Origin of the sequence: Shewanella cutis (assembly GCF_022410515.1) — a bacterium.
Lineage (GTDB): Bacteria > Pseudomonadota > Gammaproteobacteria > Enterobacterales > Shewanellaceae > Shewanella > Shewanella cutis.
In genome coordinates, this window is the sequence record NZ_JACSDI010000017.1 from 1 (window position 1) to 84,354 (window position 84,354).

Genomic DNA, 84,354 nt, shown 5'->3' on the forward strand with positions numbered 1-84,354 from the left:
TTAGTAAAAGCCTCCATTAAGTAAGCGGCAAAACTATTGGCTATATTATTTATTACCAATAGTAACTTTTGATTGATGGTGCTAAAAAGTCCTTTAAAACATAAACCAATCCATATGCAAAAAAAACATAAGCAGCTTCTCAAAACCACCTAGGAAAAATCCGATCAATTTAAAGAATTACCTTTTAATTTATCAACAACCCTATAAAAATTGATCATTAATTAACATTGAGTCTATGATTAATCTAACTTACCATCACAAATCATAAAGGTATAAAATTGTTTAACTTCAACCCAATTGGGCTAACATCAGATTCTATTGCATTATTTTTTGGCACTTTTACTGCTTTATTTATATCAGCATTAATTGGAAACAAAATAATTGGCATAAAAAAATCAAAACATGATGATGGTGAAGGTGTTGAAGACTTTCGTGTAATATTAGGTGCGACACTTTCCCTTTTGGGATTGATAATTGGATTTACATTATCAATGTCTATAGCAGGGTTCAATACTAGGCAAGCTGCGGAGGAAAACGAAGCTTTCGTAATCCGTACGGGATATATGCGCGCTGATTTATTACCAAAAGAATCTAGCGCCTTAATGAAATTTACCATAAAGAAATATCTGCAAAAAAGAATAGATAGCTATGACTTGTTATCCTCTGAAAACTCCAATTTCAATTTAGAAGTAATAAAACTACAAAGAAAAATGTGGGACATTGTAGTTAATGAAACAAAAAACAATACAACCCCAATCACATCGCTAGTCGTTTCTAATATAAATGAAATTGTTCTCGCACAACAAAAAACTTTAGCAGGTTGGAGACATCAAATTCCATACGCTGCTTGGTTTTTATTAATATCAACTGCAATTATTTGCAACATTTTGGTTGGTTACAATGCAAGAAAAGTTAAAGGTAAAGCAGGTTTGTTATTAATTCTACCCACAATGATATCCCTATCATTTTTAATGATTTCTGAAATAGATGCACCTGGCAGAGGAGTCATTAAGGTTTCACCAACAAACTTACAAAGCTTGATTACCATTTTAAATAGTGAGTTATAAATTTTAAATTAAACAAAATCATATCCATTTTAATATTCGCCATCCAGAAAACCAAACTATTACCATAAAGGAAATATAATGAAGAATATATTACTAGTAACTGCAATATTTTTTTTAGCTAGTTGTGGTAGTGACAATTCATCAGAAACGTCTTCACCAGCCCCACCAACTCCAGAGCGACCAACTCTACCAGTAAGTATTAGCGGTACGGTAACAAAAACATCCTCTGCTGATAATACAATTACAGTTAATGGCTATAACGTTAATATTGCCAACGCTAACATTGTATACCGTAAACAGCCTCTAGAGGCTAATGCTCTTCAAATCGGCATGCGAGTGAAAATAGAGAATCTACAAAATCAGGCAAAAAATGTCATTTTAGAACCTAGCATTTTAGGTGAAGTCAGCTCTGTCAGTACAAGTTCCATTGCAGTTAATGGTATAGACATCGCAATTAAGTCCACAGATAAAACTCCATATAAAATTGGAGATTGGGTAGCGGTTAATGGTTATCCAAGTGCGACGGGAGAATGGCAGGTAGAGTTTATAAACTTAATTCCAAATTTTACCTATGCTGAAATCGAGGGGCATATATCGGGATTAAACAAAATATTACAGCAATTCAGCATAGGCACTGCAGTGATTAATTATGCCAGTGCGCATTTAGATGGAAATCTACAAGAAGGTGCTTGGGTTGAGGTTGAAGGTCAACAGCATGGTTCGGTTTTTTTAGCAACAGAGGTTGATGCTGAAGATATTAACGATTCTCCGATATTCAATGAGATGGAATTAGAAGGTACTGTAACCTGGATTAACAAAGACAAGAGCCAATTTGAGCTTAATAGTCGTATTAAACTCTATGTAAATGAAACAACACACTTTGAAGATGGCCATCGTGCAAACCTAACTCCTGGCAAGCGAGTCGAAGTTGATATTTTGTCTACACCGCAGGGATTATGGGCTAAAAAAGTAGATTTTGAAAATTCTGACACTGGTGGAACTGTAACTGATTTGGGGAGAAAGTTCGAACTTGAAGGCAGAGCAACACTTAACAACACTTATCAACTACAGATCAATGAATATAGCTTTATTATCGATGCAAGAACTCAATTTGATGATGGATTAACCCTGGAAACGATTAACCATAAGTGGGTACAAATTGAGGGAATAGAAATAGCTGATGGCCAGTGGTTAGTGAAAGAAATTGAACTTGAACGTCAAGATAATGAGCTAGATCTAAGCGGTAGAGTCATGCAAAACAGCCTCTGGGGCTACCATGCTATTGATGCATCTTTAGCTTCATTTGATGGCAAATGGGTTAATATGGAATGTCAGTTTGATGGCTTAAACATTTATGATTGTCGACTAGACGATTAGAAATAACAACCAGTGCGGGTTATGCACCCACATTTAATCAAAAAAAGAGTCTCTTAAAATTAAGAGACTCTTTTTTTGATATTATTATCTAGATTATTGGAATTGAAGTTAAGCTTCCATACAAGCCTTAAGCTTGTTCATGGCATTTTTTTCAAGTTGGCGAATACGCTCAGCCGAGACTTGATAGGTTTCTGCCAATTCCTGCAGGGTGGTTTTATCGTCATCTAACCAACGGGCACGCAGAATATGCTGGCTACGCTCGTCTAAGGTTTTGATGGCCGATAATAGACGACCTTGGGCATTAGATTCCCAGTTATCGTTTTCGATGTTTTCGGCTAAATCCGACGAATGATCTTCGAGATAATGTACAGGAGCAAAATCCTGCTCATCATCGTTATCACTGCTAAGGTCAAACGCAGGATCCTGCGCTGCCATACGTGATTCCATCTCAGTCACATCGGCCTTAGATACCCCTAAGTTTTCTGCCACCATTGCGACTTCATCATCGCTAAACCAACCGAGGCGAGTTTTCGCTTTACGGATATTAAAGAACAACTTGCGTTGCGCTTTGGTGGTAGCGACTTTAACAATGCGCCAGTTTTTCAGCACATATTCGTGAATTTCAGCTTTAATCCAGTGCACAGCAAAAGACACTAGACGGACGCCCACATCGGGATCGAAGCGCTTAACCGCTTTCATCAGACCGATGTTGCCTTCTTGGATCAAATCCGCCTGCGGCAGACCGTAACCTGAATAGCCCTTAGCAACATGCACCACAAAACGTAAGTGCGACATAATCAGTTGCTTCGCTGCTTGCAGATCACCCGTTTCCTGCAAACGCTTGGCTAACTCATACTCAGTCTCAGCGTCTAACATTGTCATGCTAGTCACTGAATGGATATAAGCTTCTAAACTACTGCTGCCCTGAGGGACTGTTAGTGCCATTGATTGCGTTTGAAAGGTCATTCGCGCTCCTACTTTCTTGCTACTTATCAAATATAAGTCGATTTCATCCTATGGTTTCACTCAAAACACCCTAAGGATGAGCTGACGAACTATCGGCTAATTGACAGAGTATGTCAACCTTCACTCGTCTGGGGTATTACTTTTAACCCCGTTGAATAGACATTGCAAGTGAACAAAAGTTCATCGCCAGCCATATTTATCAAGGTATTTAAACTATAAGCGATTGATCATTAAGAAGGTTCAATCGATCTTAAATGTTGCCTTACCGAAAGATAAGAACCTAGCCAACCTAAGAAGGATGCTAAGCCCACTAATTGCAGCAGCTCGGTAAAGGTCAGTGACTTCATCTCTAATTGGCTACCGTACAAGCCAAGCAGTTCTGCTAGGGCAGAATCCAGATACCAAACCAACAAGTTAATAATAAGCCAAGCTAATACACCGCCAATCACTCCGTACCAAATACCGGTATAAAGGAAGGGACGTTGAATAAATGCCTCGGTTGCTCCGACTAACTTCATCACTTCTATTTCACTACGGCGATTCATAATGGCTAAGCGAATCGTGTTACCTATCACTAATACCACCGCCAAGACGAGTAACGCCGCAATCGCCATTACTGTTCGTTCGAGTAAACGCACCACAGCCTGTAGCCGCTCTAACCATTCAATATCTAAGCGACCAAAACTGATTTCAGGCTCGCGCTCAAGCTTAGTTAATAGTTCACGGGCGCCTACGGGTGTGGAATAACGCTGTGTAGGCGTTACGGTGATCACCGCGGGAAGCGGGTTTTTATCGAGATAGGCCAAGGCTTCGCCAAAGCCAGACAGGCGCTGAAATTCCTCAAGTGCTTGATTGCGATCGATATACTGCACCTTTTCCACTTCTGGATAAGTGCGAATGCGGGTCAGCAAGCTTTGAATGGTCTGCTCGCTACGATTTTCATCGATAAAGAGTGAAATCTCCGCTGCACTATTCCAAGAGCTAGTAATAGTCTCAGCATTTTTAACTAACACCTGCAGCGCCGCAGGTAAGCTTAAACTTACCCCGAGAACCGCCATGGTCATCAAAGATGAAACAGGGCTACGCCACAGTTCACCCATACTCGCCATCGCTTGCTGCACATGACGAATAAAAAACATCACGATACGCCCCGATATCGGCAACTTGCTGCGCGTTAACTTAGCATTGTCACTCATTGCGCATTACCTCGAGCGGTCGCGTGTCCATGGTGTAATTCCTGTGCGCCGAGCATACGCCCTTGCTTCAAGGTAAAAGTGCGGTACTTCATCCGCGCGATCAGTCCTAAATCGTGGGTGGCAATAAGCACGCTAGTGCCCGCATCGTTAAAGGTTTCGAATAAGCGCAAAATATCCATCGACAACTTAGGGTCTAAGTTACCTGTTGGTTCGTCGGCAAGTAGCAAGGGTGGCTTATTCACAATGGCGCGGGCGATGCCGACACGTTGCTGCTCACCACCGGATAACATGATGGGGTTATGGCGCTCTTTGCCATATAAACCCACCATATCCAGCGCGCCAGCGACCCGTTTGCGGATCTCGCCGTGGGAGAAGCCTTCAATCACCAAGGGCAAGGCGACGTTGTCAAACACGCTTCTGTCCATCAACAAATGGTGGTTTTGGAAAATCATCCCAATATTGCGGCGTAAATAGGGCACATGTTTAGAGCTGATTTTGGCAATATCGTGGCCATTAATCGCCACACGGCCGGTGGTGGCGCGCTCGATCACTGTGATTAATTTCAACAGGGTACTCTTCCCCGCGCCCGAATGGCCGGTTAAGAATGCCATTTCACCTTTTTGTAGGTGAAAATTCACTTCCTCCAGCGCCATTTGGCCACCAGGATAAATCTTACTGACCTGCTGAAAATCAATCATAAATTAGCTATCCGCTTTCTCTTGAGTGAACAAGGCATCAATAAATTCTTTAGAATTAAAGGTACGCAAATCATCAATTTGCTCACCCACGCCAATATAACGTAGCGGGATTTTAAATTTATCAGCAATCGCAAAAACCACACCACCCTTAGCAGTACCATCCAGTTTACTGATGGTCATACCGGTGACGCCAACAGCCTCTTGGAATAACTGTGCTTGGCTAATCGCATTTTGACCTGTGCTTGCATCTAGGGTCAGCATCACTTCATGGGGCGCGTCTGGATCGAGCTTCTTCATCACTCGCACCACTTTCTTTAACTCTTCCATCAAGTGAGACTTGTTTTGCAGGCGACCCGCAGTATCAGCAATTAATACATCAATTTTACGGGCTTTAGCCGCTTGCAGCGCATCAAAAAGTACCGAGGCACTGTCGGCGCCCGTATGTTGAGCCACAACAGCAATATTATTACGTTGTCCCCAAACTTGTAATTGCTCGACAGCTGCTGCGCGGAAGGTATCACCCGCCGCTAACATCACTGACTTACCTTGGCGCTGGTATTGTTTCGCCAATTTGCCAATCGTGGTGGTTTTACCCACGCCGTTAACGCCGACCATAAGAATAACAAAGGGACCATTAGCATTTTCAGGCACTAAGGGGATTGCCACAGGATCGAGCGTTTTTTGCATTTCATCACGTAGCAGATCGTATAGGGCTTCGGCATCCTTTAATTGCTTGCGAGACGCGTGTTCCGTCAGGCTGTTAATCAAGCGAGAAGTGGTTTCTACACCTACGTCGGCGATCAATAACTGTTCTTCCAGTTCCTCAAACAGTTCATCATCGATTTTTTTGCCACGGAATAAGCCGATGAAACCGCTACCAATATTTTCGCTGGTACGCATCAACCCGCGTTTTAGTCGCGCGAAGAAGCTTTCTTTAGCGGGTTTTGCCTGTGGTTCGGGTTGTTGCTCAAGGGGCTGTTCAACTTGGATCTGTTCAGCAGCAATTCGCTCTGCTTCTGCTTGGGCTTCAGCGGCCTGCTGCGCGGCAACTCTTTCCGCTTCGGCTTTTTCTGCGGCTAACTGCTCCGCCTGTACTTGCTCCGCCGCTAATCGCGCGGCTTCTGCAGCCTGTTGTTCAGCTAAACGTGCAGCTTGCTCTTCGGCAATACGCTTGGCTTCCGCTTCTGCTTGGGCAACAGCGGCCTGCTGTTCGGCTAAACGTGCAGCTTGCTCTTCAGTAATACGCTGCGCTTCCACTTCTGCTTGGGCTTTTGCAGCTTGTTCCGAAGCAACTCTTTCAGCTTCAGCTTTTTCTGCGGCTAACTGCTCAGCCTGCGCTTGCTCCGCCGCTAATTTGTCGGCTAACGCCTGCTCGGCGGCCGCTTTTTCAGCCGCGAGACGGGCTTCTTCAGCTTGCTGCTTTGCTAATGCTTCGACTTGCTCGGTTTGCGATGGAGTAGAGACCGGGGTTTGCTCGACAACCTCATCTTGTGATTTATCTTTACGAAACCAGGAGAAAAAACCTTTCTTTGCCATGTGTAATTCCAGCGCTCTACTTCAGTGTTGAATTTAAAATAAGACCCTGCCGTTATACCAGATTACCGCGGCAATTACGCCCAAAAAGTCGGCAATTAGTTCTGCTTTATCAGCCTTCTCACCTTTTACTAGGAGTTTGATATAAAATAGTGGCCTTTATTAAGGTGGCATAGTCTACCACTTTCTTTCTTCAGGCAAAATCACGGGGGCACTTTGGCTAATAATCGTGCAAACAACAAGCAAGTGACCAAGAGTCAAACGGCCAACAAGAAAGCAGGTAGTGGCCAAGTGCGGATCATTGCCGGGCAATGGCGTTCGCGCAAACTCCCCATCCATGATTTAGACGGCCTGCGGCCGACCACAGATAGAGTCCGTGAAACCCTATTTAACTGGCTCGCCAATGATATTGCCCATGCAAGGGTGCTCGACTGCTTTGGTGGCAGCGGTGCGTTAGCCCTCGAATCCCTCTCGCGCTATGCCAGTTTCGCTAAGATTATCGAGTTGCAACGTCCTGCCGCCATGCAACTTAAAGCGAATCTCAATACCCTCAAGTGCGACAATGCCGAGGTACTCAACGCCGATACCTTAGTCGTGCTGCAAAATGGCTGCGAGCAAGGGTTTGATGTGGTATTTATCGATCCGCCTTTCCGCAAAGGCTTGGCAGAAAAAACCATTCAGCTATTGGATAGCAAAGGTTGGCTTAATGATGGCGCGCTAATTTATGTGGAGATTGAGTCGGAATTAACCCAAATGGCAATCCCTGCGACTTGGCAACAGCTCAAAAACAAGACCGCAGGACAAGTTAGCTATCGTTTATATCAATACCAAGCCGAAGACACTCCGGCTAACACCGAGGAATAACATGTCGTTTCTGATCAATATGGGCAAAGCTATCACCCTAATCGCGTGGCTGATGATGGCTTATAACCTTATTATGCCTTTTGCAGGCAATATCGGCACTATTCTCAATATCTTACTTGGGATCACTTGTCTAATGCATTGCTTCCAAGTTGCCATCTTCCATATGCTGTTTAAAAACCTGCTGGCGCTGCGCAAGCAAGATTATCTACAAGTGTTTATCTTCGGTGTATTTAGTTTATTGAGCTATCGTCAACAGGTATTGGCACAGGTGAAATCGAGCTAAATCGCTGCCGAAATGCACTTGGACTCAAGCCCGTAATACGGGTAAACGCTTTGCGGCAAGCACTTACATCCTCATAGCCAACCTGATGAGCAATTGTCTCGAAACTGAGTGAACCATTTTCGAGTAAGTCACAAGCTTTTTGGATCCTGAGTTTTTGCAGATATTCATTAGGCTTAAGTCCTGTCGCTTTCACAAAGCGCCGCAAAAAGGTACGTTCGCCCATGCAAAGTTGCTGCGCCAAAGCGGCAATGCTAATGGGCTGACCATAACCTGTTTGTAAACGATTTTGCAGACCAAGGATGGCTTGATCCCCATGATCTCGCCTAGGTAGAAACTGTTGATAATAGCGCTGTTCACGGTTGCCAGTGTCGATTACCAGATGCTTGCCCAGCTGACGCATTACCTTCACATGGCAAAACTGTGCGACTAATTCTAATCCCAAGTCTAACCACGACATCATGCCCGCAGCGGTGATAATGTCACCCTCGTTGACCATGATTTTGTCTATATCAAGTTCAAGCTGTGGGTACTGAGTTTGAAACGCATCAACCAATCCCCAATGGGTTGTCACCTTGCGCCCATCGAGTAACCCCGACGCCGCTAACACAAAGGCTCCCGCACAGGCGGAGCAAACAATCGCCCCTTGGGCATGTTGCCGTTGCAACCATATCCGTAATTCAGGCGCCACATTGAAATAAAAGTCAGTGTCTATGCTGGGCGGAATAATGACTAATTGATAAGTATCGTCGAGCGAGATCTCAGCAAGCGATAATCGAGTTACCACGAATCGTGTCGAACTCGACGGCAGACTCTCTTCTTTTAGCACCAAGGTGTTGGCCATTAATAACATTTCTTCTAAGCCATATACCGCTGAAGTTAAACTTCCGGGTAACGCTAAAATCGCCACGTTCAATGGCGTGCAATCCGTAAATTTTGTCAATTTAAGCACCTAAGATGTCATTTCTGCCACTCTTAATACGACCAAATCTAGCGCAAACTGCTCTCACTAAACATACTTTTGCGAAGAAAATAAACAGGAGAACACCAAGATGATGACTCACAATCACATGACAAAGACGGCATTGGTCATTATTGATGTGCAAAACGACTACTTTGTTGATGGGGCTTACCCGCAATGGCAAGTCAATGAGATGCTAGAACGCACTTTGCATTGTGCACAACAAGCGCAGCAACAGGGAATGCCGATTATTTTAGTGCAGCATATCGCCGATACTACTCAAGGTATGGCTCCCTTTTTTAACCCAGGAACCCAGGGGGTTGAAATTCATCCCAAACTCTTGGCGCTACTACCTAATGCCCCCATCGTCGTTAAACAGTTTGCCGACAGTTTTGACAACACAGAGCTAGCCAAGCAGCTGCAAGAAATGCAGATAACTCACTTATTGTTATGCGGCATCATGACGCAAAACTGCGTGACGCATACTGCCTTATCTCATTCGGCACTCAGCTATTCGGTCAAAATTATCAGTGATGCTTGTACAGCTCCCACGCAAATGGTGCATCAAATCGCCCTTAGCGCCCTATCCCGCAGAGTTGAGTTAATTGATAGCCAAGATCTATCTAGATAGCAAAAAGCCCTCATCAGAGGGCTTTTTATTGAATATTAAGCTATTGAAGCGTTAAACCTTATCCTTTTGGATAGGGGTGAGCGACACCTTTGTGGCAATCCACACAGGTCTTTCTCGCTTCAGGATCTTTCTTGAAGTTGTTGGTGTGCATTCTCACAGCCATTGGCTTCATAGTTTCTGGCTGGTTTTCATAAATGCGAGTATGGCAGTGTTGGCAGTTCGCTGAGTCATTACCACGGAAGTAAGCCAACGCTTTGTCTGCTTGCTCTTTGCGGTTTTCATCTAACCAAGCTTGAGTGTTAAAACCATCAATTGTTAAGAAACCATATAAATCTTTAGATACGATGATTTTCTTAATTAAATAATCAACAGGGCCATGGGGTAAGTGACAGTCTTGACACTGAACAGTAATCCCCGCTTTGCCGCCGCCATGGGCAGACGCCAGTACTTCATGCTTCAAAGAATGATTGCTATGGCAAGACATACAGAACTCATCTGTACTTGTCGCATGTAAAGTCTGCTGAGTTGCAAAATAGCCCACAACACCAATCACGATACCAACAACCAGTAGCGCTAGGATGGAATATTTCGCGCTGGGTTTAAATAGTGCACGCCAGTTCATTACTCTATCTCCAAAATATTGTCAAAATCAGTTTTTATAAGACTATTTTATGTTTTTTTATTTATTAGAAGTTTGATTTCAAGCCTAAAAATGCCGATTAATTAAAACTTAAAGTGCAAAATGAGACTTAGCTCTAATTCTGATTACTACAACTCACTAAAACCAGCTTAGCAGAGCGTTAGAGCACTTCAACTCCAGCTAATACATTCATCATTATGTTTAACGACTAATGATTAAGCACCACCTTAAGTAGCTAAGGCAATGAAATCATTTTTAGAATACAAAAATGTGATCAAGGCGACATTTAACCTTTGATGTAACAATCTGATGCATAAAAACAAACTCAAAACGAAACTTTTTATGCACTTTGTAGGTCTTTAAGGGTAGGTACACTGGCATCGGTTTTTTATGGCGAAGTTTTGGATCACCATAGCACTGTTATTTTCACTGTTTAGTCAATCGACGATAGTGAAAGCTATGCCTACGCCAGCGATAAATGACTTATTCCATTCCCACTGTATGCAAATGGCCGATGACAACATAAATTGTGTTGCGCCAGATGGCACACAAGAAGAATGCATGATTCACTGCCAAGACTCTCTTACCAATCATTGCAAAACCCACTGTCTCGCAAAACTTTTTATTACTTCACCACCTCTTCCACTGGTACTAATGAGTCATGCGAGTAAGCTGATTACGAGCTCAAGTTGGGCGATTCAAACCGCCGAATTAGGCTTAACCACACCTCCCCCTAACTCCGATTTGCTGTAGCTAATCTTTTTAATCATTAAATCGATTCAAGATTTCGCGACGATGCCGCCACGATTTGGTGCTCACGCGAACACGCAAATTTTGGAGTTTATTATGAAAACGACCTTATTTAGTAAAATTTTCGTTGGCGTTACATTCATCATCAGTACTATTGCTATCAGCATGACGGCGAGTGCTGCGACCTTGAAGGGCACTGATACACTCAATGTGGTCAGCATTAATGGCCAAGCAACTCAATCCTTTAAACCAGTACAACTACCTGAAGGTAAAGTACTAATTGAAGTAAAATATCAAGATCTATTCAGTTATCGCGCCGATGACAGTGGTACTTGGGTGAAGTCTGAGCCTCTATTCTTTACCCTAGATGTTGCACCGCAGTCGAATTACCAGATCAGTGCTCCAACATTAACTAGCGAGGCTGATGCCAAACGTTTTATCAATAACCCTCGTATACAGCTCAGTGTGGATGGTGCCACACCACTGCCACTCGTCTTGCAAAATCACAATCAGTTAATGGCAGAGCTCTTGCGAAATCAAGTCGCGAGATAATCCAACCTAAGGAGCAATGAGCTGAGGCATTAACTAAAATGTGAATTAACGCATTGCAGCATAATGCCTCTGTGCTAGAATCCAAGCGTTCATTATCTGGAATTATTATGCATCAAACACTTAGTCGTTATTTATTAGTCATATTCACTTTACTCGCATTGGTCGGGCAAGGTGTTGTGTCTAATGGACACGCAAGAGTGGCGCACTCAATGGAGATGAGCGCGATGATTCATAACCCTTCCAACCAAGGAATGGATCACGCGGCAATGATGCAAATGAACACCGAGCACCACGCTGACGCCAGTGCAATGGCCAATACAAATTGCTGTAACGATCAAATGCTTCCCGGCGCGAAGCAGCATTGCTGTGATGGCACCACATCGTGTCTTAACGATTGTGGACATTGTTTGACGATTTCAGTTGCTGGTACGCTTTTCAGTCCACATCTTTGGCCAAGTGTGAGCCTGAGTGACACCCCAATGGCCACTCCTATGCCTCATTTCCACTCTATCTCTTTATCGTCGGCCTTCAAACCGCCGATAGCCTAGCCTCATTGTGCCCTTTTTTCAGGGCGAACCAAGCTAACTATTTATTTTGCCGTTTATTGTGGTGCCAACATTTCAAGCACCCAGAGTAAAGCAAAAACGTTGTACTGAGCCTATCGCCACCTGTGGCGTCCATTCTTGATTAAAGATCTCAAGAAATAAGCTCAATCACGTTTGTGTGCTCATATTCGGCCATAAAACCCGATGGAGTGAACAATATGAAAACTTTAATCAATCTCGCCTTAGTTGCATTGTTAATGACGAGCACCAGTGTGTTTGCCAACGCAGCACCCCATGAGCATCACCATAACAATGCTGCGCCACAGGAAAAAGCTCACACCTATGTATGCCCTATGCACCCAGAAGTGACAGGCAACAAAGATGACACCTGTCCTAAATGTGGCATGAACTTAGAGCCTAAAGCGACGACAGAAAAAAAGACTGACGCTGCAGCGCACAAAGATCACGCGCACCACTAAGCTAGGCTGGAGATGAGGCATATGAACCCATTTAACACAGTAACAAAGCCGAGCCCTAAGGCAGTATTGATACTCAGTAGTCTACTGATGAGTACGCCTTGGTTAGCCCAGGCTCAGCTCGTTGATCCTGCGACTCAGACCGAAGCAGGACATCAGCATCACAGCAATACCGCCAATCAAGTAAAAACCTATACATGCCCAATGCATCCAGAGGTAGAAAGCCACGAACCCGGCCGTTGCCCTCAGTGCAATATGTTTTTAGTTGAGAAAACTGAGACATCAGCTTCAGGCCAACCACAAGAGGCAAAAGATGCCACGGCACCAACCTATATTTGCCCTATGCACCCCGAAGTGGTGAGCCACGAGCCAGGACGTTGCCCTCAGTGCAATATGTTCCTTGTTGAAAAGGCAGACAATCCCAACACTGCTGCGGAGCATCAAGCACATACTCCAAGCCAAAATGCGACTCAAGTATTTAATACCCCCACGCCTAAGGCCAACAACTTAGTCAAAAATCAAAGCACGGAGGCAACCATTAAGTATGTGTGCCCTATGCATGCCCATATTATTAGCGATGTACCCAGTACTTGTCCTATCTGTGGGATGAATTTAGAGAAGGTTGAAATTGGCGGTAATACGCAGGAGATCAACATTAATGTCTCTGGCAGTATGCAACAGGCACTTGCGCTTAAGGTCGCCAAAGTTGAACGCGATACCCTATGGAAGTTTGTCGAAACCGTTGGGCAAATCGACTATGACGAGAGTCAGATCAGCCATATTCATGCCCGAGTCACCGGCTGGGTTGAAAAATTGATGGTTAAATCGATGGGCGATACTGTCAAAAAGGGCCAACTACTTTATGAGATCTATTCACCCGATTTAGTTAATGCTCAGGATGACTATCTGCTGGCATTAGATACTGCAAAAACCGCAGGCAACCAAAAATACCAAGATCTGGTGCGCAGAGCAGGCTTAAGGTTGTCATTCCTTGGATTTAACGAGCAACAAATCAAGCAATTAGCCAATTCACGCCAAACCCAGTATCGCGTACCGTTTTATGCACAACAGGAAGGGGTTGTCGAAACGCTCTCTATCCGTGACGGTATGTATATTGAACCCTCTACCGAGGTCATGTCTTTAGTCGACCTTTCTAAGGTATGGGTCATAGCCGATGTGTTTGAGAATGAACAAAGCTGGATCAGCGTCGGGCAAAAAGCTGAAGTCTCTGTTCCCGCGATGAATATCAGAGGTATCGAAGGCAAGATTGACTACATCTATCCCGAGCTAGACCCCATCACCCGCAGCCTAAGAGTGCGCGTAGTGCTGAATAATAAAGACATCTCCTTAAGACCTAAGACGCTCGCGAAGGTCGCACTCTTTGGTGGCCCCAATAAAGATGTGCTGGTGATCCCGCAAGAAGCACTGATCCAAACGGGTAAAGAAAACCGCGTAATAGTCAAACAGGCTGACGACAGCTTTATCGCTAAAGCCGTCACTGTGGGCATGATGAGCCAAGGTAAGGCCGAGATAATATCAGGGCTAAGCGAAGGTGAACGAGTCGTAACATCGGGGCAATTCTTACTCGACTCCGAAGCAAGCCTCAAGGGCAGCTTAATGCGTTTAAACAGCGGTCATCAGCACTAGGAGCGCATTATGTTGAAATATATTATCGAGGCCTCGATTAGACAAAGGCTCATGGTGCTCATTATCGCCATGATGATCACTTTATGGGGTGTACAGGAGCTGCGCAAAACGCCGCTTGATGCCCTGCCGGATTTATCCGATGTACAAGTAATCATCAAAACAACCTACCCCGGCCAAGCCCCCAAATTAGTGGAGGAACAAGTCACCTACCCACTATCGACTGCGATGCTCGCCGTACCCGGTGCCAAAACCGTGCGGGGCTTCTCGATGTTTGGCGACTCCTACGTCTATGTGATTTTTGATGATGGCACCGATATCTACTGGGCCCGCTCACGGGTACTCGAATATTTAAGCCAAATCGGCAGTAGACTCCCCGCGGGAGTACAGCCGTCCCTCGGTCCCGATGCCTCTGGTGTGGGCTGGGTGTTTGAGTACGCGCTGGTCGATCGCTCCGGCAATTTAGATCTCTCACAACTCAAAAGTCTGCAGGATTGGTATCTCAAACTTGAGCTGCAAAGTGTCGCAGGTGTGTCCGAAGTCGCCACTGTGGGTGGGATGGAGCAAACCTATCAGGTAGTGCTCGAGCCAGACAAAATGGCGATCTATAAACTCGATATTGCCAGCATCAAAAATGCCATTGAAAACTCGAATAGCGAGGCAGGCGGTTCCGTAGTGGAAATGGCCGAAGCCGAATATATGGTGCGCGCTAAGGGTTATCGCCAAACCCTAGAAGACTTTCGCGAAATCCCCTTAGGCATTACTAGCCCTTCTGGCACCAGTTTAACCCTAAAAGATGTGGCAACCATCCGCAAAGGTCCCGCTGCAAGGCGCGGCATTGCAGAACTCGACGGCGAAGGCGAAGTCGTCGGCGGCATTATTGTCATGCGCTACGGTGAAAACGCCCTGAGTACGATTGACGCAGTTAAAGCCAAGCTAGAGGAATTAAGCGCTGGATTGCCCGAAGGTGTAGAAATCGTCCCGACCTATGATCGCTCAAATTTAATTTTGAAATCCGTTGATAACCTGTTCAACAAGGTCGTTGAAGAAATGTTGGTCGTCGGGCTGGTGTGCCTGCTATTTTTGCTGCATGCACGTTCAACCTTAGTCGCGATAGTGACCCTACCGCTTTCGATCCTGATCGCCTTTATCGTGATGAATAAGCTAGGAGTGAACGCCAACATTATGAGCCTTGGAGGCATCGCGATTGCTATCGGCGCTGTCGTCGACGGTGCAATTGTGATGATTGAGAATCTACACAAACATTTGGAGCAATTTCACAGCGAGCATCAGCGCGAACCTAATGTGAAAGAGCACTGGCGCATAGTCACACAAGCTTCAACAGAAGTGGGCCCAGCGCTATTTTTCTCACTCCTGATTATCACATTAAGCTTTGTGCCTGTGTTTGCTCTCGAAGCGCAGGAAGGACGCTTGTTTGCACCGCTGGCCTACACCAAATCCTTTGCGATGGCAGCCTCAGCCATTTTGGCCATCACACTGGTACCTGTGTTGATGGGCTTTTTTATTCGTGGAAAAATCCCTAGCGAAAACAAAAACCCCATTAGCCGAGTGTTAATCGCCCTCTATAAACCAGCTCTTAATCTAGTGCTCAGCTTCCCTAAAATCACTATCGCTTTGGCGCTATTGGCTTTAGTCAGCGCTTGGTATCCCTTCACGCGCATGGGGAGTGAATTTATGCCTGAACTCGAAGAAGGCGATTTACTCTATATGCCAACAGCATTGCCAGGGATTAGCGCCAGTAAGGCTGCCGAAGTGCTACAACAAACCGACCGCTTGATCAAAACCGTCCCCGAAGTGGCTCGCGTTTTTGGTAAAGTGGGACGCGCCGAAACTGCGACCGATCCTGCACCATTGACCATGCTCGAAACCACCATCATGCTAAAACCCCATGAAGAGTGGCGTGAAGGTATGACCTTAGATGGCATCATTAATCAGTTGCAGCAAACCGTTAAAGTCCCCGGCTTGACAAACGCTTGGGTGCAACCTATCAAGACCCGTATCGACATGCTATCAACGGGGATTAAAACGCCTGTCGGGATCAAAATCACTGGTGCCGATGTCAATGAGCTGCAACAGCTTGGCACCCAAATTGAAGCCATTCTTAGTCGGATGCCACACACTAAATCAGCCTATGCCGAGCGCACCAGTGGCGGACGTTATATCGATATTACCCCCAAATTGGATGTCGCGGCCCGCTACGGCATGAACTTACAGGATATTCAAGATGTTGTGCGTTACGCTATTGGCGGTATGGATATAGGCCAATCAGTGCAGGGAGCAGAGCGCTATCCAATTAACCTGCGCTACCCACGGGAACTGCGCGACAATATTGAAAAACTGCGTGAACTGCCAGTCATCACTAAATCGGGGAATTATTTACCGCTACGTAACTTAGCAGAGATTGAGATCACCGAAGGCGCGCCAATGCTCGCAAGTGAAAATGGTCGCCTTATCTCTTGGGTATTTATCGAAATAGAGGGAACCTCCATTGGCGAGTATATTACTAGCGCCAAGCAAACTCTCAGCGCCGAACTTAACGTGCCGCCCCGTTACAGCTATAGCTTTGCGGGCCAGTACGAGTACATGCAGCGGGTCGATGCCAAACTCAAGCAAGTGATCCCAATGGCATTAGGGGTCATCTTTATCCTACTGATGCTGACCTTCGGCTCCACCATGCAAGCAAGCATGATCATGCTAAGCCTGCCGTTTGCCTTAGTTGGTAGCACTTGGCTGTTGTATCTGCTGGATTACAACATCTCGGTTGCCGTCGCGGTTGGTATGATCGCCCTTGCGGGCGTGGCGGCGGAGTTTGGGGTGATCATGCTGGTCTATTTAAATAACGCCATTAAGCATCGGCAGGATAACAATACGTATCACAGCGTTGAGGACTTAAAAGAAGCCCTAATTGAAGGCGCTGTGATGCGGATACGTCCTAAGGCGATGACGGTTGCCACCATCTTCTTCGGCCTATTGCCCATTATGTGGGGCGCAGGTTCGGGTAATGATGTGATGCAAAAAATCGCGGCGCCCATGGTCGGAGGAATGGTCACGGCCCCAATTCTGTCGCTATTTGTACTGCCGGCTCTGTATTTGCTCGTTTACTCGCGTAAATTAAAGCAAGTCGCTTAATAAACGGCATTAGATAACATCGAACCCCTAATGAGTCACGTCTTAGGGGTTTATTTATCTTAAGGCAATACCAGTATTAAATTATCTATTTCATCATGTTAAAATTTTTATATAACATCAAGTGTTAATGTTTTCAGGTAGCGAGTCGCTCCCCATCAATCCCGATTAGCGAATCTCACTGTTTCACGGCACAATAGCAATATGCAACACCATGTTTTTCTCCATAGCAGAAAGGATGCCCGCGAATGACAGCTTTATTTTCACTCCCTATCCGCAAAAGAGACTCGCAATCCGTCACGCTTTGCCGCCATTTACAGGGCTTACTTGGCTTATTGCTTATTGGTTTAACCCCAATCACAACTGTCGCCGCCCCAGCCACAGGTGAGTTTATTGCCAATAAACGCTGTGAACTGTTTCAGTCTAAAAATAAACAAACTAATCCCGATGATTGGCAAAGCAATATTGGAGAACGTTATCCCGTAGCCGAACTGTTAGGCAACAGCGCAAATCCTGACTGGCTTCGCGTGCGCACTAATGCTATTACCTCGCCACTTCGTTGGATCAAAGGTGATTGCGGGCAATATCATGCAAGTGTAGCGGTGGAGGCTTATCAGCCCTCATCCTCCGGTAAGCCAGTGCAAACCACCACAGCTTCAGATATCAACGCCATCAATCGTGAAAGCCTAAAAGAGCATGGCACACCAGAAAAACGCCAAGGCAATCTGTGTCAAATCGAGGATAATTATGACTCCCATGTGCTCGCCCTGAGTTGGCAGAGCACCTTTTGCGAACTCTATGGCAGCCGTAAAGCCGAATGTCGTGCCTTACGCCAAACCACTGATGCGCCACAATGGCAACACTTTAGCCTGCATGGTCTCTGGCCGAATCGCCAGCAATGTGGCACTCGTTATGGTTTTTGCAGCAGCGTGAAACAACAGCCGAGCGATTTTTGTGATTATCCCGAGGTGCTACTCAATGCCTCATTACAAAAGAATCTAGAAGAAGTCATGCCAAGCGCCCGCTACGGCACCTGTTTAGAGCGCCACGAATGGTGGAAACACGGCACCTGCCGCGATCAAGATCCTAATGACTATTTCTTACTGGCGACCCAATTAACCCAAGAGGTGAACACTTCGGCATGGGTTAAAGAGTTTATCCAACAAAGAATTGGTAAAAAAGTCACGCAAAAAGAGCTGAATCAAAGCTTTGATGCAAGCTTTGGCCAAGGCGCGCACACGAAAGTAACCTTAGACTGTGCCAAAGGACTCTTAAATGAAATACGGATTAATCTTCCCCAAGAGATCAAGCTGTCAGACTCAATACCAAGTCTGCTTGCCAAAGCACCAAAGGCAAAAAAGACGAATTGTCCTGATCCGTTATTAATTGATATGCCAAACTAACTCACTGACTTTCACTATGCTCACTCATTTTCATTATGCGCTAAGTGAATTATCGCAAACGTAGCACCTTGAGCGTCGGCAATGACAGCAAAACGTCCCACATTAGGGATATCGCTCGGCGGCACACACAATTGCGCTCCGAGCGCCTGAGCCTTAGCGGCAATGTCATCGCAATCAGCCACCCTAAAATAAGGCATCCAATGGGCCGGAATATCTCCCCATTCAGGCATAATCTTCATCATACCGCCGATGGATTGCCCCTCTGTTTGCCATTCAGTGTAATCAATGCCGGGCACATCGCTGGTAACTGTAGTCCAAGGAAACACCTTAGTGTAAAAGTCCGCTTCATGGCTCGGTCTTCGGCAGGCCAACTCAACCCAACAAAGCGTATTTTCTTCCCCTTGCCGACGCGAACCCGAGTGATGTTTCGCTTGCCATAAGGCAAAGCGCGCACCTTCGATATCGCTCACCTGCGCCATCACACCTGCATCACCCACAACATGAGGCCCCATATGCAATTGACCACCTGCAGCCAAGATTGCGGCGATACTTGCATCGATATCTTTCACCGCGAAGTAGATCCGCCAATGGCTTGGGGTCTGAGACTCAGATTGAGGGATTTGGTACATAGCCCCTAAATCGTCCCCTTGTAGATTAAATAACGAGAAATGCCCCATGGGGATTGGCATTTCTACCGCATTCCAACCAAACAGTGCGTGATAAAACGCCTGTGCCCCCTGCCAGTCATGGCTCGCCAGTTCGACCCAACAGGCCTGCCCCTGTGCGTACTGAGTAATCCTCATTACAGACTCCAATCAAACAGATAATGTGTTCGAGTTAAGCTGGAGTTTGCACAACTGTCCAGTTTTGGTGATAAAAAGATGAATATAAAGAAAAAGCCCTCAATTTGAGGGCTTGATTCGTAGACAAAAAACTTAGGAGAACTGCGGCAATAGATTCGCCATCGCGAGTAGATGACAAGCCCCTGTCACTACGCCGTATAACACCACAAGAATAATTAATGGTGTGCCACCAAAGACTCTAAAACCTTGAGAGTTAGGGAACTGTTGTCTCGATTTATAGGCCATCAGCGCTGGCACTATCACAGCCCACACGGTTGCCGCTAAGGCTGCAAAACCAATGGCAATCAAAAAGCCATCGGGGAATAACAAACCGAATACTGTTGGCGGCACAAAGGTAACAATCGCGGTTTTCATCCGGCCTGAGCGCGAATCATCAAAACCAAACAAATCAGCTAAGTAATCGAATAAACCGAGTGTGACACCTAGGAAAGATGAAGCGACGGCTAAGTTGGCAAATAGCGTTAACATACTGTTCAACCAACTACTTTCTATCACTTTCGACAGTGCGCCGACGAGCACCCCCATATTGCCGCCTTGGGCAATAATCTCGCTAAATTGGCTGCGGGGAATATTGCCCATAGTCGCCACTAACCAACAAACGTAAATAATCAACGCGATAAAAGTACCAACAAAAATGGCCTTAATAATGGTAGAGGCATCTTTGCCGTAATACTTCACCAAGCTAGGCACGTTGCCATGATAACCAAAACTGGCGAGCCCAAAGGGTAATGCAGCCCATAGATATGGAATAAAACGTTGATTTCCATCCGGCTCGAGTAACTTAGTCACATCGATCTCAATCAGTAGGTTACCAATCGCGAGGAAGAAAGTGATGATCATCCCACCGAGCATAATGGTTGTTATGCGATCGACAGCCTTAGTGCTAATCAACACGATACAGGCGAGCACCACCGCAAACACTAATCCGGCAACACTTTGGGGTAGCTCAACCCCCATCCCTTGTAGGCTATGGTTTACTATCGAACCACCACCGCTGATATAGGCGTAGGTTAAGATGTAGAGCACAAAGGCGATAGAAACCCCGTTCACTATACGCCAGAACTGGCCAAGGGTTTCCTTGGTGAGGGTATCGAAACTTGCGCCTGGCTCGAAATGTAAATTGGTTTCGAGCAGCAACAGCCCCGACATCAACATACAAAACCAAATACCCAGCAACATCAATATCGAATAGCCAAACCACATGCCTGAGCCAACAACGGGCAATGAAAACATCCCAGCCCCGACTGTGGTACCGGCAATAATCATGGCGCCACCGAGCAGAGACTTACCTACCGGCTTATTTTTAGCCGCATTCATATGGTTAGCCATTAAACGATTGCTCCGCGGTCACGCTGGCGACTATCGTTTGTCTCACCGAGGCTCTTAGTAAATTATTGGCTTGATCTCTAATACGCTCGACATCGGATTTATCTTCTTTACCAGAGAAATAACCTAATTCTTTTAGTTTAACACTCAAGGTGTTATAGAGTTTTTTATCGTAAAACTCAGGCGCGGTAATACCATGCAACGCCCCTAAACGTTGAGCCAGCAGATGGCTTTCAGACTCAAGATCTGAGCGTTCCATTTTAGGTCTATGGGCAAGTAAATTGAAAATAATCGCATAGCGTTGCAATGTTTCGTTGACGCTTCCGGCCAACAATAGCATTTGGCTCGCGCGCTCAGTCGCAACCGACAATAGCTCGGTTTCTTCAACTAAACCTTGCTCAATAAACAGATCCAACACCTGATCCACGTAGCTTGGGAGATCTTTGATCCCCATGAATAACTCAGCCTTCAACAGCGGATAGAAGTCGTTCACAACGCCAAAGATTTGCGCCCTTGAAATCTGTTTATTGTTGATTAAACAGCTCGCAATTAACGACGGAATAATAAATAGGTGAATAATATTATTACGATAGTATGTCATTGATATTGCTTGTTTCTCATCAATTGACACTATTTCACCTAAAGGATCGGCGCTGATGGAAAACTTATTGAGCTCAAGTCCTTGCTGCACTAAATGCTTGCCATCACCTTCAGCCACTGAAGTAAACGAAGTGTAAGGCACACGCTTAAGCAGAGTTAGGTACAAATCTAACTGACGCTCTAACAAACAACGCTCCAACGCATTTTGCTCAGACGCCAGCAACACTAAACTGGTTAACGTGATAGAGCTGGCCGCGGCGGCATCATTAATGCGCGTCATCACCCGATTAGCCAATACGTTAACCGCAGGGGTTAACCATGTCGGTTTTTGCTCTGGATCATCAGCCACTTCAGTGCGCCAGTTTGGCGCGGTTTCATTCAAGAAGTTCTGCAATGTAATCGGCTCACCAAAGTTGACATAACCTTGGCCAAAATTACCTAATTTACGAATAGCACCAAAGACTTGCCATACAGACTCTTTCTGCTTTTTCTTACCGCTCAGCTCTTTATGATAGGTTGCCACTTCCATCACGTGATCGTAACCTAAATACACAGGCACTAAGGTGACGGGGCGTTCAATGCCTCGCAGCACACTGTTTATTGTCATCGCAATCATACCCGTTTTCGGTGCCAACAAACGCCCTGTGCGAGAACGGCCCCCTTCGGAGAAATACTCCACCGAATATCCCTTAGCAAACAGCTGATCGAGGTATTCACGGAACACGGCCGTATAAAGTTTATTGCCGTTAAAACTACGGCGGATAAAGAAAGCACCGCCACGGCGGAATAACGGCCCCGCAGGCCAGAAGTTTAAGTTGATGCCCGCAGCAATATGCGGCGGCACCATACCTTGGTAATACAAAATGTAGGATAACAGCAGGTAATCCATATGGCTGCGATGACATGGCACATACACAATCTCATGGCCATCGTGGTGTAATTGTCGAATTTGCTCGGCACCTTTGATATTGATACCGCTGTATAACTTGTTCCATAACCAAGTGAGGAAACGCTCGGCAATCCGCACTAGGCTATCTGAATAATTTGCAGCGATTTCATCAAGATATTCAATGGCGGTTTCACGCGCTTGGGTTTCGGAAATCTTCTTACTGTTCGCTTCTTCTTGAATCGCCTTACGTAAGGATTCAGATTTAAGCAGAGAATCGAATAACGCCTGACGATTGGGCAACACAGGACCCGTCATCACCTTACGTTGGCGGCGAAAATGTACCCTAGCCACTCGAGCCAATTTGTGGGCAATACCCATATCGGTACCATGCTCATCAGCCATGTAGCGCAGTGACACAGCATTGGAAAACTGCACAAAGTTGTGACGACCTAAAAATAGAATCATCAAACATTTACGTAACCAAGTAGGATTTTCGCGCTCCAGCACCGCGGCCTTCATTGTGTCATCTTCTTTACCAGGAGTACGACCCCAATACAGACTGACAGGTACCAGTTGAATATCTAACTCAGGCTTCTCTTTATGCACCGCCAACAGGCGCATAAAACATTCTAGGAAAGGCTCGTTACTCGCACGATCACCAAATAACGGTTTACGCCCTTCAAGGCACACCACACGAGGCGCCACTACGCCATTAACTACTAAAGGCTCGTAGGGGCTTGGCAAACCAAGCTTAGCGGTGATCTCGCTTAAAGCCGCAATATCACTGAGGGATTCTGTTTTCATTACATAGGCGAGCGGTCTGGAGGCATCCAGATTCAGATCAGCAAAGGGATCCTGCGGCACAACAATGGTGTGCACTAAGTATTTTTGGATCCAGCGTAATGATTTCAACCAAAGAGAGTCTTGTTTAGGCATTATTCTTATGCAATGTAAGTACGTTCATTAGCCCAATAGAATACCAGATTCTAGGGAATATTCGCTAATACTCTCCAATCCCGTTAAAAAGTGGTTAATACTTGCACTATGAATAATACTGTATATACTAACAGTAACTGTATAGAAAAACAGGAAAGATCATGAGACCCTTGACGCCACGCCAAGCTGAAATTTTAGAGCTGATTAAACGTAATATTGCCGAAACAGGCATGCCACCCACTCGGGCCGAAATAGCCACCCGCTTGGGTTTTAAAAGTGCAAATGCCGCTGAAGAACACCTTAAGGCATTGGCAAAGAAAGGCTGCATCGAGATCATGCCCGGCACATCCCGCGGGATCCGTCTCCCTGTTGAGGAAGAAGATAACAGTGAAACAGGACTGCCACTCATAGGTCAAGTGGCTGCAGGCGAGCCCATTCTCGCTCAAGAACACGTAGAACAGTATTACCAAATCGATCCTAGTATGTTCCACCCGACAGCCAATTTCTTACTGCGCGTTAAGGGTGACAGTATGAAAAACATCGGCATCCTCGAAGGTGATCTGCTCGCTGTTCATAAAGTACAACAAGCTCGCAATGGACAAGTCGTCGTTGCTCGCGTAGACGATGATGTAACAGTCAAACGCTTTGAAAAAAAAGGAAATGTAGTCTATCTACATGCCGAAAATGAAGACTATTCACCCATTAAAGTCGATTTGAGTTTCCAAAGTTTAACCATTGAAGGGCTCGCCGTAGGGGTGATCCGCAACGGAGATTGGCTATGAACAAACTATTAGGTAATGCCCCGCGTCACCCCGGTTTATGGCTCGATACTGTTCGGGACGCAGATAGTGATTGGCAGCATACGCCAATTGTCACTATGCCAACCCAGAGCCAAGGCCGCCAAGAACTGACACAACTGAGCAAACAACTGGCCCAACTGAGCCAACAGGGAAGATGGATCGTGTTGATTAATCCACCCAGTATTGGTTACAAGCAGCTATTGGCAAATGCAGGCGTCCGTATGGATCGAGTGTTACTGGTGCACGCAAAAGATGAAGTCGAAACCCTGTGGGCAATGGAAAAAGCCTTAATCAGCGGTACTTCTAGTGCTGTGATAACTTGGAGCCATGCCCTCGATGCCCGCGACAATCGTCGTTTACAAATTGTAGCAAAGAGCGCTCGTGCAATGGGAATAGTGCTCGAAGGTACAACAATTGACTTGCCTTCAGATGCCAATCTCACACAATCCACCAAATTTACTCAACCCGCTTTTTTCAGCTCTGTTCATTAAAATTTCGTACTCCGTATTTAGCCTTGAAAGCCGCCTCACCAATGAAAGTGAGGCTTTTTTTGGCAATTTTTCAGACAATTAGAAAAAGAAGTGATCTTGATCAATTTTCAAACAGCAAGTATGGTTGATTAAGGCGTGGATAATAAATCGCCAGTTTAGGCGTAGATATCGAGTTTTTATCGAACATCACTCGCCCAAACAAATTGAGAAGAATGGGTTTATTCAGCAGTATGTGCCAGTGTGGCTAATACCAGCAGTAACAATACTTGATCATAAGTAAGCCGCCAACGCACGTTGAAGTCAGAAACACTTTTTTGGGAACTGAAGAGTTTGCATAGAGTTGAGACTTACTGTGTTGCTCTTCTTTGTAGTTGCTATTCGCAATTGGCAGAGGAGAAATCTTGTGAAGCAATGGTTGTATTGTTTACTCGTGGTGCTATTCGCCCCACCGTTGGCCGCATCGGACATGCGGTACAACATGACACCTGGCGTAACAGAAATCAGTGGCAAGGTATACCACTTGCACATGACGATTCTGTATATCTGCTGCGCGATAGGCTTAGTGGTTTTTGGCGTGATGATTTATGCCATGATCAATCACAGAAAATCCAAGGGCGCGGTCGCCTCTCACTTTCACGAAAGCACTAAAGTTGAAATTGCTTGGACGGTAATTCCGTTCGTCATTTTGATTTTGATGGCTATTCCAGCAACTAAAACGCTTATTGCAATGGAAGACCCTAGCAATGCCGATCTAACGGTCAAAGTGACGGGCTCCCAATGGAAATGGCATTATAGCTACTTCGACCAAGATATTGAGTTTTACAGTATTCTCGCCACACCAAGACCTCAAATTGAAGGAAATGAGGTTAAAGGTGAGCATTACTTACTCGAAGTAGATAAACCCCTTGTTCTGCCGGTAAATAGAAAAATTCGTTTTTTGATGACCTCTGAAGATGTTATCCATTCATGGTGGGTACCTGATTTTGCAGTGAAAAAAGATGCGAATCCTGGGTTTATCAACGAGGCTTGGACACGTATCGACAAACCCGGTATTTATCGCGGTCAATGCGCCGAACTTTGCGGTAAAGATCATGGATTTATGCCCATAGTTGTCCAGGCACTTCCTGAGGCGGAATTTGATGCTTGGGTCAAAGAGCAAAAGCAAGCAGCCAATGCCGCGGCACAAGCCGCACAAGCTTCACTATCCAAAACCCTGAGTAAAGAAGAGCTGATGACGCAGGGCGAACAAGTTTACCTTGGCCACTGCGCAGCCTGCCACCAACCGAATGGCGAAGGTCTTAAAGGCGTATTCCCACATCTTAAAGGCAGCCCGATTGCAGTGGGCCCGCTCGGTGCTCATATTGAAATTGTGCTCAATGGTAAAGCGGGTACGGCGATGCAAGCCTTTAGCAAGCAATTGACTACACAAGAAATTGCCGCAGTGATTACCTATGAGCGTAATGCTTGGGGAAATAACACGGGTGATGCTGTACAGGCTAAAGACGTTGATGCCCATCAATCAGCTGGCAGTAGCAATACTTCTTCTGCAACAACGGCTGCCACACAAGTTCCTCAAGCTGCAACCCATTCAGTAGAACCCGTGATAAATGTCGATCCCGCTAGCCTTCCCATGCTCAGTCATGAAGTGCTAATGGCCGAAGGGGAAAAAGTCTATGTCACTTTCTGTGCAGCTTGCCACCAAGTCACTGGTGCAGGCATGCCCCCCGCCTTCCCAGCACTCGTTGGCAGTGCTATTGCAACAGGCCCAGTCGCCAATCACATCGACATAGTGGTTCAGGGTAAAACGGGCACAGCCATGCAGGCATTTGGTAAACAACTCTCCCCGCAACAGCTTGCTGCCGTGATTACCTATGAGCGCAATGCATGGGGCAATAATACTGGCGATACAGTGCAACCCGCTGATATTGCTCGCCATGGACAGTAGGGGATTAAGATGAGCACACTGACTCAAGATCAAATTGCCGCCCATGATGAACATCATCACGGTGCACCCAAAGGCATCATGCGCTGGATACTCACGACTAACCATAAAGATATTGGCACTCTGTATTTATGGTTTAGCTTTATTATGTTTTTAACCGGTGGCGCGATGGCCATGGTGATCCGCGCCGAACTCTTTCAGCCCGGATTACAACTCGTTGAACCTAACTTTTTTAATCAGATGACCACGGTTCATGGGCTGATTATGGTATTTGGCGCGGTAATGCCCGCCTTTACGGGGCTCGCGAATTGGCTGATCCCCATGATGATTGGGGCACCTGATATGGCGCTACCGCGGATGAATAACTGGAGTTTTTGGATCCTCCCATTCGCCTTTACCATTCTACTTAGCTCATTGTTTATGGAGGGAGGCGGCCCCAACTTTGGCTGGACCTTCTATGCACCACTCTCGACCACTTATAGCCCTGACAGCACAGCGTTATTTGTGTTCTCCATCCATATTATGGGCATCAGCTCGATTATGGGTGCGATCAACGTGATCGTGACCATAGTCAACCTACGCGCACCAGGCATGACTTGGATGAAGCTACCGCTATTCGTCTGGACTTGGTTGATTACCGCCTTTTTGCTTATCGCCGTCATGCCCGTACTCGCGGGTGCGGTCACTATGGTATTAACCGATAAGTTTTTCGGCACTAGCTTCTTCGAGGCCGCTGGCGGTGGTGATCCCGTGATGTTCCAGCATATTTTCTGGTTCTTCGGTCACCCCGAGGTTTACATCATGATTTTGCCGTCCTTTGGCATCATATCCGCCATCGTACCGGCCTTTAGCCGCAAACCATTATTCGGCTATGCGTCCATGGTGTATGCGACTGCCAGTATTGCGATTCTGTCCTTCCTCGTGTGGGCGCACCATATGTTCACCACTGGTATGCCGGTGTTTGCCGAGTTGTTTTTCATGTATTGCACTATGTTGATTGCAGTACCCACCGGAGTAAAAGTGTTTAACTGGGTGGCAACCATGTGGCGTGGCTCCCTCAGTTTTGAAACCCCAATGTTATTCGCGGTGGCCTTTATTATCCTGTTCACTATTGGCGGCTTCTCTGGTTTGATGCTCGCTATAACCCCCGCTGACTTCCAGTATCACGACACTTACTTTGTCGTAGCTCACTTCCATTATGTGTTAGTGACAGGTGCAATTTTTTCCATTATGGCGGCAGCTTATTACTGGCTCCCCAAATGGACCGGCCATATGTACAGCGAAAGGTTAGGCCAATGGCATTTCTGGTGTTCAGTCATTTCGGTCAACGTGTTGTTTTTTCCGATGCATTTCTTAGGTCTTGCGGGAATGCCAAGGCGTATCCCCGATTACTCGATTCAATTTGCCGATGTAAACCAAATCGTCTCGATTGGGGGTTTTGCCTTTGGTCTATCTCAGCTGATTTTCCTCGTACTGGTAATTAAGTGTATCCGAGGTGGTGAAAAGGCCCCCGCCAAGCCATGGGAAGGCAGCGAAGGCCTAGAGTGGACGCTGCCAAGCCCCGCACCCTACCACTCTTTCACCACGCCACCCGAGGTGAAATAACATGCAAAACCAACCCAATCAGCCCAACATCAAGTCAAACCGTAAGCTTATCAGCCTACTGGTGTTGGGCTGCCTTGCGATGTTTGGCTTTGGGTTTGCATTGGTGCCACTCTACGATGTGCTGTGCGAAAAACTGGGGATTAATGGCAAAACCTCTAATACCGCCAGTAATTACCAAGCAATTACGGTAGATAAGAACCGTGTGGTGACTGTGGAGTTTATCTCACAGGTATCAACGGGCATGCCGTGGAAGTTTGAGCCACAAACTAAACGGCTCGATGTGCATCCAGGTGAACTGATCCACACGACATTTTTAGCGCAAAACTTATCGAATAGGCTGATTGTGGGTCAGGCGATACCATCAGTTTCACCTGGGCAAGGGGCGGCCTACTTCAATAAAACCGAATGTTTTTGCTTTAACCAACAACACTTAGCGGCAGCGAGTCGCGCTGAGCTGCCGTTGATTTTCTTCGTGGACCCTCAATTGCCTGAGTCGATCCACACCTTAACCCTCTCTTACACCCTCTACGACATTACCGACAAGCAGTTAGCGTCTGCCATAGAGCAAGGAGCTGCAAAATGACCACTAAACATGAAACTTATTATGTCCCCGCCCAGAGTGCATGGCCAATTGTGGGGGCTATTGGCTTATTCTTAATCGCCTTTGGCGCAGGGCAGTTTGTAACACAATTAAAATCCGGCAACTCTGGAGGTGGATACATCCTATTTGCGGGAATTGCCGTGATCTTATTTATGCTTGTAGGCTGGTTTAGAACCGTTATTCAGGAATCGATGACGGGCCTTTACTCCCATCAAATGGACAGATCGTTTCGCCAAGGCATGAGCTGGTTTATTTTCTCCGAGGTGATGTTTTTTGCCGCCTTCTTTGGTGCGTTATTTTACGCCCGCATGTTTGCAGTGCCTTGGCTTGGCGGGGCATCCAACAACGCCATGACCCACGAAATCCTATGGCCGAATTTTGAAGCCGTTTGGCCACTCCTAACCACTCCTGATGGTACAAAAACCACAGCGATGCCGTGGAATGGTTTGCCTTTAATCAACACCATTGTACTGCTAACGTCATCAGTCACCTTACATTTTGCCCATATCAGCTTAGAAAAGGGTAAACGTTCGGCCATCATACTCTGGCTTGGGCTTACGATTTTGCTAGGGATTAGCTTCCTTGCCTTACAGGTTGCCGAATATCGCCATGCTTACGAGGAAATGGGGCTGACTCTGACTTCAGGTATCTATGGCAATACCTTTTTCCTGTTGACGGGCTTCCATGGCATGCATGTCACTTTGGGGACTATCTTTCTATTAGTCTTATTTTTCAGGGTGCTAAAGGGACACTTTAGTGTCGATAAGCATTTCGCCTTTCAGGCTGGCAGTTGGTATTGGCACTTTGTCGATGTGGTTTGGCTCTGTCTGTTTATTTTTGTGTATGTGCTTTAAAACGATATCAAAACAATATCTTAGCATTTAACGCCAAATATTAAGATTAAGGTGTGGGATTGAGGCCAATAAGCCCAGTCCCCAGAGCCACCAGCAAGAGCAGGATAACCAGTACAGAAAACATCACCCTGCGGCCCAAATAGTGGCTCATAGGCACTGGATTATCAGCGGTTTGATCGCCACCTTTAACCATAATAATTAAGGCTCTGCCTAGATTAAAAATGATAAATAACAACAACAGTACTAAAACACACTTAAAAATCAGTGGGATATTCATGCACTATCCTTATATTTCTCTGCCTAAATTGATTTGGTTGCATAGGGGGGCCTTGCTACTGCTGATATTGACTGTGGTGCTATTCGTGATTTTGGTCAAGTTAGGTTTATGGCAAATGGACAGAGCCGCTGAAAAAAACCAGCAACTAGCAGATATGGAAGCAAGGCAAACCGCTCCTGTGCTTAGTATTGAAGCGCTATTAAACAAGCTAGATAGCGGCAGCATGACGGGTTACCGCTTACAAGTGCAAGCAACACCTATTAATCAACAAATATGGTTACTCGACAATCAAATCTATCAAGGACAAGTGGGTTATTTGGCCTTTCAGATTTTGCAAATTCGGCACGAAGAAAATAGTGCACTCACACCAGATCAACCTTGGCTGTTACTCGAGCTTGGTTTTATCGCCGCTAAATCTCACCGTGATGAATTGCCCGAGGTAACCCCTATTACAGGTGATTTAGTGCTAATAGGTCGACTCTATCAAAAGCAGATCAATCCCTTAAGCCATCATTTACTGGCAGAACCCTTTACCACACCACAAGGTGAGCGAATTCGTTTTCAAAATCTTAATCTGCCCGAGATGGCCAAGATGCTAGGGCATCCAATCTTGCCCGTGGTGTTGCAGCCTGATGCTTTAGCGAATCTCTTACCAACACCAGCATTACCTCACCCTTGGCAACCCTTCCCCTTGTCGGCACAAAAGCATTGGGGCTACGCACTGCAATGGTTTGCAATGGCGACCGTATTTGCAGGACTGATGGGCTGGCAGGGGATTAAGTACGTCAAAAAATCACGCTCACGCCATCAACTACATAAGGACTAGGCCAAAACAGAGCAATAGCAAAATACTGATTATAAAAACTAAACAATTAATTAGGGATAGTGCAAGAGGAGCAAATATGAACTCCCAAAACAAAACCAAATACCGCGCACTGGGGTTATTACTACTGGCATTTATTGCGCCTGTAGTCATCGCTAAGTTAGTACTGAGCTTGCATTGGTATCACGGCGGCGCTACCAATCACGGTGAGTTAATTAGCCCAGAGACCAGTTATGCCAGTCTAGGCATGACTAATCCTATGCCTAAGGAATGGCAATTGCTGTATTTACTGCCCGCCCTATGTGATGAAGCTTGCCGCGAACGTCTGTATATCCTGCGCCAAAGCCATACGGCCTTAGGACCTGATCAGGCTCGGGTCGCGCCCCTCATTCTTGTGAATCCCGATAGCGACTTAACTGCATTAAATGCCTTTGACTTCAACACACAGCCAGCCAATCAAAGCCTCAAGGAGTGGCTTGATCAACAGCAACTTATTGTTGTTGACCCACTTGGTTCTCTCGTTTTGCGCTACCCCCAAGTACAAGGTAAAGCGGCGCATTTAGCCCAAGGTAAAGCACTGGTCGCCGATCTGCGTAAGCTATTAAAACTCTCGAGGGTAGACTAATGCAACTGACTTGGCTTCTACGTATTACCTTATTTTTTACCCTGTTAGTGATTTTAATGGGGGCTTACACACGACTTTCGGATGCGGGTTTAGGCTGTCCAGATTGGCCGGGGTGCTACGGCCATATCAAAGTTCCCACCCAAGACCATGAGATCTCCCATGCTCAAAGCCTATTTCCTGACCATGATATCGAGCCAGAGAAAGCCTGGCTTGAAATGATCCATAGATATATTGCTGGCGGGCTCGGCTTGCTAGTGTTATCCATCTGGGTTTTATGTTTAAAAACCCCAGAAGCACCGAAAAAGTTACCTCTGTTCATAGTGTTGCTTATCCTGTTTCAAGGGGCGCTAGGCATGTGGACAGTGACAATGAAACTCATGCCTATCGTGGTAATGTCGCATCTTATTGGTGGCTTTAGCCTGATTTCACTGCTGCTACTCCTCTATCTTCGCACTCGACCGCGGCGGATTGTGGCGAGTGGCACCTCGGTTCAAAATCTCGCCCCCTTGGCATTAGTCAGTCTATTTGTCCTCATCGGTCAGATCATGTTGGGGGGCTGGACGTCGTCAAACTATGCCGCCCTCGCCTGTACGGTTTTGCCTATTTGTGAAGGTAACTGGATGGACAACCTTGCCATCGCCGATGCGTTTTCTCCTTTCCAGGGCCAACACCCCAGCTTTGAATTTGGGGTACTGGATTACCATGCGCGCATGACAATCCATATTGCCCATCGTATCGGTGCCATTATTACCGCCAGCCTGTTACTGCTGCTTGCCTATCGATTATTTGTCAGCACTCAACTCAAGGCACTCAGTCTGTTGCTGGTCGGCTTATTGGTACTGCAAGTCAGTTTAGGGATTTCAAATGTGGTGATGCATTTACCACTGGGAATTGCCGTATCCCACAATGGCGGCGCGGCATTATTGCTACTTACCCTAGTCGCAATTAACTATTTTCTTTGGCATCAGTCATCTTCAACTTCGAGGGTTTAACCATGGCAAAACCACTCTCAATCAGCAGTCAGCCTAGTGTTAATGTGGCATGGCGTGCCTATTTTGAAATGACTAAGCCCAAGGTGGTGGCTTTAATGCTACTCACTGTCTTAGTCGGCATGTGCTTAGCGATGCCAACAATATTACCCGTACAACCTTTGATCGCAGGACTTTTAGGCATCGCGATGATGGCGGGCTCAGCTGCGGCCTTAAATCATCTGATTGATCGACGCATCGATGGCTTGATGGCGCGCACTTACAATCGTCCACTCCCCAAAGGGCGGATCTCCGCAACGCGCGCACTAATATTTGCCGCCGCCTTAGGTAGCCTTGGTTTCGTGATTCTGTATCTTTTCACTAATCCGCTCACCGCTTGGCTCACCTTTGCTAGCTTGATTGGATACGCGTTGATTTATACCGCTTATTTGAAACGGGCCACGCCGCAAAATATTGTGATTGGCGGCTTAGCAGGTGCCATGCCACCGCTGCTTGGTTGGACTGCTGTCACTAATCAATTCCATGGTCATGCGCTCTTGCTGGTGATCATTATCTTCCTGTGGACACCGCCGCATTTTTGGGCACTGGCGATTCACCGGCGCGCTGAATATGCCAAAGTCGATATTCCCATGCTGCCCGTCACCCATGGGGTAGAGTTTACTAAAACCTGTATTTTGCTCTATACGATTTTGCTGGCGATTGCTTGCCTATTACCCGTCTTGGTGGGGATGAGTGGCCCACTGTATTTCGTCTGCTCTAGTGCGCTCAGTTGTGGCTTTATCTATAAAGCGTGGCAATTAAAGTATCAGGATCGCGAAGGGTTGGCGATGCAGGTATTTCGCTTCTCGATTTATCATTTGATGTTGTTATTTATGGCATTACTGCTCGACCACTATTTGTGAGCCTAAGTTGCAGTACAAGATTGCCATCGCAATCAAGAATGTAGGAAGGACAAGGTATGCAAAAAAGAATCCCCAATACGCTGTTAGTGATCGCCATACTTTTGATAGGGCTCGGCGGGCTTTTGGCTGTGAAGCTCACCCCACCTAAACCCGTTGAATTACAAAGTGGTTTTCTGTTTCCTAATGCTTTCGGTCTCGCGCCATTTGAGCTTGTTGATCAACATCAACAGGCTTTTACCAATGCTAATTTAACAGATCAGTGGAGCTTATTTTTTATCGGTTTTACCTACTGTCCCGATATATGCCCGACCACCTTAAACAAGCTTGCCGCCGCTTACTCTGAGCTTAAAAAAGTTGCGCCAATTCAGGTGGTATTTTTATCAGTCGATCCCAAACGGGACACACCAGATAAACTGCTTAGCTATGTGAATTTCTTTAATCCTGAGTTTAAGGCTGTCACGGGTGAACAAACCCAAATCTTCCCACTCACCCGCAGCTTAGGACTCACCTACGCTATGGTCGGTGAAGGTGAAAATTATCAAGTCGACCACAGTGCTGGCTATGTGCTGGTGTCTCCCCAAGGCACGCGGGTGGCGGTGTTTAAACCCACGGCGGAGTTAGGTCAAGCCCCTCAAGTCCTCAACGAAGCCTTGATCAGTGATTTCGCAAAAATCGTTAGCAGCTATAAACCGCAGTGACTATACCAACCAAAGTGACTGTCGTTATTAAATTAAACGGCGCACTATTCCTTTATCCAAGTACCATCGTCTTTGGGTCTCACCCACGGCTGTGAAAACCAGTAAAAACCATTGTGAGTCTTGCTCGGCGCCGTACAGTTGTAACGGGAACGACCAGCGGGCAAAGCTAAGTCGGCTTGAATGCTAAACTCGTTTTCGCTTAACCAAGTGGGAGCCTTAGCGCCTTGTCCTTGGATATAACACATTAATTGTTTGGCGGAAATATCGCTCATATCGAGCTTGACCTTTAGCTCTGGACGCCATTGCCCGCCCTTAAGCTCAGGATCACTTGGCGTTTGTGCCAGCACAGGCATATTTAAACTGTATAGCTTGGCTTTAAGGCTTTTTAAATCAGCATATTGTCCCGCAACCGGAAAACGCGGTAGCGCCGTTAATGGCGAGTACGGGCCTGCAGCACCTGATTGCTGGCCAAAGGCAACAAAACCGTTTTCGGTCAGCATGTCTTGAACCGCTTGATTGTATTCGCCATAGGGATAGGCCAGCATTTTAAAATTCTGCCCAGTCGCCTCACGAATCGCGTTTTCGGTGTCCAGAATATTGGCCTTAATTCGCGCTAGCCATTGTGATTGGGATTCGTTGTCTAAACGGCGGATCAGATGTTCATGGGCCCAACTATGGTTAGCAATAGCGGCCCCTTCCTTGGAGAGCTGAATTAATTCTTCCCAAGTCATCATCTCGGTAAACTTTTGTTTAATCGGCTCAATTGCCACAAATAAGGTGTAGGGAAAACCAAATTCCTTTAGGATAGGATGCGCTGTGGTCGCAATGCTGCGATAACCATCGTCGAAGGTGATCGCGACCGTTTTGGCGGGCAAATCTTGTTTATTTTTTATCGCCTCAACCACCTGCGATAACGACACCACCTTAAAACCATCGTCCGCCAGAAACTGCATTTGCTCACGAAATTGTGCTGGCGTGACGCTCGTTGCCGCCGGCGTGGTGTGTGACACATGGTGGTACTGTAAAATGACCACGGCATTGGCTGAAAAAGTCATCAGTCCGAAGAGTGCCAATAACGCACGTTTAACCATAATGTGAACACCTCTAATATCAATGACTACTGCAAAATCCACCACACTCACGCTGCTATTTAATGGCACCAAGAATCGCCAACTGTTCGCGCTTGCACTGCCGATGATCCTCTCCAATATCACGGTTCCGCTATTGGGATTGGTAGATACGGCTGTCATCGGCCATTTGAGTGACGCCTATTATTTAGGGGGTGTTGCACTCGGGTCAACGATTATCACATTAATCATTTGGTTATTAGGCTTTTTACGGATGGCAACCACCGGCTTAGTCGCACAGGCCTATGGTGCAAATGATATTAATGCCCAATTAAAACTGTTGGTTCAAGGCGCCATGCTGGCGACAGGGCTTGGCATCGCGGTAATCCTGCTACAAGTCCCGCTTCTCAGTTTAGCGCTCAGCTTCTCCGAGGCGAGTGTGGAAGTGGAGCGTTATTGCCGGGAATATTTTCAGGTTCGCGTTTGGTCGACGCCATTCGCCCTGCTCAATTTAGTCATGCTGGGCTGGCTCCTTGGCCGGCAACAACCCAAGGCGGCGATGTGGCAGCTTATCTTCGCCAATGTGGCTAACATCATCCTCGATGTGCTGTTTGTATTAGGATTCGGCTGGGGTGTAAAAGGCGCAGCACTCGCCTCAGTATGCGCCGATATCACCGCCTTTAGCGTTGCGCTCTACATGGTATTACAACAAGTTAAGTTAATACCAAACTACCCATTTGCCGATATCCGCGACCATATACGCTTAACTGGTTTTGGCCAGTTGCTTAGGCTCAATAGTGATATTTTTATCCGCAGCCTATGCCTGCAAGCCGCCTTTGCCTTTATGACCTTTCACGGCGCAGGCCTTGGGGACAATACCGTCGCAGCCAATGCAGTGTTATTGAATTTACTGCTATTAATCTCCTATGCCCTCGATGGCATCGCCTATTATGCCGAGGCGGAAGTGGGCAAAGCCTATGGCCAAAAGCGCGCGCAGCAATTGCATGAAGCCGTAGTGCTGGCATGGTGTTGGTCTGCCATCACGGCTCTTGGTTTTACCCTGATATTTAGCCTTTGGGGAAGCCATATTATCGAGCTGTTGACCAGTATTGATGAGGTCAGAACCACAGCACATACTTATCTGATTTGGTTGGTATTGCTACCGCTTTGGTCTTTTAGCTCTTACCTATTCGATGGGGTTTATATCGGTGCAGCGCAGGGCAAAGTGATGCGTAATAGCATGATTATCGCCACTTTTGGGGCCTTTTTCCCAACATGGTATTTACTGCAGGCATTATTATTACCCGAGCAAGCTAACCATGCCCTCTGGGCAGCAATGACCGCCTTTATGCTCACTCGTAGCCTCACCCTTGGAGTGCATTATCGCTTTAGTAAGACATTTATTCTTAATTAGTTCTGTAAAGACAGTAGCTTACTTAGGTTTCCCCAGTTAAGATACGTGCCATTGTTGTAATACAAATGTGACATGTTATGAAAAGGATTTTACCTTTGTTACTCATGTGGCTAAGCCTGCCACTGATTGCCCAAACCGTTCCACAGCTTCCTGTCGAGGCCTTTGCCAGCATTCCCGATGTGAGCTCTGTGCAATTATCTCCCGATGGTAAGAAAATTGCCTCTATCGTTCGGGTAGAGCAGCCCAAACTCAAAGGCACAGTTGTCAGCATTCTCAATTTAGAAACGGGCGCAAAAGACGTTGCAGTTCATACCGATAATCAAAAATTTGTCCTGTTATCATTACAATGGGCAAATGACACAACCTTGCTGATCAGCGCTAAGTTCCCGGCAAACCGTGACGGCACGCCTACAACCGAAACCCGTCTAGTTAAGTACGATTTAACCACTAGAAAAACCTCGAGTGTACTTGCTCGTAGTGTTATCGAGCGACTTAGTTGGATCCCTCAACATCAAGGGCAAATTATCGATCTGATGCCTGATGACTCGGAACATATTCTGCTATCCCTTGATGGCATGGGCCAAAAAATGGGAGAAGACAGCGTACTCAAAGTCAATCTATCACAGGGGAAATCCTCCTATATTCAAAATGCTAAGCGTAATATCATCGGCTGGATTACCGACAGACAACATAAAGTCCGTATTTCCATCTATAACGATGATACTGAATACCGCATCTATGAGCAGCCCGAGCAAAAATCCGAGTCCCGTTTGCTCTGGAGCTTTAAAGCCTTCTCCGAAGACAGTATCTGGCCACTGGGCTTTGATGCCGACCCCAATATTTTGTACGTTCGCGCCTATCACAAGGGCTATGAAGCCATCTTTAAGGTGAATTTAACCGATCCTAAACTCACAAAGGAGCTGGTGTACGCCAACGAAGATACCGATGTTGAAGGCGATCTCATCTATTCACAACTCAAGAAAAAAGTCATTGGGATCAGTGAGGGCGATGGCGAGGAGTATACCTTCTGGGATCCTGAATATGCGGGTCTACAAAATGGGCTGAAAGCGGTATTACCCAATGCCCACAACTACATCACTCAATTTAGCGCCAATGAACGCCGCTATATCGTCTACTCCACCAGCTCGACTCAGCCAGGCACCTACTACTTTGGTGATCGGGATGAAAAGGCGCTATTTCCGATTGCCGAGAGATATAGCCAGCTCAGCACTGAACAACTCGCAGACACGCAATACTTAAGCTACGAAGCGCGGGATAAACTCAAAATCGATGCTTACCTGACTGTGCCTAAAGGCCTTGAGGCGAAAAACTTACCAACCATTATCTTCCCCCACGGCGGTCCCATTAGTTACGACAGTAATGACTTCGATTACTGGGCACAGTTTTTTGCTAACCGCGGCTACGCAGTATTCCGGATGAACTTTAGGGGCTCAGCCGGCTACGGCTATGAGTTTATGAAAGCCGGCCTAAAAAGCTGGGGGCTCGAAATGCAAAACGATGTGGAAGATGGCACGCGTTACCTAATCAATCAAGGGATTAGCGATCCGCAACGTATCTGTATTGTCGGCGCGAGTTATGGTGGTTATGCAGCACTAATGGGCGCAGCAATGACACCCGAACTGTATCGCTGCGCAGTGAGTGTCGCAGGGGTAACGGACGTAGCTAACTTGGTTAAATCCAGTCGTCGATATACCAACTATGAGGTTGTTAAAGAACAGATTGGCAATGACTTTAGCGCCCTCTACGAACGCTCGCCCATCAGCAAAGCCGATAAGATCACTATCCCAGTATTACTACTGCATGGTGACAAAGACAGAGTGGTCAAGGTACAACAAAGCCGTGAAATGTTTGACGAACTGAAATCCTTAAAGAAGAACGTCGAATATATTGAACTTGAAAATGGTGACCACAATTTAAGTAACAATGACCACAGGTTAACCACGTTCAAGGCGCTGGATAAGTTTTTAGCAGATAACCTAAAAACTCAGTTGTAGCATCAAAGCCAAATATAAAAAACGCGACTCAAGGTCGCGTTTTTTATTTAGCTCAACTCAAAAGATTAAGCGTAAGAGTGCTCACCGTGTTGGTGATCGGTTACGTCACGCACACCGGTTAATTCACCAGGGAACATATCTAACAATTGTTTTTCGATACCATCCTTTAAGGTGATATCCACTTGCGAACAACCGTTACAACCACCGCCAAACTGCAATACCGCAACACCTTCGCCAGTGATTTCAACCAACATAATGTTACCGCCATGGCTAGCTAACTGTGGGTTGATTTCAGATTGGATCACGTATTCGATACGCTCCACTAACGGCGCATCACCCGCAACTTTACGCATTTTCGCGTTTGGCGCTTTAAGAGTTAATTGCGAACCTAATTGATCGGTTACAAAGTCGATTGAGGCTTCTTCTAAGAAAGGCGCACTCTTTTCGTCTACCATAGCGCTAAAACCATTGAATTCTAATTCAATATCGTCGCTTTCAACGGCATCAGGCGGGCAGTAAGACACGCCACACTCTGCTTGTGCGGTACCTGGACTTATCACAAATACACGAATATGAGTGCCTTCAGGTTGATCTGCTAACAACTTTACAAAATGGGCTTGAGCCGCATCGGAAATCGTAATCATGGAAACCAGCTCCGTCAGGGGATACCTGAGTGTTTTAGTAAGAATTAGCCGTATGATACTCCTAGTCACTCACGCTTTGTAGTCCCCTTGGGCGCAAGTTTATGGATTTTTGCCATAGTGATCACGATTCAAGCCTTATTAAGCAATTTATAAATAACACTTAAACATCAGCATTATGCATGAGTAAACAAGCATTAATAAAAAGAAAAGCGACTCAATTGAGTCGCTAAAAAGATCCGATAAAAGACAAATTATTTTGCGGCTTCTTGTCCTGCGATACGGCCATAAACAATGATATCTGTATACGCATTGCCACCGAGGCGATTGGTTCCATGGGTTAAACCAGTCACTTCACCCGCAGCAAACAAGCCCGGAATCACCTTTCCTTGTTCATCCAGTACACGAGTACGTGTATCCACTACAAGGCCGCCCATAGTATGGTGCACGGAAGGTGTCGCTTTTAAAATCCAATAAGGTCCTTTACTTAAATCGACTAATCCTGAGCGATGATTAAAGGCCTCATCCTTTCCTGTTGCGGCATAGTGATTCACATCTTTAATCGTTGATAACAGCTTATCTTCAGGAATATTAAAGACTTTAGCGGCTTCTTCTAGGGTATCGACCTTGTACATTAGCCCGTCTTTGGTGAATTCCTTCAGTTCACCTTGATGCATTTCAACTGTATGGGCAACGTTTTCAATGTCTTGATTCCAAAGCACATAAGTATAGCGGCCAGGCTGGGCTAGAATAGCCTGTGAAATCACATCTCGGCGCTCCAATTCCTCAACAAAACGCTCACCCTTCTGGTTGATTAACACCGCTCCAAAGAAGCGAGAGTCTGCAATCAAGGCAATCGCGCCCGAGGTTGGGCTACAAATAGGATATGACTGGATATAGCCCATATTTTTCGCCGCTGCGTGAATTTTCTCTGCCATCACAATGCCATCACCGGTGCCGCCCGCATGGCCTGTACTACCATAACGCTCGTCGAGTTCAGGATTGTATTTCTTGCGCATCTCCATATTCGAGGAGAAACCGCCCGTTGCAATCACAACACCGCGTTTAGCATGGTAAGTGATGGTTTTGCCATTATGTGTCGCTTCTACACCCACAATTCGACCTGTTTGATCTTGGATTAACTTTTCAGCCTTAGTATTGGTATGGATCGGTAAACCAACTTCATCAGCTTTAATCGAAAACTTACTAATGACCTCAGCCCCAGTATGACCTTTAGGGATTAATGCCCGTTTAACGCTGTGTCCACCAAACTGAAATAATTGATCTGGGTAGAATTCTACTTTGACGTAATCCCTTAGCCATTCTGCTGCACCGACGGCATTATCGACCATGGTTTTAACCATTTCAGGATCACCTTTGAAATCGCCACCTTTTAGCGTATCGCTGATAAACAGCTCTTTGCTATCGGTAATTCCCATATTTTTTTGCACCCAACTACCGGCCACATTCATCTCTGCGCCAGAGATCAATGAGTTACCACCAATAATTGGCATTTTCTCAATAATAACGGCGGAGCGACCTGCGGCTTTCGCCTCTAAACCCGCGCTAAAACCTGCTCCACCCGAGCCAATAATCACCACATCATAGGTATATTCTGCAGGGGTTAGCGCCTCACTTTTCTTAGCAGAAGCCGTTGCAACAAGAGTGACACCCGCGGCTTCAATACTTTTACCCACGGCTTCTTTAAGCGCTTTAGACGTTACGGTGGCGCCTGCAATACCGTCAACCTCGATAGAGTTATTATCAATAATCGCCTGTTTAACATCTTTAAATACGGCACCAGCAAGGACTTTATTTTCCTTTTGCTTCAGTACATCAATCGCCACAATATGCCCGTCTTTGAATGTGGTTTCGACCTGCACTTCGCCATGCTTGCCTTGAGCGGTTCCTTGGCTTTTTACTATTTGATGGGTAACTTGACAACCGGTAATAATTGCTGTTGCAGTGACAGCAATACCAATAATGGATTTTTTATAATGCATTACAATTCCCTTATTATTTTTGATGAAAAAAATAGAACAACACCAAATTAAATGAGATTTAACTTATTAAAATTTGACAACCCATTAAAACTGATAACCAACAGATACACCGTATTCAATCCCATCATTATATTGTGACCCCCAGCTATCATAATGAGTGACATATATTTTTGAAAAAACTGAATCAGTAAGGTTTGTTTGTAACGTTGTGATTATCTGATGGCCATAGCTGTCGTATGAAAATAATGCTTGATGCGCTTTATCCCTATCAATTTGCGCCTCATAATTCAAACTTAAACTATTTTTAAACCCTAGCAACTCAAATGGATATTTTGCATTTAAAACTACTGCATAACCTGACAGGTCGTTAAATTTTTCTGATGTGGGGGAAAAGCTACCAATGGTATAATTTAAACCAACCCCATAGTTGAGTGATAGCTTTTGAATTTTTGCATTATGGGTAACACCTAAATAAAGATTATCTTCAACTAGCGTTTCACTCGCAGAGATAAAGTTCTGAGTCCAAAAGTTGAACTGCGATTCTCCGAGCTTATTTTCAAGTATCAATAATGATTTAATGGTAGTTTTACCATCAAGATGTTTCTGGTTTTCTGCGATTTCAGCCGGGTTTTCGAGCTTAAGATTAGCAAAATAAGTCCCCCAGTCAGCAATTCCCAAATGATTCAACTTAATAAAAGGTTGATTAAAAACACCTGGGTTATCATTTTTTGTGTCACTGGTATAAAACTTATAACCTAAATCCACGCTCGTTTTATTCACATCAGCACATACTGAACCACTAAAAACAATTGCACCGACTAAAATAGATGCTACACTTTTTTTACACATAGATCCCCTCTCAACCATGTATTCTAGGAAGTATTTTAAAATACTTATCGACCAGTAAACGTTATATAATAACGTTACTACGAATATCATGATGACTATGTGATCTAAGCCCAACGGCGCTTTTGCATTTTAAAAGTGTGTGGTTTAATGCAGTAAATTTATCGTTTCCATTATTTAGCCGTTAGATATTTCTAACCTGGCGGAAAATAAATTATTTTCAGATGAGCTAGTAAAAATCCAACCCAATTGATTTGCGAGACGTTTCACCAGTAAAAGTCCTAAACCAAATCCATGCCGGCCATTACTATTGTAAAAATTAGTTATTTCTATACAACAAGCATCTTGAGTAATGCGAATATCCCGCCCTCCATGCTCAATACTATTCCTTAATAAATTGCTTAATATTATTTTTAGTGGATGAAGCTGAACGGGCAAACAAGTATCGTCAGAAAATAATTGAATTTTTTGCTCATGACCATGAACCCGTTGCTGCTCCTCAATAATACTGGCAAGCAAAGGCGATAACGCGACATTTTCCTTTTCTAAGCTGGAACACTCTTTATTGGTCAACCACAGCAAGGTTTCGATGAGTGACTTCATTTGATTGGTCGCTTGGGAAGCATACAGCGTTGCCCCTGTAAGCTCACCTTGTTGTAATGCGAGGATTTCGAATGAAGATTGGCATATGGCGACTGGCGTTCTTAACTCATGGCTAGCAAAGCGTAAAAAATTGAGTTCGCGCTGCTGGGCCTCTTGAAGCTGTAAAATCGAGTTATCTAAAGCATCAACAATAGCTTTTAATTCAGCATACTGTTGTTGCGGCAAACTCAGTTTGCCTCCGGCTTCCCAGTCATGCTGCTTAATCGCATGGCTAATTTGATGCACAGGCGTAATCACTTTGCTTTGCATATAAAACGCTAAGCTCGCACTGGCACAAAAGGTGATCAAGACAAGCAGCAAAATGGCCGTCATATTTTTAGGGGCAAAGTGCAAATCATGGGTAACACTAAACTGCAGCCAAACGTAAAGCGGCTGGCCAGTTTGGGTGTAGTACACACTTAGCGCGTTAACAATGGGACCTTCTGCATGCTCGTAGCGAATTTTGCTCGCATCTGTTAAGACTTCATTGTTATTTAACTTACGAATTTGCGGCGGAATATCTCGCCAATGAGGATAGACGGTTAAGTTATCGGTTTTTAGAATCGGCTGCTGTAATGGTTGCTGAGTTGGCTGTGCCACCTTCAGTAATGCTTCGGCTGCTTGCCCTGCATTATGCATTGTGACTTCATGCATAGAAATCATACCTGCACACATCATGCAAAGCGGGATAAAACTATTCACGCCTAAGGTTATTAAAAGAAAAATAACTCCCCACACTTGATAGCTACGCTTAAGGCTAAATTTAGGCGCTTGCATTGATTTCATCCCTAAGGCTTAAGCCAACGCCACGAATTGTATGTAATATTTGCCGCTCAAACGGGCGATCGATCACTCGGCGCAAAAGATGAATATGGCTGCGCAAGCTGTCACTATCTGGTGCACAGTCGGGCCAAAGCATTCGCTCAATCTCTTCTCTAGTCACGGTTTCTGGACTACGACGCGCTAATAAAGCCAGGATCTGCCATCCGGTTTTAGACAAAACCAGCAGTTGCCCTTGCCGATACACCATGTGGTTTGCAAAATCGATTTCTAGGTCGCCAATAGTCAATCTTTGGGGCGCGGGACGGCGCTGGGCGACCACCTTCAGCCGCGCGACCAGCTCCTCCATCGCAAAGGGTTTTATTAAATAATCGTCCGCACCCACAGAAAACCCACTCAAGCGATCATTCAGACTACTACGTGCAGTTAACATGATTACTGGTGAGGTAATGCACTGTGCTTTCCAGCGTTCACACGCTTCAATCCCATCCCCATCCGGCAAATTTAGATCGAGAATAATAGCGTCAAATTGCTGCTGGCTAATGAGCATATCTGCTTGCGCTAGGTTGAACGCGTAATCGCACTCTATGCCACTCAATTCAAGATATTGAATGATGTTGTTAGAGAGCAGCCGGTTGTCTTCAACCAGTAATACCAACATATTTAGATCAACTCATATTGATGGGCGAGATGAATTAAGTTTGCTCGATTCGTCGCCCCAAACTTCCTACGCATTGATTCCATATGGTATTCAACTCCCCTAATGCTTATCGGGAGCTGGGTTGAAATTTCGTCATTCTGCAGGCCGTTTGCGACCATAACTAAGATATCCCTCGCATTATCTTTCAGTAGAGAACTTTGAAGAAATGGATTAAACAATGACTTATTACATTCAAATAGCTTGTTTTGGGCATCCTTTAAGGTCGTGCTCAAATCCGTTAATTGGATGTCCGAATCATCCAAATGACTCAGCAGAATAAAGCGACCCGCCCAATGTCGATTGCTATGGCATGCAACGGGCCAACTTAATACGGTTTGAATGTGGTGTTTATTAAAAAGTCGGCGGGCCTTGTCACTTTTCTCACACGATAAGCGATACATATAAGATTTTGATGTATCTAACGAAAAACCAAAATTAAAATCACTAGCGGCAATCTGACTTAAATAAAAACGCTGCAATTGGGCAACTTTAGGGGATGAAGCTACGCTGGCAGTGGGTTTACGCAGCGAGGTTTGCGAGAACAAATTGGTTTCTTTTGGAAAGTGATAGTTTTCATACGCACAATGTGCGACCCCTTGAAACCAGAATCCACTAAAACCGTGCGGTTTCAAAGCAGTACTTATCGCCTGAATAACGTCTTGTAATGTCGATGCCATATTGGCATTTGATAGCGCCCGTTTAGCGTCCATAAATACCCCCCAACAAAATATAATTAGAAGGTATCCCAATACAAGTAATAAACAAAATCTATAGATACATATACTTACATTTGATCGCAAAATTAAAAGTTATTTTTTATTTCCCATATTTTTGACATAGTTTTGACGTTCGTAACGCTACACTGCAACGATCTTTGTTAACTATAAGTCCGTTATCTCCAACAAGCCTGGCGCTTCGGCTCGTGCAAGGCACCATATTTGAACATGCACATATCGCGCTTCGAATAACTGGGCGATCTCCGCAACCGTCGTGCCTGTCGTCACCACATCATCCACCAATGCAATGCGTTGATAGGCAAAATCGGCATTTAACTCAAAGGCATCCTGTAGATTTCGTCGCCGCTGTACGCCGTTTAATCCAGCCTGTGGGCGCGTATCTTGCCGCCGCGTTAATCCTTGGTCAACTAAGGGCAACTGTAAGCGTTGCGATAACTCATGGGCGATGAGCCATGCTTGATTAAATCCCCGTTGCCGCAATCGGTTGGAGTGTAATGGGACTGGTACTATCACCTGCGGTAGAGTGATTAATCCTTGCTGTTCAAGCTGACCAATGCGCGCCACTAAGGCTTGGCACAATATGGGTAAGGCGGCAAGTTGTCCCTGATATTTAATAGCGGCTATCCAAGGGCCAAAGCCTTGATGATAGCTACAGGGCGCAATGACTTTTCGCGGCTGATGCTTTTGGCATTCACCGCAATACTCGAGTTCAAGCTGGATCGATTTGCCACAACCTAAACAGATTGGGCTATGGTAAAGCCCAGTTTGTAAGCACACATGGCAAAATCCCGCTTCCGTTGAATTTAGGGATTGGTGGCACAGTAAGCAGCGGTTAGGTAAACTGCCCGCCAAGCAACGATGACCCCAATGTAAAACTAAGCGTAATAACTGCGCCCTATGTTGCGACCAAATCCATTTGCTATCGCTCGACATACAACATCCTATTTGAGGTATTTTTGTGAACGCTACAACGTCTGCTCATCATCCACTGCATATCGAAACCATTGGCCAAGGGCCAGATCTGGTGATGATCCACGGTTGGGGAGTTAATAGCGCCGTATTTACGCCGCTGCATGAGCAACTGTCTGAGTATAGAGTGCACTATGTCGATCTGCCGGGCTTTGGCTTAAGCCTGCCGATAAAGGGCGATTTATCCTCGTGGGTCGATGCGTTAATCAATCGCTTACCCGCCAATGCGATTTGGGCTGGCTGGTCGCTGGGTGGGTTAGTCGCTACCCAAGCTGCCATAAGCTATCCCTCCCATGTCCGAGGATTAGTTACTATCGCCTCTTCCCCCTGTTTTATGGCAAGGGAAGCTGAAGCGTGGCCCGGTATTCCGCCGCAGGTGCTCAGTATGTTTGGCGAGCAACTTGGGCAAAACTTACCTAAAACCATTGAGCGTTTCTTAGCGATTCAAGCTATGGGAAGTGAAACCGCCAAAGAAGATATCAAGCAGCTGCGGGATTTAGTCTTGGCGCGCCCGCTACCCGATGCTGCGGCATTAACTCAAGGCCTTGATATGCTGAATCAAATTGATCTCAGAGCGCAGCTATCGAGCATCAGTCAACCTTGGCTACGGATCTGGGGCAGGCTTGATGGACTCGTGCCCAAACGCGTGCAACCTCAAATGCCAACGGCAAGCCACATCACCGATGTGATGCTCGCCAAAGCCTCCCACGCGCCATTTGTGTCCCATAGGCAAGAATTCTTACAGGCACTCCTACCTTGGCTGGCACAATTCAAGGACTAATGCTTTATCTTCGTGCAATAAATGGCTAGTATTTAACCATTGAGGCGACGAGGAATTCTCCATGCTGCTTGTCAGTAACTACCCCCAAGTTCCGCTAGCGACCACCAATGTCGCGACGGACTCGGCTCGGGTCGACAATCAGCTAAAACCAGTGGTAATCCCACCTCAGGCTGCGACTAAAGGCCATGAAGAACGCGCCTTTAACCCGCAAAATGAACGTACCGCCGACCAAGCTCAGCAACAGGCTCGATTACTTGAGTACAGTCAGCAGCAAGTTCAACAAAAACAGCAGCAACAGCAATCCTCTCAGCAACAGAGCCAGCAACAGCAGGAAAAGCAAGCTCCTATTGTTGCCGCCGATCGCGCGCTTCCCAAGACATTAAAAGTGCCTGTACGCGGCCCAGCCGCGCTGCAACGTAAGGATATTCGCCTCAAAGTCGGCCAACATAATCCTAGACCAGCCAATACCAATGCAAAAACCACCACGGCTCGCCAACCTATTCAAGGCGAGTCTCCTCATTTTTATCAACAAGTTGGCCAGCGTATTGGCCAATATTATACGCAGCAGACGCAGCCAGAGGCTGAGCCTGCCATGTCGGCGTGGATTTAATGGATTTTAGAAATAAAAATGCCGCTAATCAGCGGCATTTTTTATTCGATTACTTACCCGAGCGATACAGCTCTTGCTGGTAGGCTAGACTCCCCCACAAAGCCCAACTTAAAGCCTTTTTCTCCAGCGCCTGCGCTGCTGGCTCATAAGGAGTTAAGTGCTCGGTTTTTTCATCGTACTGGAAGCCCTGCGCTGCTTTTTCTGGCTGCAGAATCACCACATCTTTACCTTCCATCAGCGCAAAGTTTTTATCATATTGCATCATTGCGCGCCCCTGCCAATCCTCGCGAACTTGGGTTAAGTCACGGCCTAGCATAGGGTAAGAGTCAGATATGCCAATTAAGGATAACAAGGTCGGTGGCAAGTCAATTTGACTCACGATCCGGTGGTCGCGTTTTGGCGCAACATTATCCCCGAGGATTAACCCCGGAATACGAAAACGCGAGACAGGCACCAAATCGGCACCACCGACTCGACTGTCGTGGTCGGCAACCACGATAAAAATCGTGTCCTTCCAGTAGTCAGCATTTTTGGCCAGTTTAAAGAACTCGCCAATCGCATAATCGGCATATTTTGCCGCGTTATTACGGGTTTGTTTGGGCTGCTCATAGAGTTCAATACGGCCATCGGGAAATTCAAATGGATCGTGGTTAGTCGAGCTAAACACTAAACTAAAGAAAGGCTTACCTTCGCTATGAAGACGCTCAAACTCGCTATTGGCCTTACGCATTAAATCTTCGTCTGAAACACCCCACGAACCAACAAAGGCAGGAGATTTATAATCCTTCTGGTCGATAATGTCGCTAAACCCATTTCCGAGGAAGAAGCTACGCATATTGTCGAAATGACTCTCACCACCATAGATAAATTGGGTGGTGTAACCGTGGTGCTTCAACAATTCAGCGATACTGAAAAAGCCTGTCTGGCTCTTACCTAACTTCACTACGGCACGGGCTGGCGTTGGGGTAAAGCCAGTCGTAACCGCCTCAATTCCTCGCACAGAACGCGTACCAGTGGCGTAGAGATTATCGAAATACCAACCTTCCTGTGAGAGTGCATCGATATTTGGTGTTAGCGGCAAGCCACCTAAGCTCCCCACAAAACGGGCTCCGAGGCTTTCCTGCAGCAGGATAACTAAATTTTTAGGCTTTCCGGTGAAACTTGCTTGGTTAAAACTCAGCGAGGGAATGTCATTTGAGGTAAACGCGTTCTCAGAGCGACCGCTCTCCTGCCTGATGGTCGCAATAATCTCAGCTTTATCCAAGGAGCCATACACCTCAGAAGCATCTTCTTCACTGCCCATTTGTTTGATCGCAAACACCAAAGAATAAGCGGAGTTAATCACTAACGAGTTAACTAATGGATCATCGGCAAATGCCACCATCGCCGGATTTAATGGTCTATGACCTAAGGTTGAACGCGCGCCCAACAGGGTCACAAAGATAACCAGTACGGCTAACACCGGGCGCCAATACCAACGGGGGAAGCGCAGATTTTTACACAACTTACCGCTCAGTACCCAGCCGCCCCATAGCGTTGCGATGCTCAGTACCACTGAAAAAATCAGCTCTAGCTTGCGTCCCGCCCACAGCATCGACAACACTTCTTTAGGGTAAATCAAATACTCTACATACAAGCGGTTGGGGCGAATGCCATATTCCTCAATAAAAGCGGGCGTCGACACTTCGAGAAATAAGATGGTCCATAGACCTAAGGTTAACCAAAGGCGCAAAATCCATTGCCATGCCCGGCCAATAAGATGATCACCCGAAAATAATGCCGTACCTAAGGCGGCGACACCCCATAACCAACAGAGGGTGGCAATATCGACACGCATGCCCTGCAATAACAAATGCGACCAACCGTCAACGGCGGCCACACGTTCGCCCTGCCACAGGCCTAAACCGATACGGCTTACCGTTGCAATAGCCAGTACTAATAAACTGAAAATGAGAATGGCGCGGAAGGGGCCATGGGCGCCCTGACGACCACGGAAAGATAAACCTGACTGCATGAACTACCCCAAAACATTAAACACACTCAGCTTTGGAGTGCAAATTTAAAAAAATAACCACAAGTGGCTGTATGACAACCCATTTGGCTTAAGGTTGCATTAAATTGCCGACTTTATATTACCTGCAATAGCAAATATGCAACAATTTTGTAATTAAGGGGTAAAAAGTGTCGACTCGGGCACAGACTAACGCCCGAGTCGTATTGAGTTAGCTTACTTTTTAAGCTTCGCGAAGGCATCGGCAAAGGCATTGCCCATCGCCGCATTGACTGGGGCGGACTTAGGTGCTGGACGCCCAGACTGATGTTGTGCTGATTTGTGCTGTTGATTAGGCTTGTTAGCCTGATGCTTACCCTGCGCAGGCGTGCGAGTTTGCGTCTTGCTCTGATTAATCGCCTCATCCAGCCGCATACTCAGACCAATTCGGCGACGCTCCACATCCACTTCCATCACCTTCACTTTGACCACATCACCCGCTTTAACCACGGTATGGGGATCGGTAATAAACTTGTCGGTCAGCGACGAGATATGCACTAGACCATCTTGATGCACGCCGATATCCACAAAGGCACCAAAGTTAGTCACGTTGGTGACTACTCCTTCGAGGATCATCTCAGGTTTCAGATCCTTAAGCTCTTCAACTCCATCCTTAAACTTAGCAGTCTTAAACTCGCCACGGGGGTCGCGGCCAGGTTTATCCAGCTCGCTAAGGATGTCGGTCACTGTCGGCAACCCAAACTCAGGGGTCGTAAACTCCTGCGGCTTGATGCTACGCAGTAACTCCGAATTGCCGATAAGGCTCGCCACATCGACTTGTTTGGTCTTGGCAATGGTTTCAACCAGCGAATAGGCTTCGGGGTGAACCGCTGACATATCTAATGGATTATCGCCATGGCGAATACGTAAAAAGCCCGCGGCTTGCTCAAAGGCTTTAGGGCCTAAACGCGGCACTTTTAATAGCTCTTTACGGTTTTTAAATGCGCCATTGGCATCGCGGTAATCCACCACGTTTTTGGCCAAGGTTTTATTTAAACCCGCAACCTGCGATAGCAAAGGCACAGACGCCATGTTTAAGTCCACGCCCACGCCGTTTACACAATCTTCGACCACGGCTTCAAGCGAGCTAGACAGCTGGCTTTGACTCACATCGTGCTGATATTGGCCAACGCCAATAGACTTAGGCTCAATCTTCACCAGTTCCGCTAATGGGTCCTGTAAACGACGGGCAATTGAGACCGCGCCGCGAATCGAAACATCTAGCTCTGGGAATTCCAGCGCCGCCAGTTCTGATGCAGAATACACAGAAGCGCCCGCTTCGCTCACCATCACTTTGGTCAGCTGTGGTTGGCTATCCTTAAGGCTGGCAATCAACTCCGCCGCTAATTTATCGGTTTCGCGGGAGGCGGTACCGTTACCAATCGCGATTAACTCTACCTTATGCATTTGCACTAAGTTGGCGAGGGTACGAATCGACTTGTCCCATAAATTCTGTGGTGCATGGGGGAAAATCGTGGTGTGCGCCACCAATTTACCGGTGTTATCCACTATGGCCACTTTAACGCCAGTGCGTAGTCCTGGGTCTAGCCCCATGGTTGCCTTAGCGCCCGCTGGCGCGGCCATCAACAAATCACCTAAGTTACGGGCAAACACGTTAATGGCTTCCGCTTCTGCGCGCTCGCGCATCTGCGAGATAAACTCAGTTTCCATTTGCAGGGCAATTTTAATTCGCCATGTGGCAGTAACGACCGTTTTGAGCCACTGATCCACACTGCTATCGCCCAGCTTTAAGCCTAAATGGTCACTAATAATGACTTCGCAGTAACTGCCTTGACCGGCCTCTACACCGGGATCGGCATTCATCGATAACGACAGAAAGCCCTCATTACGGCCACGCAGCATAGCTAAAGCGCGGTGAGATGGCACTTTGGCCAGAGGTTCATTGTGCTCAAAATAATCGCGAAACTTCGCGCCTTCCTTCTCTTTGCCGGCGACAACACGGCTCTCTAACACACTGTTTTGGCTTAAGTGTTCACGGACTTTACGCAGTAATTCCGCATCTTCGGCGTAACGTTCCATCAGAATGTAACGGGCACCTTCCAGCACAGCTTTGGTATCGCTAAAACCCGCTTCCAGATTCAAATAACTGGCCGCTAACGCCTCAATATCCGCCTTGCGATCCGCAAGTAAAGCCTCAACCAGCGGCTCTAATCCCGCTTCAATGGCAATTTGGCCCTTGGTGCGGCGCTTAGGTTTAAAGGGAAGATACAGATCCTCAAGACGCGTCTTACTATCGGCGCCGTCAATTTCCCGTTGCAGCTCAGGTGTTAATTTACCCTGCGCTTGAATACTGGATAAAATCACCTGCCGACGGTCGTTTAACTCACGCAAATAACCTAAACGGCTGTGCAGCGTACGTAACTGGGTGTCGTCTAAACCACCGGTGGCCTCTTTACGGTAACGGGCGACGAAGGGAACAGTGGCACCATTGTCGAGCAAATCTATGGTGGCAGTGACTTGATGCTCACGAACATTGAGTTCCTGAGCAATAATTTGGGCAATAGTCTGCATAAATAAAGTATCGAGCCTAACGGTTTGATTAATCCTAATTACGCCCAAGATACCACAGGCGCAGTCGTTGTTTCATATGATGCGAGCGATTTGCGGCTGAAAATCGCCGAGAGTTTGATCTCGCTAGGTTTATTCGTGCTCGCCCTCTAGCGGCGTGTCAAACGGCGTATAACGGATTTCATTGATATACCATGCTTTTGGGCCAGAGGGCGTTTGCACTAGCACTTCATCATCAACTTGCTTGCCGATAAGTGCCCGCGCCATAGGAGAATCAATGGTGATATAACCCAGTTTAGTATCGAGCTCATCTTTACCGACAATCCGATAACGCACGCACTCACCCGCGTCGTTTTCAAGCTCAAACCAAGCGCCAAAGTAAATTTTGCCTTCCTGCTGCGGAGAATAGTCGACAATTTTAAGCTCTTCGAGGCGCTTAACCAAATAGCGAACACGGCTATCTATCTGACGCAAAAGCCTTTTATTGTAAGTGTAATCCGCGTTTTCACTGCGATCCCCCTGCGCGGCGGCCTCTTGCACTTTGAGGGTAATCTGCGGGCGATATTCCTTCCACAGGTATTTTAATTCTTTATCTAAGGTCATCCAGCCTTGGCGGGTGATCAAATGCGCTTTCATGCTAAGACTCTGTAGTTAACTCAAACGAGCATAATTTTACATAGGCGTACACTGATAATACTCAGAGTCGCCACCAAAGTTAAGGACTAGCAAAAATCACCTCTGCCAGAAATGCCAATTTAGTTACAATTTCATATGTATAGTGAATATATTCAACGATTCCCATGCAATTTCATTTGCTTAGTATTAACATGAGTTGGCAATTTGTGGCATTAGACTGCCGTTGGCTTACATCATGAGCTAGTCGCTCTGATTTAATCCAGCTATATTAAGCGCATTCTTGGCAGATTCGTTTTCAATTTCAGCCAGTTAATCTTTGTTGTATAACGGCATAAAAAATAAAAGCAATAATCCGAGCAATTTAAGGACATCCCATGGGACAAGAAACCTCGAAAATCCTCGTCGTCGATGATGATATGCGCCTACGAGCACTCCTCGAGCGTTACCTGATGGAGCAAGGCTATCAGGTACGCAGTGCGGCCAATGCTGAGCAGATGGACCGTTTACTGGAGCGAGAAAACTTTCATTTGATTGTGCTCGATCTGATGTTGCCCGGGGAAGATGGCTTATCCATCTGCCGTCGCCTGCGCCAACAGGGTAGCACCATTCCCATTGTGATGCTGACGGCTAAGGGCGATGAAGTTGACCGCATTATCGGCTTAGAGTTAGGCGCCGATGATTATCTGCCAAAACCGTTTAACCCACGGGAATTATTGGCGCGGATTAAAGCGGTGATGCGCCGCCAAACTCAGGATGTGCCCGGCGCGCCCGCGCAGCAGGAAGCCGAAATTAGCTTTGGCGAGTTTTCCCTCGATTTGGCTACCCGTGAAATGTATCACGGTGATGAGGCCATCGCGCTGACCAGTGGCGAATTTGCGGTATTAAAAGTGTTAGTCACCCATCCACGTGAGCCTTTATCGCGGGATAAACTGATGAACCTCGCCCGTGGCCGCGATTATTCGGCGTTAGAACGCTCGATTGATGTGCAGGTATCGCGCCTGCGGCGCTTAATTGAAAAAGATCCCGCCAATCCACGCTACATTCAAACCGTGTGGGGATTAGGCTATGTGTTTGTGCCCGACGGTGCCGCCCGTCGATGATGCGCTTTTGGCCTGTTGCTGACGCTTTTTTGGCACGATTATGAAACTTAAGTGGTGGCAGCGACTCCTTCCCCGCAGCGCCTTTAGCCAAACCGTGATGCTGATTGGTTGTCTACTGCTGATCAATCAGCTGGTGTCCTACGTCACTGTCGCTGTCTATGTGTTGAAGCCCAGCTATCAACAAATAAACCAGTTAATCGCCCGTCAAATCAATCTGTTATTTGTCGATGGTATTGATATCGGCCGCGAACACTTAACCATAGTCGATGCGCTCAATGCCAAAGTCCGTGACGATGGCATGAAAGTATATAACCAACAGCAAGCCCGCGAAGCCGGTATCGAGCAAGCCACCTACTACGGTTTTTGGTCATCACAGATGACCGAATATCTGGGTGGCGATGCCGAAGTCCGCGTCACCCACGGCAGCGTATTACAAATTTGGATCCGCCCGCCACAGGCCCCATCAGTGTGGATTAAAGTGCCGCTGATTGGGCAAAATGTTTCCGACTTGTCGCCACTGACCTTGTACTTAATGGTGATCGGTGCACTCAGTGTTGCCGGTGGATGGTGGTTTGCTCGCCAGCAAAACAGACCATTAAGGCGCTTACAAAAAGCCGCGATCTCGGTATCCCGTGGCGAGTTTCCCGATCCTTTGCCCCTGACTGGCTCCAGCGAACTGGTGGAAGTAACCAACGCCTTTAACCAGATGGCCCATAGCATGAAGCAGCTAGAGCAAGATCGTGCACTGTTGATGGCGGGTATTTCCCACGATTTACGCACGCCGCTGACCCGTATCCGCCTTGCCTCTGAGATGATGGTTGAAGAAGATCAATATCTTAAAGACGGTATCGTCAACGATATCGAAGATATGGATGCCATTATCAGCCAATTTATTGCCTATATTCGCCAAGATCAGGAGGCCAGCCGCGAGCCTGGTCAAATTAATAAACTCATTCAAGATATTGCTCAAGCCGAAGCCAACCGTGACGGTGAAATTGAAGTCGTGCTGAGCGACTGCCCCGAAGCACTGTTTCAAGGGCTGGCGATTAAGCGGGTATTGAGCAACTTAGTTGAAAATGCCTTCCGTTATGGCTCCGGCTGGGTGCGAATAAGCTCGCAATTTGATGGTAAACGCATAGGCTTTAGCGTTGAAGATAATGGCCCAGGGATAGATGAATCACAAATTCCAACACTATTTCAACCTTTTACCCAAGGTGATATTGCTCGAGGCAGTGTCGGCTCTGGGCTTGGGCTTGCCATCATCAAACGAATTATCGACCGTCACCAAGGCCAAATCACCCTCTCGAATCGTGCCGCAGGCGGCTTAAAAGCCCAAGTTTGGCTACCGCTAGAATAATCCCAAAATCATAATGACAACGCTGACATTTGATTAGATCTGTCATATTTGTGTCACGCAAAATTCATAAACTCTAGGCAGTTAACTTACCTTAAGTTTCCAATGAAGATTGCATCATGAAGATTTCAACCTTATCACTCTCTGCTTCAGCGCTGTTGTTATTGCTTGCAGGATTATTAGCAGCCGTAGTGCTATGGAGTAGCGACCAAAGGCAACAGATTGAGCAACAAACCCAAGTTCTCCAAGGTATACAGCAGGATTTCCTCGTTGGCGTGCGCCGCGATCTTGATGGCTATTTAGCCAGCGGAAATGCAACCCTACTCGAACAGGCCAAAGCCAAACTCATTAGCATTAAAAACCAACTGGCTGAACTTAACCTCTCGACCTCAGGTAGTACTAACGTTGATGTTCAAGCTGCATTAACCCTGTTTATCCAAGATTTAGACAGCAAATACCGCGCGGCAGGCAAACTCGCGGGTAATCCAAGACAATTGCTCGCCCATGCCGAATCTGAAATGCTCGATTATAACCGCAGGCTCGGCAGCTATGCCGACAAAGGCTTGGCCGTTAATGCAGCAATAGCCGAGCAATATTTGCAATTAAGCCGTGACTTTCCCAGCATTGTTTATCAACTGTCGCAGCTTACCGATGGCTATCTCATTGATAAAAACCAGCAGCTTAAAAATATTCTCGACAGCACCAGCAAAGCGCTTAATCAGTGGCGCGATCAACTCAACACCCTGCCATTAATCGGTATTTACGAACAGCAGGAAGCGGATGAGTTTGCTCTCGGCGGCAGTGAACCGGAACAGATTGAGGTAGGGGAAACTGATCGTAGCGAGCTGCTAAGTCTTGCAAATCGCTACAATAAAGAACTCGCCAATACCCACCAAATGCTCCAAGCCAATCAAGAGATGCAAGTGCAATTAATTCAAGCGATTGGCACGGTTGAACAGCAGCTGATGGCACTCGGTGAGGCCCAAACGGCCAAAAACCAACACTTAAAATATGAGCTGCAACTCATTCTTTATACGATGGTTTCGATTATGGCGCTGTTTGCTATTGGCTATTTAGTCCTGCAACAGAACCGAGTCGTTAAGCCCCTTAAGCGCCTCAATCAAGCCTTTATGCAGTTAAGTGAGTCCAACAGCCGCGAGCGTTTAGACATTAATCGCCGCTGTGAAACTGGCCAAATTGCAGGGCATTTCAATCAGCTACTTAATCGCTTTGAACAGGAAGATGAACTCCAGCGCCAACAAATGACCAAAGTATCACAATCTTTGAGTCAACTAGTGGCCCGCATCACTCAATTATCGCAGCACACTGAGCACACTCAGACCATAGTGGCCGAGACTCAGTCGCAAACTGAGCATATCCGCAGCCTCGCCAATGAGGTTAGCCATACCTCGGCACGGGTTGAACAAAGCGCTGCAGAGACCATGCGCCAAATGCAGTCGAGCCAAGCGGAAGCAGAGGCGGTACTTAGCGCCACCGAGCAGACACAAACCGCCGTTGGCCTGTGCCATGCATCACTCGAAAGCCTGAATAACTCTGTGGCGGATGTTGCCAAAATTATTGATGTGATTGGTAATATTGCCGAGCAAACTAATCTACTGGCGCTTAATGCTGCCATTGAAGCCGCCCGCGCAGGCGAGCAAGGCCGCGGCTTTGCGGTGGTCGCCGACGAAGTGCGCAGCCTTAGCCAACGTACTCAGGTGTCGTTAAATGAAATCGTGAAAATCCTGCAACAACTCACCCAGTCGAATCATGCACTTGGCGAAAGTGTCGATGGCATTGCCAAGGCCACCAGCAGCCAAAAATTACGGGCGCAAAGTTTATGGCAAGTTGCGCAAAACGTGCAAAATCAAGCAAGTGAAATGGCAAACACCGCCAAACAGGGTTCACTTAATGCCAAAGAACAGGTGGATTATCTCGATGAGTTTGTCCGCAGCATGGACAACCTAAAAGACCAAGCGCAAACCAGCTCACAGCAGAGTGAAGTCATCGCCCAAGAAGTGCAGCAAAGTGTGGAAAATATCGAAACCAGTTTAGGTATTGCCGACAGTCGTGTCGTGCCAGTGCGCGCAGCTTAAGCACATAAAAATGGCAGCAAGAAAATAATCTTGCTGCCATTTGCGGATTAACGAGCGTTAGTCGTTAACAGGCATTAGTCGTCAATGCGGCAACTGTGGATTTGCATGCCATCAAACTGACATTCCACATTAACCCATTTACCATCAAAGGTCGCTAATGAGGCATCACTAGCATGGTAACCCCACAGACTGTTCTGGCTCACCTTTCCGGTTAACTCCAGTTCATTACTCTGCTGTTCGAGATCAATTTCCTTCACTAGCCATTGGCCATCGGCTAATTCAACGCCCTCGATTTGCAGCCATTTTTGATCAAGGGTTGCAAGGGTTAAGCCATCGTCAAACTGGGTTCTCGCGTCGATAATAAAGGTAAAGCCATTGATTTGTAGCTGGTTATTGCTATCGAGCGTGGCTCGCCCTTCAAGCTCAAACTTGTTGCCTAAATCGGGTAATGGACCACCCGCATCTGAACTTTCAAAGTCGACCTCTTTGGCCCACAGGCCCTGAGCAGTGGATTGAATATCCACCTCTAGGCGCTTACCTTCCAGCAAATTGCTGCGATTACCATCTTCAAATTGTGTCTGCTCAGTCACATAGAGTCGTGTGCGGCTATTAAGCTCAAACTGGCTCTTGTCTTGGTTAACCCAAGTCACTGTACCCTCTAACTCCATCTCGTTGAACGTCGGCACATCACTCGCATCTTCAACATCGACTTCATGGGCCTTAAATACCGCACCATCCTGTTGACCTTCAACCTCAACCCACGCGCCTTCGGCTAACTGCCCTTCTAACTCGGCATTGGCATAATCGATCAAGGCTGAGCCCAAGCGAAATTGCTGCGCAACAGGATCAAGCCCGGTCACCCGACCTTCGATTTCAGCAATTGCGAAATTCGGGAAAAGGTTAATCGACTCTACCTGCCACTTTCCAACCGCAGTAGGATAGCCATTTACCGCTACCCAATCGCCCTTTTTATATTGGCTAGCTGATACAACGGCTAACTGTATGCCATTGACTGTAATATTATTTTGATTGATGGCACTGATTTCACCGACTAGCGCAGGATCGACAGCAACCGTTTTAGCCTGCTGACCTTGGTTAACCAAATCTAGGCGCATCCCCACTTGAATAGCTTTGGCATCCAGTGGTTGTTGTTGATAACGAATATCTGCATTGGCGATATTAATCTTGTATCCATTCACAGTGATCTGTTGATGGTCTGCGGACACTTGAGTCACAGTCCCCATCACTTTAGCGGGTAAATTCGCGGGAGGTGGCGTCACATCCGTTGATGAACCGTCGCTACCACAGGCGGTCAATAGTAATGCGCTAATACCTATACCTACTAAGTGCTTATTCATTTTTTGTCCCTTATTTACCTTGTTAAATCAACGGCTGGCATCTTAGTATGGGAAACGTCAAGCAAACGTGAAGAAATGAAGATAACGAATGAAAGTATTAATTGTTGATGACAATCATGATGTTATAGAAACAATCATGGACTATTTAACCCTCGAAGGCATTATTGCTGACTGCGCCTATCACGGTGAAAGCGCCATCAATTTAATACAGCAAAACCATTATGACGTGATCATTATGGATATTATGATGCCCAAATTAGACGGTATTCGTACGGTCAAAAAACTGCGCGAAGAGCTGTTTTGTAATACACCAATTTTGTTTTTAACCGCCAGAGATAGCCTGCAGGACAAAATTGATTCCTTTACCTCGGGCGGTGATGACTTTTTAAATAAACCCTTCGCCATGGAAGAACTGTGCCTGCGTCTACGGTCACTGCATAACCGCGGGCCGCGTTTAGATGTAGGCATATTGCGCTTTGGTGAAATCAGCTTAAATGTCGCAACCCAGCAAGTATGCCGCGCGGGTAAGGAAATCAAGCTGAGTAAAATCCAACGCACGATTTTGACGCTACTGCTCAAACGTGCCCCTGCTATTGTGAGTAAAGAACAAGTTATCGATGCAGTTTGGGGTGACGAAGCCCCCTGTAGCGACGCGCTTCGTAGCCATATTTACGGCCTGCGCAGTGCATTGGACAAAGGCTTTACAGATTCCAAACTAGAGACGATTCATGGCCAAGGTTACCGACTCATCCCCTAAGCCATTGCCGAGCTTATATAAAAAAATCCGCCTAACGTTTTTAGTGCTCACAAGCCTAATGTTCGCGATATTCTGGGGCTTGATTTATATCGCCGAAGAACAAATTGAGGTCATTAGCCTTGAACACAAACTGGCGACCGAAACCCGCGAATATCAGAAAAACTATCAACGATTTGGCGATAAAGCCCAGCTCCCCGATATCCACGAACTCACCACCTATTGGAGCAAAGAGTTTGTGCCGCAATGGCTGCAAGCTTATCAACAAACGGGTTTTTATGAGCACCAATTGGGCGCCGAAGATAAGCACTTTTTAATTTCGCCGCACCCATCAGGGCAAGGTTTATTGTATGTGGTGTATAAGGATGATGCGGATGACTTTCTCGATGGGTATGAGGACAGACTGCATTTTTTGATATCCCTCTTCGGGGTAGGTTTACTGCTGTTCATCATGGCCTATGGCTTGTATTTTGTGCGGCTACTATCGGCACCATTTTTTGAAATTGAACGAAAAATCAATGCGCTGACGCCAGAGGAGCCGAGCTTTATCCCTAGCACACCTTACCGTGAAACCCGCCATATCGAACAAACGCTACTGGAAAATAAAGCCAAAATTGCCGCCTATTTTACTCGGGAGCAGGAGTTTAGCCGCTTTGCCTCCCATGAACTGCGCACGCCCATTATGGTGATCCAAGGCTCGACAGAATTGCTAAAAAAACTGCCAAACAGCCCGAACGAAGCCCAGCAGCGGATCGCTAACAAAGCCATTGCCCGCATTGATTACGCAGGCCAACAGATGAAAACCCTCACCGAAACCTTTTTGTTATTAGGCAAGGAACAGATTGAATCGCAACACTACGATCAAGTTGATTTAGCCGCACGGCTTACGCAGCTATTAAGTGAAATGGCGCAGCATTTTGCTAAACACGAAATCCGCCATCAGCTCAGCGTTAACCAAAATACCGCCATTTGCGCACCGGTGAGTTTTGTGGACATAGTGATAGGCAACTTAATTAAAAATGCCTTTAACTACAGCAGTGGCGATATTGAAATCACGCTGAATAACAATCAACTAACCATAAAAAATCCGCTTAGCCACCACAACGCCGAGCCCACGGGCTATGGCTGTGGTTTGATCATTATTGAACGGATAAGCGAGCGCATGGGGTGGCACTTTTCGGCCCAAAGCCTAGGGAATGACTATCTGGCAACAATCCAATTTATGGATAACGGCGAGCAAAAACAGCATCTAAATGAATCCGCTTAAATTCTTCACAACTGCTTCACGCTCGTCTTGGCATGATACTCGCCGCAGATGAGTCGCCCAGCGGCGTAAGATTAGAAAGAGGACATTTAGATGAATAAAATCACCTTAAGCATGTTAGCAATCACATTGTCATTGAGTGCCTTGTGCAGCCAAGCTGGATTTCAACCAACAACGGGCGAACCCCAATTACGTGGCGGCTTTCAAGGCCCCAGCGCACGGCAAATTATTCATGATGTCGTCAGTGCGCTCAATGCCAGCGATGACACTCAAGTGGAGTTAACCGGCCATATCATGTCGTCAATTGGCCACGATGATTATATTTTCCGTGACAGCACGGGCGAGATTAAAATCGAAATTGACGATGATCTGTGGCTCGGACATACCGTCACGCCAGAAACCCAAGTGATTATTCGCGGTGAAGTGGATAAGGACTGGTCAGAAGTCACTATCGATGCCGACAGCATTCAACTCACTCAATAACCGTATAAAAAGCCCGAATAAAAAAGCCAGCCTCACCTAGGCTGGCTATTGTTTTCGCTCAAGCAAGCGGCACATCAGCCCCATAAGTTCAGAGGCATCCGCTTAACATCTTAACTTAAAGCCGCCAACACCACTTCGGCTTTACTCACTTCAAATGACTTAGGTGCTTCAACATTCAGTAACGTTACCACGCCATCATCGATAATCATCGCATAACGTTGTGAACGCACGCCGCCAAAGCCTGCGGTATCCATCTCTAATCCGAGCGCCTTAGTAAAGCTGGCATCGCCATCGGCTAGCATCAGTAGCTCAGACGCATTTTGCGCCTCGCCCCAGGCTTTCATCACAAAGGCATCGTTTACCGATACACAGGCAATTAAATCAACGCCTTTGGCTTTAAACTGATCGGCCAGCACCACATAACCTGGCAAATGCGCTTCAGAACAGGTTGGTGTGAAAGCACCAGGCACTGCAAATAACACCACTTTTTTACCCGCAAACAGTTCGGTAACTTGATGATTTACCATGCCATCTTTTGTTAATTGGCTTAACGTCGCCGCTGGTAATTTTTGACCTTGAGCAATCATGTCTCTCTTCCTTTAGTTAACGTAACTCGCCCATACTAGCCCGAATCCGACAGGATAAACACCGAGAGAAAAAGGGGGATTTGTAGCAGTGGAAGCAAATTGCTATGCGGGAATGCCCCAAGCGAATCGCAAAGTATGCACGTTAGAATGAGTCGAGGTTTCAGTGCTTAGCCTGCTTACTGTTTCGTCAGCATAAAACGACGCAAATCTCTTTCCGCACGCATCACAAAAAGAATTCGAACCTTTTCATCATCATACTTGTAAAAAACACGACATGGATTTACTACTACTTCACGATAATTGAGCCGCTCTAGTTCTGGTGGAATACGCCCAGAATCGGGAAAATCGACTAAACGCTCAACCTTTGCAAAAACCATTTGAACCAGTTGCTTGGCAGCAACGATATTTTCAAGCGCGATATATTCGGCAATATCATTCAGATCAGCTAAAGCAGGTTCCGTCCAAATTATTTCAGCCATTTTGACATTCTGTCCTTAGCATCTTGATGGTTGACGACTTTTCCATCCGCTAAAGCTCGCTCACCACGTGCAATACCTTCAAGGATCGCCAAACGATTTTGCATAAACTCATAATCTTCTACATCAATAAGATAAGCTGACGGTTTACCATGCTCAGTGATCAATACAGGTTCTTTCGTCTCATGCAGATCGGCAAGGATCTTAGTTGCTTGACGTTTTAGTGACGTCACGAGTTCCACTTTCATTTGAACATCTCCCGAAAAACACTAAAGTGATACTATTCTATCACTATTAAGCATAACAAGCTTTGAAACGGCTAACGGCAAATGCAGCGCGCAGCGGATTGATTTCGTAGTCAGTGTTTTGCTGGCAATAAAATGCGTCTGTTAGCGTCTGTAACTGCAAAGATGGGCAACCTCATCCTGTGTTTCTTGCGAAAACAGCGCCAATTGCTCATCAGTCAATACACCATGATGCTTCAAGGCTGCTATTTTAACGACCGCATTACTACGTTTAAGATCATCAAACATCTCAGCGATGGCATTATCTTCTTTGTTTATCACTGTCCAAAGAGCTAAGTAAGCCTCATGCTCCCTACCTTTACGGGTAGATGATATCTGCTCTATACGCTCAAAAATTGTCTCGCATGCCGAATTGAGCAAACTCTGTTTGAGGCTGCTAAGCCTCTTCCAATCTTTTTCAGGTACAGATGACATCTGACAGTTCTCCTAATACATGAGGCTAATAAATAAGGCCACCCCAAATAAAACAAGCACATAATGCACTTTAGGTTTGCCCACAACTTACTCAGGCCAAAGTGGCCTGAATAGGGTCATTAAAAATACTTAGGCAGCATCATCGAAAAGAATCGACGTTTTAAGATGGGTGTCCACTTTCTTGCAAAATCAACATTTTAGGATGAGTGTCCATTTCCTTCTTCATTTCCTTCTGATTTGAAAAGCATCGTATCTAAAAAAGAATTAACTTTCGATCGTATTAGCTTTATGTCGTTAAAGTTTTTATTTGAGTCAACTTCACTTTCTCTTGATATGAAACTTAAATACATAATCAACTCCATATGTAACTCATGAATAAGTTTTAACTCATCTTTATTAAGTGAATGCTCATACTTACGAATATCAGTAACGATAGCATTAATTGCATCAAGTGAATGAATAACACCAGAAGATGGCACTTTATTGAAAGTCACACCAATATTAGGAGACTCATGAATGCCTGAAGTATCTCCTAAAGTGACTCGACCTTCTCCCTCACCCATTGCTTTTAAAATTTCGTCTAATTTCTGACTATATTGAGTGAGATAGTTTTTCCATTGTGGTAAGTACTTTCTAGAAATACTGATCCCTTGATGGCGAGGAATAAATATATCAAAAAGCCAAAAAATAAAAGTTGCTATAGCGCCGCAAGATACATTAAACAACAGACCGGAATAATCCCATGGAGTGAGCCAATTTTTGATACAATCTGAATTAAGTAAGATAACTGGCAAAGGAATTTTAGACTCTTTGATTGCCAAGAATATAAAGCAAAACGCAATAAAAAAGATAAAACGCTCTGAAATACTGGTCTGTTTAAAAAGTTTTTTAATTTTAAAAATCAAAGGTTCCTCCCATTTTTTATCTGATATTTAGCCAGAATATTAATATCAAAATCATGTTTATACGCCTAATCTCACCTCTGAACACTTGGTAAAATCACTCACAACTCACTGATTTAAAATTTGATTTCCACAATAGCAAAAATTGTTCTGGGTAGAAAGTGCGCAAATGCATGATTTCTGTTTGTTTTGCGGTGTGCATTTTGAAATAAAAAAAGCAGCGTATCGATGGATACGCTGCCTTGTTAGGGGGAGACCGACTTCTTACTCTGCGTGTATTAGTCGGTATGGTCTTTGATAAACTCAGTCACATTGCATATCAGAATCAAATCTTAAATAAACTCTTCACGTTTACGCAGTACCGCCAACAGTCCTAGACCAAGCAGAGCGAAGAAAGAAACTGCGCCGCCTTCATCTACAATGATCACCTCGCTTGAGCTATCGCGGTCACGACTTTCTAGCGGCAATGCGTACAAACCATCGGTATTATCGGCGCTAATGCTTGCCACGATACCGCTGTAACCGACCTCATAGACATCGATTAACACATCGTAGTGATCCGTTTGATAGCCAGTGTAGAGGGTAGTCAGCACTTGGTAATCATCCTGAGTCGAGTCACCGTAGATGGTAAACACGTCCGTGGTGTAATAATGCACCCAAGGGCCACCGTTACGGCTGAGGTATAACTCGGCAAACAGGTCAGCGCGCTCATTAAGATATGCGCCAAACACATCCACATCAAAGGTCACGCTAAAGGTTCGATAAAACCCATCGTAATCAAAGTCTTCAAATAAGCGGCTGCTGGCATCATAAATCGCAAAGCTGTGATAAATCGGGGCGCGATAGGGATCTTCCGTGGCCGCACTTGAACTAGGGATCGGCTGACTCGTATGTTTGGCGATCACTTGTTCGCGGATCATGGGGGTCGCACCCATCAATTGCACGCGATGGGTACTTGGGCTTTTTGCCGACATCGACGGCGCTAAAGATTTCACCGCGGCCGCGGCGGCTTGCTCCACATTTTGAGCAGGGGCCGACTGTTGCAGCAGGCTTAGTGCTTGCTGCTCTTGCTCTGCGGCCTGCTCGGCATCAGCTTTTTTCGCCATCCCGATACTGGCTGCACTAAAGGGCGCCAAGTTTGACTCGTCGCTCGGCTGCGCGCTCACCATTGTTGATGCGAGCAATGCCCCAGCTAATGCCATAGCCTTCACATAAGCCGTGGTGGCGATAGTTTGTTTCAGTGTGTTCATCTTGAATACCCCATTGGATAATCCGTTCAAATTGGTGACATTAAAGGGCACTCAAGGTGAACATAAGCTGAACATTAAAATCTGCCATTTTTGCGAGCAAAAATATCGTTCAGCCCTAATTCATCTGGGCTGATTAACACTACTCATATGTCAGATGAACACTGGATATGACTTGTGTGCGCGGCATTGGTTCTGGCGCTAGTTTGTAAATAGCGCTTGCCTGAATCACTGTGAATTTCAAAGGAATTGTGTTTACCAATTGGCTGATCTCTATGTGTTTGTTATGTTGATGAGGTATTCTTAGTCGACTCGATAAACTATCCACCCCGCAACTTACTTAAGATCGCCGAACCTGTACGGGTAACAGATATGAAACTTGGTTTGACACTGATCCTCATCACCTGCTTATGCGCCTCCTTTGGCAGCATGGCGGGCAATGATAAACACGATGATCGCAATCAATCGCGCGGCCAAGGCGTGAACAATGAGCGACGCCTTGTGGTGAATAGTCCAGATCAAGCCGTGGCTATGGCGCAGCGTCAATATCGAGGCAAAGTGCTCAGCGTGCAGTCGAACGGCTCGGGCTATCGCGTCAAAATCCTCAATAATGATGGCCAAGTTTTTTCAGTTTCGGTGGATGCCGCCACAGGACGCGTGTCGAGGAATTAATATGCGACTCTTACTCGTTGAAGACGACGTAGCACTGCAAACCAACTTAAAGCAGCACTTGCTGGATGCCCATTACAGCATTGATGTCGCCAGCGACGGTGAAGAAGGCTTGTTTCAAGCCGTTGAATATAACTATGACGCCGCCATTATCGATGTCGGTTTACCTAAACTCGACGGTATTAGCCTTATCCGCCGCATTCGCCAAAAACAACGCGCTTTTCCGATCCTAATCTTAACCGCGCGCGACAGCTGGCAAGATAAAGTCGAAGGCCTCGATGCCGGTGCCGATGATTATCTCACTAAACCGTTTCATCCCGAGGAATTGGTTGCTCGCCTTAAAGCCCTTATTCGCCGCTCGGCGGGTAAGGCAAGCCCAATTATCACAAACGGACCATTTAGCTTAAATACCAGTAGCTTAGAAGTACGCAAAGAGGGCGAACTCGTTACCCTCAGCGGCTCAGAGTACAAGCTGTTTGAAATTTTTATGCTGCATCAGGGCGAAGTGAAATCCAAAACCGCGCTCACCGAACATATTTATGATCAGGATTTTGATCTCGACTCTAACGTTATCGAAGTCTTTATCCGCCGTTTACGCAAAAAGCTCGACCCCGATAACCAATACAATCTAATCGAAACCCTGCGCGGCCAAGGCTATCGTTTACGAGTCATAGCTCCTGAGCAAGGTACTGATGAGTAAACGCGCGCTTGTCTGGCAGTTGCTCAACTCCTTAAAGACTCGGCTCGTCCTCAGCGCGCTGCTGTTTATCTTAGTGCTATTGCCGCTGATTGGCGTCGCCCTCAATGACGCCTTTGCCGAGCAGGTAAAAAGTGCCGCTAAAAATGAGCTGAGTGCCTATGTGTATTCGATATTAGCGGTCACAGAGGTCGAAAATAAACGGATTTTTATCCCTGAATTAGTGCTCGAGAACCGCTTTAACCTTATTCAATCAGGGCTTTATGCCATCGCGACCACAGAGAATGCCGAGCATAAACAAAGTATCGTCTGGCATTCGCAATCCTTTATGGGTATCACGCCACCAGCACAGTTCACCATTCCTCCAACCGGCAAAAGTGCCTTTGAGCAAATCGACCTCGCGGGCGCGCCACACCTTATCTACAGCTTTAGCGTGAGCTTTGCCAGCCTGAATGAAAATGTGCCGGTGACTATCCATATCATTAAGGATGAACAGGAGTTTCAGCAGCAGATAGCCCAATTTAATCAACAACTTTGGACTTGGTTGCTGATATTAATTCTCGTGATGCTGGTGTTTCAGTTGAGTTGGTTGATTTGGACCATTAGGCCGCTGGCACGCTTTACCCAAGAGCTGCACGATGTGGAACAAGGTAAATCAACCCAACTGAGCAGCCAGTACCCCAGCGAGTTACAGGCGGTTGCGCGGCAATTGAATATCCTACTCAATACCGAGCAAACCCAGCGTAAGCGCTATCGCAATGCCCTTGCGGATTTAGCCCATAGCCTAAAAACGCCACTAGCGGTGATTAAAAGTCAGGTGGATTTAAGTGAAGCCTCGAGTGAGCAAGTGTCGAACATCAGCCGCATTATCAGCCACCAGCTCAAACGCGCCCAAACCGCTGCGGCCGCCTCCTGGCATTTAGGGATTAAGGTGGATGAGGTCGCCAATAAACTGCTACGCACCTTAGCCAAGATCTATCGAGAGCCGCCGATTAACCTCAGTGGCGAACTCGCTGAACAAGCGGTTTTTAAAGGTGATGAAGCTGACCTCACTGAGATTTTAGGTAACTTGCTCGACAATGCCTGCAAAGCCGCCAAATCAACGGTCAAATTAACCGTCACTGGCGATGCCTATCAATTGCAACTTTGTATTGAGGACGATGGTCCAGGGATTAGCGATGCCTTGCAAACGCAAATCTTTGAGCGCGGGATCCGCGCCGACTCTTATCACCAAGGTAACGGCATAGGCCTCGCGATTGTCCGCGATTTAGTGGATAGCTATAACGGCCGAATTTCCGTATCACGTTCAGAAACCTTAGGTGGCGCCAAATTTACCGTTAGTTTTATCCATTCAGTTTAATCTTTTACTTTCAATGCCATATATCGTTTTATTGGTAAGAAAATAAATCTACAACACGCTTTTGCCGCACAATATACTTTCAGCTTATGTTCATATTCACGCGCCTATGATGCCAATAACATCCGCAAATAGGATTATTGGAGCAAACCATGAACAGATTACATCGATGGAACTGGTTAGTGTTATCGGCGGCATTAGTTGCCCTGCCTTTTACCGCACCAACGCACGCCACAGGCGTATCCGTCAGCCAAGGTTCAAGTGCTTCACCGAGCCAAGCCGAACTCGAACAGATGCTTGCGCCCATTGCTCTCTATCCCGATAGTTTATTGAGCCATATTTTGATCGCCTCAACCTACCCCCTCGAAGTGGTACAAGCACAGCGTTGGCTAGAGGTTCATCCTAAGTTATCAGTCGACCAAGTGATGTCGCGTACCGAAGATAAGGGCTGGGACCCCAGTGTTAAGGCACTGATGGCTTTCCCCAATGTATTGCAAAAAATGAGTGAAGATTTGGAGTGGACCCAACGGCTTGGCGAAGCCTTTTTGGCCGATGAAGCCCAAGTGATGGACGGCATTCAATCGCTCAGACAACAAGCGGACAAAGCCAACAGCTTGGCCAATATGGACAATATGGCAATTACCCGTGCCAACAATCAGATCATCATCGAGCCAGTACGCCGCGAAGTGGTATATGTGCCCTATTATGATCCCCGCGTGGTTTACGGCACTTGGCGCTGGGGCGTGGCCTATCCGCCCGTTTATTGGCAGTTTGGTGGCTATGTAGGCAACCCTTATCGCCCAAGTCACAGTTACTTTTATTGGTCTCCCGGGATCCACATTTCCTTTAACTACTTCTTTAGCTCGTTCCATTGGCATCGCCATAAAGTGGTGGTGATAGATCACCATCACTCCCACCATTATCGTCCACGGGAAAGGTACTCGGTAAGCCATGGTGCTCAACCTTGGAAACATAAACCCGAACACAGGCGTGGCGTGGTTTACCATAATCCGGTGGTAAAGGAGCGCTACTACGGTGACAGCAAGTTCCGTGGCCGTGACTCCCACTCCACAGGCAGTGGTCAGCACTTTACCAGCCAGTACTCGAAATCGCGTGAACATCAAGATACGCGTGATAACCGCGACAACGAGGGTTATAACAAGCGCCATGATAAGGACAGAGGCAATAACCTAAGTCGCGATAATCACTACAGCCGCGAGCGTACGCCCAGCTTCCAAAGCACTCAGGCCGAGTTAAAAGAGCGCCGCGTGGCACCGACAAACGCTGCGCAAGCGAGTAAGGAAGGTTACAAAAGAGAGCGTAACGACAATGCTCGTCAGGATAATCAGGTAAGGCAAATGCAGGCCAAAGCATCGCGAGAACAAACTAGGGACTACTCAACAAGGCAGTATCAGACTCGAGATCAGCAGCCGCGCAGCTTTGAGACCCGAGCTCAGCCACCGCGACACGAAACGCGCCCCGAGGTAAGACGCCCCGAACTGCAACGTATCGAGCAGCCCCGTCAAGCACAGCCAAGACAACGAGAAGAGACTAGAGTAAGACAAAGCGAGCCACGCCAACATATGCAGGCCGCACGCAGCGTGGAGCGTAATCAAGGCCGCTCGACTCAGAGCCAAGAACGTCGCCACCGGGAATAATTAACTTCAACTCAGGTTAAGTAATGGATAAATGCCATCAATACAGCAAAAAACTCAAGTAATGTCCCCTCAAACTTGCGCGTTGTACCAATGATAGGGCGAATTGATGCGTTAATAGCGAGTTTATTACAAGTCAATTCAACACTGTGAGCGGTGCAACGATCTGTTTGATATGCATTTATCATCCAAAGTTAAGGTTATACCAATCACATTAAATATCTAATCAGTTCAGAGCCTCACAGGCATTTCAATCCAAGGCGCATTGACGCAGAAATGGTCATTCCCTTTTAAGTCAATGCAACACCGGAGTGGGATGCCTGTGTGGCTCCCAAAGGGCGGGTTTCAACGCGCTTTATACTGCGTTTAAGGCTTTTGACAGAGCACCACTATGCCTTCAAGCCTTCGCCTAGTCTAAAGCGCGTTCAATTCCCGCTGAATGAACAGATATTTAATACGATTGGTAATAATTAAGCACGGCTTCCCGTTTAGCCCCACAAACAACTACCTTCTGGACATATTGTTGCGCTGGTGAGGACCAACCATCTTTCGATTAAGATCCTAAACTCATCTCATATTCCCAAATAAACTAAATCAACAGATTTTAATAACCAAAATTAGTTATATAGTCATAGAGAAGCCTAAAATGTGGCTTTATCGTTTTATGAGTTGAGGTTGTATCGACACACACTCGGAGGAAACAATATGACTACGTTATTAATAGTGCCAGGATTTGGTGGCAGCGGCCCCTTACATTGGCAAAGTTGGATTGCTCAAAAGTACACATCATCTTTATGGGTCAATGACTTACCCTTACTAGAACCGAAAATCCATATTTGGGCCGATGCAATATCCCGTGCAATGGATAACATCGAGGGGAAAATCCTCATTTTAGCCCACAGTTTTGGCTGCTTAGCCTCAAGCCTAGCAATTGCTCGTCATCCACAACGAGTCGTCGCGGCGATTTTAGTTGCACCAGCATCACCAGAACGCTTTTCAGAAAATGGCCATATTCTGCCCAAACACGATGACACGCCGACGATCCGGAATTTATTACCGAAACAAACACTTGGAATCAGTGGTCTAGTGATTGCTAGTGAAAATGATCCTTGGATGCCTTTCAATCAAGCAGCTTCATTGGCCAAATCCTTTGGTTTACCCACCATTAATCTGGGCTTAAGTGGCCATATCAATGTGGATTCAGGGCATGGGCAATGGCCACTGATTGATGTTCTGGTAGGTAATTTTTTGTTTCAAAATGAAAATATTCCACCAATACCATCCACAAAAACGGCTCAAGACAAAACCACGCCCCACTTATTTCCAAATGGAATATAAAATCGCAAAATATACCTTTTTAGTTATCATCGTTACCCTATAATCAGCATTATGGTGTCAAAAACCACCAAATGAGGACATCTATGGCAACCAAAGAAGAGTTAGAACAAACCTTAGTTCCAACACTGCTCAGTAACCTTGAAAAATTACTCGGTCGTATTGAGTTTGGAACGGTGGAATTAACCTTTCACCATGGAAAATTAGTCCAACTAGAAAAGAAAGAAAAATTTCGATTAGACCAATTATCTCAATCGAAGTAGCTGTAAAAAAGGTAATTAGTAACAACCCCACATCGCTGACCGGTCCACCGGAAGCCTTATTTAACATTATGAGGATTTCGGTATGAGTATTTTATCTCGGTTACAACAAGCAACACTTGCCCTAACATTCACCTCAGTTAGCTTTATTGCGCTTGCTGAAAATACTTTGTTGAATGTTTCCTATGATCCTACCCGAGAATTTTATCGGGAATATAACCAACTTTTTAGTCAATATTGGCAAAAACAAGGCCATGAAGCTCCTACCGTCCGTCAATCCCACGGTGGTTCAGGCTCGCAAGCTCGCTCAGTTATCGATGGCTTAGAAGCGGACGTTGTCACACTGGCATTGGCCTATGACGTTGATGCATTGAGACAAAAAGCAGATTTAATTCCTGAAAATTGGCAAAGCCGACTCCCTCATAATAGCTCTCCTTACACTTCAACTATTGTGTTGCTAGTACGTAAAGGAAATCCCAAGAATATCCATGATTGGAATGATTTAGCCCGCAAAGGTGTAGAGGTTATTACCCCGAATCCTAAAACATCAGGCGGGGCACGTTGGAACTACCTCGCCGCTTGGGGGTATGCACTGAAGCAATACGGCTCTGAAGAAAAAGCCTTAGAGTTTGTCACGCAGATTTATAAAAACGTACCAGTACTCGACTCAGGCGCCCGCGGTGCAACCAATACTTTTGTACAGCGACAAATTGGTGATGTTTTTATCGCTTGGGAAAACGAAGCATTTCTTGCTGTCGAACAATTAGGTAAAGGAGAGTTCGAGATTATTGTCCCGAGTGTCAGTATTCTTGCTGAGCCGCCAGTCGCTATTGTCGATAAAAATGTTGATCGCAAAGGAACTCGCAAACTGGCAGAAGCCTATTTGGCTCAGCTTTATTCTGATGAAGCACAACATCTTGCTGTAAAACACTTTTATCGCCCAGCTAATCCAACCATTTCTAATCAATATAAGGATAAGTTTCCCCAATTAACCTTATTTACTATTGATGACGTCTTCGGTGGTTGGAACAAGGCACAACAAACTCACTTCAATGATGGTGGTTATTTCGACGCCATTCTAAGCAAAATCAGTAAATAAACTTAGTGCGGTTTCCCCTACAAGAAGCCGCTTATCTATTTGATTCACCATGGAATAATATATGGGTAAGGCAGTTATGAAATCGGTTTTGCCAGGTTTTGGTATTACCTTGGGCTTCTCAGTTTTATATTTAAGCCTCCTTTTTCTACTCCCTGTGGCTGGATTGTTCCTGTTTACGCTGCAAATGAGTTGGGCTGATTTTTGGGTCGCAATAAGTCATCCTCAGGTTGTAGCCTCTTACAAGTTGTCATTTGCGGCGTCTTTTATTGGCGCCACGATAAACGCTGTCTTTGGTACGTTAGTCGCTTGGGTGCTTGTACGCTATCAGTTTTTAGGCAAGAAAGTCGTTGATGCTTTGGTGGATCTCCCGTTTGCATTACCCACTGCAGTGGCTGGTATTGCATTGGTTACGCTCTATTCAACCACGGGTTGGGTCGGCCAATATCTATATTTATGGGGAATTAAAGTTGCCTACAGTGAGATCGGCGTTGTTATTGCGTTAACTTACATAGGCTTGCCCTTTGTAGTTCGCACCGTTCAACCCGTTTTAGCCGACTTTTCTAAGGAATTAGAAGAAGCCTCAGCCTCCCTTGGTGCGAGTCGATTCACGACGATAAGACGAGTCATTTTACCTGCAGTATTGCCTGCATTATTGACGGGTTACGCCTTAGCGTTTGCCAAAGCCGTGGGTGAATATGGTTCTGTCATTTTTATCTCTGGCAATTTGCCCTATCGCACCGAAATTACTCCGCTACTGATCGTCTCCAAAGCTGAGCAATATGATTATAACGGTGCCGCCGCCATCGGCGTAGTTATGCTCGCAGCCGCATTCATCTTATTGTTAATCATTAATAGCCTACAGTGGTGGGCGAGTAAAAGAGGCTAACTAAATGAACACGTTATCTCCCACAACCGACCACGCCATCACAGAAGCACCTTGGATAAAGTGGAGTTTGATTGGCCTTGCGTTAAGTTTTCTCGCGTTATTTTTAGTTCTACCTTTAGCAGTCGTACTCTACGGTGCTTTCGAGGCTGGTATTAATGTTTGGTGGCAAGCAATCACAGATCCTGACGCGCTTGCGGCCATTCGCTTAACGTTACTGGTATTAATTATTGTTGTACCAACCAATGCCATTTTCGGCGTAGCAATCGCTTGGGCCATTGCTAAATTTGAGTTTAGGGGAAAAACCTTACTAATCTCGATTATTGATATGCCCTTTGCCATCTCACCTGTCGTCGTGGGATTGATTTTCGTGATCCTCTTCGGTGCCCAAGGATGGTTTGGACCTTGGCTCGCTGCCCATGATTTAAAGGTCATATTTGCCGTCCCAGGAATCATCATTGTCATTATGTTTGGCACTTTACCCTTCGTGGCGCGCGAATTGATCCCACTGATGCAACAACAGGGCAAAGATGAGGAAGAAGCCTCGCTGACCTTAGGCGCCAATGGCCTGAAAACCTTCTGGTACGTCACGCTACCGAATATTAAATGGGGCTTACTCTACGGCGTGATCCTCTGTAATGCCCGTGCGATGGGCGAGTTTGGTGCGGTCGCCGTAGTATCAGGTCGCATTCGCGGCGAGACCAATACGATGCCGCTTCATATAGAAGTGCTCTACAACGAATACATGTTTACAGCCGCGTTTGCAGTATCGTCACTACTCACAGGCTTAGCACTGGTGACTATCGTGCTTAAAAGCATGGTGGAGTGGAAAGATGAACGTAAACATAAAACCCACTAAGCGCACCACTTTATTGAAGAGACCACTATGAGCATACATATCCAGCAAGTTAATAAGCATTTTGGTAACTTTGTCGCGGTTGATTCTGTGAACTTAGAGATAAAAACAGGCGAATTAACAGCCCTGTTAGGTCCATCAGGCTCAGGCAAAACAACATTATTACGAATTATTGCCGGACTCGAGCAGGCCGACAGCGGAATCGTCAAATTCAACGGTGAAGACATTACCACTCAACATGTGAGTGAGCGTGGTGTCGGCTTCGTATTCCAACACTACGCCCTATTTAAACATATGACAGTGTTCGAAAATGTGGCCTATGGACTGACGGTCAGGCCAAGAAAAACACGCCCAAGCAAGGCAGAAATTGCCGAGAAGGTGCATTCATTACTCAAACTCGTCCAATTAGACTGGACCGCTGATCGCTATCCATCACAACTCTCTGGTGGGCAAAGACAGCGCATCGCCCTTGCCCGAGCATTGGCGGTAGAGCCAAAAGTCCTACTGCTTGATGAACCCTTTGGTGCTCTTGATGCAAAAGTCCGCGCTGAATTACGCCGTTGGCTCAGACGCTTACACGATGAAATTAATGTAACTACGGTATTTGTCACCCATGATCAGGAAGAAGCACTCGAGGTGGCCGATAAAATTGTAGTGATGAATAAAGGTCGTATCGAGCAGCAAGGCACACCAGAAGAAGTCTATGACACACCGAGCAATCCCTTTGTGTATGAATTTCTGGGTAACGTAAACCTATTCCATGCAAGGGTAAAACACGGCCATAGCACTATCGGCAATATTCATATTCCCTCACCAGAACATGCGGAGAGAGAAGAAGAACAACAAGGTTTAGCCTATGTACGTCCACATGAAATCGAAGTTTTAACACAACCAACTGAAAATGCTATAAAAGTTAACTTAGATCTCGTAACCATCGTCGGTCCAGTTGCGCGATTAGAAGTGTTGACCGAAATCGATGAGCAACTGATCCACGTTGAACTGTCCAAAGTGCAATTTAAACAGCTAGGGATCAGTAAAGGCGATAACGCTTGGATACAGCCACGCTATTCCAAAGTGTTTTTAGGGGAGGGCATTTAACGGTTTAAAGAGTGTCGTAAAAGAGCGCGAATCTTCGCGCTCTTGTGGATGGTGACTCCACTAAAACTTTAAGGTCAAGGACTGGCCTTCACCCATGCCTTGCCACTCGATGGTCAGCTCCATTATCTCGTTGAGAATATGTTCAAAATCAGATTCTGAAATCTCAGGCACGGCTAGCTTTCGATTGCCGCAAGCCTGCTCAAGTAAATAGATAAATCCCGCATAGCTAGGCGTGTCGGCCGACCACAACAGAGATTGCAATGCTTCAACCGTCGATTCGGTTTGCCAAATTTCCGTTTTATCGGCAACCGCTAAAGAAGCCTCGTTATGCTCAAGGGTGAAATTGATATCCGCACCGGCACGTATTTGGGAGAAAAAGGCACCTTGAATGCGCAAGCGCTTTTCTACAACGTAGTGAATCATATCGTGGGGAGCAATCCCCTGCTCGGGCATTTGCGTTTGTGTGGCACTGCCATCCATACGTACGCAACGTAATTGAGCGTAACGGGTCGAACCTTTAGTGAAGATAACTTGCATAGCGCTGTCCTTAATGTATCCATTTCCCATCACCAGACTGACTCAAGTATAGTGCTAAATGGATAAAAAACGGCCTAAAAATTGCGCTCAATAAAACGGAAACAATCCTCTGCAGTTAAGGGTTTACTGAAATAATATCCCTGCACCAGATCGCACCCCATGCTTGAGAGCAGCACCAGTTGAGCTTCGTTCTCGACCCCTTCAGCCACCACGGTTAATCCTAGTTCATGGGACATGGAAATCGTTGCTGCACTGATTGCCGCATCGTTTGGATCATTTTCAATATCCTTCACAAAGGATCGATCCAGCTTGAGCCTGTCTAAGGGCAGCAACTTCAAATACGAGAGTGACGAATAGCCTGTGCCAAAATCATCAATCGCCAATTCAATCCCCTGCTGACGGAGGTCGGCCAGCAACTTGGCATTTTGCTCTGGATACTGCATGGCGACACTTTCAGTAATCTCAAGCTCCAATGCCCCCTTACCCAGCTGATATTGGGCTAACACATTGATAATATCCGCGACTATTGTGTCTTTACGTAACTGGTGCGCCGACAAATTAACGGCCATCCGCAACGTTTTAGCGCCCTTTTTACGCCACTGCGCCAGTTGTGCGAGGGCATTTTCGAGCACCCATTGGCCAATGGGGATAATCATATCGATTTCTTCGGCGATAGGAATAAAACGATCGGGAGCGACCAGGCCTAATTCGGGATGTTGCCAGCGGATCAGCGCCTCAACCCCAACGACTTGCCCAGTGTTAATATCAATTTGAGGTTGATAGTGCAGCCTTAATTCATTACGGGTGATGGCTTGCCTGAGGCCTGTCTCTATCTGCTGGCGCTCAGTCACTAGGGTGTTCATGGCGGCGGTGAAAAACTGGTAATTATTTCTTCCTGCGGCTTTAGCACGATACATGGCCATATCGGCGTTTTTCATTAATGCCTCAACACTGTCACCATCGGCTGGGAATAGGCTGATCCCAATACTTGGCGAAGAGTGTAAGGGTTTGCTATCAATGATGTAGACTTGATTCAAACCGCTGCGCAAGGCTTCTGCGACCTTAGCAACACTGTCATGATCTGTATCAGATAACACCACCACAAATTCATCACCACCCAAGCGCGCAACAATATCATCTTGACTAATAATGGTATTTAAGCGCCGAGCCACTTCTAGTAACAACATATCACCGACATGATGACCTAAGGTGTCATTGATATTTTTAAAGTGATCCATATCGATAAACATTACTGCAATCTGCGTGTTAGTAATGAAGGCATCTTGGAATACTTGCTCTAAGCGTGACTGCAGGCTAAGCCTGTTGGGTAATAAGGTCAGTGAATCATGGTGGGCTAAAAAGTGGATGCGTTCCTCATTGATTTTTCGCTCACTGATATCAGTAAAACTACCAATATAATGGCTGATCGCCCCCGTTTCGTCGCGCACCACCGACATCATCAACCACTTAGGAAAATCATAACCCTCCTTGTGGCGATCCCACACTTCTCCTTGCCAAAAACCCGTTTGTTCTAGTGCTGCTCGCACTTGGGCATCCACGCTCTTATCAGTACGATCAGATTCAATAAAGCGACAATTTTTGCCAATTATCTCCTCCCTTGAATAGCCGGTAATTTGAGTAAAGGCGCTGTTCACATCCACAATAATGTCATTAGCATCAATAATGGTGATACCTTCACCACTTTGCTGAAATACTTGAGCCAACAGGTTTACTCGAGCAACGGTGCGTTCTTGCTCGGTAATATCTTCCACAACAAACAGGATGAGCGGCTCACCATTGGCCGCCGTCACTAAGGAACCATTTAACCTGACGGCTACCAACTGCCCATCTTTATGGCGATAGTGCTTTTGGTAGGGACCATAACGGTGTGTTTGCTTGAGACGTTCAAGCTGCTCGGCTTCGCTTGCACGGTAACGGATCGGGGTAAGATCCCAAGGTTCAAGGGCTTGTAGCTCCTCCAATGTGTAGCCAGTAATCTCGCTAAACGCTTGGTTAATTGCAACAAACTGACCATCCTCAAGGCGTTTTAACACGTGGCCTACAGGCGCCTTATCGAACAGGTTACGGTATTTTTCTTCACTCTCAACTAAGGTGGCTTGGAACGCTTGATTACGCGCAATCTCCTTCGAGAGCGCCATGGTTTTTTCGGCCACTTTATCCGCAATCCGATACCGCTCACCGGAAGAGATTAATGTCATCCCACTCACTACCGCACAGGTGATAAAGGCTAAAAGTAACAGGAGTAACGATAGACTAAAGGTTTCGCCCATCAGGGCAGCATAGGACTCGTAAATCACAATATGCCAATGACGATCAGCCAGCATTAAATGGGCTTGATAGTATTGGCCGGATTTATCGCTGTGCAACTTGCCAGAAAAACTGGGAAATTTTTTCTGACTGTTTGCGTAAAGCAAAGCCCCATCGGCACTCATATCCGTCAGCCGCCAATGCAAGCCTTTTACTTGTTCAACTTTATTGATGATGCTTTGGATGTCGATGACCGCCGAACAAAACCCTTTAACGTTACCCACACGATCGAAGGAAGGCACCAATAGTAACGTGCCTCCGGGACCATTAGGGTCCTCTGCTAACTGAATCTTGCTCGTCATCACAGGAGCAAGTGTTGCCCTCACTTTTGCAATCGCGGCAGCCCTTACTGGCTCACTGTTAAGATCCAATCCAAGTACGCTTCGGCTACTATTCAGGGGTTGCACATACTTAACGGGCACAAGCCAACCATCGGCGTTAGGTTTACCGTCTTCTACATATTTAATATTGAAAGCTCGCCCCAGCTCATCCCTAGTCGCGGACTCAAAACTATTTTTATCGCGTAGTGCAACCAACGGGGACCAAGCCCAAGCCCTAAAACCATCTAACTGCAGTTGGTTACGTATACCGAACTGAATAAACTCATGTTCAGAGACCTCTTCACTGTTATCAAATAGGCTGGCTAAAGCAACTAACTGCTGTAGATTCGTTCCCTGAAAACTTTCCACACTACTAATAATGGCGTTGGATTGAATTTGAAATTTATCCTGCAGTTGCTGCCGCTGGTTCATATCTGCGTAGTAATAAATCCCAACACAGAGTAAAAAACCAACCAACAATGGGAGCCCTGTTTGAATCCGTCTTGAGCGCCAAATCGCTCGCCTATCGAACACTAACATGGTTAACGGGATAAAAATCACTGCACCAAGAAAATCCCCCATCCACCAATTGAGCATACTGCTAACAACATCCGCACTGGTAATTGTGCCGCCCAAAACAAGGGCAACATTGCCAAACAAAGAAGCAATAAAGCAGCTAGCACTTAGACCTACCATTGATTTGATGACTGTTTCTGGTTTGTCTAAGGTCAACAGAGGATCAATATATTGAATAATGCGCGCAGAAATAATCGTTTGCAGTAACGTGCCCAAGGCGATAGTGAGAGGTAACCAACCTAAGTGCAGCTCCTGACCAATATTAATATTAGTCAGGAGCGACCCAATAAAAACACCACCCCAAGGCGCACGCCCTTTCCACAAGAGGCAAGAAGCAATTGCAACCCCAGCCGCAGGCCAAATTGCCGCAGAATATCCGGGAGGCAAGGCAATCATCAAGCCCATTTGACCTAAGATATAGTAGGCTAAGGCTATGAATAAATTGACCTGAATATAAGCAAATGCGTTTATATATAATCCCTTGTATTGATGGGGCGATAATCAGAATGAAGCCATCATGCCTTAATCTGCAAATCAATCACAAGCGTAGCAAAACTTTTAACGAGTTGAGGAACGAATACCAACTCTGATAGCCGCATTAAGGTTATTTATGGCTGCCGCTTAGATCAATTAGCGCTATTGCCCATACCAACTTCGACAGAGCGTAATGCGGTAATCATGCCTTATGGCATTTAATTGAACCGCGCCTTGGTCGGGAGTCATGATGGCTAACGCCCAAACTTAACTCAGTAAGTTGACGTCGAATCTGCATTTATTTGCTTTATTTTTCTTATGGTTGAGTTAAAACATGATGAATGATATCAGATTGAATCATGGACAGAATAGCGTTTGCATTTGATGAATTTAAGTCAAGCTCACACCAGCCATCGGTACCCATAAACTCGACTTTCTCATACTCAATTTCAACAGATTTTTCAGTTGCAACTATCCCCCCAATTAATCTGAAAATTCCGGAACAAGTGTGTATACGGCTAATTGAGAATTTCTTCATGTTTTGCCTAGTCCATAACAATTAAGCTAAGGGGTCACGAAACGCATTCCCAGTGAACGCATGGTTATGTGCTTATTGCACGATTTCAACTGGAACACCCACATCCACGGCCTGCCAAATTTCATCCATTTCTGAATTTGTCACGGCGATACAGCCATTGGTCCAATTGAAAAATTGACTAGCGAACGACAACCAACCTAAGCCATTAGGTTGACCATGAATCATGATGAGCCCACCAGGGTTAACGCCGCGTTTTTTGGCACTCTCAATATCATGTTGATTTGGATAAGATATATGGATGGCTTTATAAAACGCAGAATCCTCTTTCTTATAGTCAAGTAAATACTTCCCCTCAGGAGTTCTCTCATCCCCCTCCTGTTGTTTATGACCCTCAGGATTCGCACCAAAAACAACATGATAAGATTTGAATGGTTTGCCATCAGCGATTAGGTATAGTTTTTTCTCGCTTTTATTAACCAATACTGAATCAGCTTTCTGCGCACTAAAAACACAGCTTGAAAATAAAACCAATAATATGATTATGAAATTTTTCACGAGATAACCTTAAGCACAAAGCTTCCGCAGCAGGAAGCAGCATTATAGTGGAAAATTCGGCGGGAAAATCCTGCCACTCATTTAAAAACGAACCGAAGTCGCCTCGCAAATTTTGAGCATATAACCTTCAAGGAAATATACAGCACGCTTTTGGACAGAAGAGCGTTAAATATTGAAAGGCTAATATCACTGCTTGGTTATTAAATACAGCCCATATTTAAGGGCGATCCATGATATTTGCTCAACGACACGGTGAATAGAAACCTAGGCGTTTCTGAGCTTATGAACGAGAGCTATGGATGGCGAACTGGCCGTTAAACACGGATGTTGTTCAAGTCTATCCGTGTATGCTGGCCCGCCCGTCTGCTGTGAATGGATTCACAAATGCCGCGGTGGCATGGATGCCAAAGAGCGGCCATGGTGCGCTAATAACCATGGCTCACCGCGTAGCCTGTCTGTAGATTTAATAACCTTACTCAGCACGCTTCTGGACAAAAATGAGTTGCATGTTTTGCTAAATTAGCAAAACACGGATTAGTGGAGGTATGGTAATACCTCTTAAGGGAATTTGGGCAGCCCCAAATTACGGCAAATAGCGGCTATAAATTTCAGGCCTTACTACTTTCTAAAATCAATAATTAAAATATAGTATTGAATTCGTAGTCTATTTATACGATTGACGCAACCACTGAATACATTGATGTCACTAACGTTTAGAGACATCTTTTGCAGCGATCACTTCCAAATCATTCTTAAACTTTTCTAGAAACACATCACAAATAGCCTTTAGTGATTCAACTTTCTGTATTTTTGACTTAACTTCGGCGACCTCATTCTCTCTTAGCTTAGTTTCATCATTAACTTCACCAACAAAGCTCAGCATAATTTTAATGTCATCACCTGCGCTTTCAGGCACCTGCTGCAAAATATTTTTTGACTTCTCAGTTAGAGCAGCCTGAGCTGCTACTTCAAAGCTTTCTAAAACTAGTTCTTTAGCAGCTCTATCAACTGCTAAAGCAACTTTGACCCATTGCTTAGTTTCAGATGACTCATCATTATCGATTTCTTGCTCAAACTGAGAGAACTCATTGTAATAATGGCCACGACCTGAGCTATTTAGTCTAGAAAGCCCCCTAAAAACTGAGTCAAAGTCAGCAAAAGGCCTAATGCTTCTGGGAAGCTCGGAACGATGGTGCCAAAGCTTAAGAATTGCATCAACACAGTTTATTTCAGCAATATCTTTGTCTTTACCTATACTGTTTTCGGCCCTATGGATGTTCTCGGCAATGTAATGGACTAACCAACGAGCAGGAGTGTTACACTCAATTTCCATACCAAGCTCTACAATGATAGCTTTACCTAAGTTGATAACTTCTTGATTGGTAATCTTTGATGACTCCATCTCTTGAGAGAGTATACAAGTTGCAATTTTGTCCTGAATATTTGACATCAGATGGTAAATCCCTATCGAAAGTTGAGCTATGACGGTTAATGGACACTTCAAATATAAGTGACAAATTAGTATTAAGGCACAAGGCTTTTAGTTTATCTAAGGACATATAAACCCTATTACCTTGTCGAATCATGCCTTTATTATAGCGGTCATGAATATCAGTCCAAGTTTCAGAAAATCCGTGTATGTCTCCCTGTTTATCGGTATAGTCCCGAGTGAGAATACAATAGCTCAATTGAAGCAACTTCTCATATTCGTGTCCTATGCCCCTTATTGGAAATTGAAGCTCCCCAGCGTAAGGATCTGTTTCATCGAGGCGTTTGTATTCATCTGGTTCACAAATCCACCCTTTCATTTGAAATTCAGGGTCGTCCCATTCAAACCCATCTTCTTTATAGAGGGGAAGTTTATAATCGTGGCTGTTCGTACATGTAACTAGAGCTCTTAACAAAGAATCTGATTTGTTCGTTGACACCAATGCGCTGGAGATGCGGTAATCCTCATTGTTACCAGAACCATCGTTATCAGACCAAAAGCCCGTAACACAGATGAATGTTTTTTCACCTTTTCTCAAAAGCAACCCTTCGAAAAAGTCGCTATTGCTAACTTCCCATCTCCATGATTCTGTCGCTTTTTCTTCTAGCCAACCTCTTCTAACCAAAGGAGCCGGGTCTCGTAGGTCAGCTAATAGGTATCCGTTATCCATCGATAATAGATGTCCAGAAAGCCATTCAAGCCATCGATCATCTTCCCAATCATTCGTGCTTCTTACCACAGGTATGTTTTTAACTAACCGAGAAGCAATGGTGAATATTACGTGATACCCCAAATAAAAATCAAAGCTCTGAGTTGGAGGTATTGAGAAGTGACGTGAATGCGTTTCTTTACGCCCATAATGTCTAGGGTCGTGAATAAACCTTTCATCGATGCTAACTCCCCATTCGTTTATTACAATGCTTATTGCAGCCTGTTTCAATTCTTTAACTGAAACACTAAACACATTTGCCAATGGTTTTAACCAATATTCTTGAAAGTCCAGAAAAAAAGACAATTCTGGTAACTCCTTATCAATACGAGCAATATTGGCAGTTACAAATTGACCACGTTCGTTAGTAATGTTTTTATTGAATGGGCTCTTCCCCACTTTAACCAATTTGTCTATTTCATCAGAAGTATAAATATCATGCTGCTCTTGTAATAGCTTAAGGGCAACACTAGATGAAAAGTACTCTAATAGAGTGTGATCTGCACCTTGAGCTTGATCCATAAAGAAGGAACTATGCTTTAACAGAGGTAATGAGTTCGATTGTGCGCCTCTAAAAATTGCAATTAAAAAATATAATTTGGCGTGAATATTATAAAATGGGAATTTTACTGAACCAAAGGCACCAATGTCATTTCGTGGAAAAAGAGTAATCAATGAATCAATGACATCATTGCAGTTAAGTTCTACAAGACGATATATGATATGAACCGCTTCCCAACGGATTTTGGATGTGGGATTAGCAAGGGCTGACCAAATAAAAGATGCATATGCTTCTGAAATATCTTTAGACGGAGCTAGCCAACTTTCCCAATTACCATCAGCATCATCTTCATCGACGTGAAGCTCAACTCTTTCAAGAGCATAACCCAGAGCTTCTTTTGCTTCCGTGGGGGTAAGTTGTTGCGATAAAACTGTAATCACAGAGAAAATAAATTCAGCATCATCAAAGTCGCTTTTACCTTCTAGCGCTTTTATTACACCTTTGCTTCTTAGTTTTGAAAAATCTGTATCTAGTTTAAATTGTGAAGTCGAGTGCTCTGGCCACCATGGGTTTGAGACGGTACTAACATTTTGTTGCACATATAAGTCAAAAACCTGTATCCACAATTCCTTTAGACCTTCTCGCTCAAACCATTCTTTGGGAGTATTTTCTAAAACTCTTAGTAATTCGTATCGAGAAGTAAAACTACAGCTTAGAATAGCACGCATAAAATCTACGGCAGACAAAACTGGAACCTTTGCGTACAACTGCTCCCAAAAGTTATCTTTGTAGGTTTTATTTTCAATGGCTTTGAAATTAGCCAATGAAGCTTCGATGTTTTTCGATGTGGTAAAGTTGTTAGCAAGAAAGACTGAATCCCAATTCACGGATGTGTCGATGTCACTAGAATCAAAAGAATTTTTCTCAGTTTTTATTACTTTTTCTTGCTTACTAAGTTGTATGACTGCGTCATTAAGCGCCATAGAGCTTAGATTAAACTTAGCTCCCTCTTCTTTAATGAGGAGTAGTGCTGATTCCGGTAGTCCTTTTATCAGAGCTTGTCGAGCCGCATCTTCAAATATGACCTTGCGTGTATCTGCATTTCCAGCCTTTTCGATGCATTGGCATAAAAATTCCACATAGCCTGAATTCTCTATCAACCCTTGAGCAGACCATGCTTCTTCTGCAGATAATGTCCCATTGGAAATTGATTGTCCTATAACGGTATCTTCTACAGGTCCCCAATATGTTACTTCTCGGTCTAGCCATCGTGCCATAACGGCGAAAGCCGAAGGTGCATTCATGTTATGAATTGCTTTGAATGTCCTCTCAATTGGAAAGTGATCAGACATGTATTCGTAAATAACTTCTGAACTTCTTGAAAACCTGTAAGTTAATTCATGGGAGCAACTTTCCTCAGCGCTTTTTTCTGCCAGAGACAAAATAGAGAAATGTCGATACAAAGCCTCATTACCAAACTTTGATACTGCCTCAATAGCTTGATTGAAATACTTAGCTGCTCCGAAAGGTGATAAGGGAGATATCGCAGTTGCAGCATCAATGTATGAGTTTGATGTGCTTTCAGGGCCTTCTTTCTTGTGTGCTGAAATGGTATTTTGTAGTGAACTCTCGTACAGTTCTGTAAGGTAGTAAAGATTTTCGACACGACAAGTGTAATATAAACCATTCAGCAAGCAACTATATGA

The 84,354-nt window shown here is 45.8% G+C and carries 76 protein-coding genes and 1 pseudogene; 43 read left to right on the forward strand and 34 right to left on the reverse strand.

The genetic code is table 11. The annotated features are described in order from the left end of the window. Positions 1 to 278 precede the first annotated feature (278 nt). On the forward strand, positions 279 to 1,067 hold the full coding sequence (locus tag H9J30_RS17080) for a bestrophin-like domain (RefSeq protein WP_240132101.1): 789 nt from the start codon (positions 279 to 281) through the stop codon (positions 1,065 to 1,067). Between the two features lie 78 nt (positions 1,068 to 1,145). After that, positions 1,146 to 2,444 (forward strand): DUF5666 domain-containing protein, encoded by a 1,299-nt coding sequence (locus H9J30_RS17085; RefSeq protein WP_240132102.1) that lies wholly within the window; start codon positions 1,146 to 1,148, stop codon positions 2,442 to 2,444. A gap of 108 nt (positions 2,445 to 2,552) precedes the next feature. Here the strand turns inward: H9J30_RS17085 and rpoH are convergent, their stop codons facing one another. The 4 genes from rpoH to ftsY all read right to left on the reverse strand — a co-directional run bounded on the left by rpoH (position 2,553) and on the right by ftsY (position 6,840). Continuing rightward, a complete protein-coding gene (gene rpoH / locus H9J30_RS17090) occupies positions 2,553 to 3,410 on the reverse strand; it encodes an RNA polymerase sigma factor RpoH (protein ID WP_011624492.1) in 858 nt (285 codons plus the stop codon). A gap of 230 nt (positions 3,411 to 3,640) precedes the next feature. Further along, positions 3,641 to 4,606 carry a permease-like cell division protein FtsX gene (gene ftsX, locus H9J30_RS17095; RefSeq protein WP_240132103.1) on the reverse strand — a complete coding sequence of 322 codons (966 nt, stop codon included), beginning with the start codon at positions 4,604 to 4,606 and terminating at the stop codon, positions 3,641 to 3,643. Next, positions 4,603 to 5,304, reverse strand: a complete 702-nt coding sequence (gene ftsE, locus H9J30_RS17100; protein ID WP_011074183.1) for a cell division ATP-binding protein FtsE — start codon at positions 5,302 to 5,304, stop codon at positions 4,603 to 4,605. Before ftsE ends, ftsX begins: the two co-directional genes overlap by 4 nt. A 3-nt stretch (positions 5,305 to 5,307) precedes the next feature. Beyond that, complete coding sequence (ftsY, locus tag H9J30_RS17105; protein ID WP_240132104.1) at positions 5,308 to 6,840, reverse strand: signal recognition particle-docking protein FtsY; 1,533 nt, start codon at positions 6,838 to 6,840, stop codon at positions 5,308 to 5,310. Between the two features lie 213 nt (positions 6,841 to 7,053). Between ftsY and rsmD the strand changes: the two genes are divergently transcribed. Beyond that, positions 7,054 to 7,701, forward strand: coding sequence for a 16S rRNA (guanine(966)-N(2))-methyltransferase RsmD (gene rsmD / locus H9J30_RS17110; RefSeq protein ID WP_240132105.1), 648 nt, complete (start codon positions 7,054 to 7,056; stop codon positions 7,699 to 7,701). Between the two features lies 1 nt (position 7,702). Then, positions 7,703 to 7,984, forward strand: a complete 282-nt coding sequence (locus tag H9J30_RS17115; protein WP_240132106.1) for a DUF1145 domain-containing protein — start codon at positions 7,703 to 7,705, stop codon at positions 7,982 to 7,984. Here the strand turns inward: H9J30_RS17115 and H9J30_RS17120 are convergent. Continuing rightward, entirely contained in the window at positions 7,932 to 8,933 is a 1,002-nt protein-coding gene (locus tag H9J30_RS17120; RefSeq protein WP_427915925.1) for a GlxA family transcriptional regulator, read from the reverse strand. The two genes, H9J30_RS17115 and H9J30_RS17120, sit on opposite strands and share 53 nt — an antisense overlap. Before the next feature lie 100 nt (positions 8,934 to 9,033). On the opposite strand from H9J30_RS17120, the gene H9J30_RS17125 reads away from it, so the two are divergent. After that, positions 9,034 to 9,573 (forward strand): cysteine hydrolase family protein, encoded by a 540-nt coding sequence (locus H9J30_RS17125; RefSeq protein ID WP_240132108.1) that lies wholly within the window; start codon positions 9,034 to 9,036, stop codon positions 9,571 to 9,573. 58 nt (positions 9,574 to 9,631) lie between these two features. On the opposite strand, the gene cymA is transcribed toward H9J30_RS17125, so the two are convergent. Then, a complete protein-coding gene (cymA, locus tag H9J30_RS17130) occupies positions 9,632 to 10,195 on the reverse strand; it encodes a NapC/NirT family cytochrome c CymA (protein ID WP_240132109.1) in 564 nt (187 codons plus the stop codon). A 408-nt stretch (positions 10,196 to 10,603) separates the two neighbouring features. Here cymA and H9J30_RS17135 point away from each other — a divergent pair, with 408 nt between their 5' ends. The 7 genes from H9J30_RS17135 (at position 10,604) to H9J30_RS17165 (ending at position 18,730) form a co-directional block, all read left to right on the forward strand. Then, on the forward strand, positions 10,604 to 10,966 hold the full coding sequence (locus tag H9J30_RS17135) for a hypothetical protein (RefSeq protein ID WP_240132110.1): 363 nt from the start codon (positions 10,604 to 10,606) through the stop codon (positions 10,964 to 10,966). Positions 10,967 to 11,059: 93 nt separating this feature from the next. Further along, complete coding sequence (locus H9J30_RS17140; RefSeq protein ID WP_240132111.1) at positions 11,060 to 11,515, forward strand: DUF2057 family protein; 456 nt, start codon at positions 11,060 to 11,062, stop codon at positions 11,513 to 11,515. Positions 11,516 to 11,622: 107 nt separating this feature from the next. Further along, positions 11,623 to 12,063: a hypothetical protein gene (locus tag H9J30_RS17145; RefSeq protein WP_240132112.1), complete on the forward strand. Its 441-nt coding sequence runs from the start codon at positions 11,623 to 11,625 to the stop codon at positions 12,061 to 12,063. 215 nt (positions 12,064 to 12,278) lie between these two features. After that, on the forward strand, positions 12,279 to 12,539 hold the full coding sequence (locus H9J30_RS17150; RefSeq protein WP_240132113.1) for a heavy metal-binding domain-containing protein: 261 nt from the start codon (positions 12,279 to 12,281) through the stop codon (positions 12,537 to 12,539). A gap of 21 nt (positions 12,540 to 12,560) precedes the next feature. Then, positions 12,561 to 14,183 carry an efflux RND transporter periplasmic adaptor subunit gene (locus H9J30_RS17155; protein WP_427915926.1) on the forward strand — a complete coding sequence of 541 codons (1,623 nt, stop codon included), beginning with the start codon at positions 12,561 to 12,563 and terminating at the stop codon, positions 14,181 to 14,183. 9 nt (positions 14,184 to 14,192) lie between these two features. Beyond that, positions 14,193 to 17,330: an efflux RND transporter permease subunit gene (locus H9J30_RS17160; RefSeq protein WP_240132114.1), complete on the forward strand. Its 3,138-nt coding sequence runs from the start codon at positions 14,193 to 14,195 to the stop codon at positions 17,328 to 17,330. 245 nt (positions 17,331 to 17,575) lie between these two features. After that, positions 17,576 to 18,730: a ribonuclease T2 gene (locus tag H9J30_RS17165; protein ID WP_240132115.1), complete on the forward strand. Its 1,155-nt coding sequence runs from the start codon at positions 17,576 to 17,578 to the stop codon at positions 18,728 to 18,730. Positions 18,731 to 18,750: 20 nt separating this feature from the next. Here H9J30_RS17165 and H9J30_RS17170 read toward each other — a convergent pair whose 3' ends face one another. The 3 genes from H9J30_RS17170 to plsB form a co-directional block, all read right to left on the reverse strand. Then, positions 18,751 to 19,533 carry a VOC family protein gene (locus tag H9J30_RS17170; RefSeq protein WP_240132116.1) on the reverse strand — a complete coding sequence of 261 codons (783 nt, stop codon included), beginning with the start codon at positions 19,531 to 19,533 and terminating at the stop codon, positions 18,751 to 18,753. A gap of 132 nt (positions 19,534 to 19,665) precedes the next feature. Further along, entirely contained in the window at positions 19,666 to 20,922 is a 1,257-nt protein-coding gene (mtr, locus tag H9J30_RS17175; protein WP_240132117.1) for a tryptophan permease, read from the reverse strand. Continuing rightward, complete coding sequence (plsB, locus tag H9J30_RS17180; protein WP_240132118.1) at positions 20,915 to 23,344, reverse strand: glycerol-3-phosphate 1-O-acyltransferase PlsB; 2,430 nt, start codon at positions 23,342 to 23,344, stop codon at positions 20,915 to 20,917. The genes mtr and plsB overlap by 8 nt, the downstream gene beginning before the upstream one ends. A 161-nt stretch (positions 23,345 to 23,505) precedes the next feature. Here plsB and lexA point away from each other — a divergent pair, with 161 nt between their 5' ends. The 6 genes from lexA (at position 23,506) to H9J30_RS17210 (ending at position 29,637) form a co-directional block, all read left to right on the forward strand. Further along, a complete protein-coding gene (gene lexA / locus H9J30_RS17185; RefSeq protein ID WP_011074200.1) occupies positions 23,506 to 24,126 on the forward strand; it encodes a transcriptional repressor LexA in 621 nt (206 codons plus the stop codon). Further along, positions 24,123 to 24,635 (forward strand): cell division inhibitor SulA, encoded by a 513-nt coding sequence (locus H9J30_RS17190; RefSeq protein WP_240132119.1) that lies wholly within the window; start codon positions 24,123 to 24,125, stop codon positions 24,633 to 24,635. The genes lexA and H9J30_RS17190 overlap by 4 nt, the downstream gene beginning before the upstream one ends. 403 nt (positions 24,636 to 25,038) lie before the next feature. Continuing rightward, positions 25,039 to 26,580, forward strand: a complete 1,542-nt coding sequence (gene coxB, locus H9J30_RS17195) for a cytochrome c oxidase subunit II (RefSeq protein ID WP_240132120.1) — start codon at positions 25,039 to 25,041, stop codon at positions 26,578 to 26,580. 9 nt (positions 26,581 to 26,589) lie between these two features. After that, positions 26,590 to 28,182, forward strand: a complete 1,593-nt coding sequence (gene ctaD, locus H9J30_RS17200; protein ID WP_240132121.1) for a cytochrome c oxidase subunit I — start codon at positions 26,590 to 26,592, stop codon at positions 28,180 to 28,182. 1 nt (position 28,183) lies between these two features. After that, positions 28,184 to 28,765 (forward strand): cytochrome c oxidase assembly protein, encoded by a 582-nt coding sequence (locus H9J30_RS17205; protein ID WP_240132122.1) that lies wholly within the window; start codon positions 28,184 to 28,186, stop codon positions 28,763 to 28,765. After that, on the forward strand, positions 28,762 to 29,637 hold the full coding sequence (locus tag H9J30_RS17210) for a cytochrome c oxidase subunit 3 (protein ID WP_240132123.1): 876 nt from the start codon (positions 28,762 to 28,764) through the stop codon (positions 29,635 to 29,637). Before H9J30_RS17205 ends, H9J30_RS17210 begins: the two co-directional genes overlap by 4 nt. 46 nt (positions 29,638 to 29,683) lie before the next feature. Here the strand turns inward: H9J30_RS17210 and H9J30_RS17215 are convergent, their stop codons facing one another. Beyond that, entirely contained in the window at positions 29,684 to 29,914 is a 231-nt protein-coding gene (locus H9J30_RS17215; protein WP_240132124.1) for a DUF2909 family protein, read from the reverse strand. Here H9J30_RS17215 and H9J30_RS17220 point away from each other — a divergent pair. The 5 genes from H9J30_RS17220 to H9J30_RS17240 all read left to right on the forward strand — a co-directional run bounded on the left by H9J30_RS17220 (position 29,913) and on the right by H9J30_RS17240 (position 33,951). Beyond that, the gene (locus tag H9J30_RS17220) at positions 29,913 to 30,740 is read left to right on the forward strand and encodes an SURF1 family protein (RefSeq protein ID WP_240132125.1); all 828 of its coding nucleotides are present in this window, start codon (positions 29,913 to 29,915) and stop codon (positions 30,738 to 30,740) included. The genes H9J30_RS17215 and H9J30_RS17220 overlap by 2 nt on opposite strands. Positions 30,741 to 30,816: 76 nt before the next feature. Continuing rightward, positions 30,817 to 31,362, forward strand: a complete 546-nt coding sequence (locus H9J30_RS17225; protein ID WP_240132126.1) for a hypothetical protein — start codon at positions 30,817 to 30,819, stop codon at positions 31,360 to 31,362. Further along, positions 31,362 to 32,354, forward strand: a complete 993-nt coding sequence (locus H9J30_RS17230) for a COX15/CtaA family protein (RefSeq protein WP_240132127.1) — start codon at positions 31,362 to 31,364, stop codon at positions 32,352 to 32,354. Before H9J30_RS17225 ends, H9J30_RS17230 begins: the two co-directional genes overlap by 1 nt. Positions 32,355 to 32,356: 2 nt before the next feature. Then, the gene (cyoE, locus tag H9J30_RS17235) at positions 32,357 to 33,253 is read left to right on the forward strand and encodes a heme o synthase (protein ID WP_240132128.1); all 897 of its coding nucleotides are present in this window, start codon (positions 32,357 to 32,359) and stop codon (positions 33,251 to 33,253) included. Positions 33,254 to 33,309: 56 nt separating this feature from the next. Next, the gene (locus H9J30_RS17240) at positions 33,310 to 33,951 is read left to right on the forward strand and encodes an SCO family protein (RefSeq protein WP_240132129.1); all 642 of its coding nucleotides are present in this window, start codon (positions 33,310 to 33,312) and stop codon (positions 33,949 to 33,951) included. A gap of 44 nt (positions 33,952 to 33,995) precedes the next feature. Here H9J30_RS17240 and H9J30_RS17245 read toward each other — a convergent pair whose 3' ends face one another. Beyond that, the gene (locus tag H9J30_RS17245; protein ID WP_240132130.1) at positions 33,996 to 35,042 is read right to left on the reverse strand and encodes a polysaccharide deacetylase family protein; all 1,047 of its coding nucleotides are present in this window, start codon (positions 35,040 to 35,042) and stop codon (positions 33,996 to 33,998) included. Between the two features lie 22 nt (positions 35,043 to 35,064). Between H9J30_RS17245 and H9J30_RS17250 the strand changes: the two genes are divergently transcribed. Both H9J30_RS17250 and H9J30_RS17255 read left to right on the forward strand, forming a co-directional pair. Further along, positions 35,065 to 36,432: an MATE family efflux transporter gene (locus tag H9J30_RS17250; protein WP_240132131.1), complete on the forward strand. Its 1,368-nt coding sequence runs from the start codon at positions 35,065 to 35,067 to the stop codon at positions 36,430 to 36,432. A 77-nt stretch (positions 36,433 to 36,509) separates the two neighbouring features. After that, complete coding sequence (locus tag H9J30_RS17255) at positions 36,510 to 38,447, forward strand: alpha/beta hydrolase family protein (RefSeq protein WP_240132132.1); 1,938 nt, start codon at positions 36,510 to 36,512, stop codon at positions 38,445 to 38,447. A gap of 65 nt (positions 38,448 to 38,512) precedes the next feature. Here the strand turns inward: H9J30_RS17255 and nfuA are convergent, their stop codons facing one another. The 7 genes from nfuA to H9J30_RS17290 all read right to left on the reverse strand — a co-directional run bounded on the left by nfuA (position 38,513) and on the right by H9J30_RS17290 (position 45,729). After that, positions 38,513 to 39,091, reverse strand: a complete 579-nt coding sequence (nfuA, locus tag H9J30_RS17260; RefSeq protein ID WP_037431276.1) for a Fe-S biogenesis protein NfuA — start codon at positions 39,089 to 39,091, stop codon at positions 38,513 to 38,515. 251 nt (positions 39,092 to 39,342) lie between these two features. Next, on the reverse strand, positions 39,343 to 41,091 hold the full coding sequence (gene urdA, locus H9J30_RS17265) for a urocanate reductase (protein WP_240132133.1): 1,749 nt from the start codon (positions 41,089 to 41,091) through the stop codon (positions 39,343 to 39,345). Positions 41,092 to 41,175: 84 nt separating this feature from the next. Beyond that, positions 41,176 to 41,940: a nucleoside-specific channel-forming Tsx family protein gene (locus tag H9J30_RS17270; RefSeq protein WP_240132134.1), complete on the reverse strand. Its 765-nt coding sequence runs from the start codon at positions 41,938 to 41,940 to the stop codon at positions 41,176 to 41,178. 174 nt (positions 41,941 to 42,114) lie between these two features. Continuing rightward, a complete protein-coding gene (locus tag H9J30_RS17275; RefSeq protein ID WP_240132135.1) occupies positions 42,115 to 43,356 on the reverse strand; it encodes a sensor histidine kinase in 1,242 nt (413 codons plus the stop codon). Beyond that, on the reverse strand, positions 43,343 to 44,020 hold the full coding sequence (locus tag H9J30_RS17280; RefSeq protein ID WP_240132136.1) for a response regulator transcription factor: 678 nt from the start codon (positions 44,018 to 44,020) through the stop codon (positions 43,343 to 43,345). Before H9J30_RS17280 ends, H9J30_RS17275 begins: the two co-directional genes overlap by 14 nt. A 2-nt stretch (positions 44,021 to 44,022) precedes the next feature. Next, complete coding sequence (locus H9J30_RS17285; RefSeq protein WP_240132137.1) at positions 44,023 to 44,769, reverse strand: response regulator transcription factor; 747 nt, start codon at positions 44,767 to 44,769, stop codon at positions 44,023 to 44,025. A gap of 171 nt (positions 44,770 to 44,940) precedes the next feature. Continuing rightward, complete coding sequence (locus H9J30_RS17290; RefSeq protein WP_240132138.1) at positions 44,941 to 45,729, reverse strand: ComF family protein; 789 nt, start codon at positions 45,727 to 45,729, stop codon at positions 44,941 to 44,943. Between the two features lie 25 nt (positions 45,730 to 45,754). Here H9J30_RS17290 and bioH point away from each other — a divergent pair, with 25 nt between their 5' ends. Continuing rightward, complete coding sequence (gene bioH, locus H9J30_RS17295; RefSeq protein ID WP_240132139.1) at positions 45,755 to 46,546, forward strand: pimeloyl-ACP methyl ester esterase BioH; 792 nt, start codon at positions 45,755 to 45,757, stop codon at positions 46,544 to 46,546. A gap of 61 nt (positions 46,547 to 46,607) precedes the next feature. Continuing rightward, positions 46,608 to 47,156, forward strand: a complete 549-nt coding sequence (locus tag H9J30_RS17300; RefSeq protein ID WP_240132140.1) for a hypothetical protein — start codon at positions 46,608 to 46,610, stop codon at positions 47,154 to 47,156. A gap of 49 nt (positions 47,157 to 47,205) precedes the next feature. Here the strand turns inward: H9J30_RS17300 and H9J30_RS17305 are convergent, their stop codons facing one another. From H9J30_RS17305 to greB, 3 genes are all read right to left on the reverse strand, one after another. Further along, positions 47,206 to 49,170 carry an LTA synthase family protein gene (locus H9J30_RS17305; protein WP_240132141.1) on the reverse strand — a complete coding sequence of 655 codons (1,965 nt, stop codon included), beginning with the start codon at positions 49,168 to 49,170 and terminating at the stop codon, positions 47,206 to 47,208. Positions 49,171 to 49,383: 213 nt separating this feature from the next. Beyond that, positions 49,384 to 51,738, reverse strand: a complete 2,355-nt coding sequence (locus tag H9J30_RS17310; RefSeq protein WP_240132142.1) for a Tex family protein — start codon at positions 51,736 to 51,738, stop codon at positions 49,384 to 49,386. Positions 51,739 to 51,867: 129 nt separating this feature from the next. After that, positions 51,868 to 52,371 carry a transcription elongation factor GreB gene (gene greB / locus H9J30_RS17315; protein ID WP_240132143.1) on the reverse strand — a complete coding sequence of 168 codons (504 nt, stop codon included), beginning with the start codon at positions 52,369 to 52,371 and terminating at the stop codon, positions 51,868 to 51,870. Positions 52,372 to 52,745: 374 nt separating this feature from the next. Here greB and ompR point away from each other — a divergent pair, with 374 nt between their 5' ends. The 3 genes from ompR to H9J30_RS17330 all read left to right on the forward strand — a co-directional run bounded on the left by ompR (position 52,746) and on the right by H9J30_RS17330 (position 56,921). Beyond that, on the forward strand, positions 52,746 to 53,471 hold the full coding sequence (gene ompR / locus H9J30_RS17320) for an osmolarity response regulator transcription factor OmpR (RefSeq protein ID WP_240132144.1): 726 nt from the start codon (positions 52,746 to 52,748) through the stop codon (positions 53,469 to 53,471). A gap of 40 nt (positions 53,472 to 53,511) precedes the next feature. Beyond that, complete coding sequence (envZ, locus tag H9J30_RS17325) at positions 53,512 to 54,828, forward strand: two-component system sensor histidine kinase EnvZ (RefSeq protein ID WP_240132145.1); 1,317 nt, start codon at positions 53,512 to 53,514, stop codon at positions 54,826 to 54,828. A 116-nt stretch (positions 54,829 to 54,944) separates the two neighbouring features. Continuing rightward, positions 54,945 to 56,921 carry a methyl-accepting chemotaxis protein gene (locus H9J30_RS17330; protein WP_240132146.1) on the forward strand — a complete coding sequence of 659 codons (1,977 nt, stop codon included), beginning with the start codon at positions 54,945 to 54,947 and terminating at the stop codon, positions 56,919 to 56,921. 74 nt (positions 56,922 to 56,995) lie between these two features. Here the strand turns inward: H9J30_RS17330 and H9J30_RS17335 are convergent, their stop codons facing one another. Beyond that, the gene (locus tag H9J30_RS17335; protein WP_240132147.1) at positions 56,996 to 58,279 is read right to left on the reverse strand and encodes a DUF5666 domain-containing protein; all 1,284 of its coding nucleotides are present in this window, start codon (positions 58,277 to 58,279) and stop codon (positions 56,996 to 56,998) included. A gap of 88 nt (positions 58,280 to 58,367) precedes the next feature. Between H9J30_RS17335 and H9J30_RS17340 the strand changes: the two genes are divergently transcribed. The 3 genes from H9J30_RS17340 (at position 58,368) to H9J30_RS17350 (ending at position 60,780) form a co-directional block, all read left to right on the forward strand. Next, a complete protein-coding gene (locus H9J30_RS17340) occupies positions 58,368 to 59,036 on the forward strand; it encodes a response regulator transcription factor (protein ID WP_240132148.1) in 669 nt (222 codons plus the stop codon). Continuing rightward, positions 59,008 to 60,300, forward strand: a complete 1,293-nt coding sequence (locus tag H9J30_RS17345; protein WP_240132149.1) for a sensor histidine kinase — start codon at positions 59,008 to 59,010, stop codon at positions 60,298 to 60,300. Before H9J30_RS17340 ends, H9J30_RS17345 begins: the two co-directional genes overlap by 29 nt. 90 nt (positions 60,301 to 60,390) lie before the next feature. After that, positions 60,391 to 60,780, forward strand: coding sequence for a YgiW/YdeI family stress tolerance OB fold protein (locus H9J30_RS17350; RefSeq protein ID WP_240132150.1), 390 nt, complete (start codon positions 60,391 to 60,393; stop codon positions 60,778 to 60,780). Between the two features lie 110 nt (positions 60,781 to 60,890). Here H9J30_RS17350 and H9J30_RS17355 read toward each other — a convergent pair whose 3' ends face one another. The 6 genes from H9J30_RS17355 to H9J30_RS17380 form a co-directional block, all read right to left on the reverse strand. Then, positions 60,891 to 61,367 (reverse strand): peroxiredoxin, encoded by a 477-nt coding sequence (locus tag H9J30_RS17355; RefSeq protein ID WP_037423763.1) that lies wholly within the window; start codon positions 61,365 to 61,367, stop codon positions 60,891 to 60,893. Positions 61,368 to 61,543: 176 nt separating this feature from the next. Next, positions 61,544 to 61,846 (reverse strand): type II toxin-antitoxin system RelE/ParE family toxin, encoded by a 303-nt coding sequence (locus tag H9J30_RS17360; protein WP_188870826.1) that lies wholly within the window; start codon positions 61,844 to 61,846, stop codon positions 61,544 to 61,546. Continuing rightward, positions 61,834 to 62,091, reverse strand: a complete 258-nt coding sequence (locus H9J30_RS17365) for a type II toxin-antitoxin system Phd/YefM family antitoxin (protein WP_240132151.1) — start codon at positions 62,089 to 62,091, stop codon at positions 61,834 to 61,836. Before H9J30_RS17365 ends, H9J30_RS17360 begins: the two co-directional genes overlap by 13 nt. 141 nt (positions 62,092 to 62,232) lie before the next feature. After that, positions 62,233 to 62,562: a hypothetical protein gene (locus H9J30_RS17370; RefSeq protein ID WP_240132152.1), complete on the reverse strand. Its 330-nt coding sequence runs from the start codon at positions 62,560 to 62,562 to the stop codon at positions 62,233 to 62,235. A 197-nt stretch (positions 62,563 to 62,759) separates the two neighbouring features. Next, positions 62,760 to 63,467 (reverse strand): hypothetical protein, encoded by a 708-nt coding sequence (locus tag H9J30_RS17375; protein ID WP_240132153.1) that lies wholly within the window; start codon positions 63,465 to 63,467, stop codon positions 62,760 to 62,762. A 329-nt stretch (positions 63,468 to 63,796) separates the two neighbouring features. After that, on the reverse strand, positions 63,797 to 64,714 hold the full coding sequence (locus H9J30_RS17380) for a choice-of-anchor H family protein (RefSeq protein WP_240132154.1): 918 nt from the start codon (positions 64,712 to 64,714) through the stop codon (positions 63,797 to 63,799). Between the two features lie 369 nt (positions 64,715 to 65,083). Between H9J30_RS17380 and H9J30_RS17385 the strand changes: the two genes are divergently transcribed. The 10 genes from H9J30_RS17385 (at position 65,084) to H9J30_RS17430 (ending at position 74,620) form a co-directional block, all read left to right on the forward strand. After that, positions 65,084 to 65,383 (forward strand): PepSY domain-containing protein, encoded by a 300-nt coding sequence (locus H9J30_RS17385; RefSeq protein WP_240132155.1) that lies wholly within the window; start codon positions 65,084 to 65,086, stop codon positions 65,381 to 65,383. 1 nt (position 65,384) lies between these two features. Next, positions 65,385 to 66,080 (forward strand): response regulator transcription factor, encoded by a 696-nt coding sequence (locus H9J30_RS17390; RefSeq protein WP_240132156.1) that lies wholly within the window; start codon positions 65,385 to 65,387, stop codon positions 66,078 to 66,080. Then, a complete protein-coding gene (locus H9J30_RS17395) occupies positions 66,073 to 67,437 on the forward strand; it encodes an ATP-binding protein (protein ID WP_240132157.1) in 1,365 nt (454 codons plus the stop codon). The genes H9J30_RS17390 and H9J30_RS17395 overlap by 8 nt, the downstream gene beginning before the upstream one ends. Positions 67,438 to 67,586: 149 nt before the next feature. After that, entirely contained in the window at positions 67,587 to 69,092 is a 1,506-nt protein-coding gene (locus H9J30_RS17400; protein WP_240132158.1) for a DUF3300 domain-containing protein, read from the forward strand. A gap of 702 nt (positions 69,093 to 69,794) precedes the next feature. After that, the gene (locus tag H9J30_RS17405; protein ID WP_240132159.1) at positions 69,795 to 70,427 is read left to right on the forward strand and encodes an alpha/beta hydrolase; all 633 of its coding nucleotides are present in this window, start codon (positions 69,795 to 69,797) and stop codon (positions 70,425 to 70,427) included. Positions 70,428 to 70,510: 83 nt separating this feature from the next. Further along, positions 70,511 to 70,687: a YezD family protein gene (locus H9J30_RS17410; RefSeq protein ID WP_011074245.1), complete on the forward strand. Its 177-nt coding sequence runs from the start codon at positions 70,511 to 70,513 to the stop codon at positions 70,685 to 70,687. A gap of 82 nt (positions 70,688 to 70,769) precedes the next feature. Next, positions 70,770 to 71,783 carry a sulfate ABC transporter substrate-binding protein gene (locus H9J30_RS17415; RefSeq protein WP_240132160.1) on the forward strand — a complete coding sequence of 338 codons (1,014 nt, stop codon included), beginning with the start codon at positions 70,770 to 70,772 and terminating at the stop codon, positions 71,781 to 71,783. 61 nt (positions 71,784 to 71,844) lie between these two features. After that, positions 71,845 to 72,669 carry a sulfate ABC transporter permease subunit CysT gene (cysT, locus tag H9J30_RS17420; protein WP_240132161.1) on the forward strand — a complete coding sequence of 275 codons (825 nt, stop codon included), beginning with the start codon at positions 71,845 to 71,847 and terminating at the stop codon, positions 72,667 to 72,669. A gap of 4 nt (positions 72,670 to 72,673) precedes the next feature. Beyond that, the gene (gene cysW / locus H9J30_RS17425) at positions 72,674 to 73,525 is read left to right on the forward strand and encodes a sulfate ABC transporter permease subunit CysW (RefSeq protein WP_240132162.1); all 852 of its coding nucleotides are present in this window, start codon (positions 72,674 to 72,676) and stop codon (positions 73,523 to 73,525) included. Between the two features lie 27 nt (positions 73,526 to 73,552). Next, a complete protein-coding gene (locus H9J30_RS17430; protein WP_169547288.1) occupies positions 73,553 to 74,620 on the forward strand; it encodes a sulfate/molybdate ABC transporter ATP-binding protein in 1,068 nt (355 codons plus the stop codon). A gap of 60 nt (positions 74,621 to 74,680) precedes the next feature. Here H9J30_RS17430 and H9J30_RS17435 read toward each other — a convergent pair whose 3' ends face one another. The 6 genes and pseudogenes from H9J30_RS17435 to H9J30_RS17460 form a co-directional block, all read right to left on the reverse strand. Then, the gene (locus tag H9J30_RS17435; protein ID WP_240132163.1) at positions 74,681 to 75,157 is read right to left on the reverse strand and encodes a cytoplasmic protein; all 477 of its coding nucleotides are present in this window, start codon (positions 75,155 to 75,157) and stop codon (positions 74,681 to 74,683) included. A gap of 74 nt (positions 75,158 to 75,231) precedes the next feature. After that, on the reverse strand, positions 75,232 to 78,834 hold the full coding sequence (locus H9J30_RS17440; protein ID WP_427915927.1) for an EAL domain-containing protein: 3,603 nt from the start codon (positions 78,832 to 78,834) through the stop codon (positions 75,232 to 75,234). A gap of 337 nt (positions 78,835 to 79,171) precedes the next feature. Then, positions 79,172 to 79,393: a hypothetical protein gene (locus H9J30_RS17445; protein ID WP_240132165.1), complete on the reverse strand. Its 222-nt coding sequence runs from the start codon at positions 79,391 to 79,393 to the stop codon at positions 79,172 to 79,174. A 72-nt stretch (positions 79,394 to 79,465) separates the two neighbouring features. Beyond that, positions 79,466 to 79,948, reverse strand: a complete 483-nt coding sequence (locus H9J30_RS17450; RefSeq protein ID WP_240132166.1) for a L,D-transpeptidase family protein — start codon at positions 79,946 to 79,948, stop codon at positions 79,466 to 79,468. Between the two features lie 706 nt (positions 79,949 to 80,654). Continuing rightward, positions 80,655 to 81,398: a hypothetical protein gene (locus H9J30_RS17455; protein WP_240132167.1), complete on the reverse strand. Its 744-nt coding sequence runs from the start codon at positions 81,396 to 81,398 to the stop codon at positions 80,655 to 80,657. Beyond that, positions 81,304 to 84,354, reverse strand: a pseudogene (locus H9J30_RS17460) (hypothetical protein); the annotation flags it as partial. The pseudogene H9J30_RS17460 and the gene H9J30_RS17455, both read right to left, overlap by 95 nt.

Excerpts from the sequence above, each read along its gene's own strand:
- H9J30_RS17085 (WP_240132102.1), top strand. The coding sequence starts at position 1,146 with ATGAAGAATATATTACTAGTAACTGCAATATTTTTTTTAGCTAGTTGT.
- rpoH (WP_011624492.1), bottom strand. The coding sequence starts at position 3,410 with ATGACCTTTCAAACGCAATCAATGGCACTAACAGTCCCTCAGGGCAGC.
- ftsX (WP_240132103.1), bottom strand. The coding sequence starts at position 4,606 with ATGAGTGACAATGCTAAGTTAACGCGCAGCAAGTTGCCGATATCGGGG.
- ftsE (WP_011074183.1), bottom strand. The coding sequence starts at position 5,304 with ATGATTGATTTTCAGCAGGTCAGTAAGATTTATCCTGGTGGCCAAATG.
- ftsY (WP_240132104.1), bottom strand. The coding sequence starts at position 6,840 with ATGGCAAAGAAAGGTTTTTTCTCCTGGTTTCGTAAAGATAAATCACAA.
- H9J30_RS17115 (WP_240132106.1), top strand. The coding sequence starts at position 7,703 with ATGTCGTTTCTGATCAATATGGGCAAAGCTATCACCCTAATCGCGTGG.
- H9J30_RS17125 (WP_240132108.1), top strand. The coding sequence starts at position 9,034 with ATGATGACTCACAATCACATGACAAAGACGGCATTGGTCATTATTGAT.
- cymA (WP_240132109.1), bottom strand. The coding sequence starts at position 10,195 with ATGAACTGGCGTGCACTATTTAAACCCAGCGCGAAATATTCCATCCTA.
- H9J30_RS17135 (WP_240132110.1), top strand. The coding sequence starts at position 10,604 with ATGGCGAAGTTTTGGATCACCATAGCACTGTTATTTTCACTGTTTAGT.
- H9J30_RS17140 (WP_240132111.1), top strand. The coding sequence starts at position 11,060 with ATGAAAACGACCTTATTTAGTAAAATTTTCGTTGGCGTTACATTCATC.
- H9J30_RS17145 (WP_240132112.1), top strand. The coding sequence starts at position 11,623 with ATGCATCAAACACTTAGTCGTTATTTATTAGTCATATTCACTTTACTC.
- H9J30_RS17150 (WP_240132113.1), top strand. The coding sequence starts at position 12,279 with ATGAAAACTTTAATCAATCTCGCCTTAGTTGCATTGTTAATGACGAGC.
- H9J30_RS17155 (WP_427915926.1), top strand. The coding sequence starts at position 12,561 with ATGAACCCATTTAACACAGTAACAAAGCCGAGCCCTAAGGCAGTATTG.
- H9J30_RS17160 (WP_240132114.1), top strand. The coding sequence starts at position 14,193 with ATGTTGAAATATATTATCGAGGCCTCGATTAGACAAAGGCTCATGGTG.
- H9J30_RS17165 (WP_240132115.1), top strand. The coding sequence starts at position 17,576 with ATGACAGCTTTATTTTCACTCCCTATCCGCAAAAGAGACTCGCAATCC.
- H9J30_RS17170 (WP_240132116.1), bottom strand. The coding sequence starts at position 19,533 with ATGAGGATTACTCAGTACGCACAGGGGCAGGCCTGTTGGGTCGAACTG.
- mtr (WP_240132117.1), bottom strand. The coding sequence starts at position 20,922 with ATGGCTAACCATATGAATGCGGCTAAAAATAAGCCGGTAGGTAAGTCT.
- plsB (WP_240132118.1), bottom strand. The coding sequence starts at position 23,344 with ATGCCTAAACAAGACTCTCTTTGGTTGAAATCATTACGCTGGATCCAA.
- lexA (WP_011074200.1), top strand. The coding sequence starts at position 23,506 with ATGAGACCCTTGACGCCACGCCAAGCTGAAATTTTAGAGCTGATTAAA.
- H9J30_RS17190 (WP_240132119.1), top strand. The coding sequence starts at position 24,123 with ATGAACAAACTATTAGGTAATGCCCCGCGTCACCCCGGTTTATGGCTC.
- ctaD (WP_240132121.1), top strand. The coding sequence starts at position 26,590 with ATGAGCACACTGACTCAAGATCAAATTGCCGCCCATGATGAACATCAT.
- H9J30_RS17205 (WP_240132122.1), top strand. The coding sequence starts at position 28,184 with ATGCAAAACCAACCCAATCAGCCCAACATCAAGTCAAACCGTAAGCTT.
- H9J30_RS17210 (WP_240132123.1), top strand. The coding sequence starts at position 28,762 with ATGACCACTAAACATGAAACTTATTATGTCCCCGCCCAGAGTGCATGG.
- H9J30_RS17220 (WP_240132125.1), top strand. The coding sequence starts at position 29,913 with ATGCACTATCCTTATATTTCTCTGCCTAAATTGATTTGGTTGCATAGG.
- H9J30_RS17215 (WP_240132124.1), bottom strand. The coding sequence starts at position 29,914 with ATGAATATCCCACTGATTTTTAAGTGTGTTTTAGTACTGTTGTTGTTA.
- H9J30_RS17225 (WP_240132126.1), top strand. The coding sequence starts at position 30,817 with ATGAACTCCCAAAACAAAACCAAATACCGCGCACTGGGGTTATTACTA.
- H9J30_RS17230 (WP_240132127.1), top strand. The coding sequence starts at position 31,362 with ATGCAACTGACTTGGCTTCTACGTATTACCTTATTTTTTACCCTGTTA.
- cyoE (WP_240132128.1), top strand. The coding sequence starts at position 32,357 with ATGGCAAAACCACTCTCAATCAGCAGTCAGCCTAGTGTTAATGTGGCA.
- H9J30_RS17240 (WP_240132129.1), top strand. The coding sequence starts at position 33,310 with ATGCAAAAAAGAATCCCCAATACGCTGTTAGTGATCGCCATACTTTTG.
- H9J30_RS17245 (WP_240132130.1), bottom strand. The coding sequence starts at position 35,042 with ATGGTTAAACGTGCGTTATTGGCACTCTTCGGACTGATGACTTTTTCA.
- H9J30_RS17250 (WP_240132131.1), top strand. The coding sequence starts at position 35,065 with ATGACTACTGCAAAATCCACCACACTCACGCTGCTATTTAATGGCACC.
- H9J30_RS17255 (WP_240132132.1), top strand. The coding sequence starts at position 36,510 with ATGAAAAGGATTTTACCTTTGTTACTCATGTGGCTAAGCCTGCCACTG.
- nfuA (WP_037431276.1), bottom strand. The coding sequence starts at position 39,091 with ATGATTACGATTTCCGATGCGGCTCAAGCCCATTTTGTAAAGTTGTTA.
- urdA (WP_240132133.1), bottom strand. The coding sequence starts at position 41,091 with ATGCATTATAAAAAATCCATTATTGGTATTGCTGTCACTGCAACAGCA.
- H9J30_RS17270 (WP_240132134.1), bottom strand. The coding sequence starts at position 41,940 with ATGTGTAAAAAAAGTGTAGCATCTATTTTAGTCGGTGCAATTGTTTTT.
- H9J30_RS17275 (WP_240132135.1), bottom strand. The coding sequence starts at position 43,356 with ATGCAAGCGCCTAAATTTAGCCTTAAGCGTAGCTATCAAGTGTGGGGA.
- H9J30_RS17280 (WP_240132136.1), bottom strand. The coding sequence starts at position 44,020 with ATGTTGGTATTACTGGTTGAAGACAACCGGCTGCTCTCTAACAACATC.
- H9J30_RS17285 (WP_240132137.1), bottom strand. The coding sequence starts at position 44,769 with ATGGACGCTAAACGGGCGCTATCAAATGCCAATATGGCATCGACATTA.
- H9J30_RS17290 (WP_240132138.1), bottom strand. The coding sequence starts at position 45,729 with ATGTCGAGCGATAGCAAATGGATTTGGTCGCAACATAGGGCGCAGTTA.
- H9J30_RS17300 (WP_240132140.1), top strand. The coding sequence starts at position 46,608 with ATGCTGCTTGTCAGTAACTACCCCCAAGTTCCGCTAGCGACCACCAAT.
- H9J30_RS17305 (WP_240132141.1), bottom strand. The coding sequence starts at position 49,170 with ATGCAGTCAGGTTTATCTTTCCGTGGTCGTCAGGGCGCCCATGGCCCC.
- H9J30_RS17310 (WP_240132142.1), bottom strand. The coding sequence starts at position 51,738 with ATGCAGACTATTGCCCAAATTATTGCTCAGGAACTCAATGTTCGTGAG.
- greB (WP_240132143.1), bottom strand. The coding sequence starts at position 52,371 with ATGAAAGCGCATTTGATCACCCGCCAAGGCTGGATGACCTTAGATAAA.
- ompR (WP_240132144.1), top strand. The coding sequence starts at position 52,746 with ATGGGACAAGAAACCTCGAAAATCCTCGTCGTCGATGATGATATGCGC.
- envZ (WP_240132145.1), top strand. The coding sequence starts at position 53,512 with ATGAAACTTAAGTGGTGGCAGCGACTCCTTCCCCGCAGCGCCTTTAGC.
- H9J30_RS17330 (WP_240132146.1), top strand. The coding sequence starts at position 54,945 with ATGAAGATTTCAACCTTATCACTCTCTGCTTCAGCGCTGTTGTTATTG.
- H9J30_RS17335 (WP_240132147.1), bottom strand. The coding sequence starts at position 58,279 with ATGAATAAGCACTTAGTAGGTATAGGTATTAGCGCATTACTATTGACC.
- H9J30_RS17340 (WP_240132148.1), top strand. The coding sequence starts at position 58,368 with ATGAAAGTATTAATTGTTGATGACAATCATGATGTTATAGAAACAATC.
- H9J30_RS17345 (WP_240132149.1), top strand. The coding sequence starts at position 59,008 with ATGGCCAAGGTTACCGACTCATCCCCTAAGCCATTGCCGAGCTTATAT.
- H9J30_RS17350 (WP_240132150.1), top strand. The coding sequence starts at position 60,391 with ATGAATAAAATCACCTTAAGCATGTTAGCAATCACATTGTCATTGAGT.
- H9J30_RS17355 (WP_037423763.1), bottom strand. The coding sequence starts at position 61,367 with ATGATTGCTCAAGGTCAAAAATTACCAGCGGCGACGTTAAGCCAATTA.
- H9J30_RS17360 (WP_188870826.1), bottom strand. The coding sequence starts at position 61,846 with ATGGCTGAAATAATTTGGACGGAACCTGCTTTAGCTGATCTGAATGAT.
- H9J30_RS17365 (WP_240132151.1), bottom strand. The coding sequence starts at position 62,091 with ATGAAAGTGGAACTCGTGACGTCACTAAAACGTCAAGCAACTAAGATC.
- H9J30_RS17370 (WP_240132152.1), bottom strand. The coding sequence starts at position 62,562 with ATGTCATCTGTACCTGAAAAAGATTGGAAGAGGCTTAGCAGCCTCAAA.
- H9J30_RS17380 (WP_240132154.1), bottom strand. The coding sequence starts at position 64,714 with ATGAACACACTGAAACAAACTATCGCCACCACGGCTTATGTGAAGGCT.
- H9J30_RS17385 (WP_240132155.1), top strand. The coding sequence starts at position 65,084 with ATGAAACTTGGTTTGACACTGATCCTCATCACCTGCTTATGCGCCTCC.
- H9J30_RS17390 (WP_240132156.1), top strand. The coding sequence starts at position 65,385 with ATGCGACTCTTACTCGTTGAAGACGACGTAGCACTGCAAACCAACTTA.
- H9J30_RS17395 (WP_240132157.1), top strand. The coding sequence starts at position 66,073 with ATGAGTAAACGCGCGCTTGTCTGGCAGTTGCTCAACTCCTTAAAGACT.
- H9J30_RS17400 (WP_240132158.1), top strand. The coding sequence starts at position 67,587 with ATGAACAGATTACATCGATGGAACTGGTTAGTGTTATCGGCGGCATTA.
- H9J30_RS17405 (WP_240132159.1), top strand. The coding sequence starts at position 69,795 with ATGACTACGTTATTAATAGTGCCAGGATTTGGTGGCAGCGGCCCCTTA.
- H9J30_RS17410 (WP_011074245.1), top strand. The coding sequence starts at position 70,511 with ATGGCAACCAAAGAAGAGTTAGAACAAACCTTAGTTCCAACACTGCTC.
- H9J30_RS17415 (WP_240132160.1), top strand. The coding sequence starts at position 70,770 with ATGAGTATTTTATCTCGGTTACAACAAGCAACACTTGCCCTAACATTC.
- cysT (WP_240132161.1), top strand. The coding sequence starts at position 71,845 with ATGGGTAAGGCAGTTATGAAATCGGTTTTGCCAGGTTTTGGTATTACC.
- cysW (WP_240132162.1), top strand. The coding sequence starts at position 72,674 with ATGAACACGTTATCTCCCACAACCGACCACGCCATCACAGAAGCACCT.
- H9J30_RS17430 (WP_169547288.1), top strand. The coding sequence starts at position 73,553 with ATGAGCATACATATCCAGCAAGTTAATAAGCATTTTGGTAACTTTGTC.
- H9J30_RS17435 (WP_240132163.1), bottom strand. The coding sequence starts at position 75,157 with ATGCAAGTTATCTTCACTAAAGGTTCGACCCGTTACGCTCAATTACGT.
- H9J30_RS17445 (WP_240132165.1), bottom strand. The coding sequence starts at position 79,393 with ATGAAGAAATTCTCAATTAGCCGTATACACACTTGTTCCGGAATTTTC.
- H9J30_RS17455 (WP_240132167.1), bottom strand. The coding sequence starts at position 81,398 with ATGTCAAATATTCAGGACAAAATTGCAACTTGTATACTCTCTCAAGAG.